Origin of the sequence: Vibrio sp. Hep-1b-8, from assembly GCF_006124995.1 — a bacterium.
Taxonomy (GTDB): Bacteria; Pseudomonadota; Gammaproteobacteria; order Enterobacterales; family Vibrionaceae; genus Vibrio.
In genome coordinates, this window is record NZ_QEWN01000115.1 from 1 (window position 1) to 91,697 (window position 91,697).

86 protein-coding genes, 1 tRNA gene, 2 rRNA genes and 5 pseudogenes are annotated in these 91,697 nt (G+C 44.5%); 53 read left to right on the forward strand and 41 right to left on the reverse strand.

The window, feature by feature from the left end; translation table 11 throughout:
• The 3 genes from DA100_RS15125 to DA100_RS15135 all read left to right on the forward strand — a co-directional run.
• Positions 1-312: ribosomal RNA gene (locus DA100_RS15125) — 23S ribosomal RNA — on the forward strand; the annotation flags it as partial.
• A gap of 84 nt (positions 313-396) precedes the next feature.
• Positions 397-513: ribosomal RNA gene (rrf, locus tag DA100_RS15130) — 5S ribosomal RNA — on the forward strand.
• Positions 514-586: 73 nt separating this feature from the next.
• Positions 587-677: transfer RNA gene (locus tag DA100_RS15135), tRNA-Ser, on the forward strand.
• Between the two features lie 164 nt (positions 678-841).
• Here the strand turns inward: DA100_RS15135 and DA100_RS15140 are convergent.
• From DA100_RS15140 to glnA, 4 genes are all read right to left on the reverse strand, one after another.
• On the reverse strand, positions 842-3,382 hold the full coding sequence (locus DA100_RS15140; protein ID WP_138972892.1) for a GGDEF and EAL domain-containing protein: 2,541 nt from the start codon (positions 3,380-3,382) through the stop codon (positions 842-844).
• A 134-nt stretch (positions 3,383-3,516) separates the two neighbouring features.
• Positions 3,517-4,920, reverse strand: a complete 1,404-nt coding sequence (gene glnG, locus DA100_RS15145; protein WP_138972893.1) for a nitrogen regulation protein NR(I) — start codon at positions 4,918-4,920, stop codon at positions 3,517-3,519.
• A 35-nt stretch (positions 4,921-4,955) separates the two neighbouring features.
• Positions 4,956-6,002 (reverse strand): nitrogen regulation protein NR(II), encoded by a 1,047-nt coding sequence (glnL, locus tag DA100_RS15150; protein ID WP_138972894.1) that lies wholly within the window; start codon positions 6,000-6,002, stop codon positions 4,956-4,958.
• A gap of 356 nt (positions 6,003-6,358) precedes the next feature.
• Positions 6,359-7,768 (reverse strand): glutamate--ammonia ligase, encoded by a 1,410-nt coding sequence (gene glnA / locus DA100_RS15155; protein ID WP_138972895.1) that lies wholly within the window; start codon positions 7,766-7,768, stop codon positions 6,359-6,361.
• Positions 7,769-8,243: 475 nt separating this feature from the next.
• On the opposite strand from glnA, the gene typA reads away from it, so the two are divergent.
• Positions 8,244-10,073: a translational GTPase TypA gene (gene typA, locus DA100_RS15160; protein ID WP_138972896.1), complete on the forward strand. Its 1,830-nt coding sequence runs from the start codon at positions 8,244-8,246 to the stop codon at positions 10,071-10,073.
• A gap of 58 nt (positions 10,074-10,131) precedes the next feature.
• Here the strand turns inward: typA and DA100_RS15165 are convergent, their stop codons facing one another.
• Positions 10,132-10,773, reverse strand: a complete 642-nt coding sequence (locus DA100_RS15165) for a DUF2959 domain-containing protein (protein ID WP_138972897.1) — start codon at positions 10,771-10,773, stop codon at positions 10,132-10,134.
• A gap of 62 nt (positions 10,774-10,835) precedes the next feature.
• On the opposite strand from DA100_RS15165, the gene DA100_RS15170 reads away from it, so the two are divergent.
• The 3 genes from DA100_RS15170 to DA100_RS15180 are packed head-to-tail and all read left to right on the forward strand — an operon-like array spanning position 10,836 to position 13,143.
• Positions 10,836-11,750, forward strand: coding sequence for a virulence factor BrkB family protein (locus DA100_RS15170; protein ID WP_138972898.1), 915 nt, complete (start codon positions 10,836-10,838; stop codon positions 11,748-11,750).
• A complete protein-coding gene (gene dtd / locus DA100_RS15175; protein ID WP_138972899.1) occupies positions 11,722-12,156 on the forward strand; it encodes a D-aminoacyl-tRNA deacylase in 435 nt (144 codons plus the stop codon). Before DA100_RS15170 ends, dtd begins: the two co-directional genes overlap by 29 nt.
• A 51-nt stretch (positions 12,157-12,207) precedes the next feature.
• Entirely contained in the window at positions 12,208-13,143 is a 936-nt protein-coding gene (locus DA100_RS15180) for a bifunctional GNAT family N-acetyltransferase/hotdog fold thioesterase (RefSeq protein ID WP_138972900.1), read from the forward strand.
• Here the strand turns inward: DA100_RS15180 and DA100_RS15185 are convergent.
• The 4 genes from DA100_RS15185 to hslR form a co-directional block, all read right to left on the reverse strand.
• Entirely contained in the window at positions 13,101-15,050 is a 1,950-nt protein-coding gene (locus tag DA100_RS15185; RefSeq protein ID WP_138972901.1) for an AsmA family protein, read from the reverse strand. The genes DA100_RS15180 and DA100_RS15185 overlap by 43 nt on opposite strands.
• Positions 15,051-15,163: 113 nt before the next feature.
• The gene (gene pckA, locus DA100_RS15190; protein ID WP_138972902.1) at positions 15,164-16,792 is read right to left on the reverse strand and encodes a phosphoenolpyruvate carboxykinase (ATP); all 1,629 of its coding nucleotides are present in this window, start codon (positions 16,790-16,792) and stop codon (positions 15,164-15,166) included.
• Between the two features lie 336 nt (positions 16,793-17,128).
• A complete protein-coding gene (gene hslO / locus DA100_RS15195) occupies positions 17,129-18,004 on the reverse strand; it encodes an Hsp33 family molecular chaperone HslO (RefSeq protein WP_138972903.1) in 876 nt (291 codons plus the stop codon).
• Between the two features lie 29 nt (positions 18,005-18,033).
• Positions 18,034-18,420: a ribosome-associated heat shock protein Hsp15 gene (hslR, locus tag DA100_RS15200; RefSeq protein ID WP_138972904.1), complete on the reverse strand. Its 387-nt coding sequence runs from the start codon at positions 18,418-18,420 to the stop codon at positions 18,034-18,036.
• Positions 18,421-18,611: 191 nt separating this feature from the next.
• Here hslR and gspC point away from each other — a divergent pair, with 191 nt between their 5' ends.
• The 12 genes from gspC to DA100_RS15260 are packed head-to-tail and all read left to right on the forward strand — an operon-like array spanning position 18,612 to position 29,803.
• Positions 18,612-19,505, forward strand: coding sequence for a type II secretion system protein GspC (gene gspC / locus DA100_RS15205; RefSeq protein WP_240800933.1), 894 nt, complete (start codon positions 18,612-18,614; stop codon positions 19,503-19,505).
• Positions 19,506-19,540: 35 nt separating this feature from the next.
• Positions 19,541-21,565 (forward strand): type II secretion system secretin GspD, encoded by a 2,025-nt coding sequence (gene gspD / locus DA100_RS15210; RefSeq protein WP_138972905.1) that lies wholly within the window; start codon positions 19,541-19,543, stop codon positions 21,563-21,565.
• Complete coding sequence (gspE, locus tag DA100_RS15215) at positions 21,565-23,055, forward strand: type II secretion system ATPase GspE (RefSeq protein WP_138972906.1); 1,491 nt, start codon at positions 21,565-21,567, stop codon at positions 23,053-23,055. The genes gspD and gspE overlap by 1 nt, the downstream gene beginning before the upstream one ends.
• Positions 23,055-24,281 (forward strand): type II secretion system inner membrane protein GspF, encoded by a 1,227-nt coding sequence (gene gspF / locus DA100_RS15220; RefSeq protein WP_138972907.1) that lies wholly within the window; start codon positions 23,055-23,057, stop codon positions 24,279-24,281. The genes gspE and gspF overlap by 1 nt, the downstream gene beginning before the upstream one ends.
• Positions 24,282-24,322: 41 nt before the next feature.
• Complete coding sequence (gspG, locus tag DA100_RS15225) at positions 24,323-24,766, forward strand: type II secretion system major pseudopilin GspG (protein WP_138972908.1); 444 nt, start codon at positions 24,323-24,325, stop codon at positions 24,764-24,766.
• A 21-nt stretch (positions 24,767-24,787) separates the two neighbouring features.
• Positions 24,788-25,372 carry a type II secretion system minor pseudopilin GspH gene (gene gspH / locus DA100_RS15230; protein ID WP_138972909.1) on the forward strand — a complete coding sequence of 195 codons (585 nt, stop codon included), beginning with the start codon at positions 24,788-24,790 and terminating at the stop codon, positions 25,370-25,372.
• Positions 25,359-25,715 carry a type II secretion system minor pseudopilin GspI gene (gene gspI, locus DA100_RS15235; protein WP_138972910.1) on the forward strand — a complete coding sequence of 119 codons (357 nt, stop codon included), beginning with the start codon at positions 25,359-25,361 and terminating at the stop codon, positions 25,713-25,715. The genes gspH and gspI overlap by 14 nt, the downstream gene beginning before the upstream one ends.
• On the forward strand, positions 25,702-26,355 hold the full coding sequence (gene gspJ, locus DA100_RS15240; RefSeq protein ID WP_138972911.1) for a type II secretion system minor pseudopilin GspJ: 654 nt from the start codon (positions 25,702-25,704) through the stop codon (positions 26,353-26,355). Before gspI ends, gspJ begins: the two co-directional genes overlap by 14 nt.
• A complete protein-coding gene (gene gspK, locus DA100_RS15245; protein WP_138972912.1) occupies positions 26,345-27,358 on the forward strand; it encodes a type II secretion system minor pseudopilin GspK in 1,014 nt (337 codons plus the stop codon). The genes gspJ and gspK overlap by 11 nt, the downstream gene beginning before the upstream one ends.
• Positions 27,324-28,535 (forward strand): type II secretion system protein GspL, encoded by a 1,212-nt coding sequence (gspL, locus tag DA100_RS15250; protein WP_138972913.1) that lies wholly within the window; start codon positions 27,324-27,326, stop codon positions 28,533-28,535. Before gspK ends, gspL begins: the two co-directional genes overlap by 35 nt.
• A gap of 10 nt (positions 28,536-28,545) precedes the next feature.
• Positions 28,546-29,037: a type II secretion system protein M gene (locus tag DA100_RS15255; RefSeq protein WP_138972914.1), complete on the forward strand. Its 492-nt coding sequence runs from the start codon at positions 28,546-28,548 to the stop codon at positions 29,035-29,037.
• Positions 29,038-29,041: 4 nt separating this feature from the next.
• A complete protein-coding gene (locus DA100_RS15260) occupies positions 29,042-29,803 on the forward strand; it encodes a type II secretion system protein N (protein ID WP_138972915.1) in 762 nt (253 codons plus the stop codon).
• Positions 29,804-29,860: 57 nt separating this feature from the next.
• Here the strand turns inward: DA100_RS15260 and envZ are convergent, their stop codons facing one another.
• Both envZ and ompR read right to left on the reverse strand, forming a co-directional pair.
• Complete coding sequence (envZ, locus tag DA100_RS15265; protein WP_138972916.1) at positions 29,861-31,168, reverse strand: two-component system sensor histidine kinase EnvZ; 1,308 nt, start codon at positions 31,166-31,168, stop codon at positions 29,861-29,863.
• A 72-nt stretch (positions 31,169-31,240) separates the two neighbouring features.
• A complete protein-coding gene (gene ompR / locus DA100_RS15270) occupies positions 31,241-31,960 on the reverse strand; it encodes a two-component system response regulator OmpR (protein WP_138972917.1) in 720 nt (239 codons plus the stop codon).
• 174 nt (positions 31,961-32,134) lie between these two features.
• Here ompR and greB point away from each other — a divergent pair, with 174 nt between their 5' ends.
• Entirely contained in the window at positions 32,135-32,614 is a 480-nt protein-coding gene (gene greB, locus DA100_RS15275; RefSeq protein ID WP_138972918.1) for a transcription elongation factor GreB, read from the forward strand.
• 62 nt (positions 32,615-32,676) lie between these two features.
• Here the strand turns inward: greB and DA100_RS15280 are convergent, their stop codons facing one another.
• Entirely contained in the window at positions 32,677-34,563 is a 1,887-nt protein-coding gene (locus tag DA100_RS15280) for a RimK/LysX family protein (protein WP_138972919.1), read from the reverse strand.
• A 225-nt stretch (positions 34,564-34,788) separates the two neighbouring features.
• Here DA100_RS15280 and DA100_RS15285 point away from each other — a divergent pair, with 225 nt between their 5' ends.
• Positions 34,789-37,107, forward strand: a complete 2,319-nt coding sequence (locus DA100_RS15285) for a Tex family protein (RefSeq protein ID WP_138972920.1) — start codon at positions 34,789-34,791, stop codon at positions 37,105-37,107.
• Positions 37,108-37,207: 100 nt separating this feature from the next.
• Here DA100_RS15285 and DA100_RS15290 read toward each other — a convergent pair whose 3' ends face one another.
• Together DA100_RS15290 and bioH are read right to left on the reverse strand one after the other, a co-directional pair.
• Entirely contained in the window at positions 37,208-37,678 is a 471-nt protein-coding gene (locus tag DA100_RS15290; protein ID WP_138972921.1) for an ATP-dependent Lon protease, read from the reverse strand.
• A 110-nt stretch (positions 37,679-37,788) separates the two neighbouring features.
• Positions 37,789-38,595 carry a pimeloyl-ACP methyl ester esterase BioH gene (gene bioH, locus DA100_RS15295; protein WP_138972922.1) on the reverse strand — a complete coding sequence of 269 codons (807 nt, stop codon included), beginning with the start codon at positions 38,593-38,595 and terminating at the stop codon, positions 37,789-37,791.
• A gap of 59 nt (positions 38,596-38,654) precedes the next feature.
• On the opposite strand from bioH, the gene DA100_RS21025 reads away from it, so the two are divergent.
• From DA100_RS21025 to cysQ, 4 genes are all read left to right on the forward strand, one after another.
• Positions 38,655-39,359, forward strand: a complete 705-nt coding sequence (locus DA100_RS21025) for a phosphoribosyltransferase family protein (protein WP_240800934.1) — start codon at positions 38,655-38,657, stop codon at positions 39,357-39,359.
• An 86-nt stretch (positions 39,360-39,445) separates the two neighbouring features.
• Positions 39,446-40,033, forward strand: coding sequence for a Fe-S biogenesis protein NfuA (gene nfuA / locus DA100_RS15305; protein ID WP_138972923.1), 588 nt, complete (start codon positions 39,446-39,448; stop codon positions 40,031-40,033).
• A 122-nt stretch (positions 40,034-40,155) separates the two neighbouring features.
• Positions 40,156-40,704, forward strand: a complete 549-nt coding sequence (gene nudE / locus DA100_RS15310; RefSeq protein ID WP_138972924.1) for an ADP compounds hydrolase NudE — start codon at positions 40,156-40,158, stop codon at positions 40,702-40,704.
• A gap of 60 nt (positions 40,705-40,764) precedes the next feature.
• Positions 40,765-41,592 carry a 3'(2'),5'-bisphosphate nucleotidase CysQ gene (gene cysQ, locus DA100_RS15315; RefSeq protein ID WP_138972925.1) on the forward strand — a complete coding sequence of 276 codons (828 nt, stop codon included), beginning with the start codon at positions 40,765-40,767 and terminating at the stop codon, positions 41,590-41,592.
• A gap of 115 nt (positions 41,593-41,707) precedes the next feature.
• On the opposite strand, the gene recG is transcribed toward cysQ, so the two are convergent.
• From recG to gmk, 5 genes are all read right to left on the reverse strand, one after another.
• Positions 41,708-43,786 (reverse strand): ATP-dependent DNA helicase RecG, encoded by a 2,079-nt coding sequence (gene recG / locus DA100_RS15320; protein WP_138972926.1) that lies wholly within the window; start codon positions 43,784-43,786, stop codon positions 41,708-41,710.
• Between the two features lie 353 nt (positions 43,787-44,139).
• The gene (trmH, locus tag DA100_RS15325) at positions 44,140-44,823 is read right to left on the reverse strand and encodes a tRNA (guanosine(18)-2'-O)-methyltransferase TrmH (RefSeq protein ID WP_138972927.1); all 684 of its coding nucleotides are present in this window, start codon (positions 44,821-44,823) and stop codon (positions 44,140-44,142) included.
• 67 nt (positions 44,824-44,890) lie between these two features.
• A complete protein-coding gene (spoT, locus tag DA100_RS15330; protein ID WP_138972928.1) occupies positions 44,891-47,020 on the reverse strand; it encodes a bifunctional GTP diphosphokinase/guanosine-3',5'-bis pyrophosphate 3'-pyrophosphohydrolase in 2,130 nt (709 codons plus the stop codon).
• A gap of 40 nt (positions 47,021-47,060) precedes the next feature.
• On the reverse strand, positions 47,061-47,333 hold the full coding sequence (gene rpoZ, locus DA100_RS15335; RefSeq protein WP_004410883.1) for a DNA-directed RNA polymerase subunit omega: 273 nt from the start codon (positions 47,331-47,333) through the stop codon (positions 47,061-47,063).
• Positions 47,334-47,518: 185 nt separating this feature from the next.
• Entirely contained in the window at positions 47,519-48,142 is a 624-nt protein-coding gene (gmk, locus tag DA100_RS15340) for a guanylate kinase (RefSeq protein ID WP_138972929.1), read from the reverse strand.
• 349 nt (positions 48,143-48,491) lie between these two features.
• On the opposite strand from gmk, the gene DA100_RS15345 reads away from it, so the two are divergent.
• The 5 genes and pseudogenes from DA100_RS15345 (at position 48,492) to DA100_RS21370 (ending at position 51,600) form a co-directional block, all read left to right on the forward strand.
• Positions 48,492-48,827 carry a phosphate-starvation-inducible PsiE family protein gene (locus tag DA100_RS15345; protein WP_138972930.1) on the forward strand — a complete coding sequence of 112 codons (336 nt, stop codon included), beginning with the start codon at positions 48,492-48,494 and terminating at the stop codon, positions 48,825-48,827.
• A 658-nt stretch (positions 48,828-49,485) separates the two neighbouring features.
• Positions 49,486-49,776 carry a helix-turn-helix transcriptional regulator gene (locus tag DA100_RS15350; protein WP_138972931.1) on the forward strand — a complete coding sequence of 97 codons (291 nt, stop codon included), beginning with the start codon at positions 49,486-49,488 and terminating at the stop codon, positions 49,774-49,776.
• Positions 49,766-50,270 (forward strand): annotated as a pseudogene (locus DA100_RS15355) (HipA N-terminal domain-containing protein); the annotation flags it as partial. The gene DA100_RS15350 and the pseudogene DA100_RS15355, both read left to right, overlap by 11 nt.
• A gap of 211 nt (positions 50,271-50,481) precedes the next feature.
• On the forward strand, positions 50,482-51,318 hold the full coding sequence (locus DA100_RS15360) for a hypothetical protein (RefSeq protein WP_240800935.1): 837 nt from the start codon (positions 50,482-50,484) through the stop codon (positions 51,316-51,318).
• 54 nt (positions 51,319-51,372) lie between these two features.
• Positions 51,373-51,600, forward strand: a complete 228-nt coding sequence (locus DA100_RS21370; protein ID WP_240800936.1) for a hypothetical protein — start codon at positions 51,373-51,375, stop codon at positions 51,598-51,600.
• 182 nt (positions 51,601-51,782) lie between these two features.
• Here the strand turns inward: DA100_RS21370 and DA100_RS15365 are convergent.
• Positions 51,783-51,926 (reverse strand): annotated as a pseudogene (locus tag DA100_RS15365) (IS630 family transposase); the annotation flags it as partial.
• Positions 51,927-51,945: 19 nt separating this feature from the next.
• Between DA100_RS15365 and DA100_RS15375 the strand changes: the two are divergent.
• Complete coding sequence (locus DA100_RS15375; protein WP_276608348.1) at positions 51,946-52,689, forward strand: type II toxin-antitoxin system HigB family toxin; 744 nt, start codon at positions 51,946-51,948, stop codon at positions 52,687-52,689.
• On the opposite strand, the pseudogene DA100_RS21375 reads toward DA100_RS15375, so the two are convergent.
• Positions 52,676-52,864, reverse strand: a pseudogene (locus DA100_RS21375) (hypothetical protein); the annotation flags it as partial. The gene DA100_RS15375 and the pseudogene DA100_RS21375 sit on opposite strands and share 14 nt — an antisense overlap.
• Before the next feature lie 425 nt (positions 52,865-53,289).
• Between DA100_RS21375 and DA100_RS15385 the strand changes: the two are divergent.
• The 8 genes from DA100_RS15385 to DA100_RS21390 all read left to right on the forward strand — a co-directional run bounded on the left by DA100_RS15385 (position 53,290) and on the right by DA100_RS21390 (position 59,125).
• On the forward strand, positions 53,290-54,210 hold the full coding sequence (locus DA100_RS15385; RefSeq protein ID WP_138972932.1) for an IS5 family transposase: 921 nt from the start codon (positions 53,290-53,292) through the stop codon (positions 54,208-54,210).
• A gap of 299 nt (positions 54,211-54,509) precedes the next feature.
• On the forward strand, positions 54,510-54,692 hold the full coding sequence (locus DA100_RS15390; RefSeq protein WP_138972933.1) for an AlpA family phage regulatory protein: 183 nt from the start codon (positions 54,510-54,512) through the stop codon (positions 54,690-54,692).
• Between the two features lie 73 nt (positions 54,693-54,765).
• The gene (locus DA100_RS15395) at positions 54,766-55,683 is read left to right on the forward strand and encodes a TIGR04255 family protein (protein ID WP_138972934.1); all 918 of its coding nucleotides are present in this window, start codon (positions 54,766-54,768) and stop codon (positions 55,681-55,683) included.
• An 11-nt stretch (positions 55,684-55,694) separates the two neighbouring features.
• The gene (locus DA100_RS15400) at positions 55,695-56,276 is read left to right on the forward strand and encodes a hypothetical protein (protein ID WP_138972935.1); all 582 of its coding nucleotides are present in this window, start codon (positions 55,695-55,697) and stop codon (positions 56,274-56,276) included.
• A gap of 4 nt (positions 56,277-56,280) precedes the next feature.
• Positions 56,281-57,180 carry a hypothetical protein gene (locus tag DA100_RS15405; RefSeq protein ID WP_138972936.1) on the forward strand — a complete coding sequence of 300 codons (900 nt, stop codon included), beginning with the start codon at positions 56,281-56,283 and terminating at the stop codon, positions 57,178-57,180.
• Between the two features lie 137 nt (positions 57,181-57,317).
• On the forward strand, positions 57,318-57,896 hold the full coding sequence (locus DA100_RS21380) for a hypothetical protein (RefSeq protein ID WP_240800937.1): 579 nt from the start codon (positions 57,318-57,320) through the stop codon (positions 57,894-57,896).
• Positions 57,896-58,819, forward strand: coding sequence for a hypothetical protein (locus DA100_RS21385; protein ID WP_240800938.1), 924 nt, complete (start codon positions 57,896-57,898; stop codon positions 58,817-58,819). Before DA100_RS21380 ends, DA100_RS21385 begins: the two co-directional genes overlap by 1 nt.
• Positions 58,820-58,828: 9 nt before the next feature.
• On the forward strand, positions 58,829-59,125 hold the full coding sequence (locus tag DA100_RS21390; RefSeq protein ID WP_240800939.1) for a hypothetical protein: 297 nt from the start codon (positions 58,829-58,831) through the stop codon (positions 59,123-59,125).
• Positions 59,126-59,162: 37 nt separating this feature from the next.
• Here the strand turns inward: DA100_RS21390 and DA100_RS15415 are convergent.
• Positions 59,163-60,386: pseudogene (locus DA100_RS15415) on the reverse strand (integrase arm-type DNA-binding domain-containing protein).
• Positions 60,387-60,603: 217 nt separating this feature from the next.
• A complete protein-coding gene (locus DA100_RS15420; protein WP_138972937.1) occupies positions 60,604-61,470 on the reverse strand; it encodes a YicC/YloC family endoribonuclease in 867 nt (288 codons plus the stop codon).
• A 247-nt stretch (positions 61,471-61,717) separates the two neighbouring features.
• Between DA100_RS15420 and rph the strand changes: the two genes are divergently transcribed.
• Positions 61,718-62,434 (forward strand): ribonuclease PH, encoded by a 717-nt coding sequence (gene rph, locus DA100_RS15425; RefSeq protein WP_138972938.1) that lies wholly within the window; start codon positions 61,718-61,720, stop codon positions 62,432-62,434.
• A 78-nt stretch (positions 62,435-62,512) separates the two neighbouring features.
• Entirely contained in the window at positions 62,513-63,154 is a 642-nt protein-coding gene (pyrE, locus tag DA100_RS15430) for an orotate phosphoribosyltransferase (protein ID WP_138972939.1), read from the forward strand.
• A gap of 278 nt (positions 63,155-63,432) precedes the next feature.
• On the opposite strand, the gene lpxM is transcribed toward pyrE, so the two are convergent.
• The 4 genes from lpxM to coaBC form a co-directional block, all read right to left on the reverse strand.
• Entirely contained in the window at positions 63,433-64,395 is a 963-nt protein-coding gene (gene lpxM, locus DA100_RS15435) for a lauroyl-Kdo(2)-lipid IV(A) myristoyltransferase (RefSeq protein WP_138972940.1), read from the reverse strand.
• 15 nt (positions 64,396-64,410) lie between these two features.
• Positions 64,411-65,361, reverse strand: a complete 951-nt coding sequence (locus tag DA100_RS15440) for a Kdo(2)-lipid IV(A) acyltransferase (RefSeq protein ID WP_138972941.1) — start codon at positions 65,359-65,361, stop codon at positions 64,411-64,413.
• 5 nt (positions 65,362-65,366) lie between these two features.
• A complete protein-coding gene (gene slmA, locus DA100_RS15445) occupies positions 65,367-65,957 on the reverse strand; it encodes a nucleoid occlusion factor SlmA (protein ID WP_138972942.1) in 591 nt (196 codons plus the stop codon).
• Positions 65,958-66,071: 114 nt separating this feature from the next.
• Positions 66,072-67,277: a bifunctional phosphopantothenoylcysteine decarboxylase/phosphopantothenate--cysteine ligase CoaBC gene (coaBC, locus tag DA100_RS15450; protein ID WP_138972943.1), complete on the reverse strand. Its 1,206-nt coding sequence runs from the start codon at positions 67,275-67,277 to the stop codon at positions 66,072-66,074.
• 233 nt (positions 67,278-67,510) lie between these two features.
• On the opposite strand from coaBC, the gene radC reads away from it, so the two are divergent.
• The 5 genes from radC to mutM all read left to right on the forward strand — a co-directional run bounded on the left by radC (position 67,511) and on the right by mutM (position 70,606).
• Positions 67,511-68,179, forward strand: coding sequence for a DNA repair protein RadC (radC, locus tag DA100_RS15455; protein WP_138972944.1), 669 nt, complete (start codon positions 67,511-67,513; stop codon positions 68,177-68,179).
• Positions 68,180-68,641: 462 nt separating this feature from the next.
• Entirely contained in the window at positions 68,642-68,878 is a 237-nt protein-coding gene (gene rpmB, locus DA100_RS15460; protein ID WP_004743834.1) for a 50S ribosomal protein L28, read from the forward strand.
• A gap of 13 nt (positions 68,879-68,891) precedes the next feature.
• Positions 68,892-69,062, forward strand: coding sequence for a 50S ribosomal protein L33 (gene rpmG / locus DA100_RS15465; protein WP_004410866.1), 171 nt, complete (start codon positions 68,892-68,894; stop codon positions 69,060-69,062).
• A gap of 129 nt (positions 69,063-69,191) precedes the next feature.
• A complete protein-coding gene (locus DA100_RS15470; protein WP_138972945.1) occupies positions 69,192-69,680 on the forward strand; it encodes a hypothetical protein in 489 nt (162 codons plus the stop codon).
• Between the two features lie 119 nt (positions 69,681-69,799).
• Positions 69,800-70,606, forward strand: a complete 807-nt coding sequence (mutM, locus tag DA100_RS15475; RefSeq protein ID WP_138972946.1) for a bifunctional DNA-formamidopyrimidine glycosylase/DNA-(apurinic or apyrimidinic site) lyase — start codon at positions 69,800-69,802, stop codon at positions 70,604-70,606.
• An 88-nt stretch (positions 70,607-70,694) separates the two neighbouring features.
• Here mutM and DA100_RS21030 read toward each other — a convergent pair whose 3' ends face one another.
• Both DA100_RS21030 and coaD read right to left on the reverse strand, forming a co-directional pair.
• Positions 70,695-70,838: a hypothetical protein gene (locus DA100_RS21030; protein WP_171052229.1), complete on the reverse strand. Its 144-nt coding sequence runs from the start codon at positions 70,836-70,838 to the stop codon at positions 70,695-70,697.
• A 4-nt stretch (positions 70,839-70,842) separates the two neighbouring features.
• A complete protein-coding gene (gene coaD / locus DA100_RS15485; protein WP_138972948.1) occupies positions 70,843-71,337 on the reverse strand; it encodes a pantetheine-phosphate adenylyltransferase in 495 nt (164 codons plus the stop codon).
• Positions 71,338-71,444: 107 nt separating this feature from the next.
• Here coaD and DA100_RS15490 point away from each other — a divergent pair, with 107 nt between their 5' ends.
• Complete coding sequence (locus DA100_RS15490) at positions 71,445-72,494, forward strand: glycosyltransferase family 9 protein (protein WP_138972949.1); 1,050 nt, start codon at positions 71,445-71,447, stop codon at positions 72,492-72,494.
• 107 nt (positions 72,495-72,601) lie between these two features.
• On the opposite strand, the gene DA100_RS15495 is transcribed toward DA100_RS15490, so the two are convergent.
• Both DA100_RS15495 and DA100_RS15500 read right to left on the reverse strand, forming a co-directional pair.
• A complete protein-coding gene (locus DA100_RS15495; protein ID WP_171052231.1) occupies positions 72,602-73,393 on the reverse strand; it encodes a glycosyltransferase family 2 protein in 792 nt (263 codons plus the stop codon).
• Positions 73,394-73,414: 21 nt separating this feature from the next.
• Positions 73,415-74,470 carry a glycosyltransferase family 9 protein gene (locus tag DA100_RS15500; RefSeq protein ID WP_138972951.1) on the reverse strand — a complete coding sequence of 352 codons (1,056 nt, stop codon included), beginning with the start codon at positions 74,468-74,470 and terminating at the stop codon, positions 73,415-73,417.
• Between the two features lie 93 nt (positions 74,471-74,563).
• On the opposite strand from DA100_RS15500, the gene DA100_RS15505 reads away from it, so the two are divergent.
• Positions 74,564-75,259: a 3-deoxy-D-manno-octulosonic acid kinase gene (locus DA100_RS15505; protein WP_138972952.1), complete on the forward strand. Its 696-nt coding sequence runs from the start codon at positions 74,564-74,566 to the stop codon at positions 75,257-75,259.
• On the opposite strand, the gene waaA is transcribed toward DA100_RS15505, so the two are convergent.
• From waaA to DA100_RS15535, 6 genes are read right to left on the reverse strand one after another with little or no spacing between them, the layout of a single operon-like run.
• Complete coding sequence (gene waaA / locus DA100_RS15510; protein WP_138972953.1) at positions 75,239-76,510, reverse strand: lipid IV(A) 3-deoxy-D-manno-octulosonic acid transferase; 1,272 nt, start codon at positions 76,508-76,510, stop codon at positions 75,239-75,241. The genes DA100_RS15505 and waaA overlap by 21 nt on opposite strands.
• A gap of 1 nt (position 76,511) precedes the next feature.
• Entirely contained in the window at positions 76,512-77,294 is a 783-nt protein-coding gene (locus DA100_RS15515; RefSeq protein ID WP_138972967.1) for a glycosyltransferase, read from the reverse strand.
• A 15-nt stretch (positions 77,295-77,309) separates the two neighbouring features.
• Positions 77,310-78,323, reverse strand: coding sequence for a glycosyltransferase family 9 protein (locus DA100_RS15520; RefSeq protein WP_138972954.1), 1,014 nt, complete (start codon positions 78,321-78,323; stop codon positions 77,310-77,312).
• Between the two features lie 5 nt (positions 78,324-78,328).
• Entirely contained in the window at positions 78,329-79,366 is a 1,038-nt protein-coding gene (waaF, locus tag DA100_RS15525; protein ID WP_138972955.1) for a lipopolysaccharide heptosyltransferase II, read from the reverse strand.
• A complete protein-coding gene (locus DA100_RS15530) occupies positions 79,353-80,597 on the reverse strand; it encodes an O-antigen ligase (protein WP_240800940.1) in 1,245 nt (414 codons plus the stop codon). Before DA100_RS15530 ends, waaF begins: the two co-directional genes overlap by 14 nt.
• 13 nt (positions 80,598-80,610) lie before the next feature.
• Complete coding sequence (locus DA100_RS15535) at positions 80,611-81,729, reverse strand: glycosyltransferase family 4 protein (RefSeq protein WP_240800941.1); 1,119 nt, start codon at positions 81,727-81,729, stop codon at positions 80,611-80,613.
• A gap of 131 nt (positions 81,730-81,860) precedes the next feature.
• Between DA100_RS15535 and pseB the strand changes: the two are divergent.
• The 5 genes and pseudogenes from pseB to pseI all read left to right on the forward strand — a co-directional run bounded on the left by pseB (position 81,861) and on the right by pseI (position 87,315).
• Positions 81,861-82,874: pseudogene (pseB, locus tag DA100_RS15540) on the forward strand (UDP-N-acetylglucosamine 4,6-dehydratase (inverting)).
• A complete protein-coding gene (gene pseC / locus DA100_RS15545) occupies positions 82,871-84,046 on the forward strand; it encodes a UDP-4-amino-4,6-dideoxy-N-acetyl-beta-L-altrosamine transaminase (RefSeq protein WP_138972956.1) in 1,176 nt (391 codons plus the stop codon). The pseudogene pseB and the gene pseC overlap by 4 nt, the downstream one beginning before the upstream one ends.
• Positions 84,046-84,738, forward strand: coding sequence for a pseudaminic acid cytidylyltransferase (pseF, locus tag DA100_RS15550; protein ID WP_138972957.1), 693 nt, complete (start codon positions 84,046-84,048; stop codon positions 84,736-84,738). Before pseC ends, pseF begins: the two co-directional genes overlap by 1 nt.
• A gap of 17 nt (positions 84,739-84,755) precedes the next feature.
• Positions 84,756-86,258, forward strand: coding sequence for a UDP-2,4-diacetamido-2,4,6-trideoxy-beta-L-altropyranose hydrolase (gene pseG / locus DA100_RS15555; RefSeq protein WP_138972958.1), 1,503 nt, complete (start codon positions 84,756-84,758; stop codon positions 86,256-86,258).
• Positions 86,259-86,265: 7 nt separating this feature from the next.
• Positions 86,266-87,315 (forward strand): pseudaminic acid synthase, encoded by a 1,050-nt coding sequence (pseI, locus tag DA100_RS15560; RefSeq protein WP_138972959.1) that lies wholly within the window; start codon positions 86,266-86,268, stop codon positions 87,313-87,315.
• Positions 87,316-87,357: 42 nt separating this feature from the next.
• On the opposite strand, the gene DA100_RS15565 is transcribed toward pseI, so the two are convergent.
• The 4 genes from DA100_RS15565 to DA100_RS15580 all read right to left on the reverse strand — a co-directional run.
• A complete protein-coding gene (locus DA100_RS15565) occupies positions 87,358-88,353 on the reverse strand; it encodes a glycosyltransferase 52 family protein (protein ID WP_138972960.1) in 996 nt (331 codons plus the stop codon).
• 74 nt (positions 88,354-88,427) lie between these two features.
• Positions 88,428-89,366: an ADP-glyceromanno-heptose 6-epimerase gene (gene rfaD, locus DA100_RS15570; RefSeq protein ID WP_138972961.1), complete on the reverse strand. Its 939-nt coding sequence runs from the start codon at positions 89,364-89,366 to the stop codon at positions 88,428-88,430.
• Positions 89,367-90,140: 774 nt separating this feature from the next.
• Positions 90,141-90,881, reverse strand: coding sequence for a CDP-glycerol glycerophosphotransferase family protein (locus tag DA100_RS15575; protein WP_171052230.1), 741 nt, complete (start codon positions 90,879-90,881; stop codon positions 90,141-90,143).
• Positions 90,882-90,921: 40 nt separating this feature from the next.
• The coding region (locus DA100_RS15580) for an ISAs1 family transposase (RefSeq protein WP_138972963.1) at positions 90,922-91,697 on the reverse strand (776 nt) is incomplete at its 5' end.

Below are 91,697 nucleotides of genomic sequence, written 5' to 3' on the forward strand. Positions count from 1 at the left end.
TCGTGAGACAGTTCGGTCCCTATCTGCCGTGGGCGTTGGAAGATTGAAGGGGGCTGCTCCTAGTACGAGAGGACCGGAGTGGACGAACCTCTGGTGTTCGGGTTGTGTCGCCAGACGCATTGCCCGGTAGCTAAGTTCGGAATCGATAACCGCTGAAAGCATCTAAGCGGGAAGCGAGCCCTGAGATGAGTCTTCCCTGACCCCTTGAGGGTCCTAAAGGGTTGTTCGAGACTAGAACGTTGATAGGCAGGGTGTGTAAGCGCTGTGAGGCGTTGAGCTAACCTGTACTAATTGCCCGTGAGGCTTAACCATACAACACCCAAAGGGTTTTGCGGACTCGATGTAAGAACATTGAATGTGTAAGAACTTTAGCAGCTTTCCAGATTAAAGAATTTGCTTGGCGACCATAGCGATTTGGACCCACCTGATTTCCATTCCGAACTCAGAAGTGAAACGAATTAGCGCCGATGGTAGTGTGGGGTTTCCCCATGTGAGAGTAGGACATCGCCAGGCTTTAAATATCGTTACCTGCATTATTAGCATGTAACAACATCTCTAGTGTACTAATCTAGCGATGACAATTTGTGGAGAGATGGCTGAGTGGTTGAAAGCACCGGTCTTGAAAACCGGCATACGTTAATAGCGTATCTAGGGTTCAAATCCCTATCTCTCCGCCACATTGAAAAGCCCGCTGCATACGCAGCGGGCTTTTTCGTTTTACCCAACAATAAAATCATTTCTCACTTATCAGTAATACTGCTGATAGATACTTTCCGTTTCTCTATCGAGAGCCATTTGCTCAAGTACTTGCTTCATCGGGTAGGGTTTAGAGTCCGAATCACTATTTCTTTGTGACCAAGTTGGTTGGCCACTCGGCATAAGGGACTGGTCGGCTGTAGAGAAAACCTTGACCAAGTGAGCAACCTAGTTTGGTAATTAGGCGCTCTTGCTCATACGTTTCAATGCCTTCGGCTACTATGCTGACTCTCATTCCTCGAGTCATGTTAACGATCGCTGCAACAATCGACGTATCGAGATTTTGAGGATCTAGGCTACGAACAAAGGCACGGTCTATCTTAATGCAGTCAAACGGTAGTTTATGCAGATAAGCAAGGGAGCTGTAGCCTGTTCCGAAGTCATCGATCGCAATTTTTACCCCTAGATCTCGGATAGCCTGCAAGTTTTGTATTGTTACTGGATCGTTGTCTACGATGCGTGATTCAGTAATCTCTAAGGTAAGGTTACTGGCTTTGAGGTTTGACTGTGCCAGTATTCTTTGTAGGACTTGGATAAACGTAGGTTGGGAAAGCTGATTAACTGAGAGGTTAACATGCATATTGAATGACTCGTCCCACTTGCCCTCTTTGAGACCCTGAACAGTATCATTGCACGCTTGAGTTAGAATATGCTCTCCTATTGCACCCATTAACCCGCTTTCTTCCGCTAATGGAATAAAATCCATAGGTGGTAGTAAGCCTTGCGTAGGGGAGAGCCATCTTGCTAGGGCTTCTGCACCCACGACTTTGCCACTGTTCAAATCAATGAGTGGTTGATAGAAAGGTAAAAACTCTTTGTGCTCAATGGCATCTTTTATCTTTGCTAACATCATGGTTCTATTTCGAGAGATATCCGCCATTTCCGGACGGTAATAGCTGATGCTTGTCGCGTCATGTTTTGCATTACTTAGCGCGATGCTCCCGTTTCTTAGCCACACCGTCATGTTGGCATCCGGTCCGTCTTCAACAACGCCGACTGAGACGCTGATTAGCACACTCTCTTGTTCAATCAGAAATGGCGATACGAACATTGCAATGATTTGATCTGCAAGGATTTTAGAATTAGCGCAGGTTTGTCGATCGGGTATGTAGATAGCGAACTCATCACCACCTATTCTGGCTAGATAGTGTTGATTGGTGAAAAGGGATTTGAGTCGGCGAGATATAACACTGAGAATCTGATCGCCTAGACTATGGCCTAAACTGTCGTTGATATCTCTGAATTTATTGATTCCCACCAGTAACAAAATACCGTCCAACTTACCGAGAGAATCACACGTATCAATCAAGCCTTCTCGACTATAGAGGTTAGTTAACGAGTCATAAAGTAATTGAGTTCGTAATGCTCTGAATGAGGCTTTTAAGTTGTTGGCCATTTCGTTAAATGCGAACACCAGCATAGAGGTTTCATAGATATTGCCTGGCTGTGGCATATGGCTATCCCAGTCACCTTTCGCAAGACGTTTGGCTGCTGCTGCTGTTGATGTGATGGGTGTCATTATCTGGTTAAAGGCGAGCAAACCAACAACGATGCCGATAAAGCTCGCTATTAATCCAATAACCCAACTATTTCGCTGACTTTCTGGCAGTTTACCGAGTAGATGTGACTCGGAAATAGCAACACCGATATACCATTTCAAACCATGCTCATCGATGTAAGGGGTGAAATGGTTGAAATAGCGATCTCCACTGATATCGATTGTAAAACGTTGAGTCTGGTTCAGTTGGTATAACCCTTGTGATGCTGAATACTCGGCATTGGCTTTGATTATTGGATTTGTATTTTCTGTTGCGAATAGTCGCTCTCCTTTTGGAGTTAAAGATGTACCCCAAGAGACGACATTACCATTTGTTGAGTGAGCAATGAGACGCTTCTTGTCATCGACAATATAGATGAGTGCGTTGGTGTGCTTTTGCTGTTCTTTTAGGAAGGTATTAAACGTGTCGATTTTGACATCAGTTACTACCACCCCTTGGAATTGATCGCCATAAAATACGGGGGTTAGAGCGGATAAGGTGATCTCTTGCCTTTCATCTGCATTGGCATAGATGGATGACCACATGGGCAGACGCATTTTGGCTACGGGGGCATACCATGGTCGGACTCTTGGATCATAGTTATCGATCACCGAGCGAACATTTTCGTTAATGACTTCTCCACGATAAATGACCAACTTATATTGGGTACGATTATCCTGAACCATTAAGGTGTAGCTTTTATCGGGCTCTTTGCGGAAACCTACGTACTCAGCACTTTCTCCGCCGAAGCCGATAACATCGAGTTGAGGGAAGGTATTGTAGAGATCGCGAAAGGAGGTTAGCAAATATTGCTCAATATTAGATGTGTCTCCTGAACGATAAAGTTTATTGAACCCAATAGAGTGGCTGAGAGCAAGACTTGCCTGAAAGGGTTCATTGAGAAAACTATTAAGCTCAAGTCTGACGTTCTCAGTTAGAGCGGATAGTTGTTTACTGCTGATATCGACGACCATCTCTTCATAGCTGTTCTTCTGTACTGCTATGATCACTCCGATTGTAAAGATAAATATCAATACAAACGGCAGTATAACAGCTGTTCTGAGGGTGATCTTTGTAGTCACTTTCATCCGACCCCTTATGCACTGATCGTAATACAAGGCGAGTGACAGAGGGTAAAAACGGTGATTACCATACAAATAATAGACTGCAATCTATCCGTAGTAACCTTCATTTTCCGAGTCGGTTGTTAAGCGACTTGATGTCAGTAAAGCTCTTTGAGCTTTCGGGTCAGGGTGTTTCGTCCCCAGCCTAAAACTTTCGCTGCGTCTTGTTTATGACCGTTAGTATGTTCTAACGCTGCTTCCAAAAGTATACGCTCAAATTCAGGAAGTGCGTAAGAAAGTAGCTCGGTATCTCCTTGAGCAAGAGAGTTTCTTGCCCAGCTTGCCAATTGTTGCTGCCATGAACCTGCTGAACTGACATTGTTGTGCTTTTTGTCCTCAAGCAATTCAGAGGGTAGATCTCCGGGTAGAATTTCTGAGCCACTCGCCATAACAGTCAACCAGCGACAGATGTTTTCTAACTGACGAACGTTACCTGGCCAATCCAACCGATTAAGCGTTTCTACCGTGCTGGGATGCAGTGTTTTGACATCAACACTGAGTTCTTCAGCCGCTAATGCTAAGAAGTGTAAAGTGAGTTTTTCTATATCCTGTTTGCGCTCTCTCAGTGCAGGGATATGAATTCGAATGACGTTGAGGCGATGAAACAAGTCTTCGCGGAAATTGCCTTTTGAAACGAGTTTTTCAAGGTTCTGGTGTGTTGCTGCGACGATACGGACATCCACTTTGATGGGGGAGTGTCCACCAACGCGATAGAACTGACCATCCGCTAATACTCGTAGTAGTCGTGTTTGAATATCGAGCGGCATGTCACCGATCTCATCCAAAAATAAGGTTCCACCATTGGCTTGTTCAAAGCGTCCTTGGCGAACGCTGTTGGCTCCGGTAAAGGCGCCTTTTTCATGGCCAAACAGCTCTGACTCAATCAAGTCTTTTGGTATCGCCGCCATATTAAGAGCAATAAAGGGTTTGCTGGCTCGAGGGCTATGGCGATGAAGCGCATGAGCGACCAGCTCTTTACCTGTACCAGATTCACCGTTGATGAGTACGGAGATCGAAGAACGAGACAGTCGACCAATTGCACGGAATACTTCCTGCATTGCTGGCGCTTCACCAATGATCTCTGGAGGCGTGTAACCTTCGTCAGCCAGTGATGCTTGCTCTTGTCTCTGCTCGTGGCTATGTGTGATAGCTCGCTCAACTAAAGTCAGAGTTTCATCAACATCGAAAGGCTTAGGGAGATATTCAAACGCCCCTTTTTGGTAGGCATTGACCGCTGCATCAAGATCTGAGTGGGCAGTCATGATAATGACAGGAAGTTCAGGTGAACATTCATGTACCTGTTTAAGTAGCTCAATCCCATCAATGCCTGGCATACGAATATCTGAAACGAGTACGTCAGGCGTTTCTCGTTCAAGTGCCATTAAAACGCTTTCAGCATCTGCAAAGGTTTCACACTTTATGTTGGCAGATGAGAGAGTCTTCTCCATCACCCAACGGATAGAGCTGTCATCATCAACAACCCAAACGTATCCTTTACTCATATTGATTTCCTTGCAGCAAGATTACTTTCCATTGTTTAAATGGGTAAATAAATCGTAAATGTGGTTCTTCCAGGCCAACTCTCAACGTCAATTTTACCTTGGTGTTGGTCTATTAAATTTTGTGCTATCGACAGGCCTAACCCTGTCCCCCCTTCTCTTCCGCTGACCATAGGGTAGAAAAGAGTGTCTTGTAGGTCGGCAGGAATACCTGGACCGTTGTCTGTAATTTCGATTCGTGCCGCTAGCTTGCAGCGTTGACCGTGAATATTGGCCTGATGCACTGTTCTGGTGCGAATAGTAATTTCACCGTTTTGTTGCCCATTCAAAATTTGTCCAGCATTACTCACAATATTCAGCAGTGCCTGCTCAATCTGATCCGCATCCATAAGAATTTCCGGCAGGCTGGGGTCGTAGTCGCGTTCGATAGTGACACTCTGGTTGGCTTCGAGATCAACCAACTGACGGACTTTTTCAAGGATAAGGTGGAGGTTTTCTGGGCGCTTTTTCCCTGGTCTTTGTGGGCCCAGTAGTCGATCCACTAAGGCGCGTAAACGATCGGCCTGTTCGATAATGATTTGGGTATATTCAGCTAGGCTAGGATCTGGGAGAGTGCGTTCCAGTAGCTGAGCAGCACCACGTAAGCCACCGAGAGGGTTTTTAATCTCATGCGCAAGGCCTCTAACTAGTAGCTTTGCGGCTTGTTGCTGAGCATGTTGATTCAGCTCTTGGGACAAGCGACGTTGCTGGCCTATTTTCCTCATTTCAACCAGCAGCATTATTTTTTTATTCCAAGATATTGGGCTTACAGTCACTTCAAGCATCAATGGTTTGCCATCGACAACAAAGGTGACATCGCTGTCAGTAATGCCTTGTCCACTTTGTAGTGGTTGTGACAGCAGTGCAAGATCCAGTGAGGCATGCTGGATTAAATGTGATAGTGGATGATTGACTATTCGCTTAGCACTTTGAGAAAACAGCTGTTCAGCCGCAGGGTTGGCATACTTCACCTGTAGCGACTCATTCATAATCAGAATTGCGGTCACCTGGTGATTTAAAATAATGTCATTGAGTTTGCTATCCACTGCTTTCTCCCCATCCTTGAACTTGAATTGTGCGACGCACCAAAATGGTGCGGTTAATAATTCAAGTATGGCGCATTCATTATAAGAACTGAAGCCAAATAGCACCGTATACTGGGCTTTTGGTGTCGATTTAGCTCAACTACTCGCTACCTTGATAGCAAATACACCGTTATCGTTATCTATAATGCAATAAGCTTGCCGCCTATAAGCTATTGAATTACAAAAGAGTGATGGGTTATCAAATGACTAGAACTGCGTTTGTTAACTCACCATTTTGGTTCAGATAATAAAAAGGCTCGCCGAGTGGCGAGCCTTAATCTTGTCTATGGCAACATTCTGTTGCGCACTTAATTCGATTATACAGAGTAGTAAAGTTCGAACTCTAGTGGGTGCGTAGTCATGTTTACTTTCTCTACGTCCTGAGACTTAAGGTCGATGTATGAATCGATAAAGTCGTCAGAGAATACGCCGCCAGCAGTTAGGAACTCACGGTCAGCATCTAGTTCAGCTAGAGCATCTTTTAGTGAGTAAGCCACTGTTGGGATTTCTGCTGCTTCTTCAGCCGGAAGATCGTAAAGGTCTTTATCCATCGCTTCGCCTGGGTGGATCTTGTTCTTAATACCGTCAAGACCAGCCATTAGCATTGCTGCGAAACATAGGTATGGGTTAGCCGCTGGGTCACCAAAACGAACTTCGATACGACGTGCTTTAGGGCTTGGTACCACTGGGATACGGATAGAAGCGCTGCGGTTACGTGCAGAGTAAGCAAGCATAACTGGTGCTTCGAAGCCTGGTACAAGACGCTTGTACGAGTTAGTTGATGGGTTAGCAAATGCGTTGATTGCGCGAGCGTGCTTGATGATACCACCGATGTAGTGCAGAGCCATTTCAGATAGGCCGCCGTACTTGTCACCAGCAAATAGGTTAACGCCATCTTTTGCTAGAGATTGGTGAACGTGCATACCAGAGCCGTTATCACCAACAAGTGGTTTAGGCATGAATGTCGCTGTTTTACCGAATGCGTGAGCAACGTTGTGTACAACGTACTTGTAGATTTGGATTTCATCAGCTTTAGTCGTCAAAGTGTTAAAGCGAGTCGCGATTTCGTTCTGACCAGCAGTAGCAACTTCGTGGTGGTGCGCTTCAACAACAAGACCCATCTCTTCCATGATTAGACACATTGCAGAGCGGATGTCTTGTGAAGAGTCAACTGGAGCTACTGGGAAGTAACCACCTTTAACACCTGGACGGTGACCTTTGTTACCTTCTTCGTAGTCAGAACCTGTGTTCCAAGCTGCTTCTACGTCGTCAATCTTGAAGAAAGAACCAGACATGTCAGTGGCGAACTTAACGTCGTCAAATAGGAAGAACTCTGGCTCAGGACCGATAAGTACTGTGTCAGCAACACCAGTAGAACGCATGAAGTCTTCAGCGCGCTTAGCGATAGAGCGTGGGTCGCGGTCATAACCTTGCATAGTTGCAGGTTCAAGGATGTCACAACGGATGTTTAGTGTTGCATCTTCTGTGAATGGGTCAAGAACCGCTGATGATGCGTCAGGCATCATTACCATGTCTGATTCGTTGATGCCTTTCCAGCCAGCAACAGAAGAACCATCGAACATCTTACCTTCTTCGAAGAAGTCTGCGTCAACTTGGTGAGAAGGTAGAGAGATATGCTGCTCTTTACCTTTAGTATCAGTAAAGCGTAGGTCAACAAACTTAACTTCGTTTTCTTGGATCAGCGATAGAACGTTTTCTACTGACATCTTGGATAACCTCCAGTGTTATTAATTCGGTATTAGCGTGATTTGAAATAAATCCAGCATTGATTAATTTCATTTCAATCGTATTAATCGATGCTGATTTTACTAAAGCCAAAACCGTGCCAAAAAATTATTCCATTAATTTTCAATAAATTAGCGGGCTAGGTGTAAATATGATGCACTGTTTTGCACCAAAATGATCTTGCATTGCACTAATTTGGTGCGTTGGTGTGGTTATGCACCAATAGTAAACAAAATCGATTCCATTCAGCCGAGTTTTGCCCTTGATGTCAATGAGGATTTCACCTTACTCAGAGGCAGCTTGCGTTTCATCAATAAATTATCTTCGCAAAAGTAGCGAATCAGATCACATATTTCTGGGTTTTTCGCTAGAATCTGGTACATTATGGCCGTTTTTTTAATCAAATAGGTTTGCCGAGATTTTCGGCGAGCTACTTATATCGAGCGAATCAAATCCATGGCTACTCCACAGATTGATAATTTAAGAAATATCGCGATCATCGCGCACGTTGACCACGGTAAAACAACACTGGTTGATAAACTACTACAGCAATCAGGTACTTTAGAGTCTCGCGGCGAAGCTGAAGAGCGAGTCATGGACTCAAACGACATCGAAAAAGAGCGTGGTATTACCATTCTTGCTAAGAACACAGCAATCAACTGGAATGATTACCGCATCAACATCGTAGATACTCCGGGACACGCGGACTTCGGTGGTGAAGTTGAGCGTATCATGTCTATGGTTGACTCTGTGCTACTTATCGTTGACGCAGTTGATGGCCCAATGCCTCAAACGCGTTTCGTAACGCAGAAAGCATTTGATCACGGTCTTAAGCCAATCGTTGTAATCAACAAGATTGACCGCCCTGGCGCTCGTCCTGACTGGGTTATGGATCAAGTCTTCGACCTATTCGACAACCTAGGTGCTACTGACGAACAGCTAGATTTTAAAGTGGTTTACGCTTCAGCACTTAACGGTTGGGCAACGCTTGAAGAAGGCGAAACTGGCGAGAACATGGAACCACTATTCCAAACTATCGTTGACGTTGTTGATGCACCAAATGTTGACCTTGATGGTCCACTACAGATGCAGGTTTCTCAGCTAGACTACAGCTCTTATGTTGGTGTTATCGGTGTTGCACGTGTAACTCGTGGTAGCGTTAAGCCAAACCAACAAGTAACAGTGATCGGTGCTGACGGTAAGACTCGCAACGGTAAAGTGGGCACAGTAATGGGCTACCTAGGCCTTGAGCGTCACGAAGTTTCTGAAGCGAATGCTGGTGACATCATCGCGATTACAGGTCTTGGTGAGCTGAAAATCTCTGACACTATCTGTGCGCAGAACCAAGTTGAAGCACTGCCGGCACTGTCTGTTGATGAACCAACAGTAACAATGACGTTCCAAGTAAACACGTCTCCGTTTGCAGGTAAAGAAGGTAAGTTCGTTACTTCACGTAACATTCTTGAGCGCCTAGAAAAGGAACTTGTCCACAACGTTGCACTGCGTGTTGAACAAACAGACGATCCAGACAAATTCCGCGTATCAGGTCGTGGTGAGCTTCACCTATCTATCCTGATCGAAAACATGCGTCGTGAAGGTTTCGAGCTAGCAGTATCTCGTCCAGAAGTTATCATTAAAGAAGAAAACGGTCAGCTAATGGAACCGTTTGAAACGGTAACTATCGACGTGATGGAAGAGCATCAGGGCGGTATCATGGAAAACATCGGCCTACGTAAAGGTGAGCTGAAAGACATGTCTCCTGATGGTAAAGGTCGTATCCGTATGGATTTCGTTATGCCATCTCGTGGTCTAATTGGTTTCCAAACAGAATTTATGACTCTAACTTCAGGTTCTGGTCTTCTTTACCATACGTTTGATCACTACGGCCCACACAAAGGCGGTAATATCGGTCAACGTATCAACGGTGTGTTGATTGCTAACGCAGCGGGTAAAGCGCTAACTAACGCACTATTTAACCTTCAAGAGCGTGGTCGCTTATTCATTGGTCACGGTGTAGAAGTGTACGAAGGCATGGTTATCGGTATTCACAGCCGTGATAACGATCTGACGGTAAACGCACTTAAAGGTAAGCAGTTAACTAACGTTCGTGCATCTGGTACTGATGACGCACAGGTTCTTACTCCGCCAATCATCATGACACTAGAGCAAGCTCTAGAATTTATCGATGACGATGAGCTAGTAGAAGTCACTCCTGAAAGCATCCGTGTACGTAAGAAATTCCTAACGGAAAGCGATCGTAAGCGTGCTTCTCGTGCAGCTAAGTAATCTGTAACGGATTAAATTGAATAAGCCCTGAGCGATGCTCGGGGCTTTTTTTTATCCGTTATTTTTGGTTTAGTTTCTGTAGGAACTTATCTGATTCAGTAATGGCTGCGTTCATTTGTTTAATTGCGTATTGAATATCTTGCTCTAAGCTTGTGAACTCACCTTGCAGTGCGCCAATGGCACTCGCGTTGAGGTTATGTTTTAAGTAGAGAGTGTTGTCACGCAGTGTATTAAGCACTGGTGTCATCTTATCTTCAGCACGTTTCATCGCCGACAGCATTGTGTTGTATGAGCGTTGAGTCTCTTTTAATTTTTGCTCACTGGCGCGACGGAGCTTGCTGCTAGTGTAGAGTTCGAGCTCGCTTTGCCACTCTGCAAATAAGGCATCAGAAACATCTTCAATGGCCGCAATTCGATCACTCACTTCTTGTGCCGCTTTCTCGCTATCTTGATACTTGTCATTGATTTGGTTGTACACCGTTTCCAGTTCACCACCATCAAAGTGAGTTAAAGCCGAGAGAGCTTCCAAAGCACTGGTAAATTCTTGTTGGGCATCTTGTTGTGATTCTTTTGCATCTTCGACACGATCCACCATGATGTCGCGTTTGTGGTAGCCTACTTGTTCCATTGCGGAGTAATAGGCTGATTGACATCCTGTTAAGGTAAAAATCGACAATACAATCGCCAGTAAGTACGGCATGATGGGTTCCTTTCCTTTAGAATTAGAACGTTAGGATGACTGAGTTAGTTGGGAGATACAAGTTGAAAATCGAGCCATTGATTAAGCAAGCGGTGTTGTTTGTACGCTATCTGCTGACCCGTATGGGACATGATAGAGTCAATGTGAATGCGGGATATCTTGCTTACATTACCTTGTTATCTATCGTACCAATGTTGACCGTATTGCTTTCTGTTCTTTCGTCTTTTGCGATATTTGAAAATGCCGGTGACGCGATGCAAGACTTTGTTATTACCCACTTTGTGCCTGCGGCTGGAGATGCAGTAAAGGGGGCGTTGCTGGAGTTTGTCGCCAACACTGGCAAGATGAGTGCAGTGGGTGGTGTTTTTCTTTTTGTTGCCGCGTTGATGTTGATTTCAAATATCGATAAGAACCTTAACTACATTTGGCGAGTTAAACAAAAGCGCCGCGCTGTATTTTCATTTTCGATGTATTGGATGGTTTTGACTCTTGGTCCAATTCTGGTTGGTGCCAGTATAGCCGCGACGTCTTACGTTACGTCTTTGAAAATTATCGAAAGTGAAGCCATCTCAGGGATTTATGATCTACTGCTGCGTTGGTTGCCGTTTCTGTTATCTTTCTTCGCGTTTGTTGGTTTGTACCTTTTGGTACCGAATAAAAAAGTTCGCATTTCCCATGCTATGGTGGGGGCAATTGTCGCGGCACTGCTGTTTGAAGCAAGTAAAAAAGGCTTCGCGGCCTATATCACTCAGTTTCCCTCGTACCAGCTGATCTATGGGGCGTTAGCGGCTATTCCTATTCTGTTTGTTTGGGTGTATCTGTGCTGGCTTATTGTACTCGTTGGTGCCGAAGTTACCGCTGCTCTGGGAGAAAGAGAGCAGTGGAGCGAGCCCAAAGAAGTGGTACACTCAACAAAAATTCAAGTTAAACCGTCAGAAGGAAAGCACAGTGATAGCCCTGATCCAAAGAGTGAGTGAAGCAGCCGTACGCGTAAATGGTGAAGTGGTTGGAGAGATAGACAAAGGTCTACTTGTGCTGCTAGGGGTAGAAAAAGACGATGATGAAGCAAAGGCGAAGCGACTAATGGAGCGTGTGACGACTTATCGTGTTTTTGGTGATGATGAAGACAAAATGAACCTCAACGTCCAACAAGTTGAAGGTAAAGTTTTGGTGGTCTCTCAGTTCACTCTTCCGGCTGACACAAAAAAGGGCACTCGAGCGGGATTTTCTAGAGGTGCTCATCCAACGGAAGCTGAGCGCTTATATGAGTACTTTGCTGATCGCTGCGCAGAGGTTCTTCCTACGGAACGCGGACGTTTTGCTGCTGATATGAAGGTGTCTTTGGTCAATGACGGCCCAGTCACCTTCTGGTTACAAGTATAATTATAAGAAATAGTGGGGAGACACTATCTGTCTCCATAAAAAAGGATTTTTATGTTTAAGCTGATCACGCCAAAAACAGAGAACCAACTCAATAAGTATTATCACTTTCGTTGGCAGATGCTAAGAGAGCCTTGGCGCATGCCGATTGGCTCAGAGCGTGATGAATACGATCCTATGAGTCATCACAGCATGATAGTTAATGGACGTGGCTTACCTATGGCGATTGGCCGTCTTTACATAACCCCAGATAGCGAAGGTCAGATTCGCTATATGGCGGTAAAAGGTAATCGACGCAGTAAGGGGATGGGTTCATTAGTCCTCGTTGCTCTAGAGTCGTTAGCACGCCAGGAAGGTGCCAAACGACTGGTTTGTAATGCCCGAGAAGATGCCATTTCGTTTTATGAGAAGAATGGATTTGAACGACGTGGTGAGTTGACCGATGAGCGTGGACCTGTTCGTCACCAACAAATGGTGAAGCAACTCGATCCGATGGCTAATGTATTGCGTAAGCCAGAATGGTGTACAGAGTTGCAAGAGCGCTGGGAGAATCAGATTCCTATTAGTGACAAAATGGGTATCAAAATCAACCAATACACAGGCTATCAGTTTGAGTGTAGTGCGCAGCTAAATCCGAACTTAAACCCTCACAATACGATGTTTGCTGGCTCGGCTTTTACTCTCGCCACCTTAACTGGCTGGGGTCTAACCTGGTTGCTAATGAAAGAGCGTAACCTCACTGGGGATATTGTATTGGCTGACAGCCAAATTCGTTATCGTCATCCAGTCACGCAGAACCCCGTTGCATCTACATCCCTTGATGGCATTAGTGGTGACTTAGACCGACTGGCTTCTGGTCGCAAAGCACGTATTGTGATTCACGTGACTATCTACAGTGGAGACAAAGCTGCGGTGGACTTTGTGGGTACCTACATGCTGCTACCGAACTACAAAACTGTGCTGGGCCCTGCTTCCAAATCAAAATCATGACTATCGATGGCCTTCGGCAGCGGAGGCTCCTTGTCGCTACAGGTTTGTTTAATCACATTCGCTTTACCTAGAACATCAGACCAAAGCTCTTGGCATTTCTGTTCAGCTTTCAGTAACAAAGTAGCAAATTCAGGTTTGGTGAGATCGACTTCACCCGCTATTTGAGCGTTATCATTTCCTCCCGCAATCACTATGCGTCCTCTGTCAGCGCGAAGCGTGATCTCGCTGAGCTCTAATGTTTGTTGGTAGTTTTTTTCACCATCAAGGCTGACCGCATCTAGCTGAGTTTGATGTAGTTGAGTGAGAATATGCCCCGATAGGCTATGAGATAGCATCGAGTAGTCACCAGATAACCCTTTAAGTTCGACTTCTGCTTCTGCCAATCCTGATAGCGAGAACGGCATTCGTTGTTGCAGAAGATAGTGGTCTAATGGAAGTCCATCGGCATGTACCGAGAGTGACCAAGGAGCGCTAACAGAGTCTCTGTCCCAAATCCCTGACGCTTCGATATAGCCTTGCTCTAAAGGAATAAACGCACGCTCAAGGGTGACCAGATTGTTTTCTGCGTGGGCTTTCACGTGTGCCTGAGTGGCGATCAGTTTGTCGATGCTTGCCGCGTTAGCGCTGATGTCTAAGTCTCCTGACAACAGTCCTGCTTTGTTTTCGTCGATTAATGTTAGTTGCGAACCGGTCACGTTTAGCCCAGAAACTTGCCAGTATGGGCGTTTTTCTACCTGAATAAATTGGCTGTTCTCAACCTTAAGGGTTTCGATGGTTAACTTACTGAGGTTGGCCACCATTTCGGTAAAGGCTGGGATGGCGAGTTCGGTTTGCTCCAGCCACTTTATACCTACGATCTTGAGTTGCTTCAAAGATACTTGTTTAGGGCTGATCGTCCCCTGTAACTGAACTCTCCCTTGTTGAAAATCTGCGTCAAACTCTTCAATCGTGACTTGTTGTGGTGCAAATGCCAATCTCGTTCTAGGGGAGAAGAGTTGTACTTGTTGATTACTGATACTTTCGGCATCAAAAGAGACATATCCACTTTGATGCTGCCACAGTGAATCATTGAGTGAGAGGTTTTCTAGCGACGCGTCAAGTTGTTCGAAGCGCCAGTGCCCATAGTTAAATGAACTACTGAGTATATCGAGGCTATTAATGTGATTGATCGGCAAGCTAAGGTTATTTAAGGTCGTGACCAGTTGCTCAACTTGCTCGCTTTCTGGCAAAGAGAGCTTGTCGATGGTGACATTAACTAACGACCAACCTTGGGAATACTGCTCTGCTTGCCCAGAAAAAACAGCGCCCCGCCAGTTAAATGAGCCACCAAAAATCGTACTATCTTCTTCCTGATAACGCATATCGATCAGCAAGTTATTCAGCGCCTCGCCTTGCATATAGAGCTGTTCAGCCGAAAGTTGGATATCACCGTAAGGTAAGGATTGGCTGTTGGTAACCCAACGAGGCTGTTCGATTTGCAGATTGACGCCGCGAGCTGACCATCTTGGTGCGCTAATGTCGACATGTTTCAACGCGAGCTGGTGGACGTATACACCACCAATGAGTTCTGCATATATTGCCTCAAGATTAATTGTGGCACCTTCTATTAGAATCGAGTCGAAGGAAAGTTTGTTCTGTTGCCACGGTATTTGGCTAAGCCAAAGCGTCACTGCTGGCAGCATGATGACACGTTCAGAAGATTGAATTTCAACATCACTGAGTTTGAGTTGAAAGGGGGCCGTATATTGCACGCCAGAAGTGGTTATTGAGTAGGGAGTAAGCTTGCTGATTAGTAAGTTGACCGCTTTAGGAGCGTATTGTGATTGCATCACGATATAAAGCGTCAAAATAGACAGAGTGGCAATACTGACAAGCAGGATACTCAGCAGCAACAGTGCTTTTTTCACGATGAATCACTTCCCTTAATGATTAGTGATACTAGCTTGGAACAAATTTTGGTTTCAGGCAACAAAAAGCCCCTCAAATGAGGGGCTTAGATAGACAAATAGTAAATAGGTCACTAATCGAGCTGAGGACCAGCGGCGACAAGAGCCTTACCTTCATCATTATCAGTGTACTTATCAAAGTTATTGATAAAGCGAGTAGCCAGATCTTTTGCTTTGCTTTCCCATTGCAGTGGATCTGTGTAGGTATCACGAGGATCTAGGATGCCAGGGTCAACATCGTGAAGCGCTGTTGGTACTTCAAGGTTGAAGATTGGGATGTGCTTCGTCTCAGCGTGTTCAATTGAACCGTCTAGAATCGCGTCAATGATGCCACGAGTATCCTGAATCGAAATACGTTTGCCAGTACCGTTCCAGCCAGTGTTCACTAGGTAAGCTTCAGCGCCTGCAGCTTCCATACGTTTCACGAGAACTTCTGCATATTTGGTTGGGTGTAGCGTTAGGAATGCTGCACCGAAACAAGCAGAGAATGTTGGTGTTGGTTCAGTGATGCCTCGCTCTGTACCTGCTAGCTTAGCGGTAAAGCCTGATAGGAAGTGGTACTTAGTCTGCTCTGGAGTCAGTTTTGATACCGGAGGAAGAACACCAAACGCATCCGCAGATAGGAAGATAACTTTGTTTGCGTGGCCGCCTTTTGAAATTGGCTTAACGATGTTTTCGATATGTTCAATTGGGTAAGAAACGCGAGTGTTTTCAGTTTTTGAACCGTCATCAAAGTCGATTGAGCCATCCGAGCGCACTGTTACGTTTTCTAGAAGAGCGTCACGACGGATTGCATTGTAGATATCTGGTTCTGCTTCTTTAGATAGCTTGATGGTTTTTGCGTAACAACCGCCTTCAAAGTTGAAGACACCATCGTCATCCCATCCGTGTTCGTCATCACCGATCAGTGCACGCTTCGGATCGGTGGATAGGGTTGTTTTACCTGTGCCAGATAGACCAAAGAAGATCGCGACATCACCGTCTTTGCCCATGTTGGCGCTACAGTGCATCGATGCAATGTCTTGTAGCGGAAGGAAGTAGTTCATCATCGCAAACATGCCTTTCTTCATCTCGCCGCCGTACCAAGTACCGCCGATAAGCTGCATGCGCTCTGTGAGGTTGAATACTGTGAAGTTTTCAGAGTTGAGGCCGTGTTCTTGCCACTTCTGGTTGGTACATTTTGCACCGTTCATGACAACGAAGTCTGGCTCAAAAGTTGCGAGCTCTTCTTCGCTTGGACGAATGAACATGTTTTTCACAAAGTGCGCTTGCCACGCCACTTCTGTAATAACGCGAATACTTAAACGCGTGTCTGGGTTAGCACCACAGTAACCATCGATAACGAATACTCGTTTACCAGAAAGCTGGCTAGTCACAAGCTCTTTTAAATCATTCCAAACAGCCTGGTCGATTGGTTTGTTATCATTTTTTAATGAATCTGAAGTCCACCACATATGTTCTTCAGTTGTCGAATCTTTGACGATGTATTTATCTTTTGGTGAGCGGCCGGTAAAAATACCAGTATCAACAGCGACAGCACCTAATTCGGTGACTACGCCTTTTTCATAGCCTTCCAGATCAGTGCGAGTTTCTTCTTCGAACAATACTTCATAGCTAGGGTTACGAATAACCTCCTTTACGTTTTGAAGCCCGTGTTTGGTAAGATCAATTGTTGCAGCCTTTGTATGTTCCATAACGGTCATAGGTGCTCCTTATCGGAATATTTGTAGGGATTTTGTAATAATTTTTTAATTTTTGTCTGCTCACCATGCTAGCAATGGGCCTCAGATAAAACAGGGATATAGCTCAAAAAATATCCGTAATCTTATTGGGGTTTTAAGCGACACATCACATATTGGTAGAGCTAGTTTATCGTGTGCGCAAAGCTTTGCGCTAGAGCAAAGTCATTATTAATTGTCTAAAATTAATAGGTTAATTTATTACGGCGAAGGCTAGGTATAGCGAGGTTTTGATCACAAAAAGGCCAGCGAGTACTGGCCTTTTGAAGGGTAAATTACAGACTTGATAAGTCGTAAGAATTAATGCAGCGTTTTGTTACCAGAATTTGCTTGATTAAACAGCTCTGATACTTCTGCTTCGTCGAACGAATAGTTCGTGCCGCAGTAATCACAATGTAAAGAAATTGAACCAATCTCTGCCAAAATGTCATTTATTTCCGTACGATCAACAGTAAGAATTGCTGCGCCGCTACGTTCACGAGAACAACCACAGAAGAACTCAACCGGCTGAGGTTCGAACACGCGAACTTTCTCTTGGTTGTAGAGACGGTATAGAAGCTCATTTGCTTCTAAGCTAAATAGCTCTTCATCTTTAACGGTGTTGGTGAGTTGCTCTAGGTGCTCGAAATCATCCGGCGTACCAGTACCATCTGGCATAACTTGGATTAGCATACCTGCCGCATGCGCCTTGCCTTCATATTCACCAGTACGTAGCCATAGGCGAGTTTTTAGCTGCTCAGAGTTGGCAAAGTACGTTTCTAGAATCTCAGATAAGTTTTCGCCTTCAAGACCAACAATACCTTGGTAGCGCTCACCTTTCTTAGGATCAATAGTGATCACTAAGTGACCTTTACCCATCAGGTCATGAATCGTTGCATCGTCAGCGATGTCGCCTTCAAAACGTGCAACACCACGAATCTTCTGATCGTGATCGCCATTGATGACGGCAAGCGACACAGGACCGTCACCCTGAAGTTGCATTGTAATTGAGCCTTCAAACTTCAGAGTTGCTGTCAAAAGTGTTGTTGAAACCAATAGCTCGCCTAGCAACTTCTGAATGGGTGCTGGGTATTCCTTGCTAGAAATAATACGTTGGTAAGCTTCATCCAATTGTACCAACTCGCCACGAACAGAAAGGTCTTCAAATAAGTAGCGGTTTAAAACATTGCTTGCCATGTGGCGTTTCCTCGTAAATCTGGTTGAGCTTATTGGTGCTTAAATTTAATGATGTCGCGGCGCTGTTTTTTATCTGGACGACGCTCTGGGCTTGGATTGTGAGCATGAAGTCTGCGACGTGTCGCGTTTTCTTCGCGCTTACTAATACTCTCAGCGGTCTCGGAATAGAGCAGTTGAGCTTCGGGAGCTCCACGGCGTTGATCTGAGATTTGCTCAATAACCACGGTTTTCTCTTCTTGGCCCTGCCTTAAAGTGATGATCGCCCCGAGTTCAACAGCTTTGCTAGGTTTACTGCGTTGCCCATTATAATGGACTTTGCCACCATCGACCATATTTCGAGCGATGGAGCGAGTTTTATAAAAGCGCGCAGCCCATAGCCATTTGTCGAGCCTTACCGCTTCGGTTTGGGAACCCATGGTGATTTTTACCCTCTAAGGTGAATATTATTGATGCCCTGTTACATGCACTAACAATGGTGACGAGTGTAGGTTTTTTCAAGCAAGATCATAAAAATTGGCATAGTCTGTCGCTTGTTCTGATACAATTCAACGCTATTTATCTGATAAACTACGGTAAATTCACCTAACCCAGCAAAGAAGGAACTTGAGTGAAGCACAACAGCATGAATACGCTAATGAAGTTAGGTGAAGCATTTAAGCAACAGCAAGTACAGCAAAGAGTAAGCTTTGCGGTCATGTTCATATTGCTAGCAGTCACAGCATGGATAGCTGGACAAATGATTTGGCAACCATGGAGCATACCGAGCGTATCCAAATGGCAGCCTTCTAACGTGGTGAGACAAGAAACGACCAGTTCGTCACAAATAGACCTATCTAACCTGCAAAATAGCCATCTATTTGGCCAATATCAGAGCAATGCGCCAGTGATTGAGCAACCCAAGGTTCAAGCTGCACCTAAGAGTCGTCTTAATTTGGTATTGGTTGGTGTTGTAACCAGTTCTGTTCCAGAGAAGAGCTTGGCGGTTATCGCGAATAAAGGTACGCAAGCAACCTACGGTTTGAATGAAATGATTGAAGGGACGCGAGCAAAACTGATTCAGGTGCAGCAAGACCGTGTGATTATTGATAATTCAGGTCGAAACGAAACCATCATGCTTGAGGGATTGAAGTTCACTAAGCCAGCCCCTCAGGTAATAGAAAGCAGTAGCAAACAAATAGTATCGAATGCATCTCAAGATACCTTGGATCAGATACGCGAAGAGATTCGTAACGACGCAAAAATACTCTTTGAATACGTACGAATGTCGCAAGTAAAGCGAGATGAAGAGGTGGTCGGGTATCGATTGTCCCCAGGTAAAGATAAAGCTCTCTTTGAAACTATTGGATTACAAGCAGGTGATATTGCTACGGCGATCAACGGACTTGATTTAAAAGACTCAGCGTCAATGGGTGAAGTTTGGCAAAACTTGTCGCAGATGAATGAAGTGACTTTGACTGTTGAACGCGATGGCCAGTTATTTGAGATATACATTGAATTATAAGATGGACGTCGTGACGTCCTCTCGAGGAGTGAAGAGTGAACCATTGGCTTAAAAAAAGCGCATGGCTTTTAGCGGGAAGCTTACTAGTATCACCAACAGTGTCGGTAGCTGATGATTTTAGTGCCAGCTTTAAAGGCACAGACATCAGTGAGTTTATCAATATAGTTGGACGTAACTTAGAGAAGACGATCATCGTCGATCCTTCTGTGCGCGGTAAGATTGATGTACGTAGTTACGATATGTTGACCGAAGAGCAATATTACAGCTTTTTCCTCAATGTACTCGAAGTCTACGGTTTTGCTGTTGTTGAAATGGACAATGGCATTCTGAAAGTGATTAAAGCAAAAGATGCGAAAACGTCAGCCGTCCCTGTTGTAGGAGATGGCCATATCAATGGTGATGAGGTTGTTACTCGTGTTGTTGCTGTGCGAAACGTGTCGGTGCGTGAGCTTTCGCCGTTGTTGCGTCAATTGAACGACAATGCGGGTGCGGGTAACGTTGTTCACTACGATCCAGCGAACATTATCTTAATTACTGGACGCGCAGCGGTTGTGAATCGCTTGGCTGACATCATTAAGCGTGTAGACCAAGCGGGTGACAAAGAGATCGAGGTGGTAGAGCTATCGAACGCGTCTGCGGCAGAAATGGTGCGAATCGTTGAAGCTTTGAATAAAACGACGGAAGCCAAAAATACTCCAGCATTTTTGCAGCCAAATTTCGTCGCTGATGACCGCACCAACTCGATTTTAATTTCCGGTGATCCCCAAGTCCGTCAACGTCTGAGAAAGCTTATCCAACAGCTAGATGTTGAAATGGCATCCAAAGGTAATAACCGCGTCGTTTATCTTAAGTATGCCAAAGCGGAAGATTTAGTTGATGTCCTAAAAGGTGTGTCTGATAACTTACAAGCGGAGAAGTCGACGGGTACTAAAGGTAGCGGTACTCAGCGTGGTGAGGTGATGATCGCCGCTCACCCAGAGACGAATGCTCTGGTCCTTACTGCTCCGCCAGATATTATGATTGCTATCCAAGATGTCATTGCCCAGCTTGATATCCGTCGCGCACAAGTACTGATTGAAGCCTTGATCGTAGAAATGGCCGAAGGCGATGGTGTTAATCTTGGCGTTCAGTGGGGCAACCTAGAAACTGGCGCGATGATTCAGTACAGCAATACTGGCGCCTCGATCGGTCAAGTGATGGTTGGTCTGGAAGAAGCGAAAGATACCACGACCACGACGGCTGTTTATGACTCCGACGGCAATTTCCAGCGCAATGAAACCACCACTGAAGAAGGTGATTATTCTACGCTTGCAGCAGCATTGGGTGGCGTTAACGGTGCCGCGCTGAGCATAGTAATGGGCGACTGGACAGCACTGATCAGCGCTGTGTCGACTGATTCCAATTCCAATATTCTATCTTCACCAAGCATTACCGTAATGGACAATGGTGAAGCCTCTTTCATTGTTGGTGAAGAAGTGCCGGTTTTGACTGGTTCAACATCGGGATCGAACAATGACAATCCATTCCAAACGGTCGATCGTAAAGAAGTGGGCATCAAACTGAAAGTGGTACCGCAAATCAATGAAGGTAACTCAGTTCAGCTGAATATTGAGCAGGAAGTCTCTAACGTACTGGGTGCCAATGGTGCTGTCGATGTACGTTTTGCTAAGCGTCAGCTTAATACTTCTGTGATGGTTGAAGATGGTCAGATGATTGTCTTGGGGGGGTTGATTGATGAGCGCGCGCTAGAGAGTGAGTCGAAAGTGCCTATTTTGGGTGATATCCCATATTTAGGTCATCTGTTTAAGTCAACCAGCACACAGGTTGAGAAGAAAAACCTCATGGTGTTTATCAAGCCAACCATTATTCGTGATGGTATGACTGCGGATGGTATCACCCAGCGCAAATACAACTTTATTCGTGCTGAGCAGCTCTACAAGGCAGATCAAGGTCTTAAGCTGATGGATGATGCGCATATTCCGGTTCTACCAAAATTTGGTGAAGAAATTCGTCACCCAGTAGAGATTCAAGCTTTCCTTGACCAGATGGATAGCAAGTAATGGATGTAGCAGTTACGCCGGATTTTAAGCGTTTACCATTTAGTTTTGCCAATCGGTTCAAGCTAGTGCTTGAACCGACTGAAGCGGGAATGGTGCTCTATTACGTTGAACCTATTTCAGTCCAAGCTTTGTTAGAAGTGAAGCGTTTTTGTGCCCAGACTTTTTCATTGCAGTCGATCAGTATCGAGGCGTTTGAAAGCAAACTAACCGAAGCCTATCAACGAGATTCTTCTGAAGCTCGTCAGCTAATGGAAGATATTGGCGCTGATAGTGATGATTTTTTCTCCTTGGCTGAAGATTTGCCACAAGATGAAGACTTACTGGAATCTGAAGATGATGCGCCGATTATCAAGTTGATTAATGCCATGCTAGGTGAAGCGATCAAGGAAGGTGCTTCAGATATCCACATCGAGACATTTGAAAAGAGTCTTTCTATCCGTTTTCGTGTTGACGGTGTGCTCCGCGAGGTACTTTCACCTAGTCGTAAACTAGCGCCGTTGCTAGTCTCACGCGTAAAAGTGATGGCTAGACTTGATATTGCTGAGAAGCGAGTACCACAAGACGGCCGCATTTCTCTGAGAATCGGCGGTCGAGCGGTTGATGTGCGTGTTTCAACGATGCCTTCTTCGCATGGTGAGCGAGTGGTTATGCGTCTACTCGACAAAAATGCCACACGGTTAGACTTGCATAGCTTAGGGATGACCCCGTCAAATCATGATGCATTTCGCGGCATGATTCAGCGACCACACGGTATTTTACTGGTTACCGGTCCGACTGGTTCGGGTAAATCAACAACCTTGTATGCAGGGTTGACGGAGATTAACAGCAACGAGCGAAACATTCTTACCGTCGAAGATCCGATTGAGTTTGATATTGATGGTATCGGTCAGACTCAAGTCAATCCAAAGGTTGATATGACGTTTGCTCGAGGCTTGCGTGCGATTCTTCGTCAGGACCCTGACGTGGTGATGGTGGGTGAAATTCGTGACCTTGAGACCGCGCAGATTGCAGTTCAAGCGTCTTTGACTGGTCACTTAGTGATGTCGACGCTCCATACCAATACGGCAATTGGTGCCATTACTCGTTTGAGAGACATGGGCATTGAGCCATTTTTAATCTCCTCTTCACTTCTTGGGGTTCTTGCACAACGTTTGGTTAGAACCTTATGCCCTAGCTGTAAGGAACCATATCAACCCGATGCCGAAACAAAAAAATTGTTTGCTACCGAGCCTGAAGCAGAGCTGACCTTATATCGAGCTTGTGGCTGCGAAGCGTGTAACTTTAAAGGTTACCGTGGGCGTGCTGGTCTTTATGAGCTTTTGGTCGTGGATGAAAATGTCCAGGCACTCATTCACAGTGAAGCGGGTGAGCAAGAGATAGAGAAGCATATCCGTCAGCATACTCCAAGTATTCGGAGTGATGGTTTGAGTAAAGTCCGTCAAGGCATTACGTCACTTGAGGAAGTAGTGCGAGTGACTAAGGAAAGCTAATGGCGGCATTTGAATATAAGGCTCTCGACGCTAAAGGCAAAACCAAAAAAGGCGTGATTGAAGGCGACAATGGTCGGCAGGTTCGAGCTCGGCTTAAAGAACAGGGTTTGATTCCAGTCGAAGTGAGTGAAACTCGCCAGCAAGCGAAAAAGAAGAGCGAACAGCCGTCTTTATTTCAGTTTAAGCGAGGTTTAAGTACACCTGATCTCGCTCTAGTGACCCGTCAACTGGCGACACTTGTTCAGTCCGGTATGCCATTAGAAGAGTGTTTAAAAGCCGTTTCCGAACAGTCAGAAAAACCTCGTATTCGCACCATGTTGTTGGCAGTGCGTTCCAAAGTGACAGAAGGTTATACCTTAGCGGACAGTTTGGCGGATTATTCTCATGTATTTGATGATCTGTTTCGCTCAATGGTTTCTGCTGGAGAAAAGTCAGGTCATTTGGATTCGGTTTTAGAACGATTGGCAGATTATGCGGAAAATCGTCAGAAGATGCGCTCCAAATTACAGCAGGCATTGATATACCCTGTGGTGCTGGTGGTGTTTGCGATCGGTATCGTCGCTTTCCTACTCGCGGCAGTCGTACCGAAAATCGTTGGTCAATTTGTACAGATGGGTCAGGAGTTACCTCAATCTACCCAGTTTTTGCTCGCTTCAAGTGAGTTTATTCAGAGCTGGGGGCTACAACTTCTTGTGGCCGTTATTGTGATGACTTATCTGTTTAAATACGCTTTGAGCAAGCCGAATGTACGTCTCAAATGGGACCGAAAAATTATCGCGATGCCACTGGTTGGGAAAATTGCTCGTGGGCTGAATACTTCTCGGTTTGCTCGTACATTATCGATATGTACCTCGAGCGCAATCCCTATCTTAGAAGGTATGCGGGTCGCGGTGGATGTTATGTCGAACCATTACGTCAAACAGCAGGTCTTAATTGCTACGGATAATGTTCGTGAAGGTTCAAGTTTGCGTCGAGCTTTGGAGCAGACCAAACTTTTCCCTCCAATGATGCTCCACATGATAGCCAGTGGTGAACAAAGTGGTGAATTAGAGGCGATGCTGACACGTGCTGCGGATAACCAAGATGCAAATTTTGAATCAACGGTGAATATTGCGTTAGGGATCTTTACTCCAGCACTGATCGCTCTTATGGCTGGGTTGGTTCTATTTATCGTTATGGCGACGTTAATGCCAATTTTAGAAATGAATAATTTAATGAGTTCATAATAGCTTTGAGCTTATCGAAGCTGCTTGTCGTGGAGAAAAAAATGAATAAGAAAATGAACGTTCAGAAAGGCTTTACTCTATTAGAGGTCATGGTCGTTGTCGTCATCCTAGGGATTTTAGCGAGCTTTGTTGTTCCTAACTTATTGGGTAACAAAGAGAAAGCGGATCAGCAAAAAGCAATTACTGACATTGTTGCGTTAGAGAATGCGCTTGATATGTACAAGTTGGATAACAGTGTTTACCCATCAACAGATCAAGGTCTTGAAGCGCTGGTAACGAAGCCATCAAATCCTGAACCACGCAATTATCGTGATGGTGGCTATATCAAACGTCTACCATCAGACCCATGGGGCAACGACTATCAATATTTAAGCCCAGGCGACCACGGCAGTATTGATATCTTTACCTTAGGTGCAGATGGTCAAGAGGGCGGTGAAGGCGCTAACTCGGATATTGGTAACTGGAATATTCAAGATTTTCAGTAAGACATCCAAGTTAGGTTAACTATGCGTCGTCACGCAGGCTTTACTCTGCTAGAGATATTGTTGGTATTGGTGCTGATATCTCTGGCATCCGTAGCCGTTATTTCAACACTGACTGTCAGTGCCGAAGATGTTGCAAAGAAGCAAGCCCAAGCGCTGTTTTATCGCATTCAACTGCTCAATGAAGAGGCGATGCTAAGTGGGCGTGATTTCGGCTTAAACATCAATGAGGAAAAGTCGACCTATCAATTTATGCATTTAACCTCCAAGGGGTGGCAGAAACTGGATGAACAACATATTCCAGAGAAAACCGAGTTGGACTCGGGATTGGCATTGATGCTGCAACTTGGGGGGGATGTCTGGAGCGATAAAGAGCGACTTTTTGAGCCAGGTAGCTTGTTCGACGAGGAGATGTTTGCTGAACAAGATGACGAGAAAAAACGCCCACCTCCTCGAGTCTTCATTATGTCGAGTGGAGAAATAACACCTGTATCAGTTGCTATTTATCCGCAGCAAAAAGATGCTGAACGTGATGCATGGCACATAGTGGTTAAAGAGAGTGGGCAGATACTGTTGCTGGCTCCAGGAGAACGTGATGAAGGCGAGTAAACGTGGTTTTACCTTGCTGGAAGTATTGGTGGCATTAGCGATTTTTGCGACCGCAGCGATAGCGACGATTCGTTCTGTTAGCCAGCATATTAATACGCTCAATTTCTTGGAAGAGAAAACTTTTGCGAGCATGGTCGCAGACAATCAGATGGCGAAAGTGATGCTATCAGGACGAAAACCAAGCAAGCAAAAAGGAACTGAAATGTTAGCTGAACGCGAATGGTTTTGGTCGGTAGAGCCTGTTTCTACAGCGGGTGATCTTCTGCAAGCATTTGACGTGAAAGTGGCAGCAAGTGCAAAAGGAACACCCGTTGTGACGGTAAGAAGCTATGTACCGAAGTAGTCAGTCTTCCTCACATGGTTTCACCTTAATTGAAGTTCTTGTCGCTATCGCGATTTTTGCCAGTTTGAGTATTGGAGCCTATCAGGTGCTCAATCAAGTTCAGCGCAGTAATGAACTGTCACTTGAACGTAGTGAACGGCTAAAAACGCTACAGAGAACGTTAGTCTTTATAGACAACGATTTTCGCCAAATGGCGCTGCGTCAATCGCGCACCAATGGTGAGGAGCCATCTCCAGAGCTGATTCATTGGCAGGATTACCTACTTGATTCTGATGCTAAAGGCGTAATGTTTGTGCGCTCTGGCTGGCATAACCCCCAACAGCAATTCCCGCGAGGGGAGGTGAGCAAAGTGGGGTATCGATTAAAAGAAGGCGAGTTACAGCGGGTGTGGTGGCGATACGTTGACACTCCAGTTGGCCAAGAAGGGATAGTGATGCCCTTGATTGATAAGGTCGACTCCTTTGATTTACGTTTTTACGATGGCAACCAGTGGTTAGAACGCTGGGAAACGAATTATACCTTGCCGAAAGCTGTACTAGTGAAGTTGGTATTTGAGGATTACGGAGCAATAGAACGTATCTATCTAACTGCTGGTGGTGCTTTAGAGGTCGACGAGGAGCAAAACGCGGATGGGTCGTAAGCAGCGTGGTGTGGCTCTGATTATTGTTTTGTTGCTCTTGGCGGTGATGGTCAGTATCGCTGCGAGTATGGCTGACCGTTTGTTTGGTCAGTTTAGGCGCGCGAGCAATCAGCTCAACTACCAACAAGCTTATTGGTATAGCGTGGGCGCGGAAGCGTTGGCTGAAGTAGGGTTGAAACAGAGCTTTAGAGACTCAGATACCATCAATCTTTCTCAGCCATGGGCTCTGGAGGAACAAACCTATCCATTGGACTACGGAACTCTGAAAGGGCGCTTAGTTGATAAACAGGCCTGCTTTAACCTCAATGCTTTAGCTGCCGCTACTGACCAGCCTAGTTCCAGCCGTTCGCCGTATTTAGTGGAAGTCTTTCAGCGTTTGCTCGAGGAACTAGAGGTGGAAAGCTATCAGGCAGAGATGATTTCTCAATCGTTGTGGGAATATTTGGATAGTAATGATGTCAGCAATTCCTCTGCAGGTGTCGAAGACAGTTACTATGAATCTATCTCTCCGGCTTACCTTACGGCCAATAGTATGTTGTCAGATAGCTCTGAGCTGAGAGCGGTGAATCAGGCTTCTGGTGAGGTGGTGCACAAGGTATTGCCTTATGTGTGTGCAATACCTACGTCTGACTTTCGCCTCAATGTGAATACACTGCAACCTGATCAAGCAGAGTTGCTGTCTGCACTGTTCTATCCACATTTGGCGACCAGTGAGGCAAAAAAGCTCCTTGATAGTCGCCCTTTTGATGGTTGGACGACGGTTGATGAAATGCTTAGTGAAGGGGCCTTTTCCGGTATTGATGAAAAGGTGCTGCAACAGGCTAAGGGTTACCTTGCCGTCACAAGCGCTTATTTTGAAATGGATGTGGAGATCGTCGTTGATGACTCCCGAGTAAGAGTTAGAAGCTTGCTCTTTAGTAATAACCAAGAAACTGCGACGGTTATTCGCCGTCGCTTCGGAGGTATCGGTGAACGAGTTTCTGATCGTTCGACTGAGCAATAATCCGACCTTAGCTGTTCAATGGTTAGTATGGTCGGTGACACAGCAGGAAGTGATTGCGAGTGGCGAGCTTGCGAACCAAGATGCGATTGCGGATATCGCACCGTATGGGGAAAACCGACGTACGATCGTTTTGCTCTCTGCTTCGAGCTTAGTGCTAAACGATATCGCGATCCCCGCGGGTGCCAGTCGTCAGCTTGAAGCGATGCTGCCGTACGTAATGGAAGATGAGCTGGCACAAGATGTTGATCAGCTCCACTTTACCATTTTTCATAAAGGTAACGGACGTGCTCAGGTGTGTGCGGTTGATAGCGAATGGTTAACACATATTCTGCAACGTTTGACAGCGATTGGTTGTCAAATTCAAAAAGTGCTGCCAGACGTATTAGCTTTGCCCGAGTCAAAGGGGATTTCCGCTGTTGAACTTGATGGACAATGGCTACTGAAGAAATCGACGTATTCAGGGATATCAATTGACAGCGAGTGGTTGGCTCTAGTGGCGCAGTCTGACTGGGTGAAACGTGAGGATGAGTGTTTGCCGTTAACGGCCTATTCCGCTTTGCCTGAATTGGAATTGGATGAAGAGCAAGATTGGCAAGAGACTCAGCCCCAGTTGGTGATGCAGTTACTTGCTGAACAAGCCGTGGCCAGCAAACTGACTTTGCTCACTGGGCGACTTAAGCCTAAGTCTTCATTTGGTCGTTACTGGAAAACATGGCAGAAGGTAGCCGTAGCTGCAGTATTGTTGCTCGCTGTCATCGTGGTCGACAATGTACAGAAGATACAGCGTTATGAAGCGCAAGCCACAGCGTATCGAGCGGAAAGTGAGCGTATTTTCCGCCAGTTGGTGCCAGGCAAAAATAAAATACCGACAGTCAGTTACTTAAAGCGTGAATTGGAACAGCAAGCACGATTGATGTCAGGGTCTGGCCGCGATAATTCCATATTAAGCATCCTTGCCACCTTACCGCCAATATTGAGCCAAGTGCCCTCTTTGGATCTGGTGAGCTTTAAGTACGACAGCAATAGAAATGAGGTAAGAGTGCAAGCTCAAAGTAAAGACTTTCAAACCTTTGAGAAAGCTGCAGAGTTGTTAGCCACTCGATTCGAGGTTGAGCAAGGGCAACTTAACCGCTCTGGGAGCCTAGTCAATGGCTCATTTATTTTGAAACCATTGTGAGGTGTATTGAGTGAATAATTTACTGACGTCCTTACAAACGTGGTGGCTAAGTATCTCTCAGCGAGAGCAACGCTTAGTGGTTGTGTGTGTTTTTTTTGCTGTCCTTGGAAGTGTCTACTGGGGGATCGTACAACCCATCGCTCAAAGGGCTGATGATGCACAGATGCGCATCCAAAGTGAGAAACAGCTTTTGGCTTGGGTTCAAAGCAAGGGTGATGAGATCAGCAAGCTAAAAGCACAGGGCGGTCTGACGGTGTCGAGTATGCCAATTAATCAGGCCATTTCATCAAGCGTTAAACGTTTTAATGTTGAGCTTATTCGTGTCCAGCCTCGTGGAGAGCAATTTCAAGTTTGGATTGCGCCAATGTCATTCAATCAGTTTGTTAGCTGGATTGCCTACTTACAAGAGACATACGGGATTGAGGTCGTATTTCTGGATGTAGATAAAGGCACTCAAGATGGCGTGGTCGAAGTGAATCGATTGCAGTTAGGTAGGGGTTAACAGAGTGAAGAAAACCATTCTATCGGGTCTATTCATCAGTAGCGTGTTTGTCGTAAGTGCGATGTTTCACATGCCCGCACAGTTCATTCTTCAATATGCGCCTTTACCAAGTGCATTGCGCGTAGCTGATATCGAAGGGACGGTATGGCAGGGAAGTGCCCAGCAAGTTCAATGGCAGGGCACAAATTATGGGGCACTCAACTGGCAGTTTAATCTGGTTAAGATGCTCGCGGGTTCTCTAGAGGCGCAAATTCGTTTTGGCAGAGGCAGTGACCTCTCACTTCAAGGTCGAGGTGTGATTGGTTACGACTTCAGTGGCTTTTATGCGCAAAATCTTATTGCCGCTATTTCCGTAGAAGAAATGATTAAGTTTATCCCGCGCTTACCTGTACCGTTGGATCTCGAAGGTCAGGTTGAGGTCAATCTTCGCTCCTATCGCTACGCCCAACCATATTGCGATAGCGCTCAAGGAAGCTTAGTGTGGAATACTCAAGTGGTGAGTACGCCACTGGCAGATCTCTATCTCGGGCCGGTCATTGTACAATTTAGTTGTCAGCAGAGTCGTATTGATGTGCAAGGAGAGCAGCAGAGCCAAGAGGTTGAAAGTGGCTTCAGTGCTGAGGTTGGGGCGAGTAGCTACAAGCTGAGTGCTTGGTTTAAGCCGTTAGCGGAGTTCCCTCAAGCGTTACAACAACAGCTCAAGTGGCTGCCAGAGCCTGCGGATAGTGATGGTAAATACCATTTCAACAATCAAGGGCAATGGTAACTGCTAGGTATCGAGCAACAATGTATAAGGGCAGCGTGATTCACGCTGCCCTTTTGATTATTTGCTGGCGGGAAAACTGATTTGTACTCTTAAACCGCCACCACTGCGATTATTAACGATAACCGAACCGTTATGTTGGCTAACAATTCGTTTGACTATCGCAAGTCCAAGTCCAGTACCTTCGCTTCCTCTAGCGGTATCACCGCGAGTAAAAGGTTCAAACAGTTTGCTAATCTGGTTCTGTTCAATGCCAGGGCCGTTATCTTCAACACAGACCCAAACCAGTTTGTTGTCTGCGGTGATGCCGGTGCTGACCTTTATCCATCCATTTCCATATCGAATCGCATTCACAACGAGGTTACTAACGGCACGTTTAATCGCGATAGGGCTGCCGAGCGTCTCTTTAAGTGGTTGAACCAAAGCGGTTTCAATTTGTACTTCATACCCACCTTCTGATGAGGCGACATCGTTAGCAATTTCATTCAAATCGACAGAGACAAATGACTGCTTGTTCACGGGCTTTAGATAGTCCATGAACTGGCTGATGATTTCATTACACTCTTCGGTGTCGCTAATAATGCCTTCTGCAAGATAGCTATCTTCTGGTGACATCATTTCGGTCGCTAATCGGATGCGGGTTAGAGGGGTTCTTAGATCATGGCTGATACCCGCCATTAATAGAGCGCGATCTTCTTCTAGAGCCTGAATGCCTTTTGACATCTGATTAAATGCGCGTGTTACGGAGCGAATTTCTGAAGCGCCTTTTTCCGGAAGTGGTGGTGGAATCTCCCCTCGTCCTACGACTTTCGCTGCCTTTTCTAAAGCAATAAGTGGTCGATTTTGTAAACGAATAAACAACCAACCACCGGCTACGATAAGTAGCGCCATGATCAAGCTGTTACGAAACAGCGGTGTGAAGTCTTCTTCCTGTAGTTCGGAGAGGGGAATGCGTAACAGCGACCCTGGCAGAGAATCGATCTTCATCCATAACACATAGCTGTCGTTACCCAACATCATTCGCACATCTGTGGGTGAGCCAAGTTCATTGCTCATCTCCTCACTCATCAAGTCGATCGACACTGCATGGTAGTACTCGTCAGCAATCGGGCTATCTTCAGCATGGATGGTGACACCAAGCTGCTCCAAAACTCGTCTGCGTAGAGGTGCATCCATCGCTAGTTCATCCTCGAGGCTTGCCGAGTCATCAAGCATTAGGTTTATTTCATGCCCGAGGATTTTATTGAACTGTTGCAGGCTAGGCATTAACGCGTAGTTGAACACGGCGTAGTAAGAATAGACCTGACTTGCGATTAGTAGAGTAAGAAAGATAAAGATGGATTGTGTAAATGAGCTGCGAATGCGCATAACGCCAACCTTAGTGGAGTAGAAACGAAGAGTGCGAGACCGGGTCTCGCACTCTAGTAAATCTAGAAACTGTTAGGCTTCTTTACCATCAGGGACAAAGACGTAGCCCAATCCCCAAACGGTTTGGATGTAACGAGGTTTACTTGGGTCGACCTCGAGCATACGGCGCAAACGTGAGATCTGTACGTCTATCGAACGTTCCATTGCTGAGTATTCACGACCTCTAGCCATGTTCATCAATTTATCGCGAGACATTGGTTCACGTGCGTTCGTCACAAGTGCTTTCAGTACAGCGAATTCACCTGATGTTAGGGGCATCGATTCTTCGCCACGGAACATTTCACGAGTTCCTAAGTTGAGACGAAATTCACCAAACTCAACGATCGACTCTTCGCTGCTTGGTGCGCCCGGTAACTCAATGGTTTGTCGACGAAGAACCGCCTTGATACGCGCGAGTAGTTCTCGTGGGTTAAAAGGTTTTGGTAGATAGTCATCTGCACCTACTTCAAGGCCGACAATACGATCGATCTCATCACCTTTCGCTGTCAGCATTAGAATGGGTAGCGTATTATTCGCATTACGCAGGCGACGGCAGATGGATAAGCCATCTTCACCCGGCAGCATTAAGTCGAGAACCATCAAGTGGAAGTTTTCACGAGTTAGCAGGCGGTCCATTTGCTCGCTATTGGCAACACTACGAACTTGGAATCCTTGCTCAGACAAGTAACGCTCTAGTAGTGCACGAAGACGTGCATCATCATCAACAACTAAGATCTTGTGATTTTCTTGCATGTAATGGTTCCACCTATTTGATAAGCACGCACTAAAACAGGGTAGAGGAAGACTTACCCATTGCGCAGCTTAAAATGTAACACTGTTCACGCTCTAGTGGAGCAAAGAATTGTTAACGTTTATTTCCTTTTTAGCTAATGTATATCGTAACTTCAATCTAATAACGTCAAAAATATGAAAACAAACCTAATAACCCGAGAAGGCTACGTCCGACTCAAGCGCGAGCTTGATTTTTTGTGGAGGGAAGAGCGCCCTGAGGTCACTAAAAAAGTGACTTGGGCTGCGAGTCTTGGTGACCGCAGTGAGAACGCAGACTACCAGTACAATAAGAAACGCCTGCGAGAGATTGATCGTCGCGTTCGTTATCTGAGAAAGCGACTCGAACAGGTTAAGGTGGTTGACTATTCGCCCCAGCAGGAAGGCAAAGTCTTCTTTGGAGCGTGGGTTGAAATCGAAAATGAAGCTGGTGAGGTCAAGTCATTCCGTATCGTGGGGCCTGATGAGATTTATGGGGACGCCAAAGGGTATATTTCGATTGATTCTCCGATGGCTCGTGCGTTGCTTAAAAAAGAAGTTGATGATGAATTCAGTGTGAAAACGCCCGATGGTGACAAAGAGTGGTTTGTGAATCACATTCGCTACTCAGCTGATTAAGGAAGGTTTCACCCACAGTATAAGTCCCGCCTATATAATAGCGGGACTTTGTATTTCGGTTTCTATTGAGCAGGCTCACTGACGAGATAGTTGCTTTCGCTGGCAACTACGGCCCCATACTTGAGGAAGTTCTTACCCAAAATCATGCTGTAATGGAAACGACTCCGATCCTGTAAATTGACGCGAATGTTTTTCTCAAGATGGCCAAGCGATACATGCATTTCGACAACAGGCCGTGTTGTCGCCTCTTCGCCCTTTTTGGCTGTAATCGTCATGTTATCGACCACTTTACGAGTGAAATCCTGTTTGACACCCTGATCGTTTTCATAGGTAAAGCTCACCATTTGCTGACCATTGCGTTTAAACAACTTGATGTTTTGCGCATTGATGGAGCTGACGTCGGCTCCAGTGTCTAACTTCACAGGGATACTCATACCTTCGACTAAAGCCTCCTCAATATGCCCGGCTTTAAACAGTGGATAAACATCAAGTAGGTGTTCACTGCGCGTATTGATGAGGACACCATCTTTTGATATTTTCTGGCCGATGACAAAGTAATCTTCTGACTCATTTTCATCTAACACGTCTATCGCATAAGGAAGTTCCACCGGTTCTCCGTAGAGCATGAAGGTACCGAATACCACCGGGCGAATAGAGTCGCCGACCTTGAGTTTTTTGTTGATAGGCTTTGAAAACTGCTTGGCTTCCCCTTCATGGTTGGTCAGATAGTAGGTCACCCAGTCTTTGCCATTCTTATCGAACATCTCGAAACTGCTGACTTTGAGTAGCGGTGTTTTGACCGTCAAAGATGGTTGAGCTTCTAAGATAACGCCATCTAAATCGATAGATTCGCTGCCTGAAACTTGCATTGCTTTAGAGCGAGGGTTGAAGAACTTAGGGCTGCCAGACAGTAAGGATTTTTGTTTGGTATCAACCATAAAGTGTCGATTCAACGTCTCTTTGCCTAATCGCAGTTGAGATCCATATTGACTTCGGTCACTCAAATAGACCAGCCAGTATTGAGTCGGTTGATTGGGAGTATCTATTGGTACAAACACCATTGGACGCGGTTTGCCACCGACACTGAGTTGCCTAATGACAGGTAGCGTCAGCGCTTTTGTCTCGCCTTGGCGGTTTTCGATTGTGAAGGTCACCCGTTGAGTCTTCGAGTCTACGTTGACGTCTTTGGCATGCAAAACGCTGTAGTTACTATGGAGTGAGTAGCTAATCTTTTGTTGGATACCTGCGATGGTGACCGTTTCTGCCCGACCAAGAAGCTGGGCCTGTTTTTGCTGTTGTAGATAGTCATATCCAGCAAGAACCCATGCGTTGTTGCTAAGGAAGGTTTTGCCAATCAGAATCGGAGAGGAAAATTGACTTCGGTCGGTTAAGTTTACCTCTGTCATTACCGTTTTATCTGCAATGGTTAGAGGTAGGGTGACCGTTGGTCGCAAGATTGGCTGCTTCTGAGTTCGGTTTCGAATCACGCTGACACGAGTAATCGGTCTAGTAATTTCTATAGCCTCACCAGTGTATGGGTGAGTGATGGTGAAAGACACGCTGATTTGATAAGGGGCAAACAGCCCTGCATGCCACTTATCATAGTGAACGTTATCAATTGCTGGATGAGCAATGAGTGCTTTCATTAACTCTTGATCGCGCAATTGACTAAATTCTGGATGGCGACTGGACACATGAATATTGGTGGCATGCATTGAGGTGGTATCCGCACCCGTATCAATCTTGCCCGCAAAGGCTATCGTTTTTAGCGGCTCTACATCACTAAGGTAGACACTTTCTACTCGACCCAGCACCAATTTATCCTCAAGAGTGTAAAGGGGATGCTGTGTCGTTGCACTCAGCGCGGAATTGAGAGAGCTACTATCCGCGATAGAGAGTGACGAAAAGAAAACGGATAATACAGAAAAGGCCAGCAAGATTTTTTTCATAGTGGTTCCATATATTCATTGTTCGTTCAAAGACTTGAACGAAGTTAGTTCCAATTTTCAAATTTTAGTTCGAATGATAGCAATAGTTCTGACATAACTTTCACACAATTGCCAACCTATCGTTCTAACTATTGCGTAACCTTGCTAGCGGTAGCAAAAAGTGTTGGTTTTTACCTTTGTTACCCCAATATATTAGACGTTTAACTTAGAAAAGAGATTCAACGGATGAGCCAAGCTATCTGTAATTTGATTGCTCAGGAACTCAATGTTCGCCCTGAGCAAGTCACTGCGGCTGTTAACCTGATTGATGATGGTAATACCGTTCCGTTTATCGCGCGTTATCGTAAAGAGGTGACGGGTGGTTTAGATGATACTCAGCTGCGAAACCTAGATAGTCGCTTATCCTATTTGCGTGAGCTAGACGAACGTCGCCAAACTATCCTGAAGTCGATTCAGGAACAGGGAAAAATGACGCCTGAGCTAGAAGCTGAAATACATCAGGCAGATAGTAAAACTCGCCTAGAAGATCTTTACCTGCCGTACAAACCAAAACGTCGCACTAAGGGACAGATTGCGATTGAAGCGGGACTTGAGCCGCTAGCCGATAAACTGTGGAATGAGCCGCAAACCGATCCCGAAGTTGAGGCGGCGGGTTACATCTCTGCCGAGAACGGCATTGAGGATACTAAAGCTGCGTTGGATGGCGCTCGTGCGATCGTGATGGAACGCATTGCAGAAGATGCGAACTTGCTAGAAAAAATTCGTCACCACCTTAACCGCAATGCTGAGTTGGTATCTCGTGTTGTCGCAGGAAAAGAGCAAGAAGGTGAGAAGTTTAAAGACTACTTTGCGCACAATGAAGCCCTAAACAAAGTCCCTTCGCATCGTGCATTGGCGATGTTGCGCGGCCGCAACGAAGGCTTCTTAACCTTGGCGATGAACGCAGATCCGGCGCAAGATGAAGGTGTCCGTCAATCGTATTGTGAGACGATTATTAGTGACCACTATGGTATTTCATTAAGTAGCGCTCCAGCTGATGCTTGGCGTAAACAGGTGATCAGTTGGGCATGGCGCATCAAGGTGTCTATGCATATGGAAACCGAGTTGATGGGCGCGATGAAAGAGCGCGCAGAGATTGAAGCCATCGAAGTGTTTGCCACTAATCTCAAAGACTTGTTAATGGCGGCTCCGGCTGGTCCTCGTGCGACATTGGGCCTTGACCCTGGCTTACGTACTGGCTCCAAAATTGCGGTTGTAGACTCGACTGGTAAAGTCTTGGCGACAGAAACGATTTATCCTCATCCTCCGCAAAAACAGTACGATAAATCGGCGCAAATTGTTGATGCTTTGGTACGTAAATACAATGTTGACTTGATTGCGATTGGCAATGGTACTGCTTCACGTGAAACGGACAGTTTCGTGGCTGATCTTATTAAGCGTGGCAATCTTAAAGTCCAGAAGGTCATGGTCAGCGAAGCGGGCGCTTCGGTTTACTCTGCATCTGAGTTGGCGGCGAATGAATTCCCTAATCTTGATGTTTCATTGCGGGGTGCGGTGTCTATCGCCCGTCGTCTGCAAGACCCGCTTGCTGAGTTAGTGAAAATCGATCCTAAATCTATAGGTGTTGGTCAGTATCAGCATGATGTGAGTCAGTCGATGCTCGCTAAACGACTTGATGCGGTAGTTGAAGACTGTGTAAACGCGGTGGGTGTTGATGTCAATACGGCATCGCCAGCACTTCTTACACGAGTCGCAGGTCTATCAAGCACTATTGCACAAAACATCGTTGATTATCGTGATGCGAATGGCCGTTTTGAAGCGCGCTCGACCCTTAAAAAAGTGGCACGTTTAGGGCCTAAAGCCTTTGAACAGTGTGCTGGTTTCTTGCGTATTATGGATGGTAAGAACCCGCTTGATGCCTCTTCGGTTCACCCAGAAGCGTATCCAGTCGTTAAAGCCATTGCAGAGAAAAACCAAAAAGATATCAAAGCTCTGATTGGTGACACTCAGTTCCTACGTGGTCTGCATGCGGTGGATTACACCGATGAAAACTTTGGTGTGCCAACGGTTACTGACATCATTAAAGAGCTTGATAAGCCAGGTCGTGACCCTCGTCCAGAGTTTAAGACGGCGACCTTTGCTGATGGCGTTAATGAGGTATCCGACTTAGAGATTGGAATGGTTTTGGAAGGCGTGGTTTCCAACGTGGCTAACTTTGGTGCCTTTGTCGATATCGGTGTTCATCAAGATGGTTTGGTTCATATTTCTGCTTTAACTGACCGTTTTGTCTCTGACCCGCGTGAAGTGGTCAAGGCCGGTGATATTGTTAAAGTGAAGGTCATGGAAGTGGATGTTCAACGCAAAAGAATCGCGCTTTCTATGCGTCTCAATGATGAGCCGGGACAAGACAATCGAGCTCAGCGTTCTGCGTCGCCGCGTGGGCAGCAGCGCCAGACACAGGGTAGCCAAAGTCGTCGTGATGAGTCACAGAACAATGCGATGGGTGGTGCGTTTGCCGCAGCCTTTGCCAAAGCCAAACGCTAATTGAGTCACCACAAGTAAGAGAAAAAGCAAATCCCCGCAGTAGAGATACTGGCGGGGATTTTTTCGGCATTACTTAATCGAAGTAAACCTCGATTGAGTACTACAACACCGCAATTACATCAGAAGGTGTATTGGGAGCAACCGCATCGCCGTAATGGAATTTAATTACGGTTCTACGTTTAGCCATTTTCCCTTCTGTTATCGCCGCATCGATTATGCGTTTCGGCAAGCGAAAACGCATGGCGTAGCCTTTACCTTGATGTTCGCTGTAACTGTCTAGCGCCAGCAACTGAAATAGCCTTTCGAGTGTGTCCTTGGGCTCTTCCTGATAGAGCGAAATTGCTTCACCACTTTGTTCCGCCTCATAGCTTGGGTGCTCAGAAGGATCCCATGATGATTGCTTTCGCCGTTTATCGTCCGCTGTTACCTTTCGTTCTGCGTTGCTCTTGGTCAATGCAATCGTAGGAGCAACTGGTTCGCGAACTTTGTTGTCGCGTGCCGCTTGTTCCGTTTGCACATTAACCGATGGGGCGATGAGTGGAACACTTACGTTCGTAGGTGATACGAGCATATTTTATCTCCTCACGCCCAACCTAGAGAGTTGTCACTCCGTTCGGTTAGTCTATTTATCGACCAATTTAGTCAGATGTTTAGCGACGTTTACAATTTGTTGCACAAACCCTATTTTTGGGTGTCTTGAGAAACAAAAAGCAGCACTTGCTGGCAGAAGTTACCCAACTCCGTCATAAAAGGGGCGTGAGAGGAGTCAGAAAAAACATATTGGTCGCTGTGTGGCATTAAGCGCTCCACGTCACTGGCGACTTTGATTGGAACTAATCCATCTAGCCGCCCATATAGGCGAAGAACGGGAATCGTCAGTCGTCCTAGTTCCGCTCGGTAGTCAATGTCTGCTAGGAGTTTGAGCCCAGCCAGCAGCGCATCTGGGTTGGGAGTAGGGCGCGATAACACGGCTTTTTTTAGCTGCTTTACGTCTTGTCTTGCAGATGGACTGCCCATTGCCTGCAATGCCATAAATCGCTCAATAGTAAGTTGAAAATCCTCGACCAACTGTTCAGTAAAGGCGCTAAGAACATTTGGTTGAATACCTCGCCAAGGACGCTCAGCGGCAAATTTCGGTGAGCTTGCGACAGTGATCAGTTTGGTGACTCGTAGGGGGTGGTTTAGCGCAATATGTGTTGCCAGGAGGCCACCTAGTGACCAGCCGATCCAAGTCGCGTGTTGTGGCGCGCTAGCAAGCACTTGCTGGGCAAGATCGTCCATGTTGATGAAGCTGGATTGGTGGCTATGGCCAAACCCTGGTAGGTCAACGACGTGTACGCGATAATGCTTGCTGAGTTCAGTCACGGTTTGTTGCCAAACTGCGCCATTCATTCCCCAGCCATGAATGAGGACGATATCCGCTCCTTCGCCACAACTGTGCCAATATAAAGCTTCGGTTTTGCTCTCAGTCTCTGCCACTTTTTCCATCCCTAAAATCCTTACTCTATCGCCACAATTAGAATGTCATCGTTGTTTGGAGTTGGGGTATGTTAGCGCAAAGGGTAGGAAAATACATCGCGGACCTGTTACCTGTGTATTGTGGTATATGCTCGCTGGAAGTGGACTCGACGACAGAGATTAAAGGTGTCTGTCGACATTGCAGCCAATATTTTGAGCCTTTACCACGTTGTCTGCGTTGTGGTTTGCCTATGGTTACCGAGGCGTTAGCTTGTGGTGAGTGCCTCAAGCATCCACCCATTTGGCAACGAGTCTATTGCGTCGGAGATTACCATTTTCCCCTATCCAATTACGTTTATCGCTATAAGTACCGAGGGCAATTTTGGTTGAGTGGTCAATTGTCTTCTATGCTGGCGGCAAGAATTGAACAACCAGCACAACTAGTGACCAGTGTGCCGATGCACTGGCGACGTTATTGGGTGCGCGGCTACAACCAAAGTGATTTGCTGGCGCAGGCGATAGCCCGCAAACTCAACGTATCTTATCAACCTCTTTTTAGGCGATTAAGAGCAACACCACCGCAAGCAGGATTAAGTAGAGTTGAACGAAAAGAGAACTTACTCAATGCGTTTGCTTTGCAAGGTCAACAAGCCCTCACGCAACATGTGGCAATTGTTGATGATGTTCTCACCACAGGTAGTACAGTGTATCATTTATGCAAACTACTACTTGAAGCCGGAGTCAAAACCGTTGATATTTACTGCATCTGTCGGACTCCTGAACCCGCAAGTTAGCTGAATTTAACTAAAACGCTAGATCTCTCAGCTTTCAGGAGTAGAATGGTCAACTAATAGCCTACAAAATCACTCAGGTATTCGTCGTGTCAAATACAATTACTATTACTGAAACTGCCCAAAAACACTTTGCTAACCTATTGGAACAGCAACCTGACGGCACTAATATTCGTGTATTCGTTGTTAACCCTGGAACCCAGAATGCAGAGTGTGGTGTTTCTTACTGCCCACCTGAAGCCGTTGAAGCTACGGATACTGAGCTAGCTTTTGACGCTTTCTCTGCTTATGTCGATGAGTTAAGTCTTCCATTTCTAGAAGATGCAGAGATCGATTTTGTCACCGACAAAATGGGCTCACAACTTACTCTTAAAGCGCCTAATGCTAAAATGCGCAAAGTCTCTGATGATGCACCGCTCGTTGAGCGTGTCGAGTATGTCATTCAGACACAAGTGAACCCACAGCTTGCTGGCCACGGCGGTCACGTAAATCTTGTTGAGATCACCGAAGATGGCATTGCAATTGTTGCGTTTGGCGGTGGGTGTAATGGTTGTTCAATGGTTGACGTAACACTTAAAGAAGGCATCGAGAAAGAACTGCTACAACAGTTTGAAGGTGAATTGTCTGCCGTACGTGATGCAACGGAACACGATCGTGGTGAGCATTCTTACTACTAATTACGTTATTTAAACCGAATGAAATACATAGGGTTGGCCGTTGAGCTGACCCTTTTTTTGTTTTCAAAGCGGACTAATTTCTCATATATTAAGAACTTCAATTTTTGCATAGGAGCAAGCTTGTGGCTAAAAGGACTCCACCAGAAATTCTGGCCAAGAATACGGTCGCGCAATCACGATTATTCGCAATTGAAGCGTTAGATCTCCGCTTTAGTAATGGTGAAACGCGCACTTATGAACGAATGAAACCTAGTGGTCGCAATGCTGTGATGATGGTACCTGTGACGGCGCAAGGGGATATTTTACTTGTTCGTGAGTATGCCGCAGGAACTGAGCGTTATGAGCTTGGCTTTCCGAAAGGACTGATTGATGCTGGCGAATCACCGCAACAAGCGGCTGTGCGTGAATTGAAAGAAGAAATAGGTTTTGGTGCTCATAAACTTACTCCTTTAAAAGAGGTGGTGCTTGCCCCATCCTATTTCTCCAGCAAAATGACCCTATTCATTGCAGAGGATCTATACTCAGAGCAATTGGAAGGTGATGAACCTGAACCGTTAGAAGTGGTTCGTTGGCCTTTAGCACAAGCTGAAGAGTTGCTAACGCACCTCGATTTTAGTGAAGCGCGGAGTATTACTGCGTTGTTGCTAGCTCTACAAAGACTAAAACCATAATCAACGCCCCCTCAATTTAGACAACAGGGAAGCAGATACGTAGAGCGCTAAGGATTTTTTATGCCAATAACAGAAGACTATTCGCATCATTTACCTGCAGTGATAGAGATTGCTCGTTCAGCAGGGCAATTGATTCTCGATATTTATGAGAAAAAAGAGTACGAAGAGTACACCAAGAGTGACGAGACGCCTGTTACCAGCGCAGATATCGCCGCACATAAGCTGATTGTAGAGAAACTGTCTGATCTTACCCCTAATATCCCAGTTTTATCAGAAGAGGCGGCAGATATTAGCCTGGAGAAGCGTTCACAGTGGAATTGCTACTGGTTAGTGGATCCACTCGATGGTACACAAGAGTTTATTGCCCGTAGTGGAGACTTTGCGACCATTATTGCGCTGGTGGAGAACCATAAGCCCGTTATGGGAGTGGTTTATGGTCCTGTCTCTGGTGTCACTTATTACGCCTATCAAGGCAAAGGCGCGTGGAAGATCCCGGATCTTAGCGAAAGTGTGCGTATTAAGGCTCATCAACATGACGGGAAGGCGAGTCCAATTGCGATCGCGATTAGTCGCCGTCAGGATATTAACCGTATTACCAATCGAATGAGCAGTAGTTGGAACTATGATTTGATTCCTCTTGGCTCAGCTGCGCTTAAAGCATGTTTAGTTGCTGAAGGGGCTGTGGATTGTTATTTGCGTCTAGGTCCGACGGGTGAGTGGGATACAGCGGCCACTCAGTGTATTGTTGAGGAAGCGGGGGGAAGAATTTTAAGTACGCTCCTTGAACCCTTGTCATACAACGAACGAGATACATTAGAGAACCCGAATTTTATCGTGCTAGGTGATGAGAGCCTACCGTGGGATGAGATTTTGCAAGTTAAAGACTAGTTTCAAGCTTCTAGCAGCGAGCTTCGAGAAGGAGAGCTTGATATGATTGCTCTCTACGATAACTTCTCGTAGCTCGTAGCTCGTAGCTCGTAGCTCGTAGCTCGTAGCTCTTCTCTTACGCCTTCGAATACACATCCCTCTTTCCTAACCAGCGATCTATGATTGCGGCGGCATTGTCGGGATAGTTGTCATGAATATGGCGTGCGATACGCTGAACTTCGGGGATTAAGCGTTGATCTCGTACCAAATCGGCAATTTTGAAATTCGCCATTCCTGTCTGTTTGGTCCCGAGTAACTCGCCTGGACCACGTATTTCCAGATCTTTTTGTGCAATCACAAACCCATCGTTGCTCTCTCTAAGCACACCTAAGCGTTTTTGAGCGGTTTTCGATAGTGGTGAGTGATAGAGCAGAACACAGTGGCTTGCGACGCTACCACGTCCAACACGGCCTCTCAACTGGTGAAGTTGGGCCAAACCTAGACGTTCTGGGTTTTCGATAATCATCAAGCTTGAATTTGGCACATCTACACCAACTTCAATGACTGTGGTTGCCACTAACAGATGGAGCTTATTGTCTTTAAAATCCTGCATTACAGCTTGTTTTTCTGCCGGTTTCATTCGTCCATGTACCAAGCCAATTTTTACGTCAGGTAGCTTTCGTTGTAGCTCTTCCGCGGTGTCCGCGGCCGCTTGTGCTTCAAGGACCTCAGACTCATCGATCAGGGTACAGACCCAGTATGCTTGTTTACCTTCATTGAGGCAGGCGTTTCGTACACGATTAACGATGTCATCGCGTTTAGTATCGGGTATCGCTACGGTCTGAATCGGCGTTCTACCTGGAGGCAGTTCATCGATAACTGATGTTTCTAGATCCGCATAAGCGGTCATGGCTAAAGTGCGTGGAATAGGCGTAGCCGTCATAATCAACTGATGCGGATAGGCGCCTTGCTTGGCGCCTTTTTCACGTAGTTCAAGCCTCTGGTGAACACCAAAACGGTGTTGCTCATCAATAATCACAAGCGCTAAGTGATCAAATGCCACATGTTCTTGAAACAGAGCATGGGTACCCACGACCATTTGTGCTTCTCCACTGGCGATCTTAGCCAGTTCAGTTTCTTTGGCTTTGCCTTTTAGTTTTCCTGCTAGCCAGCCGACTTTTATGCCCATCGGTTCCAACCAGTTGGCAAAATTGAGCGCGTGTTGCTCCGCGAGCAGTTCCGTTGGTGCCATTAGCGCAACCTGATAACCGTGCTCAAGTGCGCGTAATGCGGCAAGGGCAGCAACTAAAGTTTTACCAGACCCGACATCTCCCTGTACCAAGCGCATCATTGGGTGTTCTTTTTCTAAGTCCTGTTCTATTTCTTGTACGACACGTGTTTGAGCATTGGTGGGTGAAAAAGGCAGTTGATCAAGTAATTGCTGTTTGAACTTATTGCTGGCAGGTAAAGGTAGTGCCGCATCCTGCTGTCCTTTACTACGCACAGATAGCATAGAGAGATTCTGTGCCAATAACTCTTCCATAATGAGGCGAATTTGTGCAGGGTGTTTACCTTGGTCAAATTGCTCCAGATCGATACTTGGAGGTGGTCGATGAATGGTGTGGAGTGCTTGAGCTAGCGTTGTTTGATGGTCATAGAGCCCGCTAGGAAGCAGCTCTTGAACGGCGCTTTTATCGAGTAGCTCTAACGCCTGATCCGCTAGGTTACGTAGTGTAATTTGTCTAAGGCCATCTGTAGTCGGGTAGACAGGGGTCAGAGTCTGCTCAACTTCAGCCGTTTGATTGGGTGCATAGAATTTGTAGTCTGGGTGAACAATCTCTAGACCGTAACCTCCACGCTTAATTTCTCCATAGGCGTGAACCATCTTGCCTTGGCTAAAGTTGTTCTTCATCGCCGCAGTGAAATTAAAGAAGCGCAGGGTGATTGTGCCGTTTCCATCACTTATTTTGACCGTTAACATTTTCCGTTTCCCAAACAGTGTATCAACACTCATCACGGTTCCTTGCACTGCTGCCCATAGGCCTGCATGCAATTTAACGATGGGATAGATTCGGGTGCGATCTTCATAACGCAAAGGTAAATGAAAAAGCAGATCTTGGATGGAGTTGAGCCCTATTTTAGCAAGCTTTTCTGCGACTTTGGCACCGACGCCAGTCAGTGAAGTCAGGGGAATGGCAGATAAGAGTTGGGACATAACTAAGCTCGCTAAGTTATTCAATCGGTTAGTAAGGCTATCAGCATTAATAGTTAACCATTGGACTGTGTTTTTGTACAGGAAAAAATGAAGGGCGAAGATCGGGCTGCACCCTGAGAGAATCTAGAACGCTTCGCTCCGAGAATCGAGATCGAACTTCGTCCTTCGAAAGGAGCTTGTGGTGAGTGAGTCGAAAATTGCAGGCAGCGTCGGCTAATCTTTTAGTCTAATTGTCTGAATTTAAAGGAAAAAGTCTGGCATGCAGTGTCAACCCTCCCAAGATTTTCTCGCTACACGCTACTCGCTACACGCTACTCGCTACACGCTACTCGCTACACGCTACTCGCTACTCGCTACTTCTTCTGCATTTCCTTCCACCACTCGTCATCTGCGACAATTTGCCCTTGGTCATCAAGAGGCGGGTAAGGCAATTTCTTTCGTTTGGCTACTTTCGCGAGCACAGGGTGGCCGCGCTCAAACAGCAGGCGGTTGATGGTTTCTTCAGGAACGGAACTGATTTCATTGTCATACATACCCGCTGCTTGGCGTTGGCGTTGTGCTTCATAGAGAATGACGGCACTAGCGACAGATACGTTGAGTGATTGAACCATACCAACCATAGGGATGATGATGTCTTGGTCGGCCATTTTCTTAGCTTGCTCAGAAGCACCTACTTTCTCACTGCCCAGAATGATAGCGGTTGGCTTGGTGTAATCAATGTCACGGAAGTCGACCGCTGATTCGGACAGATTGGTCACCAGAACCTGCATTCCTTGAGATTTAAGCTCGCTGATTGCTTGCTCGATTGAATCATGGGTTTCGACATCTACCCAGTTACGTGCACCTGCTGAAGTATGGCTAAGTGTTCGCATTTTGTTTGGCCAGACAGCATGTATCTTATGAATGCCCGTCGCATCTGCGGTTCGAATAATCGCTGAGACGTTATTGGGCTTATGGACTTCTTCAAGGCACAGAGTCAGGTCAGACTGACGAGCTTTAAGTACTTGTTGGATGCGGTTGTAGCGTTCTAAATTCATAATCTTATACAAAACAAAAGCCCTTGAAACGGTGATTTCAAGGGCAGTGGATAATCAAATCGGAGTCTTAGTTCTTACGTCGACGAACTTTAAGCGTCTGCGGCATCGCTTTTATCTTACGCATAATTCCTGCAAGATGGACGCGATCTTTGGTCGTGAGCAATACCGTGACTGTATACAAGCGACCATCTCGTTCTTCGGTCGACAGACCATGAATGTTTGAGCCGGTCTTAGAGATAACGTTGGTCAGCTCTGCCAATGCGCCTTGACGATTTTGTACGTCTACCGTCACTTCCGTAATGAACTCTTTATCGTAATCTTTCGACCACTCAACAGCCATGTACTTGTCAGGCTCTTTTTGATATCCACGTACGTTAGGACACATTTCACGGTGAACCACGAGGCCGCGACCAGGTGATACGTGAGCAATAATGTGATCATCTGGGATAGGGTGACAACAGTTGGCAAAGGTGAGCAAGATGCCTTCAGCTCCACGGATTGGCAGCTTTTTCTTGTTGCCATTATTACCATTATTGCCATTATCAACTTCAGTAAGTTCATCGGCATCGCCTAACAGTCGACGGGCAATAACGATACTCATCAGTTCACCCAGACCAATATCAGCAAGCAAATCTTCTATTGTTGCGATTTTTAGGTCACCGAGAACATGAGCGATGTTCTCTTCGCTTACATCCGATAGAGAGCGTTCACCAAGAGCGTGGTTTAGTAAACGACGACCAAGCGTAATCGACTCTTCACGGCGCATGGTTTTAAGGACCTGACGGATCTTAGTGCGAGCACGCGAGGTAACAACATAGTTGAGCCAAGCTGCGTTAGGGCGAGCGCCCGGAGCACTGATGATCTCGATAGTCTGACCGTTTTTCAGCGATTTACTAAGCGGGTATGGATTGCGATCGACACGTGCACCAACACAGGTATTACCGACATCAGTGTGTACCGCGTAAGCAAAGTCTACCGCAGTTGCGCCAACAGGAAGTTCGACAATACGGCCTTTAGGCGTGAAGACGTAAATCTCATCAGGGAACAGATCAGATTTGACGTTTTCAATGAACTCAAATGAGTTGCCAGCGCTTTGTTGTAGCTCCAGTAGGCTTTGCATCCAACGTTGAGCTTTCACTTGAGCAGTAGTGCCAGTGCGCTCTCCGTTACCTTTGTATGACCAGTGGGCTGCGACACCTTTGTCCGCCATTTGATCCATATCTTCGGTACGGATTTGTACTTCTACGGGTACCCCGTGAGGGCCAACCATAGAGGTATGAATGGATTGGTAGCCATTCGCCTTTGGTACCGCGATGTAGTCTTTCATACGCCCTGGACGTGGCTTGTAAAGACTGTGTACCTGACCTAGCACTCGGTAGCAGGTATCTGCATCTTCAACGACAACACGGAAAGCGTAGATGTCCATAATGGTATGGAATCGTTGCTCTTTGGTCTTCATCTTGTTGTAGATGGAGAACAGGTTTTTCTCTCGACCAAATACACGCGCGTTCAGACCTACTTCTTCGAGGCGACCTTCAATCTCGTCATGAATACGCTGAATCATCTCTTTACGGTTACCACGAGCCGATTTTACCACCTCTTTTAGTACGCGATAGCGATTAGGGTAGAGGGCTTCAAAACCAAGTTCTTCGAGTTCAGTTTTGATGTTGTGGATACCAAGGCGGTGTGCCAGAGGTGAGTAGATTTCTAGAGTCTCACGTGCGATGCGGCGCTTTTTGTCTGGGCGAAGTGCGCCCAAAGTGCGCATATTGTGTGTGCGGTCAGCGAGTTTGATGAGAATAACGCGAATGTCTTGCACCATGGCAAGCACCATCTTGCGGAAGTTTTCAGCCTGAGCTTCCTTGCGATCGCGAAACTTGAGCTTATCAAGCTTAGAAACGCCATCCACGAGCTCCGCAACCGTAGTACCAAATTGAGACTCTAACTCTTCTTTGGAGACTTCAGTGTCTTCAATGACATCATGTAGCAGAGCGGCTTGTAGCGTCTCGATGTCTAGGCGCATTTCAGCCAGAATACGAGCAACAGCAACAGGGTGGATAATATATGGTTCACCGCTAGAGCGGGTTTGCCCTTCATGGGCGTCTTTCGCTACCACATAAGATTGACGCAGAGCCTCAATTTGAGGCTCTGTTAGATATTCTTGGGCAACGTCTTTGAGGCTATCAAATAGATACAAATTTTAGGCCCGGAAGATAGTTGTTATAGAGAAGCGTTAATTAACGGCTGTGAGCGATGCTGCTAACAGCGGCTAGTTCAGCGGCTTCTTGCTCTTGCTGCTCTTGACGCTCACGTGCATCAAGGATCTCTTTAGTGATAAGACCTTCTTCGATCTCGCGCAGAGCGATAACCGTTTGCTTATCATTCTCTTCTGGCACTAGTGAATCTTTGCCACCAGTTTGCATTTGACGAGCGCGGCGTGCCGCAATTAGAACTAGGTCGAAACGGTTGCCTACTTTTTCAACAGCGTCTTGAACAGTTACGCGTGCCATGAGAACTCCAAATTAGTTAACTTAAATTTTGAATGACGAGAAATTATACAGGGAGAGTGGCTTAGATGCTAGTCACTAGTTACGAGCCACTGGTTTGTTGAAACTCTCGCCTATTGGTTAATGGAACTATTATCTTTTCGAAACTCGAAACTCGAAACTCGAAACTCGAAACTCGAAGCTACAACTCATTCAGCTAAAAGAGCATCCAGCATGCCTTTATATTTATCAGCTTGCTTGTCTTGCTTCAATCTTTCTGCGCGAATGATGGCCTTAAAATCCATTAGTGCGTTGTCGAAATCGTCATTAACGATCACGTAGTCGTACTCACTATAATGTGAAATTTCAGACTTCGCTTCTGCCATACGCTTGGCAATCACAGCATCGCTGTCTTGACCACGCGCGTTAAGGCGACGCTCTAGTTCACCATTTGATGGTGGCAGGATAAATAGGCTTTTTGCCAATGGCATTTGTTCACGGATCTGACGAGCACCTTGCCAGTCAATATCTAGAAAAACATCGATGCCTTTTTTTAGGTTGTCTTCAATCCAAACGCGAGAGGTGCCGTAGTAGTTCCCGAATACTTCTGCATATTCTAGAAACTCACCTTTTTCAATCAGCTCTTCAAAGAGCTCTTTTTGTACAAAGTGATAGTGGACACCATCTTGCTCACCTGGACGCATACCTCGAGTTGTATGTGATACCGACACTTTCATCGCGTAGGTTGGGTTGGTTTCTAGCATGGCCGAAATCAGACTAGATTTTCCCGCACCGCTTGGTGCAGATACGATATAGAGAGTGCCTTTACCCATAGGGACGATTCCATATTTGGTTTGATGACCGTCAGTATCTAATGACTGACATATTAAAGATAGCACTGACCCACTAAAACACCGAAGTGGTTAAATTTAGGCCAGAAAAATGGAGGCGAAGAGTAGCATAATCTATCATTCAGAAACAAGTAGCAGACCTTAATACCGCCCTTATAAACCCCAAGGCTTCATGCACGTTTTAGGCTTTTGGACTTATTGATTTGTGGCTTAAGTATGGCGTTAATCTGGGGTGCTAGAAATCAACTAAAGGATGAACACGATCTGGCACAATTTATTAACCGTCGTGATAAATTGCTTTCTACTTAGTGTCTTATCGAGAAAAGAGGTTATGCCTTCCAATCTACCTAAATCTTTCAGTAAACCATTTCTCAAGAGTTTTCACGTTTTAGAAGCTGTCCTCTTGATTGCGATAACGTTAGCGACCTTGTTTGCTATGGTGAAACAATTCGTGATGAACGGTAAGATCCCTGTACGATATCCTATATACATTGCTATGATGGCAATAGCTCGTTACATCACATTAGGTATGAAGGAGCTTGATGCGACTCTCGTTGTTTGGCTTTCTATTGCTGCATTTATTCTAGCAGCTGCCACTTTAGTGATTCGAGTTGGTCATCACTATTGGCCTTATGTTGATCACACGACAGAAGAGAAGGAAGAGTAGACACTAATCCACTTCTTCATCTCTTGCATCCTCAGGCTAGGAGCAAACATCTATGCTTCTAGCGCTGTGAAAGCGTAAGTCTCAGGTTACGTTTTTGCTTCCTTAAGATCTCAAAAAGGCTAAATTTTTGTATGCAAATATAAAATAATCGCATGTCTCACATGTGAGATATTTCTTGTGTCCTAATCTGCCGTCACACAATTTGCTGCCGCTACACCAATAGTTTAATTTAGTGATGGTACGACGTTCTTTAAAGTATATTTCACGATAGACTCTCAGACTGTGAGCTAGACTTAGTCTGATCATCAAGGTTCGGTTGTTATGTGTTTACAAATGCACCACACGCATTTCCACTACTATTTAGAGACGATGTCTGCCTTCTACTACCTTCCTATATTGGATTGGAAATCAGCCTCAGCAAACCACTGAGTTTGATCAAATTGTTTATGTTGAATCCATAGAGCAACTGCCGGAGAAGATTGGCGGAGCCGTTTGTTTTGACTTCACCGAACCTGACAAATTAGATGATGCCATCAAGACGTTTTATCACAACCGCTGGCGTTGGTCTTGGTTGCTATTCGCTAATGGATACAATAATATCCATTTGCTGTTTTATTTCGCTATAATGGATATAACTGTACCCATTTGGTCTTTGCGGATGAATTTTACTTTACTTGATGATACCGACGTCAGCCAAGCCTATGCAGCTTATTTGCGCGAGTTACGAAAGCAGGCAAAGCTGTCACGAGCGGCGCTTGCTGAGCGAAGCTGTGTACCTGCGGCCACCATTAAGAAGTTTGAGTTGACCGGGCAAATTTCATTTCGCCAATTGTTGTTGCTTTGGCAAACACTTGACTCGCTAGATAGGCTCTATCAACTCACTGAGCCTAACAAAGAGCGCGCCACTATACCCACGAGTATCGATGAGGTGCTAAAAGATGAGTTTTAAACCGATTCAGAAGCTTAATGTTACTCGTACGCTAAGCTCAGGTGAACAGATATCTGTTGGGGGTCTTGGCGCAGAATCGGCAAGGTGTTTTTTTCCAGTATGCAGACAGCTATTTGCAGCAGTTTGGCAATTTATCACCGTTTACCTTGCAGTCGAGCACACAAGTTCAAGCCGCACCTAAAGCGCCGCATCAAGGTGTACATGGCGTATTTGGAGATTGTTTGCCCGATGGCTGGGGCATGTTGTTACAAGATCGTATTTTCCGGCAACAGGGCATTCTGCCTAATCAATTAACAGCGATGGATAGATTAGCCTTTGTCGGTGATAAAGGCATGGGAGCGCTGTTTTTTTCTCCGGTGTCTGAGTTTTCAGCCACCACGCATGCGGATATTGATTTAGCAACCTTGGGCTTAGAAGCGCAAACGCTGTTCGATGCTTCAATGTCAGATTATATGGACGACAACCACGATGAGTTAGATGGGCATACGCAACAGGGTTTCCCAGCAGATAATTACTTCTCGCCGGAAAGAAACCTAAGCATGCTCATCGAATCACGGTTTATTGAGCGATTTTTACAGTTTTGGGGATTTGTGATCATTGATCCAAGACGTTTTTTAAACACGGAACTTATTGGTAGAACGGTACAGGTACTGCCTTTATTAAAACAAACTTTTCAATTCACAATAAATAGATAGCAAGGTCTTCGTGAGCGAATATCAATACTATAAATTCGAGCGTCTGGATGGGTATTTAGATGCTAAAGCACGCCAAGCACTCAGATCGATTTCAAGCCGTGCCGAGATCAGCGCTACGTCCTTTCAGGTGTATTACACCTACAGTGACTTAAAGGCAGAGCCTTCTGAGTTGATGGTAAAATACTTCGATATCGGTTTTTATTATGCCGATTGGGGCTCAATCGATGTATACATCAAGCTACCAGCTGGAACGCTTCCAGATGTGTTACTCGGCTTTTCAATAGGTGGGCTTTATGTGCATCAAAGCGATGAGTGGCAGTTGCTGATTTTTTCCATCGAGGAGTATGACGAATATTTTGACGATGAAGATGCTGACGACTTTTTCCTGCATTTAGCTGCTTTACGCAGTGGGTTAATGCAAGGGGATTGGCGCCTTGTGTACTTCATGTGGCTCAAAGCGTTTGAATTTAATGATGACGTTGAGCGAATGCCGTTGATTAAATTCGATTTTGAACACCTCAGTGAAGAGTTGCAGGCCTTTGCGGTACTGTATGATATTCCCTTAGCATTGGTTAAGGCGCTCGCCATGGTGCTGACCGAACAACCCAGTCACCAAGCCAAACAAACTCAGCTTACGTTTGATGCGTGGCTCCATAATCTCTCGGAAGCAGAGAAAGACACGCTATTACGCACGTTGTTTGAGCAAGGCCAGCTAACCCGTCACCAAGCCTTAGCGCTGACGCGAAAAGAACCTGCCAACATAGACGAGATCTATCAATACTGGTTAACCCCTGCCGTCATTTCTCCTTTCATTGAGCAAGCGCAAAGCCAATTGCAGCAAGAGTAGGCCGCAGCACTCGCAAAAAAATTAGCCATCGAAAAAGCGGAAAAAGAAAAAGCGTTGACGGATATCTACAATCAGCGTGAGCACTACTGGCAGCAATCACAAGAGCAAGCGGATCGAACATGCGCCAGTGGTTACGATACGGCGTCACGCTATCTGCATCAGCTGTTTGAAGCCTATCAGTTCAAAGCGAATGAAGCGGCGTTTGAACAACGTTTTAAGCGCTTTGTTGTGGCGAATAATAGCCGTAAAGCACTGTTAAATCGTTTGAGTGATTTGCTTTAAACGATGAGGCGATAGGCTGGCCAAATGACGTTAGCAAAAAGCTGATTGAGGGTTGATTTGAAGGTTGTAAGCCCACCAAAAAGTCTACAGATTGTTACCTTTTAAGTCACTTTGTGTAGACCTCTAACCGCTGAGTTTTCCAGCTCAGTAAACGCATGGACGAGTGCTCGACTTGCATTACACACTTTCTTTTGCTGACCTTTGGGCATCCAATCTGCTCCAATTTTAGGGTTTAAGTGGATATCGACCTCATCTTCATAAAACACTGGATTGTCAGCATCGCAACACTCCAATGCCTTTTTGATTCTGGCGAGTTTTGCTTCTTTTTCTACAAACCAGTGATCTATATTTAGGAACAGTTATTTAGTTGTAAAAGTCAGGTATCAAAATGGCATTGCTGTTATTGAGTGGGTTGGTACTCATGCTCAGTATGATAAGCAACGCTTTTTGGAGGGGAAGATGAGTCACATTAAATTAATCAAATCAGCACATAATCATGAGTCAGCATTGATGCGATTAATGTCATTAATGGACTTGGATCCGCAGCCAGGTTCAGCCGAATCTGATGAGATGGATGTATTGGCATTATTAATTGAAAAGTACGAAGAAGATCATTTTCCAATCAGTAAGCCCGATCCAATAGAAGCGATAAAATTTAGAATGGAGCAACAAGGTTTAAAAAATCGAGACCTTGTTCCTTTTATTGGGTCAGCTCCAAAAGTTTCCGAGATATTGAATGGAACACGTAGCCTCAGTTTGAACATGATCCGAAAGCTAAGCAGTGGGTTAGGTATATCAGCTGATGTTTTGATTCAATTGCCAGAGCAAAAGCACGCAATTCAAAGAGAAGTAGATTGGCAAGCCTTCCCGATAGCTGAAATGCGAAAGCGTGGCTACTTTGATAGTTTCAGTGGGCCATTGCAAGAGTTAAAGGAATATGCAGCTGAGGCTTTGTCTGACTTTATCGGTTCCGTAAAATCAGGTTTTCATCTTCAACCTGCCTTATTGAGAGCATCTTCTCACCTTCGTACAAATGATAAGGAAACAGATCCTTATGCTCTGTGGGCGTGGCAAGTATCGGGCAGCTAGGGTGTGCTTGTTTAACGCGCGGTAACTGATAGGTCAGCCAGCGGGTTAAACGTTCGGCTGCATTATCGCACTGGCTCAATGCTGGGTAGAGGGTAAACGCGCCATGCCCAACGAGTAAATCGACCACCTGCTTTATCCATTCTCTATCCCAATCGTTGCCACTTGCCCATAACACGTCACTTATCACCTTTTGGTTCTTCATGCCGTCTATTTTCAGTGGTCGGATGCAGACTCGGTGGTGAAATAGATGAAAGAAATGGCCATCAAACTAACCAGTCAAAACGGTTTTTTTGATGACCTGTGCGTGGCTAATTGTTTGATATACATAGTCCAATACGGCGCTGTTTGGCGGCATTTGGCTAGTGCAAAAAAATCGAGACGCCAAACGATCGTTTGCATTCTGGGTTTAAAAAATCAAACGGTTTGTACTTTGGAGTCGAGGTTGGTTTAGAGTGCAAAAAGTGCCAAATCTTGCTTTGTGCCAGAACCGGCAAGGCCTACTGGCTTTTGGCGTAAGGGGGGCTTTGTTGCCAAAATCGAATGAACTAAATCAAAATCTTACGATAAGATCAGGAACATTTATTTACTGACTTTGATTTCATGCCGAAGCCTCGCTACAAAACCACCAACTGGTGCAAGTACAACAACTCCCTAGTCAATCGAGGTTCACTCACGTTTTGGATTGACGAAGAAGCAATATCGGAGTGGACACAATCAAAACAGCGTAGACGTGGTAGACCACGATTGTTTAGTGACTTAGCTATCACGACCGCTCTCATGGTGAAGCGCATCTTTTCCCTCCCCTTAAGGGCGCTACAAGGCTTTATAGACTCAGTATTTAAATTAGCGAATATCCCATTGGTTTGTCCTCACTATACCTGTATAAGCCGCCGAGCCAAGGATGTAGAAGTTAATTTCAAAGCCTCAACACGAGGCGCTATCCAACACCTAGCCATTGATGCAACTGGGCTCAAGGTATACGGTGAGGGAGAATGGAAAGTGAAAAAGCATGGAACTGATGGCAAGCGTCGAGTCTGGCGTAAACTCCATCTTGCGGTTGATACAGACACACATGAAATTATCGCCGCAGAGCTGACACTATCAGGTGTGACCGATGCGGAAGTACTTCCTAACCTACTCAAGCAAACACGTCGAACCATCAAGGAAATCTCGGGAGATGGTGCATACGATACAAGAGAGTGTCACAGAGCTATTAGGGTTAAGAAAGCGACACCTTTAATCCCTCCGCGTGAAGGTGCCGCTTTCTGGGAAAAAGGGCATCCACGTAATCTGGCAGTTGGCTGCCAAAAGCTCTATGGCTCGAACAAAAAGTGGAAACAGAAGTACGGTTACCATAAGCGGTCATTATCGGAGACTGCGATGCATCGCGTAAAACAACTACTAGGAGCTTCACTCACGCTTCGAAATTACAACGCACAAGTGGGTGAGACTTACGCCATGATTAAAGCACTCAACAAGCTAACTGGGATAGGTATGCCTGAAACTCAGTATGTTGTTTAAAATGCGAGCTATTTAGCTAGCGTTCACTCTTTAGCTGAATTCGGCAACAAAGCCCGTGAGTTCTGGCACGCTCGCATTGAAGTTGAGCTGGTTGGCTGGTGGAGTGGGTATTCTTGATAGCTTGCGTCGATACCGAACTGCCAATCAATCCAAGAGGCGATTGACTCTTAAGAAGTAACTCAAAGGGAGGGCAACCTTCCTTTTTTCTGCGGTACTAGTGAAGAGGTGCTGGGATGAGTAAAGCGTTTGTTTTTACAGAGCGAGCTCATGATATGTATACAAACTAGAGGATACACATCATGCAGTTAATCAAAATAAAGGAAGTGATGTATAGAACTTCATTAAGCCAAGCAAGCATCTACAAGCGTATTCAAAACGGGACGTTCCCTAAGCCAGTTAGCCTAGGTGCCCGAAGCGTTGCATGGCACGAAGAAGAGGTGAGTGTGTGGATTCGAGGGGTGGTAATGGAGGGTCGAGTTTGAGTGAGTTGTAGATTAAAACTCTTGTGTGTTTTGATATTCAATAGCTAATATTTGTGTATAATAAAGTGTATTAATGCATTTTGTTATTTGTTTTTTTTTGGTGGGAAATATGATTTCACGAGGTTATCAGCAGGCGCCGCTCTTAATGACTCTTGTAGATGTGCGCTTCTCGGCTATCCCTGATTTCCATGAAGAGGGGAGGCTATTGCAGCTAGAATCATCCTTTAGAGAAATAGGTTTTGTTGAGAAGGTTGTTGAGCAGCAGCAAGAAATTAATTTTGAATTAAAACCAGATGCGAATGGTAAAATTGTACATTCGTCCAAGCCATCCGTGAATCAGGTTGGTAAGCAGCGTTGGATATTCCTAAATTTTGAGAGAACTTTATCGGTGTACGTTGCTCAGGATGGCCTGTCTGTTAAATGTACGCGATACAGTACACATGATAAATTTGTAGAATCTCTTGAAGGTGTTGTATCTAGGCTTGTTGAGGTATTCCCATCCTTATCGAAAGGGGTTATCTCCAGAATCGGTACTCGTTACCTCAACTTGATAGTGCCTCAAGAGGGTAAGAGTGTGGCGAATTATTTAAAAGCGGAGTGGCTACCAAATAATTCCATTCCGACAGAAATAGATGTGGAGTCCGGTGTACACAATCGTCTGATGATGAACTATAAGACAAAGTATGGAAACCTGAGGGTGGAGTCTAATAAGTTTGCGCCCGAGAAAGGTGCCAATATGTCCGTTATACCAAATGAATTAATGGACTCACCTGAAACTGCTTTATCCATTCAAGAACTTCCTTGGTGGGGGGAGCAATTAGGGCGTAATGAAAGCTATGTTGTGCTAGATATTGATTTAAGTAACTCTGTAAGAGAGATGTTTAACATTGATAATCTGGTGGATTCGTTGAATGGAATGAGAACATTAACTAGACCTGCATTTGATATGTGTATTACAGATGAGGCTAAGCAAGATTGGATTGAGCTTTAAGGAGGTTTGCCATGTTAAGTACAGCAAGGGCTAACGTTGAGGTAGGTCCAAGGAATGGTTTTACAACAGCAGCAGTATTAGCTGGTGCCATTTTGGTTACAGGCACTAGTGTTGCAGCAAGTGGAGATTATCGTTCATCTGTTGATGCTAACTGGGAGACTCACCAGCAAGTCGTCGCACCTAATCAGGTTTCTTCTCAAGATATGGTAAAGAGTGTATTGAGTGCCTTTGGTTTAGCGGTTAAGGATTTTGAGCCGATTTTAGGTGTCAAGAGAGCTGCAATTTACAACTGGAAAAAAGGGGCAAATGAGCCCAATGAAGTTCAGTTTGCAATATTAAGGCGTCTGCACGAGGTATCTATTCTCCTTGATTCAAAAGGAGTTAAAATAGGTAGACTGGCAAAAACAAATGTTTATCAGAACACATCTTTGCTAGAAAAGTTATCTTCACCATCGATAGATGTCCAAAGTGTGGTAGAGCATCATGAGTTTTTGGTGTCCAAGGTTCTTAAACAGAAAGTCACTTTCGAGAGTGTGAGCTCAAGTGAGACCCTAGTTGAAGGGGATTCTTTTGTTTCGGTTGAGAGGTCGTAGTTGAATGGCTTCAGGCGATGCTGATTCAGGGCGTGACCCGAGAGAGCAGCTAATCCATAATGGCTGGAAGCAAGGGGCTGTAATTGATTTTGAAAATGCGCAAGAATCAATTACGGCTTCAATTATAAATGGCTCAATCAAACCAAAGCATCAGGCCAAGTTGCTAGTTATTTCACAAGATTGTGACATTCTATCTCACGAGGCTCATGTGGAGTGTTTGCTCCTCAAAAAGGTGAGCAAAGAAGCTCCAAGCCAAAAAAATGGGCATAATCCAAGAAAAATTCAGTTGGACCCAATCGACGATATCTTCTGGGAAGCGAGAGCTGATGATATTGTTTACCTGAAGAAGGATTTTCTTCTGAAAGTGGAACCGCTATCTGATTTTGATGTATCTAACGAGCAGTTAAATGTCTTAAAGCAGTGGAAAGCCAACCGTTATGTTCGCACTGGCCTGCCAGAGCTATTCGTTGAGCGTGCTGGGCACTTCTTTAAGCCTCCTAGAGGAGATGGTGAGGATGAGTCCCTCGAAAATTCAGAGCTATTTAGTCGACTTTCCAAGTACATATCCTCGATTCGAGTGTATTGCCTAGAGGACGGCGATATTACTAAGTGCGGCTTTATTTTGCTTTATAAGTCATTACTGTGCAGTGCTGATAGAGTTGATGTTGATGACATTGAGCAACTCTTCGAGGAGTGCTTACTTGATAAAATTAGAACTTTAGATAAGACCGAGCTAATCAATGACGACAGTGAAGAAGGTTCACTATTTGAGGTTCATAGTCTGAGTGATGTTATGTCCGATATGGAGTTTCCAACTGGCTTGCTTTCTCTCTTCCCTAGGTATTATTTTGATTATGTCTCTTTTGGTGATGAAGAGGATGATTCAGACTTATCTGAAGGTTGATATTAATTCGCGACTCAACATTGCCTTTATCTCAAAACAATACAAAAACTAGCTAAAGCAGCCAAGAAACGTGCAATAAAAAACAACCCTACTAACACGCCTCTGGGCGTGTTTTTTATGTTTGGATGGAAAAGAGTATGACTGAAGCATTTCCTTTTAGTATTCCTGTCATGGATGTGATTAGACACGATTATGAGCGATTTCGTTTTGATACTCACCAGTATGACCATAAAGGGTTGTTTACGGATGGTGAGAGTCTATATGCTGTCGTATTGGATGTAGAAGGCAATGATACACTTCTTGATGAGCTTAATGAGCATTATCGAAAGTACCATACTGCGGGTATACCAACCGGAAAGATAGTGGGACAGGTTTCAAAAGGGTTTCAGTTAATAGAGTCGCGCAGTAGGTTAGAAAAGGCGCTAACGCATGGACAGCCTATGACCGTAAATGAAGTGATTAATTACCTGAATTTACATATACCCCGTAAGTATCACCCCTTTCATTTTGATTTTAAGTTCAATACGAACGTATTCCTCTTTTTGTCTAAAGAGCGCTTAAATGAAGAGGAGAAAGAAGAAATACAGCTGATCTGTGAGTCTATAGGCTATCAAGGTTATGATTTTGTTTTTGAGCACAAACCTGAAATTAATGAGTATCCGGGTGTGGTGGAGTATGAGTCAAATCAACATAACAATCTAATGCTAACGGCTTAGTGCAGAAACAATTCTCTAAATCTTTGCTTACAAGGTACGAAGAGGACGAAGACTTTTGGGCTCAAAACCGACAATCAGTATTTAGCGGTGATGAGAAAGAGCAAAAGACCTCATTCCTTTTGCCTAAATTTTTAGAGAAAAAGTCACGTTGTTTCGTGGATGCGTCAGTTTTCCTCCGTCAGAACTTGAGGGTTTACTTGACGCTGTATGAACAGGTCATCATCGCATTGCCCTTAAATAAAGATGCACAGCATTTCTACAATATGTTTATGCTGAACAGATATGAGTTTCAGGAGCTAGTGGCACGCGGTCGATTACTATTTGTTGCGCCCGACTCGCTAACTTTCTCAAGGCGGCTTGCAGCCTCAACTGTTCGTGGCATACAAAAAAAGTCAGGGATAATTGGGACTACTTTTTCAAGTGATGAGCAATATCAGTTCCTTCATCAATGCTCTCGTATTGAGAGCCCATCAATACAAAGCCTTGTGCAAGTGCTTTCGGAGCAGTGGCAATATGGCGAGTATATGGTCAATAAAGAGGGGGCGGTGTCAACACATCGACTAGGCGTTTCAAGTATGGCAGCCAAAGGTTTCGAGCTCAGAGGGCGAGATATTTATCTTGAACTATCAACAGCAGCAATGGCGTATGAATACGCCCAAGGGCTTGGAGCTCATCATTTTCCGTTTGATGGGGAACAATATTCTGAGGTAGAAGCCTGCCGAGTGATTAGTGGCTTTTACAATGGTGTTCATGCTGAATCGAAGCAAATTCAAGAGTCAGAGCTTGATACTCTACTTAAGGAGATATTTGCGATTGATAACGATATGGACATTCTTGAGCTCGACTCCGCGCTGTCCAATAGCCTAATACGCTCTTTGCCTAGTATCGTTAATCAGTTTTCAGATATGGATGAAGGGGAGTGATTTAACAAAATGAGGGCGCTCAAAGAAGAAGTGACCAAAATAGAAAATAATAAAAAACGAATGTCGCGATTAAATATTTCAGGGTTCTTGCCTACTGCTGCGGGTGCAGGAATGGAGTTAGCGGGAGTCAAAGGTGGGGGCTTGGTTGCACTTGGTGGATGGTTACTCAATGCGCTAAACGTATATGCAGATGAATTTGAACTTACGAATAGCCCAATATACACCAAACTTTCAAGCTTGAACCACTTCACTAGCCATGACGCTGTAATTGTTCAGCGTGTAAGAGGCTCTATTTCAGGACGATAATGACGAATGATTAGTTAAAGGGGCTAAGACCCTTTAACTAATCATTATGGTTTATCGAGGGAGCAATTGAGTCGACAATTTTTTCTAGCGCATCTCTACGCTCATCCATGTAATCATACTTGTCATAAATGCCTTCGACTCCTTTCAGTTTGTGGTTTAAGCATCGCTCAGCGATATGGCTTGGTACACCAGCAGAAGCGAGCAAGCTACGGCAGGTTCGACGTAAATCATGTACGCTAAAGTACTCAAGCTCTCCCATTTTGTTAGGTGGCTGTTGTTTTCTGCCAGCTTCTCGTCCAAACAGCTTAGCTATCGCTCGATTGAGCGTATCCTTGCCCATGTGAGGTACTTTGCTAGCTCGTCTATTAGGGAACACATATTCGGAGCCACAAGCTCTGGTATGAAGCTCTTCTAACCACTCTACAGCAATGGCAGGAAGGGGAACATCAAAGCCAGAACCAGTCTTACTGCGTTCACTTGGAAGACTCCAAACCGCATTCCCCAAATCAAATTCTTCCCACTTCGCTTCCGTTAGCTCACCTTTACGCACACCCAAGCAAAGCAGTAATGCACAGGCAAGGTAATTATCACGCCCGAAACTGAATATATTTTCTCTAAATACAGCAAAAACCTGCTCAATCTCCTTAATGCTTAGGTGTCGCTCTCTTGCTGATTCTATACCACCAGCGTCACTGACTTCTAACGCTAGGGCAGGGTTGCTATCGGCAAATTGGAATTTAACAGCGTGTCTGAACATCTGCTTGCAGTACATTAAAGTGTCATTCGCTATGGTTGGGCGACCACTGTTCGCCACTTTCTGGACAATCTGTCTGATATCAAGCGGGGTAACGTGCTTTATTTGCTGCTGACCGATGAGTGGGGCTATTTCTTTACGATAAATGCGGGCTGGAATGTTGGGGTGCTTGAGGCGTTTAGAGAGCTCTTGATGCCAGTCTTCAAATAGGTCATCCACAAAATGGATACTTACTTGATGAGCTGATTTGCGTTTGGCTATCGGGTCGACACCCTCAGAGATGAGCTTTCTTTGTTCTGCTGCTTTTAGCCTTGCTTCTTTCAGTGGCATCTCACTGAGTTTGCCTAGGGTTATCGTTCTGCGTTTCTGAAACAGTGTATAGCGCAGTACCCAGTATGGCTTCCCGCTCGCTCGAAGCATGAGGTATAAGCCCTATCCATCGCTGTGGCGTCCAATCTTATTGTCTTTCACTAGAGAGTTAATCTCTTTCACGGTGAGCTTAGACATCTACAACTCCTTGTATATAAATACTAAATGCACATTAATGGGTACCAATATTAGGTTACTTGATTATTTTAGTGGGTACCAGAGGTGTTTGGTACCCATATTGGTACCCACATATTTGGGGTTAAATGAAGAGTTTGTGGTTTTAGTAGAGAGGCTAAAAATAAATAAAGCCCTGATGTACAGGGCTTTATGGTATGGGCTGGTTATGGTGAAGAGCTTATTCTATATTCTGGATCTGCTCGCGCATCTGCTCGATAAGCACTTTAAGTTCTACGCCTGATGCGGTGATATCGGTGCTGATAGATTTAGAGGCCAGTGTGTTCGACTCACGGTTAAACTCTTGCATCATAAAGTCTAAACGACGGCCACAAGCGCCGCCTTTTTTGAGGATATTAGTCGCTTCTTTGACGTGTGAATCGAGGCGGTCAAGTTCTTCTGCCACGTCAGATTTTTGCGCCAGTAAGATCAGCTCTTGCTCTACGCGTGATGAATCTAGCTCAATTTTTGCTTCTTCAAACTTAGAGAACAGACGTTCGCGTTGCCATTCAAGGATCTCAGGCATGCGAGCGCGTACTTTGACCACTTCTTCTGTGATAGCATCTAAGCGCTGAACAATCAGGTCTTTCATGTTTTCGCCTTCGCGACCACGAGCCTCAATAAACTCGTCTACAGCCCGATCAAATCCAGCGAGTAGGTCTTTGTTTACCGCGTCCATATCTTGTTCAGATGTTTCCATCACACCTGGCCAGTTCATAATCTGGAAAGGGTTAAGGCGGCTATCTTCACCGGTCATTTTCATCACTTGGTTAGCAGCGTCGATTACTTGCTTTGCCAAGCTTTCATTGATGCTCAGTTCGCCTTTTGCTGAAGGGTTTGCTTCAAAGCGTAAAGCACACTCTACTTTGCCGCGCGCCAAGCGCTTACGGAAGCGTTCACGCAGTACTGGTTCTAAGCCACGGAACTGTTCTGGCAGGCGGAAGTAGGTTTCCAAGTAGCGTTGGTTAACACTGCGGATTTCCCATACTGCTGTGCCCCAATCGCCTTTCACTTCTTGGCGTGCGTAGGCTGTCATACTATAGATCATCGAATTTTCCTGTTTAATCATCTTTGAAAATAACGCGAGGCAATAGTAACACAGTTCCGAGCTTCGAGCTTCGAGCTATCTGGAATCTAAAGCAGCTTGTGCGGAAGTTAGATTCTGAATTGCGATTGTGCTTCCTTCAGGGTGACGCAAGTGAAAGTGGTGTTATCCTTCTCGCCACTCGCCACTCGGTATGCTATCATCCTGCCCCAACCTAAAACGTCTCCCCCTTCATATAAGGTAGATGCCCATGCGTCCAAACGATCGCAAGGCGGATCAAGTCCGCCCAATCAAAATTACTCGTAACTACACAGCTTATGCAGAAGGTTCTGTATTGGTTGAATTCGGCAATACAAAAGTACTTTGTAATGCGACCGTTGAAGAGAACGTTCCACGCTGGCTAAAAGGTCAGGGTAAAGGCTGGGTAACTGCTGAATACGGCATGTTGCCACGCTCAACGCACTCACGTATGCGTCGTGAAGCCACAAGTGGCAAGCAAGGTGGTCGTACGATGGAAATCCAACGTCTGATTGCACGTAGCTTGCGTGCCGTTGTTGATCTAGAGGCGATGGGTGAAATCATGGTAACGGTTGACTGTGACGTTATTCAGGCTGATGGCGGTACCCGTACTGCGTCTATCTCTGGTGCGAGCGTAGCGATGGCGGATGCATTCCAACACTTAGTTGAGAAGGGCAAGCTCAAAGCGAATCCAATGAAAGGCCACGTAGCGGCGGTTTCTGTTGGCATCTTAGGTGAGGATATCCTTTGTGACCTTGAGTACACAGAAGATTCAGCAGCAGACACAGATATGAATGTGGTGATGACCGAAGATGGTCGTATGATCGAAGTTCAAGGTACGGCAGAGGGCGAACCGTTCACCCATGCTGAGCTGATGAAATTGCTCGAGTCGGCAACCAAAGGTATTACCGAGATTGTAGCGGCGCAGAAGGCGGCGTTAGAAAATTGATTTAGATAGTTTGAGTTATCTTTTCTAGAGACTAGGGACTAGGGACTAGGAACTAGAAACTAATAAACGGAGAAAGTAATGAAAGCATACCAGCGTGAATTTATTGAGTTTGCATTAGAAAAGGAAGTACTGAAGTTTGGTGAGTTTACTCTGAAGTCCGGTCGTAAGAGCCCTTACTTTTTTAACGCTGGTCTTTTCAATACTGGTCGTGACTTAGCGCGTCTGGGTCGTTTCTACGCAGCAGCACTAGCAGATTCTGGCATTGAGTTCGATGTACTATTTGGCCCTGCGTACAAAGGTATTCCGATTGCGACAACGACAGCAGTTGCGCTAGCGGATCACCACGATCTAGATACGCCTTACTGCTTCAACCGTAAAGAAGCAAAAGATCACGGTGAAGGTGGCAACCTAGTCGGTAGTGCACTAGAAGGTCGTATTATGCTTGTAGATGATGTGATTACTGCTGGTACTGCAATTCGTGAGTCAATGGAAATCATTCAGGCAAATGGTGCAGACCTTGCGGGTGTTCTTGTGGCTATTGACCGTCAAGAAAAAGGTAAGGGTGAGCTGTCTGCGATTCAGGAAGTGGAGCGTGACTTTGGTTGTGCAATCATCTCAATCGTTAGCCTAACGGACTTAGTGACATTTCTAGAAGAGAAAGGTACCGATGCAGAGCACCTTGAAGCAGTGAAAGCGTACCGAGCTGAGTACGGGATTTAGAGACTGAGTCTCGAGAACGCTGCGCTCCGAGATCGGGCTACGCCCTGCGAGATTCTAGAACTGACTTCGTCCACCGAGAGGTTTGAGCTGGTAGAACGGTGAAAGAAACTTTAGTGCAAAGGTGTTGACAGGACTTGTTCCCTCGAAGAGATAATAATCCAGCTCTCGCCTCCATAGCGTAGCTAAACAAAAAGGGTTGACGTTTGTGCGTCAACCCTTAAATATTTTAACTCGCAACTCGCAACTCGCAACTCGCAACTCGCAACTCGCAACCGCCTTTACGAATTATCGTAAATACCCACACCATCTCGGCGTGTTTTCAGTAACGATAAGTTCCACATATATTGCTCAGGACGAGGGCGAACCAGATCTTCAATCGCTTGATTCATAGCGCGCGCATCCGTTTCTTCATCGCCAGTCGGGAAGTTTTCGAGAGCGGGTAGGATATGGACTTCGTATTTACCTGTTTTATCGTTGTAAGCAGGCAGAATAGGAACGACTTTGGCTTTTGACAGGCGAGCCATTTTGCCAAATCCCTTAAGTGTCGCTTTTTCAGTACCAAAGAAGGGGACAAATACTGAGTTGGCAGGACCAAAATCTTCATCGGGTAGCCAGTAACCCAAATATCCATCCTTTATTGAACGAACAAATGGTTTAACCCCAGCTTCACGGGCAAAAATTCGACCACCATACTGCATGCGCTGTACCTGCATTAGCCAATCGCCAATTGGGTTACGCTGCGGCTTCATAATCGTTGTCACTTTGTAGCCTTTTGCAGCAAGCATCACCGCAGGGTAGTCAACAGCCCAGGCATGTGGTGCAAGGATAATGACATTCTCACCGGCGTCCAGCAGAGGTAGGATATTCTCTTCACCTATCATCACACCGCGGTCTTGGTTATGTTTGGTTGAACGAAGCAAAAACTCCGAGTAGCCCAATAGATACTGAGCGGCTTTTACAAAAGTCTCTTCAAGGATCGCTTGGCGCTCTTGCGCTGATTTCTCAGGGAAGCAGTATTCTAAATTTACTTTTGCACGACGAACGACTCGGCCATTTTTTCGTACAGCAAATACAGAGAGTTTGCGTGCTAGGCTGTCTCGCCAGCGGTATGGCATAAAAGCAAACAGGGCGGCGAAGAAGATACCCAGCCAAGTTCCCCAATGTTTTGGGTGGAGAAAAGACCACTCAAAAGTCGGGTTATGTAGATGTTTATCAATGCTGTTTTTTTCGTTGGTGCTCATTCAGCGACGCCTTTATTATTTATAACGTGAGTTAGTCAGGGCATGATCTGGCAGCGATTTATAGCGCTTGTGTAACCACATCCACTGTTCTGGTGCGCGCATAATAATCTCTTCAACAAATTTATTCATGTAGGCTGCGGCGGCAACTTCATTTTTTTTCGGGTAATCAGCCGAAATATCACGATCAGCGATGATCTCGTATTTACCGTCAGCATTGCGGAAACCTGAACCTGGCACGATGGCACATTTACTTGTGTAAGCAATAATGCTCGTTCCTGTGGTTGTGCACGCCTCTTCTACGGCAAAGAAAGGAACAAATACCGATTTGTTATGACCATAGTCTTGGTCTGGTAAATAGAACAATCGGTGCCCATCGCGCAGTACTCGAATCATCTGTTTGATATCACGACGGTATACCAATTGGTTATCATTGTGGCTGCGACCACGGTACTGAATAAATTCATAGGCTGGATTACTGTGTGGACGGTAAACCCCATAACCTTGCAGACCAAGTACACCAAAAGCGCGTGCGGTAATTTCAAGGTTGAGAGCATGAACACAACAAAGTAGAGCCCCCTTACCTTCTTTATCGAGTCGTTTTAGTAGTTCGATATCTTTAGCAACAAGAATGCGTTTAAAGCGCCACGTAGGCCAGAACCAAGTGATACCCGTTTCAATCAGCGCCATACCCGTGTTCTTAAAGTTCTCTGTTACCATGTTGTCGATCTCTGACTCTGATAGGTCAGGGAAAGAGAGTTCCAGATTACGTTTAGCGATATGAACACGTGACTTACCGACTCGCATGCCAAGTTGTCCAATACCACGTCCTATGCGAAATAGCACAGAATATGGGAGGATATTAACGATTAGGGCCAGTAATCCAAAGCCAAACCAAACCCCCCAGTATTTAGGGTGCATTAAGGCAATAGAAAACTTAGGTTTTTCGACGGTGGTTCTGTTACTCATAATTATTACTTTATTTGTGCGCTCAGTAGCGCCCAGTATTCCTCAAAATTAGCGGTTGGCTGATATTTAAAGTCACTGCGAACAAATCGGTTCAAGCTTCCCTCAACTTGTCCCAATAGCTGGGCCGCCAATACTTTTTCATCCACTGGAAAGGCTTTTCCTTCGCGCAGCATACGCTCACGCAGAATTTGACGAAGTGAGGTTTCGATGCGTTCAAACAGCTGGTTGATTCGATCACGCAGGCGCTCATTTTCAAACATCAGAGCGTGGCCTGATAAAATTCGGCTCAGACCTGGGTTGCGCTCAGCAAAGGCCAAGATTAATTGTAATACTAGGCGAATTCGCGTCAGAGTGTCTTTCTCTTCATCGAGAATTCGGTTAATGCGTGACATTAAAGACTCTTCGATAAACTCGATTAAGCCTTCAAACATTCGCGCTTTACTTGGAAAGTGACGATATAGCGCAGCTTCTGAAACGCCAACTTGTTTAGCGAGTTTTGCGGTTGTAATGCGTGAAGCACCTTCATTTGACTCCAGCATTTCGGCTAATGCTTGCAAAATTTCATCTCGGCGGTTGGTTTTTCGTGTTCCGGCCATGAAGCTTTCCTTATTTTGTTACCATTCTGAATAAAAAAGGGTTTGAATCTCTTTGTGCTCAAACCTGACAACCCCTTGTTCTGCGGTATTTCCATCTCTAGAGATGAATGCGCTTTAAGCGTCGAGTTTCTCCGCGATTGTCATCATTATTTGATGTGCTATCTGTTGTTTTGATGCAAGAGTAAGTGACTGCTTACCATCTTTCCAGTATACGGTGATTGCATTGTTGTTGCTATTAAAGCCTTGACCTTCAACTGAGACATCATTGGCACAAATGAGGTCTAAATTCTTTTTGACCAATTTCCCACGAGCATAGCTTTCAACATCTTGAGTCTCAGCAGCGAAGCCAACAGTAAAGGGTCTATTTTCAGTCAGAGCGGCAACGGAGGCGATGATGTCCGGGTTTTTGATCATACTAATGGTCATTTGATCGCTATCATCGGTTTTCTTTATTTTTTGCTCTGCGATGGTTGCTGGACGGTAATCGGCCACCGCAGCGCATCCGATGAATACGCTGTGATTAGGTGCATGTTCCATAACGGCGTCATACATGCTTTGCGCGCTATCGACGTCAATACGTTCAACACCTACAGGGGTTGCCAGTGAAACAGGGCCTGCAATTAGGGTGACCTTTGCACCCAGCGCGTGTGCCGCTTGTGCGAGCGCAAAGCCCATTTTCCCTGAGCTGTGGTTTGAAATATATCGGACAGGGTCGATTGCTTCACGTGTTGGGCCTGCGGTGATAACCACTGATTGACCCTTTAATGGTTTTTCAGCGAAGAATTGCTCACAGAGTCCGACGAGTTGCATTGGTTCAAGCATGCGGCCAGGGCCGACATCTCCACAAGCTTGTTCACCCGCTGCCGGGCCCCAGATGTGCATGCCACGACGTTCTAGCGTTGCAATGTTCTCTTGAGTGGCGATATTTCGGTACATCTGTTGGTTCATTGCCGGTGAAACCGCGATCGGAGAGTCTGTCGCTAACACCAAAGTCGTTAACAGGTCGTTACCCATACCCGCACTCATGCGAGCAATTAAATCTGCGGTTGCTGGAGCCAGTAGAACTAAGTCTGCCCATTTAGCAAGCTCTATGTGACCCATTGACGCTTCAGCAGCAGGGTCTAACAGGCTATCTGATACCGGTCTGCCGGAGACTGCCTGCATAGTAAGTGGGGTAATGAACTCTTTGGCTGCATTTGTCATAACAACCTGAACTTGTGCTCCGCGTTCAATCAATCGACGTGTAAGTTCGACACATTTATAAGCAGCAATGCCACCACTAATGCCTAAAAGGATCTTTTTACCTGCGAGTGTTTGCATGATGATCTTCCTTAAAATTTCTGCCCGTAAGATAACACGGCTAATAATTGTGTGCCTAGAGTCGCTATCTGAGTTATTGAATTTGGAAGTGGAGCAAAACATCTCCTACTTAATTGACTAGGGTGTTGCTCAAGAATGTCTGAAGTGTCGCGGTTAGAGTATTTCATTTCGTGCTCAGAGTACCTTTTGAGTGATACTAGCCTAGCTTGGTTGATAACTATGATGAGAACACAATGAAATCCATACCGAAATCGTCGATGCCACGTGAGAAGCTATTGTCACACGGACCACAAGCACTGACCGATGCTGAGTTATTAGCAATTTTTCTTCGAACGGGTACGCAAGGAATGAATGTGCTGGCGTTATCTGATCACTTGATCGGCGAGTTTGGTTCATTACGTCGGCTTTTTTCTGCGGAACTTAAGCAGTTTTGTCACTATAAAGGCTTAGGAGTGGCCAAATATGTTCAACTGCAAGCCGTGTTGGAAATGACTCAACGTTATTTGTCTGAGTCCTTGCAGCGAGGCGATGCTTTAACCAGTCCACAGCAGACGAAACTTTACTTATCTGGTCTACTAAGAGATAAGCAGAGAGAAGAATTCTACGTACTATTTTTAGACAATCAGCATCGAGTGATACATGGTGAGTCATTATTTCAAGGTACGATCGATAGCGCATCAGTTTATCCAAGAGAGGTGGTAAAACGCGCATTAGAACTTAATTCAGCGGCACTTATTCTCGCGCACAATCACCCATCAGGCATTGCAGAGCCTAGCCAAAGCGATAGAAGAATTACCTGCCGAATCAGTGATGCGCTGGCGCTGGTGGACATTCGAGTGCTTGACCATTTTGTTATCGGAGACGGTGAGATAGTGTCTTTCGCGGAACGAGGGTGGATATAATTTAGTTTCGAGTTTCGAGTTTCGAGTTTCGAGTTTCAAGTTGCGAGAGAGGCTAGTGGATCGATTAGAGAAGTAGATAAAACGATTTCGGGGTTGATTAGCAGCAAATCTGCAACTGTTAAGTAGCTGAAATCTTTCTAGGAGCGACCTTCCAGAACCTCGAAACGGCTATTTTCTGTGATTTTGTTTAAGTTTTGGTTGTGGGAACGTCGATTTCTGCTACAATCGCCCGACATTTTTTAGCACATAAATCAGCTCTGCCTAAAAAAGATCAGGAAAACCTGTAAAAAGGATCTGTTCGGGTCTTGAGCAATGCTACGCAAGTTAGTATAATGCGCGACCTTTGATAGCCTTGTATGGGTTTCCATAGCGGTATAAGACCTCAAACTTCTAACTTTAGAAACTGAGAGGTTCGGCCACCAAGGTTGATATCGAGCTGAAACGATTTTGGAGAAGACATTCATGTCACGAGTATGCCAAGTAACTGGTAAGCGTCCAGTAACGGGTAACAACCGTTCACACGCACGCAATGCTACTAAGCGTCGTTTTCTGCCGAACCTACAAACTCATCGTTTCTGGGTAGAGAGCGAAAAACGTTTTGTTAAACTACGTCTATCTGCTAAAGGTATGCGTATCATCGACAAGAAAGGCATCGATGCTGTTCTTGTTGATATCCGTGCAAACGGCGTAAACGTTTAAGAGGAAATAGACAATGGCAAAGAAAGGCGTACGTGAGAAAATCCGTCTAGTATCTTCTGCAGGTACTGGTCACTTCTACACGACTGATAAGAACAAACGTAACATGCCAGGCAAATTCGAGATCAAAAAATTTGATCCTGTAGTTCGCCAGCACGTTATGTACAAAGAAGCTAAAATCAAGTAATTGATTATTCTTTGAACTTCCTTCTGGAAGCGTGAATTTGAAACCCAATCATAGAAATATGGTTGGGTTTTTTATTGTTCTTTTTTCTGCTATTTTTTAACGAGTTAATAGCAGTGAAAAGACTGAATCATGCGAGTTTCCCCATCGCGCCGCAGGCGTTGGAACAACATCCTTATCTTGGGCATTATTGCGTTTATCGGCCTGCTGAATTTGCCGACATTGATCAAAACCTATTTGATTGATGAGCCGGTGATGCAAAGCCAGCCCCCATATTTGTTCAATCCCAATGCTGAGTTGCAAGCATTACATTTCTCAAACTGGTCACTGGAAAAGAACCAAGGTCGTTGGCGCAGTACGATCCCCACCTCCATTGCTGAACAAGAACTTGCGCAGCGTTGGCAGAGTTTGGTGGGAACTGAAGTGACACAAGAGAACTTTGATAGCTTGAAGCCTCAGTTGACCTCCCCGAAATCCATTGAAGCTTGGTATTTGGATCAGGAAGAGCCGCAAAGGATCACGTATTATCAAACGCCTCAATTTTGGCTATTAAAAAACTGGCAGGATAAGTGGATCGCGATTTCAGTGCAAAGTGAGTATCTTGTTCCGAACGAGCTTTAATCACTTTGATTTGCTGTGTTCCCCGAGCAACAATCTAAAGAAACTCGAAACTCGAAACTCGAAACTCGAAACTCGAAACTCGAAACTCGAAACTCGAAACTCGAAACTAGGACCCATACATGCCTGAATTACCTGAAGTTGAAGTGAGCCGAATGGGGATATCCCCTCACTTAATCGGTGAGACGGTTGCCAAAATTACTTTTCGTACACCTAAGCTGCGTTGGGACATTCCAACAGAGCTTAAGCAAATGGAAGGGCAGGTGATTCGTAATATCTCTCGCCGAGCCAAATACTTACTAATTGAGACCGATATTGGTAGCGCGATAGTCCACCTAGGTATGTCGGGCTCTTTACGAGTTTTGGATGCAGAGATCGCTCCAGCAAAGCACGATCACGTTGATCTCAAACTGACTAACGGCAAGGTACTGCGTTACAACGATCCAAGGCGTTTTGGGGCCTGGCTATGGACCGAAGATGGGACTCATACTGCATTAGGTACGATGGGGCCAGAGCCACTTACCGATGATTTTAGCTGTGAATATATCGCTGAAAAAGCTAAAGGTAAGCGAGTCGCGGTGAAGCAATTCATTATGGATAACAAAGTGGTTGTCGGTGTGGGTAATATCTACGCCAATGAGTCTCTGTTTAGTTCACGAATCCACCCAACCCGACCTGCAGGAACGCTGACTAGCAAAGAGTGGGCTTTACTTGTCGACGAGATTAAACAGGTACTGGCTACCGCCATTAAGCAAGGCGGTACGACGCTGAAGGATTTTGCTCAAGCAGATGGCAAGCCCGGATATTTTGCTCAGGAGCTTCAGGTTTACGGTAAAGCTGGAGAGCCATGCCCAAGCTGTGGAGAACCACTTGAAGAGCTTAAAATCGGCCAACGCAATACGTTTTTTTGTGCTGAATGTCAGAAATAGAGGGAGAGCGAGACGCTAGAACGCTTCGCTACGAGAGTGGACTGTGCGTGAGTCAAAAGTTGCTGGTAGTACTGATTCCTATCTGTATTTAAAAGAAAAGGGTTGGCACATAGTGACAACCCTTCACAATTTGCTCGCCACTCGCCACTCGCCACTCGCCACTCGCCACTCGCCACTCGCCACTCGCCACTCGCCACTCGCCACTCGCCACTCGCCACTCGCCACTCGCCACTCGCTTACACCTTCGCTTTTTCTTTCAACGCCTCTGCCACTACTTGCGGGACAAAATTGGTCACATCACCACCGTGAATAGCGACTTCGCGGACTATGGTTGAAGAGATAAACGCATGTTCTTCAGCTGGCGTCAGGAACACACTCTCTAAACCAGGCATCAAACGGCGGTACATGTTGGTCAGGCCGAATTCGTATTCGAAGTCGACGGTAGTTCGAAGGCCGCGAATAAGCACATTGGCTTGTTCTTGTTTGGCAAAATCGACCATCAGTCCCGAAAAGCCCTTTGAGGTAACATTATCTAGATGCTTTGTGACCTCCTGGGCAAAATGGACTCGTTCATCTAAGGTAAACATGGTGTTTTTACTTGGGCTGGCCGCGACTGCAATAATGACTTCATCAAACATATCGGCAGCGCGCTCGATAAGATCTAAATGTCCATTAGTAATAGGATCAAAAGTGCCCGGATAAATCACTCGGGACAGGCGTTTTTGGCTCACGATTAAGATACTCAATTCATTCCATCTGCTTCAATATTAACAAAAAGGCTCACAATTACCCACTGAAGCCGCTATCATTGGGACAAATTAGACAATTGGATGGGACGATGAAAAAGATACTGGTTGTGCGTAACGATAAAATTGGTGACTTCATGCTAGCTTGGCCAAGCTTTGCTATGTTGAAAGCCTCACTACCAGATTGCCACATCACAGCGCTAGTCCCTAACTACACGGTGGCATTGGCCGAGCTATGTCCTTGGATTGATAGCGTGTTGGTTGACCCAACAGAGAAAAGTGACAAAGCCAAACAAATCGAATTGATAAAGCAGATTCGTGCCGAGCAATTCGACGCCTCAATCAATCTATTCTCAACCACTTATAACGCTAAGTTAGTCTGGAAAGGTAAAATCCCTTATCGATTAGCTCCAGCAACTAAGCTGGCGCAGATTTTTTACAATAAACGCATCAAGCAGAAACGTTCGCAATCTGCTAAGCCTGAATTTGAATATAACCTCGACCTTATTCGTGCCTTCCTGACCGACAATAAAGTGAAAGTTGTTGAACCTTCTGCACCTTATCTTTCGTTTAGCGACCAACAGCTTGTTGAGCAAAAAGCGAAACTGGCGCAGCAATTGAGTTTAAATAGCGATAAACCATGGATCTATGTCCATGCAGGAAGTGGCGGTAGTGCAAATAATTTATCACTACAACAATACACCCAGCTGGTATGTGGCTTAGAGGGCGATTTTGAGGTGGTGCTGACTGCTGGCCCAGGAGAAGAGCAAAAAGCGGCGGAGTTACAAAAACTGATGGCAGAGAATGGCCGCAGTGCGGTGCTTTACGATAACAATGATGGCTTAGTGGACTTCTCTTGCTCTATTGCCTGTGCAGATATGTTTATTGCTGGTTCCACTGGTCCACTGCATATTGCGGCTGCGATTGATGTGCCTACTGTTGGCTTCTTCCCAAGTAAACGTTCTGCAACGCCATTACGTTGGAAGCCAATCAACTCAGAAGGTAATCATATCGCCTTCTGCCCACCCAAAGCGGATGACAAAGCGAGTCAGGAAGATATGGCGCGTATTGATATCTTAAAGGTAATTGATGAATTGCAGCCTTGGATAGGGCCATTTTTAGGAAAAAGTGTCAAAGGCTAATCCTGAAAAAATAAAAGGCTGAGTTCGATTTGAACACAGCCTTTTGGCTTTAAACTCGCTACTCGCTACTCGCTACTCGCTACTCGCTACTCGCTACTCGCTACTCGCTACTCGCTACTCGGCATCTCTTCCGTTTCTGTCCGAATCCAGAGATCCGCGTATTTCACAAAGGTAGAGTGAGCAGAGAGCAGCGACAGCAAAAAGCCCTGTTTGCCATCTAGGAAACCGGCCTTAATCACATACATCTTCAAAAAGCATCCAAGAGCATGAAGGAGCCCTTGGGAAATGTTACTCTTTTTGCCTTTTTTCTCACGTTGCTCAGCCCAAGCCTTAGCGTATCCAGCTGATTTTACTAAGTAGTGGTTCATATCGTTGTATGTGAAATGAATCAAGTCACCTTGTAGGTTTTCGACCTTCATTTCATTGGTCACTTCGACCTTTTCATGTACCAGCGAGTCGTTATATTGGGTCAGCTTGGTTGGGTATAAGCGAAGCACTCGATCTGGATACCATCCACAGTGACGAATGTAGCGACCAAATACCCAGCTTAAACGTGCTGTTTGATAAATCGAATTAGGCTTATTTTCAGACACTGCTTTTAGAATGCTTTTTTTCAGTTCTGGTGTAACACGTTCGTCGGCATCAAGCCAAAGCACATAATTTGACTCTACGTAAGATTGAGCGAGGCGACGTTGTGGACCGAATCCAGGCCATGTCTCACTAACAAAAAACTTGTCAGTAAACTGGTTAGCAATCTCTTTGGTGTTGTCGGTACTGCCCGAATCAAGCACGACAATTTCATCGACCCAGTCATGAACAGTTTCCAAGCAGGCTTTAAGGTGCTGCGCTTCGTTCTTAACGATCAGTGCGACGGCGATGGTTGGTTTACTCACTGTTATACCTCTAAAGTCTCTAGGAGCTTAATGTAAATCGAGTTCGGCGGTTACTTTATCAAACATAGCGGTGACTTGCTTTGGTTGAATACGTTGCATTGCAGTTTTGTCTTTGACTCTGGCTCGCCAACTAAGCTCGTTAGAAGGCTTGCCTGTTTCTGCTTGGATAGCTTCTTCATAGGCAGAGACGACATATTGGCGATATTGATAAGGGCCAGTGCGCTCAGGGTTATGATGAGCATATAAGCCGATCACTGGTGTATTAACCGCATTCGCCAAGTGTGTAGGGCCTGTATCCGGTGCAATGACCAAATCAGCCTTGTCGAGCAACGCCAACATCTCTTTTAGGGAGCTTTTTCCTACGAGGTTGTTAACAGGAATATTGATTAGCTGCTCAATCTCATTGGCTAAATCAAGCTCAATTTGTGCTGGGCTACCTGCAAGGATAATGTTCCACCCTAATTGGTGGGCATGTTTAATTGTTTGAGCGTAGCCATCGGCCGTCCAGTTTTTATAAGCTTTGCTCGCCGCTGGCACTATTACCAAGTTACGCTTATCCGTAGCTAACTTGCTTATCGCCCACGCTGAATCACTCACACTGTAATCAATCTCCCAGCTCGGGGACATATCAGTTACACCAATAGCTTCACCGAACGCCAGCAAACCATCTAGCACATGCATAGAGCTGGGGGATGGGACTTTGACGTTGGTAAACAGAGATTGAAAGTCTTGGCTACGTACTGCATCAAAACCGAGTTTGTATCTCGCTTTAATACCTAATGTGGCGATGCTTGCGCGAAATGCATACTGCAGATGAAGCAAGGCATCAAACTTGTAGTCCTTTAGCTCAGCCCAAAGCTTTTTATAACCCTGCCAGCCCTCTTTTTTATCAAAGACAACAACTTTAATTCCTGATAAGTCTTCAATCAGCTTGGCTTCAAGCTTTCCGGTTACCCAGACAACGTCAGTTTCAGGCCATTGGCGCTGTATTGCCTGTACGGCCGCAATTGTGTTGCAGACATCGCCAATGGCGGACAAGCGCAACACGCAGATGGATTTAGGAGCAGAGGTAAAAAGCGGCATAGTGAGTTCAGTTAGCAAGTAATAGCGAAGATTATGCAGAGAGGCTCAATAAATGTAAAATACCGAGCAGCATTTATTGAGAGAAAGCCTAGCATGAAGACCTTGCAATTTGATAATCAGACGATTTGGTACGATGAAGCCTTGCTAAAAGAAGATCCTAAGCAGGTATTCAACCCAGATTTTTGGCAAAAAAATGGCAAAGTCATTGGCAGTGCTCAAGGTCGAGGCACAACTTGGTTTGTACAAACTGAAACTATAGAGGCGGCACTACGTCATTATCGCCGTGGCGGTTTGTTTGGTAAGCTGGTGGAAGACAGCTACCGCTTTTCTGGTTGGGATCAAACTCGCAGTTACCAAGAATTGCAACTTCTTAATGTTTTAATTGCAGCGGGCGTGAATGTACCAAAGCCAATCGCGGCTCGTGCGGTGAAGAGTGGCTTTACGTACAAAGCAGATTTACTGAGTGAAAAGATTCCCAATGCACGAGATATTGTGTCGATCTTGATCGAAAAGTCACTCCCAGCGAGTATGTATAAAAAAATAGGCCAAGAAATCAAAAAAATGCACGACGCTCAGGTTAATCACACTGACTTGAACATTCACAACATTCTTATCGATGACCAAAATAAGGTTTGGATCATCGATTTTGATAAGTGCTTCCAGCAATCAGGCGAGGACTGGAAGCAGAGTAATTTGGATAGATTAAAAAGATCGTTTGAGAAGGAAGTTGTCAAGCGCAGTATATTTTGGATGGATAGTGAGTGGGCTCTAATCCAAAATCAGGTCTAAAGACTTATTTAATGCTCCGCGGTTAGCGTCGACAACAGTTAAGGCCTTTTCCCCCATTTTGTGTCGCTTAGCTGGAGAGCTGAGAAGCTTGACAACATGATCACTAAGTTCAGTTTCAGAACAGATGATATTTGCCCCTGCCTTAGTCAATTGATTGGTGATATCCGTGAAATTAAAATAGCTAGGCCCAATTATTGTCGGTTTGCCAAGAGCGGCTGGCTCTAGAAGGTTATGACCGCCAACTTTATTTCCCACTAAACTACCGCCAATAAAGCATACGTCACTCGCGCCTAGCATCACCATAAGTTCACCCATGGTATCACCAAGGTACACTTGTGTATTTTCACCTACTAGGTCGTTAGTTGAGCGTCTTGAGCAAACAAGGCTCTGATCATCACATAAAGAGAATACTCGGTTGAACCGTTCAGGATGACGGGGGACAAGGATGAGTAGAGCGCTAGGTTCTTTTTCTAGCACCTTTTTGTGAGCATGAAGAATAAGCTCATCTTCTCCTTGGTGGGTACTAGCAGCAATCCATATAGGTCTATTCTTTCCTAACGAATGCTTGAGGTTGGCAGCCTTATCCGTAACCTCTGAGCTAACACTAATATCAAACTTAATTGACCCTGTTACTGAGATTTTTGCTTCATTAACACCAAGCTTTTTAAATCGTACCGCATCATCTTGGTGTAAACACAGAATTTGCGATAGGCATGGTGCAATAGTGTCAAATAAAGGTTGTACTCGCTTATAGCCTTTAAAGGACTTCTCTGAAAGGCGAGCATTCAATACATAAATAGGCACACCAAACTTCGCAACAGTGTGGATTGTATTGGGCCAAAGCTCTGTTTCAACAATAATTAATTTATTGGGTTGAACCGCTTCTAGGAAGCCTTTTACTGCGAATGGAAAGTCGATTGGCATATAACGGTGAGTAACTAATTCGCTCAGTGACTCAGCTTGTTTAGCTCCAGTGGTTGTTGTTGTTGTTAGTATGACTTGAGTTTCTGGAGAACGCTTTTTTAGTGCTTTGATAAATGGGGTAACAGCGATGGTTTCACCTACAGAAACGGCATGAATCCAAACCACGTCCTTGGCGCTATTATTAATTAATGGCGTCTTCCCAAAGAGCTCATTCCAACGTTTCCCTATACTTGGCTTTCCTTGCTTAGTTTTGAGTAAACCAAATAAAAGAAAAGGCGCTGCAATAAGCAGCACCATAGAGTAAATAATTCGGATACAAGTTTGCATATTAGTGTTTAATGATGTCTTTTGCTGACTTATGTGTCCATTTGCCTCTCGGCTTATCAAGGTATTGAAAATGTTCATTCGTAAAAGAACCTTGGATGCATACGTATTTACGTTCACGCGAGTACACATCTTTACCTTCTAAGGCTTGAGTCAAAACCCATGGACCAGTAGTTGCGTAGACAGATTTTTCACCATCATGGTTATTGATGTTATCTACGATATTATTAATGACCTCTGTGAGTACAGGGTTGTTTGGTGCGCTGGCAATAAAGTAGTTGGTGTAATGCCCATTTTTCTTTAGAGACACATACATAGCACCGCAATTGTCCTTTAACTGTTTCTCTAAAGGCCACACGAGAGTGGCATCAATATCCATGTAAATGCCACCTTCCGTATTTAGAACGACTAAGCGCCATAGATCTGCTTGTGCTGCACCATCATTCAGCTTCAGGTAGGCTTGATAGACTTCAGGTGAAGCATGCTTCTTTAAATAAATATCACGCTCTTCTGTACTAACGTATTGATAATCAAAACTCATAGACATCATGCGATTGTACAAGTAGTTCATGTACATAGGCATTGTGCTCATATTCGAATAATTCGTCTGCCAGATCTTCCTTGGAATTTGTTTCTTTTCACTTGGGATCGTTTTGGCCTTTGAAAAGTCAGGTATTGCAAAGCGCTTATTTGGGAATATCCAATGAAATGGGTATGCTAGTACTTTAAAAACATTCCCGATAAGTCGGGTTAAGCGATTTACGACTACAACTTGAAAATCAGCCATCATTTCCCTTGTGGTTTAGGTTAGTTCATTATTCATCACGCAAATGATATCTTGAGTTGATGGTTTATTTCCATCTCCTTTCATTGTAATTGAGTGATTATCATAAAGAGGCGTATACCTAAATGGTACGGTAGAGTAAAAAATACCGACAGTAGGTGTGTGAGTTGATATTGCTATGTTTCGAATGCCTGTATCGGGAGCAACCAGTAAACGAGCTTTTGCTATTGTAGTGACAAGCTCTTCTAAAGGAATGCAGGGCTGGATAGAAAAGTTATCGTGCTTGGTTAAACTCTCTAGATACTCTCCCTTCTCATAATTGTTCTTTCCTTCGAGGTAGACATGGTTGTAGTGAGGAAAGTTAGCTATCGCTTGTTCAACGAGCTCAAACATTTCTTCTTTAGACAGGATTTTCGTTTCAGTTGAAGCTCCATTGAAGTACAGAATGGTAGGCTTGTCTTTATCATATATGTCATGGTGACTAGGGTAACCGAAGTCTAAAGGGCGAGTAGGGTTGTGGCCAAGTAGTTTGAGCATGTCTAGCATGCATTCAACCTCAGGCTGGAAGTCAGAGCGGAATACTGCGAGGTTGAATAAAGTTCCTCTGAGGTAGCTCTTATATGGAAAGCCTATTTTTAGTTTTGCTTTAGTGAGCGCAACCATCCAGTGAGATCGATTAGTACTCGCTAGATCAAAAATAATATCCTGTTCACCTAATTCACGAATATTGTCGATTTTGCTTTTGAAGCTTGTGGAAGCTTTCTTATCTTTCCCTGGCATCACATGCACATGATCAACCAAATCTTCAGGTGTACCATACATGTAGTTAGATACGCCAACTAAAGTAATTTTTGCATTCGGAAAAAACTTTCGAGCTTCGATTAGGAAGGGTCTTACGATAACCTGATCGCCAAGTGCAGCATGGCGAATAATGGCAATCTTCGAAATACTCTTAGGGTCAAATTCAGTAGAAATGTACTTGCGAGCTTTTTTAGATGCGTAAGCGCCTCGTTCAAACCAAAGATGTTTCATAGATACTAGTACTCGATGAATTTGTTTAATGCGGTGATAACTTGATCAGGGTAAAGTTTATTTAAACAGTCTTGATGACTTAACGGGCACTCACGCTTAAAGCATGGTCGACACTCGATATCAGTATGCACCATTTCTAATTTCTCTGTTAGAGGCGGAGTGTATTTCGGTGAGCTTGACCCGTAAATAGCCACGATATTGCACCCGACGGCAGCCGACACATGCATTAGTCCTGAGTCATTAGATACAACGGTCTGACAGGCGGCAAGTAGGTCAACAGCTTCAATTAAGGATGTTTTACCTGCTAAGTTATAACAATCTCGTTTATTATCATCGACCAGAGCATTGCGGATTCTATCTGTGACATCATGATCTTTGGCCGAACCGAATAGCCATACTTGATAGCCTTTCTCGATAAGATAGTTAGCCACTTCGGCATAATATTTGTCTGGCCACCTTTTAGCTGGGCCGAATTCAGCACCAGGACATAGCCCAATCACTGGTTTAATTGAAGTAAGACCTAGCTTTGCTCTAGCAGCAATTTTCGCCTTTTCATCTATAGTGAGTTTCGGTGAGGGGCAGCTGCTCAAACTAACATTATTGAGCATTTCGTCTTTGGGAAATGCTAACGCAACGTAGCGTTCAACCATATATTGGAACGCACGTTTATCAGGTCTCAAATCATTGAGTAAGCCGAAACGGAGTTCTCCCTTCCATCCAGTTCTTTTCGGAATATTCGCAAACCAAGGGATCAGTGCGGATTTGGCTGAGTTTGGTAATATATAAGCGTTTTCATAACTGCCTAACAGACTTTTACCTATAGCTCTGCGGCCAAACAAGTCAAATTGCCCATGTCCGATAGGCATTTCAATCGCTCTATTAACTTCGGGCATTCTCTCTAGAATAGGCTTACACCAAGCTGGAGCAAGAACATCAATTTTACTAGTCGGATTGAGCTGTTTTAGGGTGATATACAAGCTCTGTGACATCACCATATCCCCGACCCATGAAGGCCCGATAACCAGTATATTATTTTGAGTCATTTGATTGATTACCATTTGTCTCAAGTTGAACTAAGGCAAAGAGAGTCGCAAGCGTAAAGGCATAAAACGTACTGATAAGATTAGCTTGTAATGGCGCTTCAGTTAATCCGTAAACCATAAAACCAGCGACAAAGACACTGCCAGTCATTGCTAGTGTCGAGTTTGATTTTAAGAAACGATAAGTAAAGAAAGTCCAAGGAAAAACAAGTATCGCTAGGATTGCTGCAATACCAAACAACCCATTACCTGCCAACATTTCGAAGTACTGACTATGGGCATGACCTCGACTAATGCCTAATACCCAATCAGTAACTTCCCCTTTAGCGTGTAGTTCTTTATTGAACTCTTCTCTCTGCTCATAGGTTGAACCAAATATCGGGTTTTGTTCAAACGCATACATTGCTGACTTCCACAGTTGCAAACGTCCACCGGATGATTTTGCTTTCTCCGTATTGCCTTGAGCTATCTGAGTAAATTCCATAATTGTATAGTCAATTCTATCTTCAACGGCGTCTATGGAATTGTAAGCAGCGAATGAAATAGCGATAACAACCAGAGCAGATATAGAGATAAGTTTTAAGCTAAGCCTTTTCCAGTTTAGTAGTGCGAAAAAAACTAAAAGAATAGGAATGGCAAACATTGCGCCGCGAGTTAGCGTAAGTGTTGTCGCAGCAGCAGCTACTATACTTGCTGAGAGTAACCATATTTTACGCTGGGAGTTTTTAACCAAACATAATGCAAGAAAAGAAAGCGCACAACTAAGGTACCCAAAATTTATGCTGTACAGAAAGCCATCAACGCGAGGCATGGCTAGAATGAAAAATTGATAAATAGCGATTCCGAGTGCGCCGAAAGAACCAACAATAACACCAAGCTCCATTGCACTTGTTGCACTAGCCTTAGATTTAAGAGTTGTTTTAAGGGCAAGGTATATTGGAATGCAAAGAAGGAACCTAATAGGGCCTTTGAAGTAACGGAACGTATCTCCATCTATAATCGCAACGGGTATATTAGCTAAGACGTAAGCGCTTAAGCCAATAACTACTGCCCAATCAAACTGATCAATAGATACTGAATTTTTATTATTGAATAGTACATAAAGTGATAGAAATACTGTGAGTCCAACAACCCCAACGGTAAAATTTGGTGTCCATAATAGTAAAGCTGGAGATAGAAAAATAGCGCTTAGAAAAAAGCGTTCAGTTAAAGGCGACGTTATAGTGGAACTCAATGATTTACTTCTCTTAATATTGGTAGTATCGCTTTAGTAGCTTTTCAATGTGGCTATCCATAGCAAATTCTTGAAGAACTCTTTGACGAGCAAGTACAGCATTATTGTTCATTAGGGATTCAGAGTCTACATACTGTTTGAGTTTTCTGGCTATATCTTGTGCGCTTGTTGGCGTACATAGTAGTCCTGTATTGGCAACTATCTCTGGAATTGCACCAGTGTTGGATCCTACTATCGCCTTAGTGGCCGCCATCGCTTCAATTACGGTAAGCCCGAAAGCTTCGTTATGAGATGGAATACAGACAATATCCATTAACGACAGAAGTTTTTTAGTATCTGAGCGAAAGCCTGTAAAGTGGATGTCTCTATAGGCTGCAGATTTTTTAGCAATCGTTTGAAGTTTGTCCACGTAATCTACGTCAGCACCTTCTTGTTCTAATAAGCCCCCGACAATAATTAATTGGGTATTTGGTGCGCTTTCTTTTAGGTACCCAAATGCTTCGATCAGCTCTTTTTGTCCTTTTCCATCACATAGCCGGCCAACGCAGCCTATGGTCAAATAATCAGTTCTAAGCTCCAGTTCTTTGTGCAATTGCTTTTTTTCTGAATCTTCGATAGGGGTAAAGTCTGAAATATCCGTTCCTAACCATAGGACCGATATTTGGTCGCGAGTCACTGGTAGCGCTTTGACATTGCGTTGATAGGTGGCATTGCTAATAGAGAATATTTGATTAACTTTAGAGTAAACCCAGCGATGATAGAGAGACTTCTTTGGTCGAGTAACTCCCATGTGTTCAGTAAAAAACACCTTAAGCTGTGGCTGAAGTTGTTTTAACAGGGCTGCGACTAGTAGATCGCCAGACTTATGGCAATGAATATGTGTGATACCGTTTTCTTTCACCCATTGATTTAGAGCGAGAAGTTGTATTGTGACTAGTTTTTGCTTTGAGCTTGAAAAGAATGTCGTCATACCAACAAAGTGAAATGAGTCCGCAACTTTAGTGTTGTCTAAGCATAACCCAAAAACTTGGTAGCCTCGGTGTAAAAGCTCTTTACCGACGCGGCTAGGGTACATTTCAAGTCCACCCCACCCTTTGGATAAGCAGATGTGTAAAATGATAGTCTTATTCATGTATTGCTATACTTATATGGTCAGAGTTCATTGTTTCTTGCAGCTGAACAAGTAAAATGGGACGTTCACAGTGCATGCTTCTGGAATTTCATCTTCAGTAGGTAGCTTATCATAAATCAATGGGTAAAATTATGTTGAACAATAAATCTGTTTTGATTACTGGCGGTACTGGATCGTTTGGTAAACAGTTCATTAAAACTATCTTAGAGCGCTACTCTGAAGTAAAAAAAATCATAATCTTTTCGCGTGATGAGCTGAAGCAGTTTGAGATCAAACAACAGTATCCGGCTAAAGATTACCCTCAATTGCGTTTCTTTATCGGTGATGTTCGTGATAAGGAGCGCATGATAGATGCTTGTGAAGGCGTTGATGTTATTATCCATGCTGCAGCGATTAAGCAAGTTGATACAGCAGAATACAACCCAACAGAGTGTATACGCACAAATGTTGATGGAGCTGAAAATGTAATTAAAGCGGCTCTCAAGTGTGGCGTTAAAGATGTAGTAGCCTTGTCTACGGATAAAGCATGTGCACCAATCAACCTTTACGGTGCCACCAAACTTGCATCAGATAAGTTATTTGCGGCGGCAAATAATATTAAAGGTTCTAAAGATATTCGCTTTAGTGTCGTGCGCTACGGCAATGTGATGGGTTCTCGTGGTTCTGTAATACCTTTCTTTATGAAGAAAAAAGAAGAGGGCGAGCTACCAATCACTCACGAAGAGATGACTCGCTTTAACATCTCACTTCAAGATGGTGTAAACATGGTGATGTACGCACTTGAAAATCATCTTGGTGGTGAAATCTTTATCCCTAAAATTCCTTCATACAAAATCCTTGATATTGCAGAAGCAATAGCACCAGGCATTAAAACAAAAGTCGTAGGTATTCGTCCTGGCGAAAAATTGCATGAAGAGATGATTACTGACACAGACTCTCTAAATACGATTGATATGGGTAAGTACTACGCGATTCTACCTTCTGTATCATTTACTTAGACAGAGCGAGAGTATTTGGAGCATCATAAAGCTGAAAAAGTACCATTCGGCTTTAAGTACAACTCAGGAACAAACACTGAGTGGGAAACTATTGAAGGTCTGCGTGAACTAATCAAAGAGCATGTAGATCCAAACTTTACAGTGTGAGAACAATCGTGATTCCTTACGGTAAGCAAGATATTAGTCAGCAAGACATCGAGAGTGTTCTTGATGTCCTGAGGTCGGACTTTTTAACGCAGGGGCCACAGGTTCCTGCATTTGAGGCAGCGCTTGTTGAACAGACTGGCGCTAACCATGCTCTAACTGTGAACAGTGCAACATCAGCCCTGCATATTGCTTGCCTTGCTTTAGGGCTGGGGCAGGGTGATTGGCTATGGACATCTCCGATTACATTCGTCGCATCTGCAAACTGTGGTTTGTATTGCGGGGCTCAAGTAGATTTTGTCGATATTGACCCTGACACATACAATATGTGCCCAAAACGTCTTGAAGAAAAACTGATCGACGCTAAAGCAAATGGCAAGTTGCCTAAAGTCGTTGTTCCGGTCCATTTATGTGGGCAACCATGTGATATGGCTGCGATTGCTAAGTTGGCAAAAGAGTATGGCTTTAAGGTTATTGAAGATGCTTCACATGCGATTGGTGGTCGATATAAAGACCAGCCGATAGGGAGTTGCGAATACTCAGACATTACAGTGTTTAGTTTTCACCCAGTGAAGATTGTAACGACTGCTGAAGGCGGAGCTGCGCTGACCAATAAAAAAGCGTTGGCAGATAAAATGGCGCTATTGCGAAGCCATGGTGTTACTCGTGATCCTGAGTTTATGCGTGGAGAGTCTCATGGCGGTTGGTATTATCAGCAAGTAGACCTTGGTTTTAACTACCGTATGACTGAGCTTCAAGCTGCATTAGGTGTAAGTCAAATGAAACGCCTTAATGACTTTGTAGCAGCTCGTCATGAGTTGGCTAAAGGCTATAACAAAAAACTTGCTGACTTGCCTTTGGTGCTGCCTTACCAGTTACCGGACACATATTCAGGGTTGCATTTATTTGTGATTCGTTTGCGTTTAGATGAAATCAAATTAACACACAACCAAGTATTTGATGCGCTGCGTGAGCGTGGAATAGGGGTTAACCTTCACTATATTCCAGTTCATACTCAGCCATACTATCAAGATCTCGGGTTTGCTGTTGGGAGTTTCCCTGAATCAGAGCGCTACTATAGCGAAGCGATTTCTCTACCTATGTTCCATGGTATGACTGAAGAGCAACAAGATACTGTAGTTCAAACTTTGACTGATATTTTGCAAGGGCGTTAATGAAAATAGCCATTATCCCAGCTCGCGGTGGTAGTAAGCGCATCCCGAGAAAAAATATTAAAGCGTTTCATGGTAAACCTATGATCGCATACTCGATTGAGGCTGCAATCGAATCGGGTTGTTTTGATGAGGTCATTGTTTCTACCGATGACTCTGAAATAGCTGATATAGCGAAAGAGTATGGCGCGCAAGTACCATTCTTGCGTCCTGCGGATATTTCAGATGACTATGCGACAACGATGGATGTTATGGAGCATGCGATTCGTTGGTGTGAAGCCGAAGGGTGGGATGTAGAAGCGGTATGCTGTTTGTATGCGACAGCTCCCTTTGTGCTACCCAAAGATCTTCAGAATGGCTATCAACTGCTTCAAGATTCTGGGGTTCAGTTTGCTTTTAGTGCTACGTCTTTCCCATTTCCAATTCAGCGTGCAATTAAGCTTGATGAGCAAGGTGCTGTTTCCATGTTCTCTCCTGAAAATGAACAGGTGCGGTCACAAGATCTTGAAGAGGCTTATCATGATGCTGGTCAGTTTTACTGGGGGCAGACTCGTGCCTTTTTAGATAAGCTTTCTATTTTTTCTCCTCATTCGAAAGCTGTACTTTTACCTCGCAATCGTGTTCAGGATATTGATACACCAGAAGATTGGGAGTTGGCAGAGTCCCTGTTTTCCGCTTTGAAGCTAGTGAAATAACAGAGTTAGGATAAACCATGAAGGTTGTTTTCCGCGTAGATGCATCATTATTGATCGGCAGTGGGCATGTCATGAGGTGTCTTGTTCTTGCTGATGAGCTAAAGCGCAAAGGTCACGATATTGTATTTGCTTGCACACCATTAGAGAGTGATATGCGCACTTTCATTAGTGAGCGAGGCTTTGTTGTTGTAAACCTTCCGGAACCGAAGCAAGTAGTTGTTCCTAAGCATAATGCTGATTATGTTTCTTGGCTTCAAAAAAGTGTACTTGAAGATGCGCAAGATTTTATCGCTACGATCACTTGTGCCGATCTCGTTATAACCGACCATTATGCGATTGATAGAGAGTGGCAAAGTGTTGTCATCGATTCTATGAATTGTCGACTCTTTGCGATTGATGATTTAGCAAGGTGCCATAGAGCAGACTTGATTTTGGATCAGACGCTAGGTCGTCTCGAGACTGACTATCAAGAGTCGAACACACGCGCTCTTGTTGGTAGTGAGTATGCTCTTCTACAACCTTGCTTTTCCAGTAAAAGAGAATTAGCTGTATCTAGAACGCTGAGTAGTAAAAAACCTAACGTGCTTATCTCTATGGGGGGGATCGATGCTCCCAACGCGACATTTGAAGTCTTAAATACACTACACCCTCAAATCAATGCTAACTTCACTGTTCTGCTCTCACCAAGAGCACCGAATTTTCAACAAGTAGCAGCATGGTGTGCTCGTTACTCGAACGTTACCCATTTGGAGTTTGTCTCTGATATGGCGAGTTTGATGTTAAAACATGATATAGCTATTGGTGCTCCTGGAACGACAAGTTGGGAAAGAGCCTGTTTAGGACTACCTAATGTCATTGTGCCTCTTGCAGACAATCAGAAGATGATCTGTGAACAGCTCGTCAAGCATCAGGCTACGATTAAAGTTGATCTTGAAGATATTTCAAGTCAGGTACTCTCTGGTTACCAAATGACATTGAATTCTTGGGAAGCTTTTAAACGGGCTAACCTTATTCTTTGTGATGGACGTGGGGTAAAAAGAGTGGCCTATGAAGTTGAACAGCTTTTTAGTGATAATAATGATGGTTATTCTATTGAAAGGGTGAAGCAGCAAGATATTAGGCTTGTTTATGAATGGCAATGCCACCCTGAAACAAGGAAATACGCATTAAATACCAATGTTCCAACGTGGGATGAACATCAAGCATGGATGTCTAGGAAACTGCAGTCTGCTTCTGACTATTTTTATATGGTAGTTGATAAAGGAAATGGTAATAAAGTAGGAGCCGTACGTTTAGATAGAGTGCGTCCTGAGCACTATCTTGTATCAATATTTGTTGAACCAAATAGTTACGGAAAAGGGATCGCTTCTAGAGCTCTTGAAATGGTAGATGCTATTCACCCTGATGTCACTTTACATGCAACAGTACTAAAAGCTAATTTGGCTTCTCAAAAACTCTTTCAGAAAGCTTGCTATCAACAAACCGATGAAGAAACGTATATCCGACAACCTATTCATTGAGGCAAAAATGAAACCATTTATCACCATTGACGGTCGCAAAATCGGTCCGGATTTTCCCCCTTACATTATCGCTGAGCTATCGGCCAATCATAACGGCGATATTAATCGTGCATTCCAAATAATGGAAGAAGCCAAAAAAGCTGGCGCTGATGCGATAAAACTACAAACCTATACCCATGAAACGATCACTATGGACAGTGACTCAGAAGAGTTTCAAATCCATGGCGGCCTATGGGATGGTCAAACCTTATACGAACTATACAAAAGCGCACACATGCCGTGGGAATGGCACAAGCCATTATTTGAAAAGGCTAAAGAACTCGGTATTACGATATTTAGTTCTCCTTTCGACTTTACGGCGGTAGAGCTGCTGGAAGAGTTAGATGCTCCCGCATATAAGATAGCATCATTTGAATTGGTAGATTTACCTTTGATTAAGCGAGTAGCTAAAACGGGTAAGCCTATGATTATGTCGACAGGTATGGCGAATGAAGAAGAAATTCGTGAGGCTATTGCTGTAGCTCGAGACAATGGTTGTGAAGAGTTAGTTGTTTTACATTGTGTTAGTGGTTACCCAGCACCAGCAGACCAGTATAATTTACGAACTATAAAAGACATGCAAAGTCGTTTTGGTGTTTTATCCGGCTTATCTGATCATACGATAGATAACGCTACGGCAGTGACATCTATTGCTTTGGGCGCTTGTTTGATAGAGAAACATGTGACGATGGACAGAAACGGTGGTGGGGCTGATGATAGTTTCTCTCTTGAGCCACAGGAGCTTCAAGCTCTTTGCCAAGACACTAAAACTGCATGGCAGGCATTAGGTAAGGTTAACTACGAAAGAACGGAAGCTGAAAAGGGTAACGTGAAGTTCCGTCGATCTTTATATGTTGTCAAAGATATAAAAGCTGGAGAAGAGTTAACTTCAGATAACATTCGTAGCATTCGACCTGGATTTGGTCTAGCGCCTAAACACTACGAAAACGTGTTAGGTAAATTTGCATCTGAGGCCTTACCCAGAGGCACTGCTTTACAGCAAGAACACTTTGATTAGTACTTATATAACTCCCTTAGTTTCGTTACTAAGGGAGTTTTCTTATATCTCTTTAATACCTAGCTTACTTAAATATCTATTTACACGATCGAACCTACATAGCATCTCAGCACTGTAACTTTCTCTGGGTGATAAAGGTATATTATAAATAGGCATGTCAGGGTTGAGTATTTTTGCAGTAAACTGCGCTGTAGATGTGCATCCGATGAGACATGATAGCTGAATTCTTTTATCAACTAGCTCAATTTCGAGTGGGTACTCGCTGTAGTGATAGCGAAGGTTTGGTAGTTCAGATATCACCCTTCTAATGTCCTCAGATTCAGAGCGGTGAGGAAAGTAAATAACACCATTTTTGCTTTTTGCTACAATCTCTGAAACTTCTTTAAGATAATCTGAAGTTGGCTTAAGGTTTTTATGTCCAACAGAACCTTGACCTATAAGACCCAGTGGGGCTGATTTGTTATATAACTCAATGTCCTGTAGTTTTTCTTGGAGCCGCTTGAGGCTGTTTTTTTGGATAAGGTGTTCTGGGTTTTCTATATCAAATATCGTAAACAGTTCCAATTGCTCTGACTGTTGAATCGTACCGACAGGCTTGCAACCGTTTAGACGTAGGGTCAAATCAGAAAAAAAACGTTTTCTAGTGTATGATTTTTTGGGGCGAATGAGTTCTTCATACTCATTTATAGTCAGAGAACCATCATCAAAGTAAACTTCTTTTTCAATAGTTAGATTTTTTAAAAATAGCTTGGTTTGCCAGCCATTATATTCTGCATGAAATAGATGAGCGATTTTTTGATTACCACAAATGGCTTTAACTTTGCGTATATCTTTAGGAATGGTTCTGCTTCTATTTTTTCGCTCTGTGTGAATAACATAATCCCAGTCATTTGAATTAAATAACTTCATTTGTTGAGATATGCCGGGTTCTTTATCTTGGTGCACAAGAACTAATATGTTGTTGTCTGTATTATAGTGAGCTTTCGCTTCTAGTGCGCAGATATATTGAAATGGTGAGGTTGCGATAAATAGGTTCATAGTGAAAACTACTTCGAGTAAGAGGAGTGCCAACTTCTAACTACTAGAAGTTGGCATTGAAACCAATGGAACAACTAGTTAATTTTTTTCATATACTCAGCAACACCTTCGGCAACTGTTTTGAACTGGTGATTACAACCAGCAGCGCGTAGCTTGGTTAAATCGGCTTGAGTAAATTCTTGGTATGCGCCTTTCAGGTGCTCAGGGAATGGAATAGTTTCTACAGTGCCTTGGCCGTGGTACTTGATTACCGCTTTAGCGACTTCTTCAAAAGATTCAGCGTTACCAGAACCTAGGTTGAAAATGCCAGATACACCATTTTGCATAAACCAAAGGTTAACGGCTGCAACATCGCCTACATAGACGAAATCTCGTTTGAAGGTTTCACTGCCAGCAAACAGCTTCGGGTTTTCTCCTGCATTCATTTGGTTGTTTAAATGAAATGCGACTGAAGCCATAGAGCCTTTGTGCTGCTCGCGAGGACCATAAACGTTGAAGTAACGGAACCCTGTTACTTGAGATAGCTTCTCGCCATGTTCCTCAGCATCTTGCCAGATACGACGAACGTAGTTGTCGAACTGCTGCTTAGAGTAACCATAGACGTTTAATGCGCCTTCGTACTGCTTCTCCTCGATGAAAGTATCTGTCTCACCGTAAGTTGCCGCAGAAGAAGCGTAAAGGAAAGGAATCTCACGCTCAAGGCAGTAATGAAGAAGCTCTTTTGAGTACTCATAGTTGTTGAGCATCATGTACTTGCCGTCCCACTCTGTCGTAGCAGAACATGCACCTTCATGGAAAATGGCTTCGATAGGACCAAAGTCATCACCAGCCATGATTTGAGTTAGGAAATCATCACGATCCATGTAATCTGCGATATCAAGATCGACTAGATTTTGAAACTTCTTACCGTTCTTTAGGTTGTCGACTACCAAAATATCGTTAATGCCTTTTTCATTTAGTGCTTTAACGATGTTGCTGCCAATCATGCCAGCACCGCCTGTTACGATGATCATAAAGCTTAATCCTGTAAGTGTTAGTTCTATCGATTATAGCAAGAGGAAAGTTGATATTAAAACATATTAGAACGGTTCATTACATATATATTTTTGGTCAACCGCGGTATTGAAACTACCATCATTCTAGAGACAAAAAATATTGGTACGATATGGAGGAGGTTACTATTGTTTTGATAAGCACCATAAGACAAAAATGCAATCATCATGATGTACATAATCATAGAGTAAATCTCACTGTAAAAGGAAATGTTCTTATTGTTTACTAATTTTTTTGTTAGTATTTCATCGAATAGATATAAGGCAAATACAAGAATGAAAGAGCAAAAGAAAAAATAATGGATATTAAATATCAATATTCCAATTAAGCAAAATACATTTAGCATCATATCAGACTGAACATGTAAAACTCTTGAGAAAAAACCTTTTGCTTGCTTATTTACTTTGGTTATTTCTGAAAACTCTTGATTCTTTTGGTTAAGATATAATGGTTTGAGTTGATTACTCTTATAATGCACGTAAGCATACATAAGTAGCAGGAAAAAGAAAGAGATTATGATTGCTACAAGAATGTAGTTTATGCTAATTGACGCTTCTTTAGGGATAATGTTAGATAAGGTTTGCGGAAGGTGACTCCCTCCTATTAATAGTACAAATTGAAGTGGAACTACCATTATTACCACCTTCATCAGTCGATTTACTGCAATCATTCCTGAAGGAATGATGAAGTCTTTAATTGAGTATGTTATGTACATATTCTTTAAGGAAATAAACTTACTTATCATTTAGGATGTCTCTAATAAATATTTCAGATGAATTCTTGTACTCCCCATTTATCAAATTATGGAGAGTGCGCCTATTATCTTTAAACTTATCTTTGTCTTTTATATTGTTAAAGATAGATTGATATAGCTCATCTAAGTCTTTTACTTTTTCTCCTGGATTGTATTCTTCAAAGTCAAAACAAAACCCATTGTCGATTGAATAGATATCATAATCATAATTGAATATGATGATTGGTTTATCCAAAATCAGGTAGTCAATCGATATGCTTGAGTAATCAGTTACGAGGAGGTCATAACTTGACAAGAAATCACATATTTCTGGCTCGCACTCTTTTGTTGATATATTTAATGTGTTTTTGATTTCATCAGGGAAGTCAAATAAAGGGTGGGGACGATACGTGAAGCTCACACCAATCTTATCTAATTTATCTTTGAATTTTTTTATTTCTTCTAATTTAAACATTTCAAAAAAATTTCGACTATTATTTCTCCAGGTTGGGGCGTACAACACATTAAATTTAGAGTTCCTATTATTGCTGTAATTTAAATCTAGGCTGGATAGATAGTCTGTTCGAGGTTGGGATGCAATGACAAACTTGTTTTTTTTACATCCGAACATCCTCGAAAGAATGTTAGAAACAAATGAGGTTGGTGCATAGTGATAAGTTATATTGTATTTGTTTAAGTAGTAATATATTTTTTTTAACTTAGATATGTTTTCCTCTAACAAGCCTGATGACTTAACTGGGACAGGGCGACCGCATGAGTGTTTAATTTTTACCCACCGCGTTTAGGCCTTCACTCAAGACCGCCTCTAGCATCGCTGTGTTCATCATACAACGCTTCTGTTTTCCAACGATACTGAGTTTAGTCGGCTCTGTGCGCAACATATTCAACCCTATATGGCGAAGGCAAGCTAGGTTTTCGGCTCCGTGGTCTTTATAGATTTGGCAGGCATCCTCAGCCATCGTCACATCTAAGACCCAGTGCATTGACTCGATACCCCAGTGCTCCCTTACTGCGCTTGCCGCTTGCTCCGCACTCAATTGCTTTGAGCTGATGTAGTATCGATACTCTAGCTCTGCTACTTTGCCTTTATGGTAACGGAAGTTTTCCACCATAATGACCGATTTTAATCCTTTCCAACGAGAGAAGTTACCTTCGAGCGTTTCGCTGCTTAACACATAGCTTTGACGGACTTCAATACGGCCGTGACCCTGCTCGATTTTGATATTTTTGGGCTTTGATGCTCGTTGTTTTGCAAAAGCCTGCTCTACTGCTTTGCGTAACTTTCCTTGATTATTTTTAACCGCAAGTAAGTAGTCAGCATCTTGTTCGATGATAGTTTTGGCTACTTCCGTTTGGCATGCCATCGCATCAATTGTGACTAGAGCGCCTTTGATATCAAGAAGTTTGATGAGCTCAGGTATTGCTGTGATCTCGTTGCTCTTTTCTTCTGTTTTGAGCTGTCCAAGTACGAGCTTATTGGACGAAGCGTAGGCGCTAATCATATGGATAGTACTAGCTCGGTCATCTCGGTTGTAGG

Bases quoted from the DNA above. Each gene is read 5' to 3' on its own strand.
- DA100_RS15470 (WP_138972945.1), top strand. From the start codon at position 69,192: ATGCGAGTTTCCCCATCGCGCCGCAGGCGTTGGAACAACATCCTTATC.
- gspE (WP_138972906.1), top strand. From the start codon at position 21,565: ATGGATGTAGCAGTTACGCCGGATTTTAAGCGTTTACCATTTAGTTTT.
- gspK (WP_138972912.1), top strand. From the start codon at position 26,345: ATGGGTCGTAAGCAGCGTGGTGTGGCTCTGATTATTGTTTTGTTGCTC.
- DA100_RS15345 (WP_138972930.1), top strand. From the start codon at position 48,492: ATGCCTTCCAATCTACCTAAATCTTTCAGTAAACCATTTCTCAAGAGT.
- recG (WP_138972926.1), bottom strand. From the start codon at position 43,786: ATGTCCCAACTCTTATCTGCCATTCCCCTGACTTCACTGACTGGCGTC.
- coaBC (WP_138972943.1), bottom strand. From the start codon at position 67,277: ATGCAAACACTCGCAGGTAAAAAGATCCTTTTAGGCATTAGTGGTGGC.
- gspG (WP_138972908.1), top strand. From the start codon at position 24,323: ATGAATAAGAAAATGAACGTTCAGAAAGGCTTTACTCTATTAGAGGTC.
- DA100_RS15535 (WP_240800941.1), bottom strand. From the start codon at position 81,729: ATGAATAAGACTATCATTTTACACATCTGCTTATCCAAAGGGTGGGGT.
- trmH (WP_138972927.1), bottom strand. From the start codon at position 44,823: ATGAATTTAGAACGCTACAACCGCATCCAACAAGTACTTAAAGCTCGT.
- slmA (WP_138972942.1), bottom strand. From the start codon at position 65,957: ATGGCCGGAACACGAAAAACCAACCGCCGAGATGAAATTTTGCAAGCA.
- DA100_RS15390 (WP_138972933.1), top strand. From the start codon at position 54,510: ATGCAGTTAATCAAAATAAAGGAAGTGATGTATAGAACTTCATTAAGC.
- waaF (WP_138972955.1), bottom strand. From the start codon at position 79,366: ATGACTCAAAATAATATACTGGTTATCGGGCCTTCATGGGTCGGGGAT.
- DA100_RS21025 (WP_240800934.1), top strand. From the start codon at position 38,655: ATGTTAGCGCAAAGGGTAGGAAAATACATCGCGGACCTGTTACCTGTG.
- DA100_RS15385 (WP_138972932.1), top strand. From the start codon at position 53,290: ATGCCGAAGCCTCGCTACAAAACCACCAACTGGTGCAAGTACAACAAC.
- rpmG (WP_004410866.1), top strand. From the start codon at position 68,892: ATGGCAAAGAAAGGCGTACGTGAGAAAATCCGTCTAGTATCTTCTGCA.
- envZ (WP_138972916.1), bottom strand. From the start codon at position 31,168: ATGCGCATTCGCAGCTCATTTACACAATCCATCTTTATCTTTCTTACT.
- gspF (WP_138972907.1), top strand. From the start codon at position 23,055: ATGGCGGCATTTGAATATAAGGCTCTCGACGCTAAAGGCAAAACCAAA.
- DA100_RS15140 (WP_138972892.1), bottom strand. From the start codon at position 3,382: ATGAAAGTGACTACAAAGATCACCCTCAGAACAGCTGTTATACTGCCG.
- waaA (WP_138972953.1), bottom strand. From the start codon at position 76,510: ATGCAAACTTGTATCCGAATTATTTACTCTATGGTGCTGCTTATTGCA.
- pseG (WP_138972958.1), top strand. From the start codon at position 84,756: ATGAAGGTTGTTTTCCGCGTAGATGCATCATTATTGATCGGCAGTGGG.
- DA100_RS15490 (WP_138972949.1), top strand. From the start codon at position 71,445: ATGAAAAAGATACTGGTTGTGCGTAACGATAAAATTGGTGACTTCATG.
- gmk (WP_138972929.1), bottom strand. From the start codon at position 48,142: ATGGGTAAAGGCACTCTCTATATCGTATCTGCACCAAGCGGTGCGGGA.
- mutM (WP_138972946.1), top strand. From the start codon at position 69,800: ATGCCTGAATTACCTGAAGTTGAAGTGAGCCGAATGGGGATATCCCCT.
- pckA (WP_138972902.1), bottom strand. From the start codon at position 16,792: ATGACCGTTATGGAACATACAAAGGCTGCAACAATTGATCTTACCAAA.
- DA100_RS15165 (WP_138972897.1), bottom strand. From the start codon at position 10,773: ATGCCGTACTTACTGGCGATTGTATTGTCGATTTTTACCTTAACAGGA.
- DA100_RS15405 (WP_138972936.1), top strand. From the start codon at position 56,281: ATGGCTTCAGGCGATGCTGATTCAGGGCGTGACCCGAGAGAGCAGCTA.
- greB (WP_138972918.1), top strand. From the start codon at position 32,135: ATGAAAACAAACCTAATAACCCGAGAAGGCTACGTCCGACTCAAGCGC.
- cysQ (WP_138972925.1), top strand. From the start codon at position 40,765: ATGCCAATAACAGAAGACTATTCGCATCATTTACCTGCAGTGATAGAG.
- DA100_RS21390 (WP_240800939.1), top strand. From the start codon at position 58,829: ATGAGGGCGCTCAAAGAAGAAGTGACCAAAATAGAAAATAATAAAAAA.
- rpoZ (WP_004410883.1), bottom strand. From the start codon at position 47,333: ATGGCACGCGTAACTGTTCAAGACGCTGTTGAAAAAGTAGGCAACCGT.
- DA100_RS15505 (WP_138972952.1), top strand. From the start codon at position 74,564: ATGAAGACCTTGCAATTTGATAATCAGACGATTTGGTACGATGAAGCC.
- glnA (WP_138972895.1), bottom strand. From the start codon at position 7,768: ATGTCAGTAGAAAACGTTCTATCGCTGATCCAAGAAAACGAAGTTAAG.
- typA (WP_138972896.1), top strand. From the start codon at position 8,244: ATGGCTACTCCACAGATTGATAATTTAAGAAATATCGCGATCATCGCG.
- DA100_RS15400 (WP_138972935.1), top strand. From the start codon at position 55,695: ATGTTAAGTACAGCAAGGGCTAACGTTGAGGTAGGTCCAAGGAATGGT.
- DA100_RS15280 (WP_138972919.1), bottom strand. From the start codon at position 34,563: ATGAAAAAAATCTTGCTGGCCTTTTCTGTATTATCCGTTTTCTTTTCG.
- DA100_RS15500 (WP_138972951.1), bottom strand. From the start codon at position 74,470: ATGCCGCTTTTTACCTCTGCTCCTAAATCCATCTGCGTGTTGCGCTTG.
- glnG (WP_138972893.1), bottom strand. From the start codon at position 4,920: ATGAGTAAAGGATACGTTTGGGTTGTTGATGATGACAGCTCTATCCGT.
- DA100_RS15180 (WP_138972900.1), top strand. From the start codon at position 12,208: ATGTTTAAGCTGATCACGCCAAAAACAGAGAACCAACTCAATAAGTAT.
- lpxM (WP_138972940.1), bottom strand. From the start codon at position 64,395: ATGAGCACCAACGAAAAAAACAGCATTGATAAACATCTACATAACCCG.
- bioH (WP_138972922.1), bottom strand. From the start codon at position 38,595: ATGGAAAAAGTGGCAGAGACTGAGAGCAAAACCGAAGCTTTATATTGG.
- DA100_RS15285 (WP_138972920.1), top strand. From the start codon at position 34,789: ATGAGCCAAGCTATCTGTAATTTGATTGCTCAGGAACTCAATGTTCGC.
- gspJ (WP_138972911.1), top strand. From the start codon at position 25,702: ATGTACCGAAGTAGTCAGTCTTCCTCACATGGTTTCACCTTAATTGAA.
- DA100_RS15515 (WP_138972967.1), bottom strand. From the start codon at position 77,294: ATGGCTGATTTTCAAGTTGTAGTCGTAAATCGCTTAACCCGACTTATC.
- DA100_RS15395 (WP_138972934.1), top strand. From the start codon at position 54,766: ATGCATTTTGTTATTTGTTTTTTTTTGGTGGGAAATATGATTTCACGA.
- rfaD (WP_138972961.1), bottom strand. From the start codon at position 89,366: ATGATCATCGTAACAGGCGGTGCTGGCATGATTGGCAGCAACATCGTT.
- pseF (WP_138972957.1), top strand. From the start codon at position 84,046: ATGAAAATAGCCATTATCCCAGCTCGCGGTGGTAGTAAGCGCATCCCG.
- pyrE (WP_138972939.1), top strand. From the start codon at position 62,513: ATGAAAGCATACCAGCGTGAATTTATTGAGTTTGCATTAGAAAAGGAA.
- DA100_RS15290 (WP_138972921.1), bottom strand. From the start codon at position 37,678: ATGCTCGTATCACCTACGAACGTAAGTGTTCCACTCATCGCCCCATCG.
- radC (WP_138972944.1), top strand. From the start codon at position 67,511: ATGAAATCCATACCGAAATCGTCGATGCCACGTGAGAAGCTATTGTCA.
- DA100_RS15420 (WP_138972937.1), bottom strand. From the start codon at position 61,470: ATGATCTATAGTATGACAGCCTACGCACGCCAAGAAGTGAAAGGCGAT.
- hslR (WP_138972904.1), bottom strand. From the start codon at position 18,420: ATGGGTTCCCAAACCGAAGCGGTAAGGCTCGACAAATGGCTATGGGCT.
- hslO (WP_138972903.1), bottom strand. From the start codon at position 18,004: ATGGCAAGCAATGTTTTAAACCGCTACTTATTTGAAGACCTTTCTGTT.
- gspH (WP_138972909.1), top strand. From the start codon at position 24,788: ATGCGTCGTCACGCAGGCTTTACTCTGCTAGAGATATTGTTGGTATTG.
- ompR (WP_138972917.1), bottom strand. From the start codon at position 31,960: ATGCAAGAAAATCACAAGATCTTAGTTGTTGATGATGATGCACGTCTT.
- pseI (WP_138972959.1), top strand. From the start codon at position 86,266: ATGAAACCATTTATCACCATTGACGGTCGCAAAATCGGTCCGGATTTT.
- DA100_RS15350 (WP_138972931.1), top strand. From the start codon at position 49,486: ATGAATTTTACTTTACTTGATGATACCGACGTCAGCCAAGCCTATGCA.
- DA100_RS15440 (WP_138972941.1), bottom strand. From the start codon at position 65,361: ATGAGTAACAGAACCACCGTCGAAAAACCTAAGTTTTCTATTGCCTTA.
- rpmB (WP_004743834.1), top strand. From the start codon at position 68,642: ATGTCACGAGTATGCCAAGTAACTGGTAAGCGTCCAGTAACGGGTAAC.
- rph (WP_138972938.1), top strand. From the start codon at position 61,718: ATGCGTCCAAACGATCGCAAGGCGGATCAAGTCCGCCCAATCAAAATT.
- gspI (WP_138972910.1), top strand. From the start codon at position 25,359: ATGAAGGCGAGTAAACGTGGTTTTACCTTGCTGGAAGTATTGGTGGCA.
- DA100_RS15520 (WP_138972954.1), bottom strand. From the start codon at position 78,323: ATGAAACATCTTTGGTTTGAACGAGGCGCTTACGCATCTAAAAAAGCT.
- DA100_RS15565 (WP_138972960.1), bottom strand. From the start codon at position 88,353: ATGAACCTATTTATCGCAACCTCACCATTTCAATATATCTGCGCACTA.
- DA100_RS21380 (WP_240800937.1), top strand. From the start codon at position 57,318: ATGACTGAAGCATTTCCTTTTAGTATTCCTGTCATGGATGTGATTAGA.